The following is a 112986-nucleotide window of genomic DNA, read 5'->3' as shown; positions in this document are numbered from 1 at the left end:
CGGTCGGTGGGGCGTTCGTGATGCCCGCGGTCCGCGCACGGCTCGGGATCGGCCGCACGGTGGGAACCGCCTCGGTCGTGTTCGGGGTCTGCACCACGGTCGTCGCCCTCGTCCCGGTGCTGGCGGTCGTGCTCGTCGCGCTCCTGGTCGGCGGGGTGGCGTGGATCGCCGTGGTGACGACGCTGAACGGCACGGTGCAGGCGTTCCTGCCCGCGTGGGTGCGGACCCGAGGGCTCGCCGCCTACCAGCTGGTGCTCTTCGGCTGCACGGCGATCGGGGCAGCGCTCGCCGGTGCCGTCGCCACACCCCTCGGGGTGACGGGCGTGCTCGCCGGGGCCGGAGTCCTCACCGCGCTCAGTGCCGCCCTGCTGCTCGTGTCCGGGTTCCCGGTGCTCACCGATCGACAGCGGGCCGTGACGCCGATGCCGTTCGGCGACCAGGTGTTCGTGCCGGACGACCACGGCGCTGCAACGGGGGAGACCCTCGTGCTGCTGCACTGGACGGTCCCGGCGGGCGCGGTCGACGAGTTCCGGGCGCGGGCCGAACGGCTCGGGCGGAGCCGACGCCGGACCGGCGCCCGTGACTGGAACCTGTACCGGGACCGGGCGACCGGGCCGGACGCCTGGGTCGAGGCGTTCCGAGTGGGATCGTGGCAGGAGCACGTCGACCAGCACGAGGTCCGGCAGACCGGTGACGATGCCCGGACCCTGCGGGCCGTGCACGAGATCGCGGGTGAACCGCGAGTGGAGCACCTGGTGGCGGAGGGGGCCAGCGGGCCGTCGTCGAGGTGACGGGCAGGGTCAGCGGGCCGTCGTCGGGGTGACGGGGTCAGCAGCCCGTCGTCGTCAGGGTGACCGTCGCGACCGTGCCGTTGGAGACCTTGGTCGTCTGGGGGCAGAGGTCGCCGGCGCGGACGGTGACCTGGCCGAGCGGCACACCTGCGAAGTCGGCCGTCCCGCCCGGGAACACCCGCTGGTGCTCGGAGAGCTTGCCGGTCGAGGCGAACACCTTGACCTCGTAGGGGCGGTCGGCGGCGTTCGACGAGACCGTGACCGACACCTGGCCGGTGGAGTCGTGGGCGCCGCAGCCGGCGAGGGCCAGGAGCGCGGCCACGCCGAGGACGGTTGCGGGGACGACTCGGAGCACGACGACCAGCGTACGCCGATGCTCGCTCGCTCCAGTGCGCTCCGCCCGCGCTCCTGCGCCCTCCGGACTGGGGCCAGGCGCTGTCCGTTCGGCGCGTTACCGTGGACGCATGCAGCCGGAAACCGCGATGTCCGTGCCCGCGCCGACCGAGGCCGATGCGGTCCGGCGAGCGGCCCTCATCGCGGCGCTCGACGTGGTCGACGGCGGCGTCGAGGAACGGTTCGAACGGATCACCCGGATCGCACGCGAGGCCCTCGGGGTCTCCGGCTCGTTCCTCAACCTGGCCGGCGAGAACACCCTGACCATCAAGTCGCAGCAGAGCGACGCGGTCTTCGGCCCCGTCATCCCGCTGCAGGACACGTTCTGCGGCCGGACCCTGGGCGAGCAGGGCCCCGTGGTCGTCGCCGATGCCCGACTGGACGACCGGTACGCCGACCTGCCGATGGTGCTCGGCGACCCGAACGTCCGGTTCTACGCCGGCGTCGGACTCCGCGCCCCCGACGACGACCTGAAGATCGGCACCCTCTGCCTGATCGACCCCGAGCCGCGCACCCTGGACCCCGACGAGCTCGAACTGCTGCAGGAACTCGGCATCTGGGCGGAGCGTGAACTGCTCGCCGGTGCGGACGAGGACCGACTGCGCACCGTGCTCAACGGTCTGCAGCCGGCCGAGGTGCAGGTCCCCGGGTACCGGATCACGGGCGTGTCGATCCCGCACGGCCTCGTCTCCGGCGACTTCCACGACTGGCACCGCTCCGGCGAGGACTCGATCCACCTCACCGTGTCGGACGTCATGGGCAAGGGGATGTCCGCCGGGCTCCTCGCGGCGAACATCCGCGGTGGGCTGCTCGCCCGCGGCGACCAGGACCCGTGCGTCGCGCTCGCCGAACTCGAGGTGCAGGTCGCGCCCGAACTCAGCCGCGCAGAGTCCTTCGCGACGATGTTCCACGGGCGGCTGACCCCGTCCACCGGGCAACTCGACTTCGCCGATGCCGGGCACGGGCTCGTGCTGCAGCTCCGCGACGACGGTGCCGAGCGCATCCTGCGGTCGTCGGACCTGCCGATCGGGTTGCACCCCACCGGGATGCCCCGCGCGGCCGGGTCGCTCGTGCTCCGGCCGGGTGAGGTGCTCATCGTCGTGACCGACGGCGCGCTCGAGCTCTGGGACTCGACGCTCGCGGCGCTGTCCGAACTCGGGTCGCTGTACCGGGAGTCCGCGGACGTCGAGACGTTCCTGCAGCGGGTGCGAGCCCGCGTCGTCGAGCACGACCCGGGCGACGACCTGACCGTCGTCGTGGTGGCGCGCGACGCCGTGGAGGCCTGAGCGGTCACGAACCGTCGGCTGGCTCGTCGGCCGGTCGCGCGGCGCGTGGTCGCGACACGTCGTGTGCGTGCCGTCGGGTGGTCGCGAACGGTCGGTTGGCGGGGCGTCGGGCGACGCTTTGTGACCGTTCGCCGGGCGTGAGCGGGGTGTCGTGACCGCCGGTCGGCCGGGCGCCAGGCATCAGGCGGCGCGGGGCGGGTGGTCGCGACACGTCGTGTGCGTGCCGTCGGGTGGTCGCGAACTGTCGGTTGGCGGGGCGTCGGGCGACGCTTCGTGACCGTTCGCCGGACGTGAGCGGGGTGTCGTGACCGGAGCCGGACGCCGGCCGGGTGCGGCGTCAGGCCCCGAGACGCTCGATCAGCTCGGCGTAGCGCGCAGCCGTGCGCTCGACGATCTGGTCAGGGAGCACCGGCGGCGTGCCCTGGCGGTCCCAGTTGGCGCTGAGCCAGTCCCGCACGATCTGCTTGTCGAACGAGTCGGTGCGGTCGGTGGATCTGGCGTCCCAGTAGCGGCTGGAGTCGCTCGTCAGGACCTCGTCCGCGATGCGGATCCGACCGGTGGCGTCCTGCCCGAACTCGAACTTGGTGTCCGCGATGACGACGTCGCGGTCCAGCGCGATGGCCGCGGCCTCGGTGTAGACGTGCAGCGAGAGCTCGCGCAGGGTCGCCGCGGTCTCGGCACCGACCAGGTCGACGGTCTGCTCGTACGAGATGTTCTCGTCGTGCTCGCCCTGGGCCGCCTTGTACGCCGGCGTGTAGATCGGCTCCGGCAGGCGGTCGCCGTTCGACAGCCCGGCGGGGAGCGCGACGCCACAGACGCTGCCGCGCTCCTGGTACTCGGCCCAGCCGCTGCCGACCAGGTACCCGCGTACCACGCACTCGACGGGGAACATCGTGAGCGGCATGACGTGCATCGACCGTGCCTCGACGTCGGCGGGCACCGGCGTGCCACCGGAGGACGGGCCGATGATGTGGTTCGGGACGTCGCTGAGCTGGGTGAACCAGAAGCGCGACAGACGGGTCAGCAGCTCGCCCTTGCCGGGGATCGGCGGCTCGAGCGCGAAGTCGTACGCGCTGACCCGGTCCGAGGCGACGAGCAGCAACTCGGATGCGCTCGACAGGTCGGCGGTGCCCTCGGGCACGTAGAGCTCGCGGACCTTGCCGGACGAGACGTGCCGCCAGCCGGCGATCGGCGCGGGGGCGGTCACCGGGCGACCTTCGCGGCGATGTCGGTGCGGAACTGCGCGCCGTCGAGCGTGATGTCGCCGAGCCCGGCGTAGGCACGCTCGCGGGCCTGGGCGAAGTCGGACCCCGTCGCGACCACGCTGAGCACCCGGCCCCCTGTGGCGATGAGCGTGTCGTCGAGGACGCCGGTGGCAGCGTGCGCGACGGAGACGCCGTCGCGGGCGTTCGCGTCGTCGATGCCGGTGATCGGTCGGCCGGTCTGCGGGTTCTCCGGGTAGCCCTCGCTCGCCAGGACGACGGTCACGGCGACGTCGTCCCGGAACACGGGAGCGGGGACGGCGCCGAGCTGCCCGGTGGCTGCGGCGAGCAGGAGTTCGCTGAGCGGGGTCGCCAGGCGGGGGAGCACGACCTGCGTCTCCGGGTCGCCGAACCGTGCGTTGAACTCGATCACGCGGACGCCCTGCTCGGTGACGATGAGGCCGCAGTACAGGAGCCCGACGAACGGCGTGCCCTCGTGCTCGAGCCGGCGGACCGTCGGCAGGGCCACGAGCTCGGTGACCTCGTCGACGAAGGCCTGCTCGGACGGCCAGCGGTCGGCGAGCCAGGGCAGCGGCGAGTACGCGCCCATGCCGCCCGTGTTCGGGCCGAGGTCGCCGTCGGCCAGGCGCTTGTAGTCCTGCGCGGGGCTGAGCGCACGGACGTCGTGGCCGTCGCTCAGGAAGAACAAGGAGACCTCTTCGCCGTCGAGGAACTCCTCGACCACGACGTGGCCGTGCTGGAGCCAGTAGGTGGCGTGGTCGATCGCGGCCTGGCGGTCGTCGGTGACGAGCACGCCCTTGCCGGCGGCGAGCCCGTCGGCCTTGACCACGTACGGTGCGCCGAGCTCGTCGATGGCGCCGACGGCTTCGTCCACCGTGCCGGCGTAGACCGGACGCCCGGTGGGCACACCGGCCTCGCCCATGATCCGCTTGGCGAACGCCTTGGAGCCCTCGAGCTGGGCCGCGGCCTTGCCCGGGCCGAACACCGGGATGCCGCGGGTGCGCACCGGGTCGGCCACGCCGGCGATGAGCGGGGCCTCGGGGCCCACGACGACGAGCTCGACGTCGTTCTCGATCGCGTACTCGGCGACGAGCGCACCGTTGGTGGGGTCGAGGGAGACGGTCTCGACGTCGGCCGCGATGCCGGCGTTGCCGGGCGCTGCCGTGATGACGTGACCGGCATGCTCAGCGAGCAGGGCCGTGATGATCGCGTGCTCGCGGGCACCGGAACCGAGGACGAGGATTCGCACCCGATCACCCTACCCAGCCCGACTCACCGCCCGCGATGCGGGGGCTAGCCTGTGGAGATGCCACCCAGGAGGATCGAGGACGCCGACGGCCGCGCGGCACTGGCTGCGGTGCGCGGTGGGGAGACGGCTCGACCCGCCGTGGCGACCGCGGTGCGGTGGACCTTGCAGTGCTTGGCGGACGAGGTCCCGGGGAACAGCGTCGAGGTGCGGGTACCGCCGTTCGCTGCGATCCAGGCAGTCCCCGGCCCCCGGCACACCCGTGGCACGCCGCCGAACGTGGTCGAGACCGACGCCACCACGTGGCTGGCACTCGCGTCCGGCGAGCTGACCTGGGCAGAGGCGGTCGCGCAGTCACGCGTCAGCGCATCGGGATCACGCGCCGACCTGACGGCGTTCCTGCCGGTCCGGCTGCCCGCTCCCGGCGCCTGACACCGCTCGGACCCGGCATCGGCGGCGACGCCCGATCCGGCATCGGCGACGGACACCCGACCCGGGCGTCCGTGACGCCGCGCGGAGTCCGGCGCGAATTAGGTAGTGCCTACCGATGCGCCCGCATCGATCGCGTTCCTAAGCTTGAAGTCGCCGGGATTCGGACCCGACCCGAACGGGTCCGAACCCGGCGACAGGGACAAAGGTACGCGATGTTCCGCACGTCGTGTCAATCGCGGCGGCGTGTTGTGCTGCAATCCGCAACGTTCTTGCGTGCGCGACACGTGATGTCGAACGCGAAGCAGCCCCTCGCGGGGCGCCGAGCGCCCCCTGCCAGGTGCCGAACAGCCCGCGCCGGGCGCCGAGCAGCACCGGCCGGCCGTCCGCTCAGAGCAGCTCGGTGAGTTCCGACCGCGCGTGCAGGTCCCACTTCGCGAAGACACGGGACAGGTGCGCGTCGATCGTCCGCGTCGAGAGCCCGAGGGACTCCGCGATCCGCCGGTTGCTCAGGCCCTGTGCGGCGAGCTCGGCGACCTCGTACTCGCGCTTCGTCAGCGGTGGCTTGGACCGTCCGGCAGCCACCGACATGCCGTGGACCGCCAGCACGCCCTGCGCCGCGATCACCCGGGTCCGGTCGTCCGCCTGCACCGCGTCCGCGTACTGCACGATGGCGGCGGCGAGCGGCCCGTCGACGCGCGAGGCGGCGTCGCGCATCCGGTCGAGCGTGCCGGGGCTCTCGCGCCCGGTGAGCATGCCGACCGAGTAGTGCAGGGCGTACCCGTACATCACGTGCGTCCAGGACCCGTTCGCGGTGCTGCGTTCGATGATCTCGTCGGCGTGCTGCAGACCGGCGGGGTTGCCGAGCACGGACTCGGTCCAGGCGATGGTCACGGCGACCTGTTCACCGGTGATCCGCATCGCCCGCTGCGGCGTGGTCTTCGCACGTTCGAGCGCCCGGGCTGCGTCCTCCGGGTGCCCGGCATACGCGTGTGACATCGCCAAGCGGGCCCACGGGTACGCGGCGAACCCACCGTGGTCGGCGATGTCGTACCGCTCGCACGCCGCGGTGAAGGCCGCGATCGCGTCGTCCCATCGGCGCTGTCCGATGGCCAGGTTGCCCTGGCCGATGAGCTCGAGGGTGAAGTCGTACTTCAGGTAGGGGCTGGAACGTCCGGCGGGCACCTCGGTGATCAGGTCGTCGAGGTCGCCGCGCCACACCTGCACCTGGTGCAGGACGGAGGAGTTCTCGCCCACGCTCCACGGGGCTGCCTCGACGTGTGCCACCGCGGTGGCCAGTGCCCGGCGGCCCAGGGCTGCGGCGTCGTCGAGCCGGCCAGCGGTGGCCAACGCCATCACGGCGCACGGTGCGACGGCCAGGAACGACATCGGCATCGTCGGTGCCTGCACGATGCCGCTGCGCTCGATCTCGGCACGGACCTCGGCGAAGTCGCCGCCCCAGCCCTGGTGCGCCATCCGCAGCAACCGCAGACGCTCGACCGCTTCGTCGGACACCACCAGGTGCACGGCGGCGTCGGTGAGGGCGAGCGCGGCGGCGACGTCGTCGTCGTGGAACTGGCGGATGTTCGCCAGGATCTCGCACGCCTCGGTGACGGCCTCGTCGGTGACGTCGCCGACGTGCCGCTTCGCGATGCCCCACGCCGCTTCGGCATCGGCACGGCCGGCTTCGCGGCCGTCCGAGTACGAGTGCGCCAGCGAGCGGAGGCAGTGCGCCGTGACCTGCTCGGTCGGGGTGAGGGTCGTGCGGAGTGCTGCCGAGGCCAGGGCGATCCCGCTCTCGTGCTCCTGCAACCGCACGGCGACCTGTGCCGCGTCGAGCAGCTGGTCGACCGACGGTAGGACCCCGCACTCGAGCGACCACAGTGCGGCGCGCAGCCGTGCGGCGGGCGGAGCGCCCTCGGGCCGGTCGGTGCGGAAGGCGTTGGCGCGGGCGAAGAGCGCCGTGCGTCGGGCCACCGGCACCAGGGTCCGGATGACCTCGCCGACGAGCGGGTGCGACGGCCGGACGACCGCGGCACCGTCGTCGAGCGAGTCGATCCGGACGAGGCCGAGCGCGACGACCCGGTCGACGTCTCCGCCGGTGACCAGTCCGAGCAGACGGGCGAGCGGGATCGGGTCGGCGAGGGCCACGATGTCGACGACGTCACGCAGGTCCTCCGGCAGCGTCCCGAGCTCCGTGCGGTACATGTCCGCCAGGCTGTCCGACGCGGTCACCCGCCCACGCCAGTACCAGCCGCTCGCGGTGTGGTCGAGCGCACCGGAGGCCCGTGCTGCGCGCACCACCTCGCGCAGGTACAGCGGGTTGCCGGCGGTGGCCCGGTGCACGCGCTCCGCCGAGGCGTTCTCGAGCGGTGAGCCCAGCGCCTCGGCGACGAGCGCGGCTGTCTCGTGCAACGCCAGCGGCTGCAGGTCGATGCGTTCGAGCAGGTCGTCCTGCCACAGCGCGCGGAGCGGTTCGGGGAGCGCCGTGAAGTCGCGGCAGGTCAGGACGAGTCGCGCGCCCTGCCGACGGACCAGCCAGGCGACGTACCGCGCCGAGATCGCGTCCAGGTGGTCGGCGTCGTCGACACGGAGCAGCACGTCACGGTCGACCAGGTCCTCGATCGCCCGGAAGCGCTGCTCGGCACTCGCGTCGTCGGACAGCTCGGAGATCGAGGCGGGGAGTTCGCCGAAGCGCTCGACGACGGCGCCGAAGGGCATCGACCGACTCGCGGCGACCGCGGTGATCGGCACGACCACGGTGCGGCCGGTGCCGTCACGACCGGCGACCCGGTCGGTCACGCGAGCGGCGGCGGTGCTCTTGCCGAGACCGGGGGCCCCGACGATCGCGACGCTCCAGCGGTGCTCGGCCACGACGGCGACTGCGCGGTCCTCCTCGACGCGCTGCGCGACGGGCCAGGCGACGCGGGCGGGCGAGGTGGGTCGGCGACCGCGGGCGGGTGCCGTTGGTTCACGCACGCGACGCACCTCTTCCGCTTGGGATACTGACCAGTAGCGACCATCCTCTCCCGGATCGGTCGCAGCGCACAGGCCGCGGGACGTCCCACAGTGGGGGACAATGGACGGGTGAGCAACACCGATCAACCCGACGAGCAGCCGCTCCCCGCGCCGGCCCCGGCTCCCAGCGCGGTCGCCAGCCCCGACGAGGTCACCATCCGCCGTGCCCCGAAGTTCGGCGTGTTCATCGTCGGCGGTGCCGTGCTCGGCTTCCTCGCGACCCTCGTCGTGGTCGCCCTCACCATGAACCTCGGTGGTCAGCGGGACCAGACCAGCTTCGGCAGCCTGGTCGGCTACTTCAGCCTGTGGGGCGTCACGATCGGCGCCTTCGTCGGCGCGGTCGTCGCCGTCGTGTTCGACCGGGTCTACGCCCGGCGGTCGGCCCGCCTGACGGCGGAGCGCGTCGAGGTCGAACTCCCGCCCGAGACGGTCGACGGCGAGCTCGACGACCACGGTGACCAGCGGCCGTAGCCGCCCCCGATCAACGGACAGGAGGCCCGGTGCCAGCTGGCACCGGGCCTCCCGTCTGTCGTCTGGTCGCGTCTCGGACGCGACCTAGCTGAGCTGGTTGGCCTCGACCCAGGACAGGTACTCCGGGCTCACGGTGCCCGTGACGTACTCGCCCGTGAAGCAGCTCATCTCGAGGTCGGTCACGTCGGAGCCCTCGATGATGGCGTCGCGCATGTCCCCGACCTCCTGGTAGATCAGGTGGTCGCTGCCGAGCACGCGGTTGATGTCCGGGATCTTCCGGTCGTGCGCGATGAGCTCAGCGCGCGTCGGCATGTTGATGCCGTAGACGTGCGGGAACCGGACAGGGGGAGCCGCGCTCGTGAACGTGACCTCGTTCGCGCCGGCGGCCCGGGCCATCTCGACGATCTCGCGGCTCGTCGTGCCACGCACGATCGAGTCGTCGACGATCAGGATGTTCTTGCCCTTGAACTCGGACGACATCGCGTTGAGCTTCTGACGCACCGAACGCTTGCGCTCCGCCTGGCCCGGCATGATGAAGGTGCGGCCGACGTAGCGGTTCTTGTAGAAGCCCTCGCGGTACTCGATGCCGAGCTTCCGCGCGACCTGCATGGCGGCCGGACGGCTGGAGTCCGGGATCGGCATGACGACGTCGATGTCACCGGTCGGCGCGTACTGCTCGATGGTGTCGGCCAGGCGGTTGCCGAGGCGCAGACGTGCGTCGTAGACCGAGATGCCGTTCATCACCGAGTCGGGACGGGCCAGGTAGACGTACTCGAACGAGCACGGCACCAGGCGCGGGTTCTTCGCGCACTGGCGGGCGTGCATCTGACCGTTCATCTCGATGAAGACGGCTTCGCCCGGAGCGATGTCGCGGACGATCTCGTAGCCGCCGGACTCGAGCACGAGCGACTCGCTCGCGACGACCCACTCCGGCTGCCCCGCCTCGTCGAACTTGTGGCCGAGGATCAGCGGGCGGATGCCGAACGGGTCGCGGAAGGCCAGCAGCCCGTGCCCGGCGATGGTCGCGATCGTGGCGTAGGAGCCCTCGACCCGCTCGTGCACGCGCTCGACGGCGTCGAAGACCTGTCCTGGGTCGAGGTTCGCGCCGCGGACCTGGCCCTGCAGCTCGTGGGCCAGCACGTTGACCAGGAGCTCGGTGTCGCTCGTGGTGTTCAGGTGTCGACGGTCGATGTCGAACAGCTCACGCGTGAGTTCCCGCGTGTTGGTGAGGTTGCCGTTGTGCACGAGGACGATGCCGTACGGCGCGTTCACGTAGAACGGCTGGGCTTCTTCTTCGTTCGTCGCGGCGCCCTTGGTGGCGTACCGGACGTGCCCGAGCCCCATGGTGCCGAGGAGGGCACGCATGTCGCGGGTCCGGAACGCCTCGCGCACGTGCCCGCGGGTCTTGTGCATGTGGTGCACGTGACCCTCGACCGTGGCGATGCCCGTCGAGTCCTGCCCGCGGTGCTGCAGGAGGAGCAGTGCGTCGTAGATGGATTGGTTGGCGGGGCCCTGCGCAACAAGGCCGACGATGCCGCACATTCGCGGGTGTGCTCCAGATCAGTAGAATCGGGGGGTACCGCACAAGTCTGCCATGTCACCGCGAAGGACTCCGCATGCCCAACCCGTACGCCGAAGCCGGAGTGGACACCGCTGCCGGTGACCTGGCCGTCGAACTGATGAAGTCCGCGGTCGCGGCCACCCACAACTCCTCGGTCCTCGGGGGCGTCGGTGGGTTCGCCGGGCTCTACGACGTCTCGTTCCTGAAGGACTTCTCACACCCGTTGCTCGCGACCTCGACCGACGGCGTCGGCACCAAGGTCGCCATCGCGCAGGCGATCGACAAGCACGACACCATCGGGCAGGACCTGGTCGGCATGGTCGTCGACGACATCGTCGTGGTCGGCGCGAAGCCGCTGTTCATGACCGACTACATCGCCTGCGGCCGCGTGGTGCCTGGCCGCATCGCCGACATCGTCGCCGGCATCGCCCGCGGGTGCTCGGAGACCGGCACCGCCCTGGTCGGTGGCGAGACCGCGGAGCACCCCGGTCTGCTCGGCCCGGACGACTACGACGTGGCCGGTGCGGCGACGGGCGTTGTCGAGGCCGATGCCCAGCTCGGCGCGCACCTGGTGCAGGACGGCGACGTGGTCCTGGCGATCGAGTCGTCGGGTCTGCACTCGAACGGCTACTCGCTCGTGCGGCACATCCTGTCGACGCGGGGCGTCGGGTTCACGGACCAGCTGCCCGAGCTGAGCGGCGCCGGGTTCGGGGGCGCCGTCTCCGTCGGTGAAGCCCTGCTCGAGCCCACCCGCCTGTACACCGCACCGCTCCTGGCGCTCCTCGAGCAGCACCCGGGCGCGGTGCACTCGCTCTCGCACGTGACCGGTGGTGGCATCGCCGCGAACCTGGCGCGCGTGCTGCCCGTCGGCTCCTGGGTCGAGGTCGACCGCTCCACCTGGCAGCCGCTCCCCGTCTTCCGGGTCCTTGCGGACATGGCCGGCACCCCGATCGAGGACACCGAGGGCACCTGGAACCTGGGCATCGGCATGTTCGCCGTCGTCTCGGCCGGTGCCGCTGCCGAGGTCATCGCGTCGCTCGGTGCCGCCGGCATGCCGACGTGGCCCGTGGGCACGATCGCCACGTCCGCCCGTGACCTGACCGGCTTCGAGCAGGGCGCCAAGGGCGTCGACGGTGGCGCGGTCCGGCTCGTCGGGAGCTACGCGGGCTGACCTGACCTGCCGTGCCGTGCCGTGCGATGCCGCTGGCCCGTTCCGCCGCGCCGTGGTGCGTGCGGCGAGTGGTCACGAACCGTCGCCTGGCGGGCCTGCAACCGACGGTTCTTGACCGCTCGGCATCGTGTGCGCGGGGAGTCGTGACCACTCGAAGCCGGGGCCCGGGCGCGCCGATCGGTGCACGGGCGGACCCGGTGTCCGGGCGCACAGTGTCCGGCCACGCAGTGTCCGGACACGCAGAAACGCCGCGCTGCCCGGGGGCTGCGCGGCGCGACTACAAGAGATGTCAGGCGGACTTGTTCTGGTCTGCCTGGGTCTCGAACTCGTCTTCGTCTTCCGCCGGTTCCGGACCGTACTGGTCCGCCCAACGGTCGACGTAGTTCTCGTCGGAGTGTTGTCCGGCGGAGAGCTCCTGCTCGAGCGCACCGTAGTTCGTCTGCGGGCTGAAGTACTTCAGCTCACGGGCGACCTTGGTGTGCTTCGCCTTCTGACGGCCGCGCCCCATGCGTGACCCCCTCGTTCGGCTCTGGTCCGGTCCTGGCGAATGACGGAGGATCACTCGGGGAACCAGACGGTTCGTGGTTTGAAATCTGCCGATCACTCTACCATGTACCTCGATCTGGACGTCGCGCGACGGCTGGCCCGCACAGCAGAATCGAAGTGATGACGGAACCCCTCGAGACCCCGGTCGACCAGCACGCCCGCGTGGTGGTGATCGGCGCGGGGCAGGCGGGACTCTCGGTGGGATACCACCTGCGGCGCCTGGGGCTCGTCCCCGGCACCGACCTGGTGATCCTCGACCGCGCGCCGAGCACCGGAGGAGCGTGGCAGTTCCGGTGGGAGGCCCTGCGGCTCGGGGCGGCGCACCGGGTGCACGACCTGCCCGGGATGCGCGCGATGGGCCTGGAGTTCGACGACGCCGACCGGTCACGACCCGCGCGGGACGTCGTCGGCGAGTACTACCGCCGGTTCGAACAGCACTACGACCTGCGGGTGCGGCGGCCCGTGTCGGTGACGTCCGTCTCGCGCATCGGCGCAGTCGGCGAGGTGGACGGTGGGCTGTGCGTCACGACCCGGGGCGCCGACGGTACCGTCACGCGCATCGGCGCCGACGTGGTGGTGAACGCCTCGGGCACGTGGGGCACGCCCTTCGTGCCGTGGTACCCGGGGCGCGACGTGTTCCGCGGCCGCCAGGTGGACACGACCGAGTACCGCAGCGCCACCGACTTCGCCCGGCAGGACGTCGTGGTGGTGGGCGGTGGGACGAGCGCGATCGGGTTCCTGCTCGAGCTCGACGGCGTCGCCCGTTCGACGCGGTGGTTCACGCGGCGCCCGATGGTCTGGGCCGGGACCGCCTCGCTCGACGTCGAGTCCGCGGTGGCCGCCGTCGACGAACAGGACCGCGCCGCTCGCGCCGGCGAGGTCCTGCCGAGCATCGTCAGTGGTACCGGGGTCCCCGTGTCGCGACGGATCCGGGCCGGGATCGACCGTGGCGTGCTGCGCGACGAGCCGATGTTCGCGCGGATGGACGAGAGCGGCGTGGTGACCGGCGACGGTACCCACGTGCACGCCGACGCGGTGATCTGGGCGACGGGGTTCCGGGCTGACCTGCGGCACCTCGCGCCCTTGCACCTGCGGACCACGGCGGGCGGTGTGGTGGTCGAGGACGGTCGGTCGGCGGAGGAGCCGCGGCTGTTCCTGGCCGGGTACGGCCCACAGGCGTCGACCATCGGGGCGAACCGGGCCGGACGCCTGATCGCCCGCCAGGTCATGGACACGCTGGCGGCCTGAAGACGGAACCGGGACGCGCGGCTCAGGCGGGGAGGGGCTCCTCGATGCCACGACGACGTCGCGACGACTTGAGCACCAGGGCGTCGAGCGAGAACCGCCCGGGCCCGGTCAGCGCCACGGCGAGCGAGGCCACCGCGAGCACGAGCACGTACTCGAACCCGCCGTCCTGCGAGTAGAAGCCGGCCGAGCCGTGGGCCAGGACGCCGGCCACCACCATGTCGACGGCCAGCAGCACGCCGACGACGCGGGTCGCGACACCGAGCACGAGCAGGACGCCGCCGACGAGCTCGAGGCCGGCGACGAGGGGTGCCGCGACCTCGGCCAGGGGGACACCCATGCCCGAGAAGCCCTGCACCACGTTCGGGATGCCCTGGGCGAACTTCTGGGCACCGTGGGCGATGAACACCACCCCGAGGACGATGCGGAGCGCGGTCAGGCCGATGGAGGTCGATGTCGTTCGCATGGCCACGAAGGTAGCCGTTGACGCGTCATCGATCACCCTCGGACAGGGCACTGCCCGCGCTTCGCCAGAACATGCCCAGAGCATGCACAGACAGCGGTCCGCCGAAGGGCGGACTGCTTCTCAGGAATCGGCGCCGCGGCCCGTCTGCTGCTGGAGGCGGTCGATGTGCTCCGACGCCTGGGCCTTGGTGAGGTCGGCGGGGAGTTCCTCGCCGGCTTCACGGGCCAGGGTGTCGAGGTAGCTGCGCTGCGGCCCGGTCATCGGCTCGTCGCCGGTGACCCACTGCTCGGGGTCCTTGCTCGCGTCGGTGGAGGGGTCGGGTCGGGGGCCACCGAGGGTCTCGCCCTGGATCGGTGCGTCCGGGGTCTGCTGCTGGTCGCGGTCTGCGTCACTCATGTCCGCGAACGTACGCCGCACCCCCGGCACGACACGCAGCAGCGGCGTCCCCCGACCGGCCTCAGACCGCGGTGGCCGCGTACCGCACCAGGTCGGGCCCGACGGCACTCGTGGCGATCGGCACGACGCGGTCGTCGCGCCGGATCCAGATCGTCGCGGCACGTTCGTCGATGCGGTCGACCTCGTGCAGCTCGCCGTCGAGCAGCACCGACGCCGTGACCCGGACCAAGCCGCTCGCCGGACGCGGCGGCAGGCCCACCACATCGTCGCCGTACGCCGGGTGCTCACCGGGCTGCAGGAACGGTGACACCGGCGCGGTGACGACCTCGAGCCCCTCGGCGACGTCGGTCACCGCCACCAGGCGGACGGCCTGGTCGGTCGGCAGGGGCACGTCGACGACGGGCTCGGCGGTGGGCCCGGCCAGCGCGCGGAAGGCGGGCCGACCGTCGGGGGCGAGGTGGGCCTCCAGGCCGTCGATCCGGACGCGACCGCGCCCACGGGAGTCGGCGTAGACGCCGGGCTCGATGCCGGAACGCCGCGCCTCGAGCCGGGTCAGGACGACGCGGTCGGGGCGGTACCAGTCGCGGAGCGCGGCGGGGTCGACCCACCCGACGCTCGGGACCCCGCGGGAGAGCGCGGCGGACTCGTCGGCGGCGCGCTCGTCGACCGCACCGAGCGGGTGCTCGCCGCGCACGGCGACGAGTCCTTCGAGCGGGCTGCCGGCCGGCGGTTCGTGGTCGAGCACCTCGACGCGCTTCGAGACCTTGCCGCCGTGTCCGTCGAACGTGGCGAACGTCCGCAGGTCACTGATGGTCATGGGGCCACATGCTACGACTCGTCGGCTCCCCGTCGCGGCGGCGAGGGGACGAGGGCGTGGATCTCGCCCGTGCAGAGCGCGGGGTCGACGCCCTCGGCGGGGCCGGCCGGACGGGTCGCACGGCGCGGCTGGATGCTGTTGCGCTCGGCGGACCGGAGCAGGCGGTCCTCGGCTGCGCCCTCGGCCGACGACCCGGGCTGCGCTGGCCGGCGGAGCGGGGGCCGGACGGGCTCGCCGCGGCGCTCCTGGCCGGGCAGCGGGCGGGAGCGGCGGCCGTACAGCAGCTCGGACGAGTCGAGCAGCCACGGCACCAGGGCCACGGTGACGCCGTGCACGAGCAGCAGCTTCTTGCGGATGCGGCGGCCGCGGTGGTTGTGGAGCAGCCCCTCCCACCAGTGGCCGACGATGAAGATCGGCGTGTAGACGGTGACGACCTCGGAGCCGTGCTCGGCCCGGTGCGCCTTGATGTACTTGATCAGGGGCATCGAGATGTCGCGGTACGGGCTCGGCACGATCGTCAGCGGCACCTGGATGCCGTACTCCGCCCACTGGTCGCGCAGACGCTGGGACTCGGCGTCGTCGATGGCGACGTGCACGGCTTCGATGCTCGCGTGCTCGGCGGCGACCGCGTAGTCGAGCGCCTTGAGCACGGGCTTCTGCAGCTTGTTCACCAGGACGATGGCGTGGTCGCCGGTGGCGCCGAACTTCGTCTCGACGTCGGCCTCGATCTCGTGCGAGACGTCGCGGTAGTAGCGGTTCACGCCGAGCATGAGCACGTACAGCACCGGCATGATCAGGAACACGAGCCAGGCACCGTGGGTGAACTTCGTGATCGTGACGATGACGAGCACCACGAAGGTGAAGGTGGCACCGATCGCGTTGATGGTGCGGGAGCGGACGACCTGCCCTCGGTTCACGGCAGGGTCGCCGTCGGGCACCGTTCCGTCGCGGTCCGCCCGCAGCAGCCGCGTCCAGTGCACGACCATGCCCGTCTGCCCGAGCGTGAACGACACGAAGACACCGATGATGTAGAGCTGGATCAGGCTGGTGACGTTCGCCCGGTAGACCACGAGCAGGGCCGCGGCGACCAGGGCGAGGACGATGACGCCGTTCGAGTAGATGAGGCGGTCGCCGCGGGTCGACAGCGCCTTCGGGGCGTACGAGTCGCGCGCCAGGATCGAGCCGAGCAGCGGGAACCCGTTGAAGGCCGTGTTCGCGGCGAGGAGCAGGACCGCCGCGGTCGTCGCCTGGATCACGAAGAACAGCACCGAGTTGTTGCCGAACGTCGCCGCCGCGATCTGCGCGATCAGGGAGCGCTGCGGCGTGGTCGCGCAGTTCGCGAAGCCCTGCAGGTCGCAGGCGCGCTCGGCGTAGTGCACGTGCGACACGAGCGCCAGGGTGATGAGGCCGATGAACAGGACGATCGCGATGCCGCCCATCGCGACCAGGGTGGCCTGCGCGTTCTTGATCTTCGGGCGACGGAACGCCTGCACGCCGTTCGCGATGGCCTCGACGCCGGTCAGGGCCGAGCATCCCGAGGCGAAGGCACGCAGGAGCAGCAGGATGAACGCCGCCTGCGTCGTGTGCTCCACGTTCTGCACGGTGTACGCCGCGGACTCGGCGACCGGGGCGTTGCCGGCTGCGACCCGGACGAGCCCGGTGACGACCATCACGAACACGCTCGCCACGAACAGGTAGGTCGGGATCGCGAAGGCCTTGCTCGACTCGCGCACGCCGCGCAGGTTGGCGGCGGCGAGCAGCACGACGAACAGCAGGGCGAGCTCGACGCGGAAGTGGTCGAGCATCGGGAGCGCCGAGATGATGTTGTCGACACCGGAGGCGACCGACACCGCCACCGTCATCACGTAGTCGACGAGCAGTGCGCTGGCGACGACCAGCCCGGCCTTCTCGCCCAGGTTCCGGTGCGCCACCTCGTAGTCGCCACCACCGGACGGGTAGGCCTTGATGAGCTGCCGGTACGAGGCGACGACCACGACGAGCAGCAGCACGACGAGTGCGGCGACCCACGGCGCGAACGTCAGGAAGGCCATGCCACCGAGCAGCAGGATCATCAGGAGTTCCTGCGGCGCGTACGCGACAGAGGACAGCGGGTCACTCGCGAAGATCGGCAGGGCCAGGTGCTTCGGGAGGAGCTGTCCTTCGAGCTTCTCGGAGGGGAGGGGATCCCCGATCAGTCGCGCTTTCAACGACCGGATCTCGTTCGTCACGAGCGGCAAACCTACTCAGTTCCGGGCGCGAGTCAACACGGTTCCCCCGCCGCACATTCCCGGTCGGCCGCGGGCGCTCGGCGGCGGCTGCTCGGTACCCACTGCGGTTGACGCAGCGTCAAGCAGTACAGTCGCGAGCATGAGCGCATCGACAGGCACCGACGAGGCAGCTGCGAAAGCACCCCACGCCATCGCCGAGGTGGCGCGTTCCGCCGGTGTCTCGAGCCGGACCCTGCGGCACTACGAGGCGGTCGGACTGCTGCCGGCCACCGCCGTCGGAGCGGGTGGACTCCGGCGCTACGACGACCACGCACTGGTCCGGCTGCAGCGGATCCTGCTGCTGCGCGGGCTCGGCTTCGCCCTGCCCGACATCGCGCGACGACTCGACGACGAGGGCGACGACGTCGCGGCACTCACGGTGCACCTGCGATGGCTGGAGCACGAGCGGGACCGGCTGGCCCGGCAGCTCGCGGCGGTGCGCACCACCGTCGCGCGCGTCTCGCACGGGGAACCCCTGACGGCGTCCGACGCGTTCGCCGGCTTCGCGCCGACGCGGCCGTCGGCCGACGACCCAACGGTTGCGGGGCGGTGAGCTTCCGTGGATGCGTCGGTCGCGACCGCGGGCGGACGACGGCCGGGAGGCCCTGGTCGCCACCGCCTGTCGGCCGCGGGCCGTCAGAGCGACTTGCGCAGGGCCTCCAGGCCGTCACGCAGACGCGTCACGGTGTCCGAACCGAGCGTGCCGCGGGTCGCGCGACGACGCAGGTCCGCGCGCACCTGCTGCCGGAACGACGACAGTGCCATCTCGAGCTCGCGCAGGGCGCGGGCGCTGTCCGAGGGGACGGACACGGGCTCCTCGGTGGAACCGGTCGCCGGGCTCTCGGCCGCGGCGGCCAGGTCGGCACGGAGCGAGCGCATGGCCTCGCCCACCGAGGCGCGCACGCCGTCGGCCAACGACTTCACCGAGTCGCTCAGGCCGGACTCGACCGCGGCGATCTCGTCGGCACGCGCCGCGAGTTCGGCGCGACCGGCGTCCGTGATCGCGTAGACGGTCTTGCGGCCGTCGGCGGTCTTGGAGACCAGGCCGTCGTCCTCGAGCTTCGCGAGCCGGGGGTAGACGGTGCCGGCGCTCGGCACGTAGGTGCCGCCGAAGCGGTCGCCGAGTGCCTGGATGAGCTCGTAGCCGTGCATGGGGTGGTCTGCGAGCAGGACGAGCAGGTAGAGACGCAGGTGGCCGTGGGCGAAGACGGGACTCATTCGGGCACCTCGCTGTCGTTCGTCGGGGTGGTCGGAGCCGTCCGCGCCGTCGGCGTGCTCGGCGCAGTCGCCGGCGGCGTCGGTGCGGCCGGCGCCTCGGCGACCGGCGGGGCGTGCAGCACCGCGATGTCGCCGGACACGGAGTTCACCCGCAGGTCGAGCCACTGGCCGGACAGCTCGCCGCCCTGCTTGACGTACGAGCCGCGCACGCCGCGGATCTCGGCGTCGTCGAACTGCAGCCTGCCGGTCGCGGTGTTGACCGTGCAGTTGTAGGCGACGCCGTCCTCGAGCCGGACGCTCACCGCGCCGGACACCGTGTTGATGCGGGCGGACTCGGGGACCCCGTGCAGGTCCAGCACGACGTCGGCAGAGACGCCGTCGGCCTGGAACCGGGGGATCTCACCGGTGGCCACGACGTCGCCGGAGACGGTGTGCACCGTGAGGGCGCCGTCGAGGTCGCGGATCGTGGTGGCGCCCGAGACGGCGTTGACCGTGACGTCACCCGCGACGCCGTCGACCACCAGGTCGCCGGACACCGTGTTGAGGGTCGCGCCGCGGTTCGTGCCGGAGAGCAGCGCACCGGCCGAGACGACACCGAGCGTGATGCCGGCGTCGCGGGGGACCAGGATGCTGACGTCGGCGTGGGCCTTGCCGCGGAAGGACTTCAGGAACCCGATGGGGTCGTCCCACCGGACCTGGGGGTGGTCGACGGTGAGCGTGTCGCCGTCGACCTCGACGAGCATCTGCTTGCCGGACACGCTGTGGATCTCGACCCGTGCGGTCGGCTCGTCGTGCGCGACGACGTCCACCTGTCCGCCGACGAGACCGACGCGCACAGTGCGCACGATGCCGGTGTCGATGACCTTGGGCTCGTCGACGAGCCACTTCTCCTGCGCCATGGTGCCTCCTGGAACTCGCGATGTATCGTGTCTGTGGAGGTCACGCTATATCGCGACTCGGCGCTCCGCAAGGGTGCCGGGCGGATGGTGAGCAGAAGTGGTCGGGTGGGGCCGTGCGACCCGACCGTTCCTGCTCACGAAGCGTGCGTGACGGGGGTGGGGCGCGCCTCCTGGACGATCCGGCGCTCCGGGCTCCACGGGAACCGGCGGAAGTGCGGCATGAGCGGCTGGACCATCGGGCCGATCGCGAACGCCGCGATGACGGTGCCCGCACCGACGTCCCCGCCGAGCACCCACCCGACGATCACCACGGTCACCTCGACCAGGGTCCGCGCGAGCCAGATCGGCCAGCCGAGCCGCTGGTGCAGGCCGACCATCAGGCCATCCCGCGCCCCGGTGCCGAACCCCGCACCGATGTAGAACGCCGTCGCGATCGCGAGCAGCACGAGCCCCGCCGCGAACAGCCCGATCCGGGCGACGATCCCCGACGGCTCCGGCACGAGCCAGAGCACCAGGTCGGCACTCGGTCCGATCGCCAGGGCGTTCAGCAGCGTCCCGACGCCCGGCTTCTGGCGGAGCGGGATCCAGAGCAGCAGGATGACCCCGCTCGACACGACCGTGATGACGCCGAACGACCACGGGACGACGTTCTCGAGCCCCTGGGTCAGCACGGTCCACGAGCTCACACCGACCACCGCGCGGACCTGCAGTGCGGTCGAGGCGCCGTAGAGGAACAGCCCGACGAAGAGCTGGACGAATCGCAGGGTGAGGGCGGTGCGGCGGGGCATGGTCCCATCGTCGCGATGGATTGGCCTGCTGGTCGAGAGCCAATCGCGCTACCGTGGACCCGTGCCCCCGGTTCTCATCAGTGCTCGCGCCGCCGCCCACCTGCTGACCGACTGGCGCGCCGGCACCACCGCCCCCGCCTACGAGGCGCTCGCCGACGCCCTCCGGGTCCTGATCATCGACGGTCGGGTCGCCCAGGGGGTCCGGCTGCCGGCCGAGCGCGGACTGGCCGCAGCCCTCGGCGTCTCGCGCACCACCGTGGCGAACGCCTACGCCCGACTGCGCTCGGACGGGTTCCTGGTGTCCGTCCGTGGCTCCGGCAGCGTGGTCCACCTGCCCCGGGACCTGGTCGGCCGGCCCGACCCCGAACGCCTCGGCGGGGTCGTCGAGGGGGACGTGCTCGACCTCCGCAAGGCTGCCCTGCACGCGGCCCCCGGCATCGACGAGGCCGTCGAGCGAGCGGTCCGACACGTGCCGGCGGCGCTCGCCGGCATCGGCTACGACACCGTCGGCGACCCCGGCCTGCGGGCCGCGATCGCCGCCCGCTACACCGAGCGCGGGCTGCCCACCGATCCCGCCCAGGTCATCGTGACGATCGGCGCGCAGCACGCCATCGCGCTGCTCGCACGCGTGCTCGTCCGCCGCGGCGACGCCGTGCTCGTCGAGTCGCCGACCTACCCGCACGCGCACGAGGCCTTCCGCGAGGCCGGCGGCCGCCTGGTCGGCGTCCCCGTCGACGCGCGGACCGGGTGGGACGCCGCCGCGCTCGAGACGACGCTCCGCCGGACCGCGCCCTCGGTCGCGTACGTCATGCCCGAGCTCCACAACCCGACCGGTGCGACCATGTCCGCATCGACCCGCCAGCTCCTGCTGTCGACCGCGGCCTCGGTCGGCACGACCGTCATCGCCGACGAGACGATGGGGGAGCTCCGGATCGACGGTTCGCCGTCGCCGCCGTTGGCAGCGGCGGACCCGACGGGGGCGTCGGTCGTGATGATCGGTTCCGCCGCCAAGGTCTTCTGGGGTGGGCTGCGGATCGGCTGGATCCGCGCCGACCCGGCGCTCCTGCAGCGGCTGCTGCTCGCCCGCCCGACGGGCGACCTCGGCACCCCCGTGCTCGACCAGCTGGTCGTGCGCGAGCTGGTCCCGCGCACGGCTGCCGTCCTGGAGGCGCGGCGTGCGTCCCTGCGCGAAGGTCGCGACGCCGTCGTGGGCGCGCTCCGGGCGCGGCTGCCGGAGTGGGACGTCCCGGCACCGGCGGGCGGGTTGACGACGTGGGTGGGGCTCGGCAGACCCGTGTCGAGCGCGCTCGTGCTCGCCGCGCGGACCGAGGGTGTGGTGCTCGCCTCCGGCGGGGTGTTCGGGCCGGACGGCGGGTTCGAGCGGTTCCTGCGGGTGCCGTTCACGATGGCCCCGGCGGATCGGGGGCGGTTGGTGGAAGTGCTGTCGCGGTCGTGGGAACGGGTGGGCGGCGAGTCGACCGGGGTGCGGGGGTCGTTGGCGGCGGTGGTCTGAGAGGTGCGTCGTCCGGGGCTCGGCGTCGTCCGCCGAGGCTCGGGGCCGTCCGCCGAGGCTCGGCGTCATCCTCTGGGGTGAGGTCGGGTCGGGGGTTCTCGCTCCCCGGGGTGATGCGGCTTCAGCGGGGTCCGGCGAGGCTGGGTGCCATGAACGCGACCCTGTCCGCCGGAACCCGCTCCGCTGTGCCGACGTCGGTCGAGCCGCCCGCGGCGGTCCCCGCCGTGGTGCGGGTCACCATCGCGCTGAGCGGGGCGTTCCTGGCGGGGGTCCTGACCGCGTTCGGGCAGGCCGTGCCCGCACTCGCCTCGGTGTCGAACTCCGCCGGCCCCTGGTTCGTGGTTGCCGCGCTGCTGTGCCTGGTGGCCGGAGCCCGAGCGGGCCGGATCGCCCTGCCGCTGGCGACGGTGCTCGGCGTCGTGCTCCTCGAACTCATGCACGTCGGGTACTGGGCCACGACGGTACTGCGCGGGTTCCCGGACGTGTTGTCGATCACGAACCCGTGGGTGCTGCTCGGGGTCCCGGCCGGACTGCTGGCCGGAGCGGTCGCCGTGGCCGTGCGCTCCGATGACGCCCGGTGGCGGGCGGGGGCGTTCGGTGTGACCGCCGCGGTGCTCCTCGGCGAGGGCGTCCGCGGACTCCTGCAGGTCGCGGCGACGACCGGCCACGGCACGTGGATCGTCGAGATCGTGGTCGGGGTGGTGCTCCTCGGCATCGGGGTCGTCGGCGCGCGGTCGCCGGTCGGGCGCGTGGTGGGGCTGGGGGCCGGGGTGGTCGGCACCGTCGCGGTGCTCGGGGCGTACCTGTTGCTCGGCGGGTCCTGATCGTCCGGCGGGTCCCGATCCGTCGGCGGGTCCTGGCCCGGAACTGAACGTTCGTCGGTCGCTCCTGCGAGGATCGATGTCGTGCACCTCCTCTCGGTCTTCAGCCTGCGCAACCGGGCCCTCATCGCGCTCGTCACGATCGTCGTCGCGGTCTTCGGCGGCATCGCGCTCTCCAGCCTCAAGCAGGAGCTGATCCCGAGCGTCGAGTTCCCGCAGGTCGCGATCGTCAGCGCCTACCCCGGCGCCACGCCAGAGGTCGTGTCGAACGACGTCTCGACCAAGATCGAACAGGCGATCCAGGTCGTCCCGGACCTCGAGTCCACCAGTGCGACCTCGTCCACGGGGCAGAGCGTGGTGTCGGCGTCGTTCCAGTACGGCTCGAACCTGGCCAGCGCCGAGGACAAGATCCAGACCGCGGTGAACGCCCTGTCGCTGCCGGACTCGGTGCAGACGCAGATCGTCACGGGGTCCTTCGACGACCTGCCGGTGCTGCAGGTCGCGGTCTCGGCGTCCGGCAACCAGGAGCAGCTCGTCGACCGGCTGCAGGCCTCGGCGATCCCCGACCTCGAGAAGCTCGACGGGGTGCGACAGGCGGACGTCTTCGGCAACCCCGGCCGTCGTGTCGTCATCACGCCCGACCAGGACGAGCTCGCCGCGCGCGGCCTCAGCCAGACGGCCATCTCGGACGCGCTCGACGACAACGGCACCCTGATCCCCGGCGGAACCATCACCGAGGACGGCTCGACGCTGTCGGTGCAGACGGGCGAGCGGATCGCCTCGCTCAAGGACATCCGGGCCCTGCCACTGACCAGCTCGTCGAGCTCGTCGAGCTCGTCGGGTTCTTCCGGTTCTTCCGGTTCGGGCGCGGCCGGGGCAGGGGCCGCAGGTGCCGACGGCGCGGCGTCGTCCGGTGACGGCACGGCCGCGGGCGCGACGGGCACGGGGACGACGGGGACCGGCACGGATGCGACCGGTGCTGCGACGACGGGATCCGCGGCGACGGACACGTCGACGACCGCGGCCACCCCGACCGACACCACGTTGGGCGACGTCGCGAAGGTCGCCATCACGCAGTCCCCGCGCACCTCGATCAGTCGTGTGGACGGACAGCAGGCCCTGACGATCTCGATCACGAAGACGCAGGAAGCCAACACCGTCGACGTCTCGAACACCGTGCGTGCGGCCCTGCCCGGCATCGAGGACAAGATCGAGGGCGACCCCCGCTTCACCGTCGTCTTCGACCAGGCGCCCTACATCCAACAGTCCATCGACTCCCTGGCCGAGGAAGGCCTGCTCGGCCTGGCCTTCGCGGTGCTCGTCATCCTGGTGTTCCTGCTGTCCTGGCGCTCCACGCTCGTCACCGCGATCTCGATCCCGACGTCGGTGCTCCTCGCCGCGATCGGCATGCGCGCGGCCGGGTACACGCTCAACATCATCACGCTCGCCGCGCTCACGATCGCGATCGGCCGCGTGGTCGACGACTCCATCGTCGTCATCGAGAACATCAAGCGGCACATGCTCCCCGGCGTCGACCGCGGCCAGGCCGTGCGCGACGCCGTGCGCGAGGTCGCCGGTGCGGTCACCGCCTCGACCCTGACGACCGTCGCGGTGTTCCTGCCGGTGGCCTTCGTCGCCGAACTCGTCGGGGAGCTGTTCCGGCCGTTCGCCGTGACGGTCACCCTGGCACTCGTCGCCTCCCTGTTCGTCTCGCTCACGATCGTCCCGGTGCTCGCGTACTGGTGGCTCCGCCCGCCGAAGGCGAAGCCGGGCGACGCGCCGACGGCCGCGGACGCGGACGCGGACGCAGACGCAGGCGAAGGCGCAGACACAGCAGCGGCAGCAGCACCGTCGGCGGTTGATGCCGAGCGCGACCGCGACCGTTCGGAAGGCGCGCTCGCCTCCGCCGCGGACCTGCACGACGCCGGCCGGGTCGACCGCCTGCGCCGCGTCTACCTGCCGGTGCTCCGGTGGGTCGTCCGGAAGCCGGTCGTCGTCATCCTGCTCGCCGTGATCGTCCTCGGTGGCACGGCCGCCACGCTGCCGTTCGTCACCACGAACTACCTCGGCGACTCGGGCCAGAACACGTTCACGGTCACGCAGGACCTGAAGGCCGGTTCCAGCCTCGCCGTCCAGTCCGAGTCCGCGCGCAAGGTCGAGCGGGCGCTGCAGGACGTCGACGGCGTCGAGACCGTGCAGACCACCATCGGCACGAGCGGCCAGTCGATCCAGGCCGCGTTCGGCGGTGGCGGCAGCGCCTCGGTGCAGTACGCCGTGACGACCGACGCCGAGGCCGACCAGCCGACGATCCAGGCCGACGCCCGCAAGGCGATCGGGTCGATCAAGGACGTCGGCGAGGTCACCATCGCGTCCTCCGGCGGCGGGTTCGGCGGCAGCAGCGACATCGAGGTCGACGTCACCGCGCCGACCCAGTCGCAGCTCGAGACGGCATCGCGCCAGGTGCTGAAGACCATGCAGTCGGTGCCGGACACCACGGCCGCCACCAGCAACCTTTCCGCAGCGGAACCGTTCCTCGCCGTCCGGGTCGACCGTGCCAAGGCCGCGTCGCTCGGTGTCACCGAGACCCAGGTGGGCGGCCTCGTCGCCGCGGCGGTCTCACCGCGGGACACCGGCAGCATCGAGATCGACGACGCGACGCTCGACGTCTACATCGCCGACCCGGAGCCGCCGACCACCATCGCCGCGCTCCGTGCCCTCGACGTCCCGACGAGCACCGGCACCGTCCCGCTGTCCGACGTCGCCACGGTTGAGGAGTCCGAGGGCCCCACCACCGTCACCACGACGAACGCCGCCCGCACCGCCACGATCACCGTGACGCCGGACGCAACCAACCTGGGTGCGGCGGTGCAGTCCGTCACGACCGCGGTCGACGAACTCGACCTGCCGAAGGGTGCGACCGCCTCCATCGGTGGCGTCGCCGCCAGCCAGTCGTCGGCGTTCTCGCAGCTCGGGCTCGCGGTCCTGGTCGCCGTGCTGATCGTCTACGTGATCATGGTCGCGACGTTCCGGAGCCTGCTCCAGCCGCTGCTGCTGCTCGTGTCGGTGCCGTTCGCTGCGACGGGCGCGATCCTGCTGCAGATCGCATCCGGTGTCCCGATCGGCGTCGCGTCGCTCATCGGTCTGCTCATGCTCGTCGGCATCGTCGTGACGAACGCCATCGTGCTCATCGACCTCGTCAACCAGTACCGACGACGCGGGCTGCGGGTGCGTGAGGCCCTGATCGAGGGCGCGACACGACGCCTCCGTCCGATCCTCATGACGGCGATGGCGACGATCTTCGCGCTGCTGCCGATGGCGATCGGACTGACCGGCAAGTCCGGCTTCATCTCGCAGCCGCTGGCGCTGGTCGTGATCGGTGGTCTGGTGTCCTCGACACTGCTGACGCTCGTGGTGCTGCCGGCGCTGTACTTCGTGGTCGAGCGGGCCCGCGAACGCAACACGGACCGGATCGCCGCGGGAAAGACCCGGAAGCAGGCGCGTGCCGAGCGACGCCAGGAACGTGCGGAGCGTCGGGCGGAACGACAGCGGCGGCGAGCGGAGCGTTCCGGCAGCGCTGCCTAGCGGCGGTACTCGGCGTCGACCGCGGCGAGGGGCGAGACGACGACCGGCTCGGCTCGTTCCTCGCGCTCGACGCCCCGGAACCACGACACCAGCACCAGGGTCAGCGTCACGAGGAACACCACGGCGGCGCCCTGCGACACGACGGCCAGCTGCCCGGTGACCGAGGCGTAGCCGCCGAAGGCCACCGCGGTGACGAACGACAGCCCGAGCAGCAGCTCCGCGAACGTCTGCAGCGCAGGGCGGTCCCAGCGCGTCGCAGCGGCGCGGGCAGGGCGGGTCGAGGTGTCGGTCACCACCGAAGTCTGCGGCCGCGGGCTCCGCAGCGGCAGTCCCGACTCCGGGTGCCACCCACCCGGGGCACGCGGTCGGTCGTCCGGTCAGCCGAGCTGGGTCCGCAGGAAGGTGACCACCCGGCGGCTCATCGCCTCGTCGAGCTGCGCGATCGAGTGCGCCGTGCCCTCGACCGCCACGAACGTCACCGGGACGTCGTGGGATCGGAGTGTCGCGGCGAACTCCTGCGACTCCCACAACGGGATGAACTCGTCGGTGGAGTGCCCGATGAAGAACGGCGCTGTGTCCGAGGTGACGTGGAACTCCGGCGACGCCCGGGTGGCCGCCGGGCACCTGGCGTAGGACCGGCACCCCAGGTAGAGCAGCTGCTTGCGCTGGAAGGCCGCGGACACCCCGTCGGGCTCGGTGGACCGGGTGGTCAGGTTCGTGGGCCCGCTCAGGTCGACCACGGCGCGGATCCGGTCGCCGTCGGCGTACGCGGCGGAGTCGTGGTCGGTGACGGCGAGCATCGCGGCGAGGTTGCCGCCGGCGCTCCCACCGAACACGCCCACGCGCTGGGAGTCGACGTCGTAGGTCTCGAGCGTCGCCGGGCGGAACACGTAGTCGAGCGCACGTCGGACGTCGTCGAGCCCGGCAGGGAACGGATCCGTCGGCGCCAGCCGGTAGTCGACGTTGAACGTCACGAAGCCCTCGGACGCCAGGTACTTGCACACGGACCGGTACGCGGCCGTCGCCTTGTCGCCGTGCGACCAGCTGCCGCCGTGGATCATCAGGACCGCGGGGCGTCCGGTCGTGGCCTCGACCGCCTCCGGGTCGGCGGTGGCCGAGGCGGACGGTGTCGCGGTGGGGGTCGCCGTCGTCGCGGGCTCGCTGTCGGCCGGCAGACACACGTCGAGGCGCTGCAGCGGATCGGTGCCGTAGGGCACGTCTGCCACCACATCGATGCCGTGGTACTGGAGCGACAGCGGGTAGATGACGCTGTCCGCGGTGACGGTGGCGTTCTCGTCGCCGACCGGATCCGTGCTGCAGGACGCCATCGCGCCGAGCGCCACCACCGCGGCGACGAGCGCGAGCACTGAGCGGCGGCCGGACTTCATCACGTCCACGCTAGCCGCATCGGCGACCGCCCACGTCACCCCAACGGAGGAACCCGAGCGGACGACCCCCGAGCGGGCGACCCCCGGACTGCGCTCCCGGTGCAGACCGGCCGCACCGACGTCACCCGGCAGTGCGAGGATGAGCACGGCAGTCGCCGACCGGAGCACCGCAGGAGGACCCGTGAGCAGTCGCAAGGCCTGGAACGCCGATCCCGAACCGCTGCTGCGTGTCGAACCCGGGTTCCGCCTCGACCAGGTCGACCCCGACGGCACGCCGGGCTTCCCCGGTCGCAAGATCGACGGCCTCGAAGCGCTCGCCGCGGGCGCCTCGCGGCTCGCCGCCCTGCAGGAGCGCCTGTACGCGGCGTCGACCGCGGGGGACGAGCGCCGGGTGCTGCTCGTGCTGCAGGCGATGGACACCGCGGGCAAGGGTGGCATCGTCTCGCACGTCGTCGGCGCGGTCGACCCGAACGGCGTGCACTACGCCGGCTTCAAGGCCCCGACGGCCGAGGAACGCGAGCACGACTTCCTGTGGCGCATCGAGAAGCAGCTGCCGGCAGCCGGACAGCTCGGCGTGTTCGACCGCTCCCACTACGAGGACGTGCTCGCCCAGCGCGTCCGCGGCATCGCCGCGCCGGACGAGATCGAGCGGCGGTACGGCGCGATCACCGCCTTCGAGGACGGCCTCGCCGCCGCTGGCACGACCATCGTCAAGGTGATGCTGCACATCTCGAAGGACGAGCAGCGCGAGCGTCTCGGTGACCGGCTCGACCGTCCGGACAAGCACTGGAAGTTCAACCCGAGCGACATCGACGACCGTCTGCTCTGGGACCGCTACCAGCAGGCGTACCAGATCGCCCTCGATCGCACGTCGACCCCGCAGGCGCCCTGGTACGTCGTGCCGGCGAACCGCAAGTGGTACGCACGCCTCGCCGTGCAGCAGCTCCTGCTTCGGGCGCTGGAGGACATGCACCTGTCGTGGCCGAAGGCCGACTTCGACGTCGCCGAGCAGCGTCGTCGGCTCGCCGAGTCCTGACCCACCGGCTCAGGGATTGTGGGTGAGGAACAGCACCCACACCGCCGCGGGCTGCGCGAGCACGCAGCCACCGAGCACGATGCCCCGTCGCAGCGCGGTGCGGTGCAGGAGCGGCGCACCGAGCAGCGGGGCCGCCGGCAGCAGCAGCCGCGGCAAGCTCTGTTGGGGCAAGAACGTCGCGAACAGGGAGAGCAGGTACGAGGCCGAGCCGAGCAGCGGCACCGAGCCGATCCGGCGCGTCGAGCGCGACGACAGCCACCATCCCGTCGCGCCGACCGCGACGAGCACAGCGACCACACCGAGCGTGCCCGCGAACCGGTCGGCCTGCAGGAACCACGGTGTCAGTGGCGCGAAGTGGTGCACGTCGAGGTGGAGCTGCCACCACGCGAGTTCGGTCTGCAAGTAGGCGTCGGGAACCCCGGTGACGAGCGCCGCCACGACCGGCCACGCCAGGCCCGCCGCTGCCGTGACCAGGCCGGTGACGACGATCGCGACACGCTCCCGCACGGGCACCGCGTCGCGCTGCACGAGCCGGAGCACGGCGTGCAGCGCGAGCGCCAACGGGATCGCGAGCGCCCCGGGCCGGGTGAACGCGAGAACCGTGACGATCGGCAGGACCGTCCAGTAGTGCCGGCGCTGCATCGCGATGAGTGCGGCGAACGTGAGCAGCAGGCCGAGCGACTCGGCGTAGGCGATCTGCAAGACGAACGACACCGGCCCGAACGCGAAGAACACGCCCGACCACAGCGCGGTGGTCCGGCCGACGTGGGGACGCAGCAGGGACACGAGTGCGACGGACGCCGCGCCGCCGAACGCCGTCGCCAGCAGCACCGCGACGACCGCGGGGTCGGCGCCGGTCGTGCTGACCGCCCGCACGAGCGCCGGGAACACCGGGAGGAACGCCCACGCGTTCTGCTGGACGGCGCCGGTGTCGTCGACGGGCAGTGTGCTCGGGTAGCCCTGCCGCGCGATCTCGAGGAAGTACTGGCCGTCCCAGGCGGTCGAGCGTTCGAAGAACCCCTTCGGGTCGGCCGTGTCGCCGAACCCGACCGGATCGGTGAGCGCGAAGCCGACGGTGAGCGTGGCGGTCGTCACCACCCGCGCGAGTGCGTAGAGCGCGAGGGTGATGAGGCAGTCGGGCAGTGTGCGGGTCACCGTGCGCGCTCGCATTCTGGCCTCCGTCGTGGTGTTGCGTATACGTTGTGCTGATATCCAAGCCAACTCAGACACCAACGGGGTAATCCTTGACATTTCGCAGTGCCCGTGGAGGGACGCTCGTCGTCATCCCCACGTACGACGAGCGCGAGAACATCGAGTCGGTCGTCGCCCGCGTCCTCGCGGCACGTCCCGAGGTCGCCGTCCTGGTCGTCGACGACGGCAGCCCCGACGGCACCGGCGCGATCGCGGACGCCCTCGCCCGGGACGACGAGCGTGTGCACGTCCTGCACCGCACCGAGAAGGCCGGTCTCGGTGCCGCCTACCTGGCGGGGTTCGCCTGGGGGCTCGACCGCCACCACGACGTCCTGGTCGAGATGGACGCCGACGGCTCGCACCGGCCCGAAGAACTCGGCAGGCTGCTCGAACGCTGTGCGGCGGGCGCCGACCTGGTCATCGGCTCGCGCTGGGTGCGTGGTGGCTCGGTCGTGAACTGGCCGTGGCACCGGATCGCCCTGTCGCGCGGCGGCTCCTTCTACAGTCGGATCGCGCTCGGTGTCCGGGTCCGCGACCTCACCGGGGGCTACCGCGCGATCCGTTCGGACCTCCTCCGTTCGCTCGTCGCCGAGGACATCGCCTCGGCCGGCTACTGCTTCCAGGTCGACCTCGCCCGACGTGCGGTCCGGGCCGGTGCCGTCGTCGCCGAGGTCCCCATCACCTTCGTGGAGCGCGAGCGGGGCGAGTCGAAGATGAGCGGTGGGATCGTGGTCGAGGCGCTCGTCCGCGTCACCGGGTGGGGGCTGCAGCGGCTGTTCCGGCTGGGCTCGCCGTGACGCGTCGTGTCCGGTGCGGCCAGGAGGCACGGATCACCCCGCCCGACCGGCCTGCGTTCGCATCGGGGCTGGCGTCAGGGCAGCGGCTCGCGTAGACTCGATCGGTCGGCCTTCGACGTCGTGACATTGTGATCACGGAAATTCTGCTGGGTGTGTGTTGCTCGAGGGCTGGAATCACGTCGACTCGCGACGGGATGAACCCCCTCTCCGCAAGCAGCCCCCGCCGATGTCGCTGTCGGGCGCTGCGGTACGTTGCGCACCCGAGAAAGTAGCCATGGCCCCGTACAACAAGGGCGGCGCGGACAACCGCGCCTCCGACCGCGTCCGCCACCCGAACGGCACCCCCGCCGCCCGCAGCAGCAAGCACCGGGGGTTCCGCGCCGCCGACTCGTCGCAGCCGCGTCAGAAGCAGCGCTGGGACGCCGAGGAGCGTCGCGGTCGCGCGTCGCAGGGCGAGCGTCCGGCCCGTCCGAACTGGGAGCCGCGAGACAGCGGCGGCCAGCGGAGCCCCGATCGCGACGACCGTGGTGGTCGCGGCTACAACCGTGATGCTCCCTACTCGCCCGGCCGTCCCGACGCTCCGCAAGCTCCGCGTCGCGCCGGAACCGGCTCGCAGGGGCCCAGTGCCCCGCGGCGCTTCGATCGTGACGACCGCACGCCCCGTCGCGACAACGACGACCGCCCGCGTCGCTCGTTCGACCGTGACGACCGTGCACCGCGCAGCTTCAACCGTGACGACCGCGCGCCGCGTCGTGACAACGACGACCGCCCGCGTCGCTCGTTCGATCGCGATGATCGCGCCCCGCGTCGCGACAACGACGACCGTCCCCGTCGCTTCGACCGTGACGAGCGTGCCCCGCGTCGTTTCGACCGTGACGAGCGTGCCCCGCGTCGTGACAACGACGACCGCCCGCGTCGCTCGTTCGATCGCGATGATCGCGCCCCGCGTCGTGACAACGACGACCGTCCCCGTCGCTTCGACCGTGACGAGCGTGCCCCGCGTCGTTTCGACCGTGACGATCGCGCCCCGCGTCGTGACAACGACGACCGCCCGCGTCGTTCGTTCGACCGTGACGAGCGTGCCCCGCGCAGCTTCAACCGCGATGACCGTGCGCCCCGTCGTGACAACGACGACCGCCCGCGTCGTTCGTTCGACCGCGACGACCGCACCCCGCGCCGCTCGTTCGACGAGCCCGAGCGTGGCAAGTTCGTGCCGGCCGACGACGTCAAGCTCGAGAAGCTCCAGGCCGAGGCCACCATCGCGTCCGACGTCGAGGGCGTGACCTTCGGCGACCTCGGCATCGGCGGCAACATCTCCCGGGCCCTGCAGGAGCTCGGCGCCTCGAGCCCGTTCCCGATCCAGGCGGCGACGATCCCCGACGTGCTCGCCGGCAAGGACGTCCTCGGCCGAGGCCGGACCGGTTCCGGCAAGACCATCGCCTTCGGTGCGCCGCTGGTCGAGAAGCTCATGGAGCACGGCGGCGGCACGAAGCGCAAGATGGGCCGCGCCCCGCGTGCGCTCATCCTCGCGCCGACCCGTGAGCTCGCCCTGCAGATCGACCGCACGGTGCAGCCGATCGCCCGCTCGGTCGGCCTGTTCACGACGCAGATCTACGGCGGCGTCCCCTACGGCCGCCAGGAGGGCGCGCTCGAGCGCGGCGTCGACATCATCGTCGGCACCCCCGGCCGTGTGCAGGACCTCATGAACAAGGGGAAGCTCGACCTCAGCGAGGTCATCATCTCCGTGCTCGACGAGGCCGACCACATGTGCGACCTCGGGTTCCTCGAGCCGGTGCAGGAGATCCTCGCAGCCACGGCCGAGGTCACCCCGCAGGGCAACCGCGCACAGAAGCTGCTGTTCAGCGCGACGCTCGACACCCAGGTCGCAGCGCTCGTCGAGCAGTTCCTGCACGAGCCGAGCGTGCACGAGGTCGCGGGTGAGGACCAGGCGTCCTCGACCATCGACCACCGTGTCCTCGTGGTCGAGCAGCGCGAGAAGGACCGTCTGCTCGAGGAACTGGTCGCCGGCGACGGCAAGACCATCGTCTTCGCCCGGACGCGTGCCTACGCCGAGCGTCTGGCCGACCAGTTCGAGGACGCCGGCATCCGCGCGACCTCGCTCCACGGTGACCTGAACCAGTCGCGCCGCACGCGCAACCTGCAGCTGCTCACCAGCGGCCGCGTCAACGTGCTCGTCGCCACCGACGTCGCCGCCCGCGGCATCCACGTCGACGACGTCTCGCTCGTCGTGCAGGCGGACGCCCCGGACGACTACAAGGCGTACATGCACCGTTCCGGCCGCACGGGTCGTGCCGGCAAGGAGGGCACGGTCGTCACGATCGTCCCGCGTGGCCGCATCCGCAAGATCGAGGGCATCCTCGAGCGCGCCGAGATCGAGGCGGACCTGGTGCAGGCCGCACCCGGTGACGGCATCGTGTCGGAGCTCGCCGCGCGCTAGTCGCGACCACACGACGGACGGGAGGCCCGGTACCAGCTGGTACCGGGCCTCCCGTCCGTTACGCGGTGCGACCGACGACCCCGCCGGGTCCGGTCCGCGGCTCGGCCGCGACGTCAGCTGGCGCACGGGTCATCCTCTCGGAGGACAGGGAGCCGCCGCGCTCATGCCGCCGACTGATGACACGGGCGAGCAGGACCGATGCAATGATCACGTGACACCCGCAGCGCTCGTCGGACGACTCCGCCGGTTCCCCGTCTCCGTCTCCGTGGCCGCAGCGACGGCCGTGCTCCTGGTGAGCGCGCGGATCGCTCACGCCGAACCCGACTTCCCGCACCACCCGCCCGTGGCGTGCCTCGCCGTGGTCCTCGTGGTGTTGACGACGGTGCTCGCCGAACGGTCCCTCGGATCCATCCGCACGGTGGTGATCGGCGTGGTGGCGCCGGCGCTCGGCGTCCTCGGAACCCTGCTCACCGTCAGCATCGGGTCAGCGCTCGGCGAGGCGCACGCCGAACTCGCGGTCGGACAGCCGCTCTTCGCCCCGTCGATCGTCGCCGCCGCGTTGCTCGGTGCCGCGTCGGCAGCGATGCCCGCGCAGCACCGGTGGCGCACGCGAGCCGCGCTCTGGACGGTCGTCCTCACGCTCGTGCTCTTCGCCGGCCACGGGTCGGACCTCGCCCGTGCCCTGGCGACCCTGCTCGGCACCGCAGCCGGTTCGTTCGTGGTGCGCCGGGCCTCCGGTCCGGACGCGCCGACCGCGCGTGACACGGTCAGCGCACGCACCTGCGTGGTCGCGACGCTCATCGCGCTCGGCGCGGGCACCCTGGTGACCCCTGTCGTGCCGGACCCGGACGGTGTGCTCTCGGTGTTCGCCGACGCCATGAGCGACCGTGCGGTCGTCATCGTCGGGCTGCTCCTGCTGGTGTCCGCCTGGCTCGTGCAGCGTGGCCGGCGCACGGGCATCGTGCTCGCCGTCGGCGTGCTCGTGACGCTGACCGCCGTCCTCGCCGACGTGTTCCTCATCGAACCGATGACCGACGACGCCGTGCAGTGGCGCGGACTCGGGCTGGACGCGATCGAGTGGCAGGTCACGCTGCTCGGCGCGTGGCTCGTGCCGGCGATGGTGCTGCTGACGGTCCTGGCGCTCCGCGGCCGTCTCGTCCGCTCGCGGTTCCGTGCCGCCACCAACGGCCGCGGTGCCCTGGTCGACATGCTGCGCGTCGGCGATGCCGGATCCCTCGGCCACATGGGCACCTGGCGCGGCAACGCCACCTGGACGCACCCGGACGGGCGTGGGGCCGTGGCGTACCGGGTCCGTGGGGACGTGGCACTCACCGTGTCGGACCCGGCGTGCAGCGCGGCGGACCGCGCTGAGGTCGTGTCCGCGTTCACGGCCTTCTGCGACCGGAACGGCTGGGTGCCAGCGTTCACGAGCGTGCACGAACCGGTGCGGCAGATCCTCGCCGCCGAGGGGTGGACCGCGCTGCCCGTGGGGGTCGAGTCGGTGCTCGACGTCGCCACGTTCGACCTGCGCGGCAAGAAGCGGCAGGACCTCCGGACGGCCTCGAACCGGGCCGACCGTGAGGGGGTCCGCGACGAGTGGACGACCTTCGACGCGCTCGCCGACGCACAGCGTGCCGAGGTCGAGGCGATCTGCACACGGTGGGCGACCGACCGGAGGCTGCCGGAGATGGGGTTCACCCTCGGCGGCTTCCACGAGCTCGACGACCCCGACGTCCGACTCATGCTGGCGGTGACGGCCGACGGGCACGTCAGCGCGGTCACGAGCTGGCTGCCCGTGTACGAGCACGGCGGACTGGCCGGCTACACGCTCGACGTCATGCGCCGTGGCGAGGACGGCATGCCGGGGGTCATGGAGTTCCTCATCGCCCGGACCGCGATCCGGGCACGCGACGCGGGCCTGCGGATGATCAGCCTCTCCGGCACCCCGCTCGCACCCCACGACGGCGCACGGTCCCTCGTGTCCCTCGGATCGGTCCTCGTCGCCCGACTCCTCGAGCCGGTGTACGGGTTCCGGTCGCTCCAGCGCTTCAAGGAGAAGTTCGGCGCTCGGCACGAGGCGCTCTGGATCGTGGTCCCGACGCCGCTGCACGTGCCGCGGGTCGCACGTGCCCTGGCCGGCGCCTACGTCCCAGGCCTCCGGCCGAAGCACCTCTGGGCACTGCGCCAGGCACACCGCTCGACCGTCCGCGAGCCCGCTCCCGCGCGGGCGGTGTCGAAGCGGTGAGCCCGGCCGACCGGTTGCTCGCCACCCAGCTGCAGGCTCCGACGCTGCTCGTCCCGCTGGACGTGGCGTTCGCACTGCTCGGCGTCGTCGTCCTGCTCCCCGCGGTCGGCGGCTGGCGATCCCGTGTCGCGTGGCGTCGGGCCGGAGTCCGGGCGGGCGTCGCCGCGGCCGCGGCCGTCGTGGTGCTCATCGTCTGCTGGGTCCTCAGCGACCTGGTGAACCTGTTCGGGGTCGCGATGAGTCCCGTGACGCGGCTGTGGTTCGTCGTGGCCGCCGCTGCGCTGGCCTCGGTCGTCGTCGGCCTGGTGCAGGGCGGCCGCTGGCGTCGGGCCCTCGCCGTCCTGCTGCTCCCGACCGCACTGCTGTCGTCCGCCCTCGGCGTGAACGTCGAGTTCGCGATGTACCCGACGCTCCGCACCGTCGTGCAGACGGACCCCTTCCCGGAGCTCGACCTCGCCGCTGCCCCAGCCGCCACGATGCCCACGACCGGCGAGGTCCGCACCGTCGAGATCCCCGGGGAGCGATCGGGGTTCCCCGCTCGACCCGCCGTCGTCTACCTCCCGCCCGCCGCCCTGGTCAGGGATCCGTCGCCCCTGCCCGTCGTCCTCGCCTTCTCCGGCCAACCGGGCGCTCCGAGCGACCTGTTCACCGCGGGCCGGATGGGCAGCGCACTCGACGGCTACGCCGCAGCCCACCACGGCCGCGCGCCGATCGTCGTCTCCGTCGACCAGCTCTCCTCGCCCGGCCTGAACACGATGTGCGTCGACTCGGACCTCGGGAACGCAGCGACCTACGTCACCGAGGACGTGCCGCGGTGGCTGACGGCGCACCTCCCGGTGACCCCGGACCGCCGTGCGTGGGGCCTCACCGGCTTCTCGCAGGGGGCGACGTGCGCGATGCAGTTCGCCACCGTGCACCCCGACCGGTTCGGGGCCGTGCTCGCGGTCTCCAGCGAGTTGCAGCCCATCGACCGGAACCCGCAGCACAGCGCCGACCGGGCGTTCGGCGGGTCGGTCAGCGCGTGGAAGGCCGCCGGTCCGATCGCGCAGATGCGGGCGGACGACCTGCACGGGCGCGCGTTCTGGTTCACCGCGGGGTCGGCGGACGGGGCGTTCAGCCGCAACGCCCGCGTCCTCGCCGACGCTGCACGGGCAGCGGGCGCGGACACCAGCGTCGGGTTCGCCCCGGGGAGCGGGCACGACTGGAACACCGTGCAGTGGTCGTTCCGGACGGACCTGCCCCACCTGGCAGACGTGCTCTCCACAGCGCTCCACTGACGTCGGCACGGGATCCGTGCCGGGTGACGGTCGTGCCCGGACCCGGTACCGGGCAGGTGCGACCGCTCTGCACGAGCGGTCCTACTCGCCGGGTGCGGCAGGGGTGGGCGGGGCCGAGCGGTTGGTGATGAGGACGTCGATGACGACGAACGCGAGCAGGGTGACACCGAGCGCGGGCAGGAACGCGCCGATGACGATCGCGCCGACCGCGACGAGCCCGGACCCCCACCACGGCGCCCGGTTCAGGGCACCCGCGGCCGGGGCGTTCCCGACGCGCTTCCCGGTGGGGCGGCGCTGCCACCACATCACGTAGCCGAAGACGACCATCGCGGCGATCCCGAGCGCCGTGACGAACAGCAGGATCTGGTTCGGCAACCCCCACATCGTGCCCATGTGCGTGTCGATGCCCCACCGGGTGAGTTTGGCGGGGAGGGAGAAGGTGTCGAAGTTCGTCTCGGACACCACGCTCATGTTCCGCGGGTCGATCGCGACGGAGTTCACCGCGGTGGGGTAGGACCGCTTGATCTCCGCGACCGTCCACGCCTGATCCGCCGTCGCCGGCGGGGTGATCTGCAGTTCGGACGCGTGGATGTTCGCAGCCTTCGCAGCGGCCAGGACTCGATCGAACAGCACCGGGGTGACGGCTGCCGGTCCCGCATCGGTCGATGCGGCGGAGCCGCCGTGGTGGGCGGCGTGCTCACCGCCACCAGCCGCCGTGCCGGTGTCGGAGAGGGAGGTGGTCAGTGCGGGTGTGCCCCAGCTGAGAGCGGAGCGGAGCTGGTCGACGTTGCCACCGCCGTACTGTGACCAGGTGATGCCCGTCGCCGACAGGAACAACGCGCCCAGGAGCAGCCACACCCCGGTGGAGGCATGCCAGGAGAAGACCCGCCGGTAGCCGCGGACACCACGTGCGGGGCGGACCATGTCGCGCTTGGCGCGCGTCTTCCGGATCCGGATCACCCACAGGCCGAGACCGGCGAGGGCGACGACGCCGAGCCACGACGCCGCGGTCTCGCTGTAGAGGCGGCCGACGTCGCCGAGGAACAGCGACCGGTGGAACGTGTCCACCCAGGTGCGGAACGGCAACGCCCCGGAGGTGCCGTACACCAGGAGGTCACCGCGGACCTCGGCGGTGCCGGGATCGACGAACACCGCACGGTCCTGCGAGTCCATCAGCCCAGCCTCGGCGTACATTACCCGCGTCGTGGCACCCGGCGCAGGTGCCGGGCGGACGGCGGCGAGGGTGTCTTCGGGGTGGTGCCGTTGGATGTAGGCCTGCGCGGCGTCGATCTGGTCTGCCAGCGGCTTCGCGGCAGCGGTCGAGGGTGCGGTGAGCTCGTGTCGGTAGATGCCCTGCTCGATCGTCGGACCGAGCGCGTACACGGCGCCGGAGAGCGCGGCGATGAGGATGAACGGTCCGACGAACAGCCCGGCAGAGAAGTGCAGGCGCAGCAACAACGGTCCGAACCAGCCCCGCTGTGGGTTCCGGCGCGGCTGCGCCGTCGACGGCGCGGACGCGGGCGCAGTGGTGTCCCGATCGGCGGTTGCGGTCATGGTGCGGTGTTCCTCAGCTCGTGGGGATGGACGCGAGTGCCATCCCGGCACTCATCAGCAGCAAGAGCACGCCGTCGAGGCGTGCGAGGGGGTGTTGGCGGACACGCGCTGACGCGATCAGCCGCACCAGCATCCAGACGGTCGCGATCGCGAACACGACGACGAGGACCCACGAGACCGGTGTCCATCCCGACCAGGAGGTGTGCATGCTGTGGCCGCTGCCGGTCATGTCCATCTCCGGCATCGACATCGAAGCCCCGCCGGCCATGGGCAGCATCATCACGCCCATGAGGGTCATCGCCGCCATCATCACCACGTGGTAGCCCAGCACCAGTCGCCCGGAACCGCCGGGTCCGTGGTGCTCGTGGCTGCCGTACCGGCTGCTGCCGAGCGTGAGGACGAGGTAGAACGACGTCGCGAGGCCGAACACGAGGATCTGCAGCGTCGGCGGCGCGAGGGTCATCCCCCAGGCCCACGGCATCGCCAGCATCGCGACGCTCATCAGCACGTGGAAGACGTCACTGACCCGTGCGACACCGCTGCTGCCGGGGCGGAAGGCGAAGCCGAGGTACCCGACTGCCGTCACGGCGAACAGCACCGTGAGGAGGACGGACAGCGGCAGGCTGTGTGACACGAGGGGTGGACCTTTCATCGCGGCGGGTGGCGGCGCCACTCTACAAGTTGTAGAAGCCAGTTTCTACTGTATGTAGAATCGGCGCATGGTCGATGAGTTCGGGTCGCGCGCATGAGTCCGCGTCGTGCGCACGGATCCCTCGAGTCGGGTGTGCTGCAGCTGCTCTGGGCGCAGGATGCGGCGCACACCGGCCGGCAGGTGCACGATGCGCTCGCAGCAGAGGTCGGCCCGCTGGCCTCCACGACGGTGTTGACCGTCCTCGCCAGGCTGGAGCGGAAGGGGCTCGTCGAGCGGGACCCGGCATCGAAGGCCTACCGGGCGACGAAGGCGGACCCTGCCGAGACCGCTGATTCGATGACGGAGGTGCTCGGTCGATCGAGTGATCGCACCGCGGTCCTGCAGCGCTTCACCGGTTCGCTCGGTGCGGATGACCTGGACGCGCTGCGTGCCGCCCTCGGCGGAGCCGGCATCGACCGCACCGGCTCGTGACGGGAGGATCGGTGCCGTGATCGCCGTCCTCGGCCTCGTGGCCCTCGCGGTTGTCGTCACCGTGCTGGCTCCGAGCATCCTCACTCGTGGCACCTGGTGGCTGCACCGTCCGCAGGTCGCGCTCCACCTCTGGCTCGGAGCGTTGACGGTCGCCGCGAGCTCGCTGCTGCTGAGCGTGGGGATCGCGTCGGTCGTCGTCGCAACGAATGCGCACGCGCACGGGATCGGCGCTCCCGCCGCCGGCCTCTTCGCCTGGTGCGGGCTCGGCGTCGCCGGTGGTGTCGCCGCGCTCCTCGCCGCGAACGCAGAACCGATCTCGGCCGCGAAGCGCCGCACCGACGTCGCGGTGACGCTGCTCGTCGCCCGTTCCACCGTGCGGACCGAGCACATCGGCGGGCACGAGATCGCGTACCTGCACACGTCGGATCCGATCGCCTGCTCCACCGCTGACGGGCGCGTGCTGATCTCGACCGGAGTCGAGAACGCGATGCCCCCTGCCTGTGTCCGCGCCGTCGTCGAGCACGAACGTGCGCACGTGCTCGGCCGGCATGACCTCATCGGCCGCGTCGCTGCGCTGAACGCTGCCGCGTTCCCACGACTCCGGACTGCCCGGGAGTTCCGTCGAACGGTCGCGCTGCTGATCGAACTCGTCGCAGACGACACCGCCGCCCGCATCTGCGGACCTGCGACCGTCTGCAATGCACTGACGCTGATGAACCGGATCGACCCGAGCCCGGGCCTCGAGCTCCGCGCCGCACGTCTCGCCGCTTCGCCGGTGAAGAGCTGGCCGCACCGCCGCCACCCGGCCCCGGTCCTGCAATCCCGCTGACCTCGACTCGCATCCCGTTCTACGTTTTGTAGAATGGGCGCATGGAGCGTTTCGAGTACCACGTCGTCGGGATGACCTGCGAGCACTGCGAACGCCGCGTCACCGGCGAACTCGAAGCGATCGCCGGCGTCGAGCTCGTCACTGCGGACGCCGCGACCGGTCTCGTCGTCGTCACCGCACCGGCCCGGCCGGATGCGGCAGCGATCGCCGAAGCCGTCGACGAGGCAGGCTACGAGCTCGCCGGTGCCTGACACCCAGGCCGCTGCCACCCCGGCCACGCGCAACCGGCCGACGACCGTGCCCGCCGTGGGGCGGTCGGGTGTGCTCAGGCGCGCATCGCCGTGGGTGGGCGCCGTCATCGCGGTCGTCATCGTCGTGGTCGCGGTCGCGATGCTCGGTCCTTCCTCGTACGACCGGCTGAGCCGCGGCTACCCGGGCATGCTCACCTCGATGCTCAGCGCCGTGCTCCGCCTCACCGCCGACGTCACCGGCGGCCTCACGACCGGCGGCCTTGCCGCTGCCGTGTTCCTCACGCCGCGCCGGTCACGCACGGTCATCGACAACCACCGCGACCTCGCGATCGTCCGCACCGCCGCCACCGTCTGGCTGGTCGCCGCGGTGCTGCTGGTCCCCGTCGACGCCGCAGACGCGAGCGGGCAGCCGGTGACGAAGCTCCTGACACCGGGCGCGATCGGCTACCTCGTGCAGGCCAGCTACCTCCCCGGCGCGTGGATCGTCGTCGCCTGCATCGCGGTCGCGATCCTCGTCGCTGCGTACCTCGTCCGCAGCTGGGTCAGCACCCTGCTCCTGACCGGCATCGGCGTCATCGGGCTCCTCGCCCCCGTGCTGGTGACGCAGGTGCTCGTCGGCCCGAACCACGACTTCGGTGGGGACGCCGCCATGTTCGCCGCCCCCGCGCTCGGCATCTGGACCGGCGCCACGGCTGCCGGTGCCCGCCGGTGGCGAGTGAGCCGTCCCGGCACCGCCACCATCCGCAGACACCGCATCCTCGCCCTCACCGGCTGGATCACCTGGACGGTCGGGTCGATCATCATCGCCGCCGTCGAACTCGCCGGCACGCCGCCGTGGGAAGCGCCCACCGGCGTGCTCTTCGCCGCTCAGCTGCTCCTCGTCGCCGCGGTGGCCGGACCGATCCTCCTCCGCAGGAGCTGGTTCGCCACCCCGACCGCCCCGGCCGTGCTCCTGGCGGTGCTCCTGGTCGCGGCCGCGATCGGCGTCGTCATGACGCGGATCCCACCGCCGGTGTACTTCGTCCCCACCGACGGACAGCAGCTCTTCCTCGGGTACCAGGTCGACACACCCCTCACCCCGATCACCCTGTGGACCGCCGGCCGGGTGAACATCCTCTTCCTCGTCATCGCGATCGCCGGGATCGCCACGTACGCGGCCGCCGTCATCCGACTCCGGAAGCGCGGAGACCTCTGGTCGAACGGCCGAACCAGCGCCTGGATGCTCGGCTGGGCATCCGTCATCATCACCACCTCGTCCGGGGTCGGCCCGTACTCGTCGGCGTCGTTCGCCGTGCACATGGGCCTGCACATGAGCTTGAACATGCTCGGCCCGCTGCTGCTCGTCCTCGGCGGACCCATCACCCTGTTCCTCCGCGCCACGACCGCGCACCGTCGCGATGCCTTCGCCGGCCCCCACGAGTGGCTCGTCGCGGTGACCCACTCGAAGCTGCTGCGGGTCACGTACAACCCCGTGTACGTCCTGGCGGTGTTCGTGGGCTCGTACTACTGCATCTACCTCACCCCGTTCTTCGACTGGGCGATGCGGTACCACTGGGCGCACCAGGCGATGACCCTGCACTACCTCGCCATCGGGTACGTCTTCTACGCCCTCATCATCGGCGTCGACGCACCGCCCCGTCCGTTGCCGCACATCGGCAAGCTCGGCCTCGTCCTCGCAGCGATGCCCTTCCACGCGTTCTTCGGCGTCGTCGTGATGACCAGCGACACCCTGCTCGCCGGCACGTACTTCCAGTACCTCGACATCCCGTGGATCGGCAGTCTCGCCCACGACCAGTACGTCGCCGGTGGCGTCGCCTGGGCCGCCGGTGAGCTGCCGCTGATCGTCGTGGTGATCGCCCTCGTCACCCAGTGGGCCAAGCAGGACGCTCGACAGGCCAAGCGCATCGACCGGCACGCCGACCGGGGCCTCGACGACGACCACGAGCAGTACAACGCCATGCTCAGCAAGCTCACCACCCGCGACACCACCGCACCTGCACAGCGGACCGATCCGACACGGTCCACCGGGCCCGGCTCGACGAACGAGCACGAGCGCGCCGACGACCGTCCGGCGCTGACCGTCACCGACCACCGGGAGCAGCCGTGACCACCACCACCCCGTCCCGAACCGACCAGCGAGCCGAGCAGCGGCTCGAACTCGACATCGGCGGGATGACCTGCTCCGCCTGCGCCAACGCGGTCGAACGCAAGCTCGGCAAGCTCGACGGCGTCACTGCGTCCGTGAACTTCGCCACCGAACGCGCCACGGTCGCCGGTCTGGGGATCGCCGATGCCGCGACCGCGATCGCGCAGGTCGAGCGCGCCGGCTACACCGCCGCCGTCCACACCCCGGGCGATGACGCCTGGTCCGCCCGCGCCGCGGAGACCCGCACCACGACGCTCCGCCGCCGCCTCGCCGTCGCGGCACTGCTGGCGATCCCGCTGTGCGACATCACGATCATCCTGGCGCTCGTCCCTGCGTGGCGGTTCCCCGGCTGGCAGGCGCTCTGCGTCCTCCTCGCCGTCCCGATCGTCACCTGGGCTGCGTGGCCGTTCCACAGGGCCACCCTCCGGGGACTGCGGCACCGCAGCACCAGCATGGACACCCTCGTCTCGCTCGGCGTCGTCGTGTCCTTCGGATGGGCGCTCTGGACGCTCCTCGTCGACCCCGCCACCACTCCCGGGTACTGGCTCGGATTCGGGAGGACCCCCGCCGGCGCGGACTCGATCTACCTCGACGTCGCCGCCGGCATGGTCACGTTCCAGCTCGCCGGCCGCTACTTCGAGAGCCGCAGCCGCCGACGTGCCGCCGATGTCCTCGAAGCCATCGGTGACCTCGGCGTCACCGAGGCGCAGGTCGTCACCGACGGCACCGAGTGCACTGTTCCGCTGAGTGCCGTGCGGGTCGGGAACCTCGTCGTCGTCCGCCCCGGCGGCCGCATCCCCGTCGACGGCACCGTCACCGACGGCGCCGCGACGCTCGAAGTGTCCGCGATGACCGGCGAGTCCGTCCCGGTCGAGGCAACGGCCGGGAGCACGGTCATCGGCGGCACCCTCGTCCAGGGTGGTCGGCTCGTCATCCGCGCCGACGCCGTCGGCACCCGCACCCGCCTGGCCCAGATGGCCGCCGTCGCCGACGACGCCCAACGCCGCAAGGCCGCGGTGCAGCGCACCGTCGACCGGGTCACCAGCGTGTTCGTACCCGTCGTGATCGGCATCGCGATCCTCGTCGCCGCCGGCTGGCTCGTCAGCGGCGCGGCTCCTGGCACCGCGATCGCGAACGGTGTCGCCGTCCTCATCATCGCCTGCCCCTGCGCGCTCGGCCTGGCGACGCCGACCGCGCTCATGGTCGGCGTCGGACGCGGGGGCCAGCTCGGCATTCTCATCAAGGGCCCCAGTGCCCTCGAGGCGAGCGGTCGCATCGACACCGTCGTCTTCGACAAGACCGGCACCCTCACCACCGGCCGGATGACCCTCACCGCCGTCGACACCTTCACCACCGACGCCGATACGGCCCTCGCCCTCGCCGGCGCCCTCGAAGCAGCGTCAGAGCACCCCATCGGGGCGGCGATCACCGCCGCAGCCAGCAGCCGGTTCGGCACCCTGGAGCCGGTCGCGGACTTCACCGCGCACGCCGGACTGGGAGCAGCTGGGACCGTCGGTGACCGCGCCTGCGTCATCGGCCGGTCCGAGCTGCTCGAAGCCGCGGGGGTGCGGGTCGGCGACCGGGTCGCCGCGGTCGTCGCGGACCGCGAAGCGTCCGGCGCCACCGTGGTGCTCGTCGCCGTCGACGGCGACGTGGCCGCAGTGCTCACCGTCCTGGACGCGCTCCGTCCCGGCGCGATCGAGGCCGTCGCGCAGCTGCGCGCCCTCGGCCTCCGCACCGTCCTCCTGTCCGGGGACTCCGAGACGACGGCGTCCGCTGTCGGTGGTGAGGTCGGCATCGACGAGGTCATCGCCCGCGTCCTGCCCGACGAGAAAGCCGAACGCATCGCCCAGCTGCAGGCGGCCGGGCACCACGTCGCCATGGTGGGCGACGGCGTCAACGACTCCGCCGCCCTCGCCACCGCAACCCTCGGCGTCGCCGTCGTCGAGGGCACGGACATCGCCCTGAAGGCCGCCGACGTCATCATCGTCCGCGAGGATCTCCGCGCCGTCGTCGACGCAGTGCAGCTCTCCCGCGCGACCCTCCGGACCATCCGCATCAACCTCGTGTGGGCGTTCGGTTACAACATCGCCGCGATCCCGCTCGCCGCGGCCGGGCTGCTCAACCCGCTCATCGCCGCCGCCGCGATGGCGCTGTCCTCGACGCTCGTCGTCTCGAACAGTCTCCGGCTGCGGTCGTACGGGCGGACGTAGTCCGCCCTCGGCGGAAGTGGTGGGGCCGGCGGGTTTCGCTCCGTGCGCCACCACCGCGTTGCGGACCACGATGCCCACGGCGTCGCTCGCGGCCCGTCACCGGCTGGTGACGGGCCTCCAGTCCGTCGTCGAGTGAGCACAAGACGTCGGGTCGCCGCGGCAGACTCGTCGTCTCCTGCGCACTGGATGCGCGCGACCGCGCACTGGACGCGCGCGACCGCGCAGGGCGCGCGCCCCGCGCGCGCTCAGCGGTTGAAGAACAGCAGCCCGCGCACGAAGCCGGCCTGGCCGGCGTGCTGTGTGCAGTCGTCGAGGATGCTCACGAGCCGAGCGCCGGCCGTCACGGGCGGGTCCCACGCGTCGTCGACGACCGGGTCGAGGTCGTCCGGGCCGAGCGTGCCGAGGTACTCGACGGTGCGCTCGTGCACCGCGCGCAGGTACCCGGTGAGCAGGTCGGCAGAGGCTCGCACCCGGCCGACGTCGTCGCGGGACATGCCGTACCCGAGCGCCTCGGCCGGGAACGGCAGGCCGAACCGGTCGTACCAGCCGTCCGCCGTCCAGACCTGCTCGGAGCCGGCGAGGTCGGCGATCTGCGCGTCCTGGCCGCGGGCGATGTGCCACACGAGCCAGGCCAGGGTGTTCGCCCCGGCTGCCGGTCGTGCTGCGAGCTGGTCTTCGGAGAGCCCGTCGACGGCCCGCTCGACGGTCTCGGGGATGCGGGAGAACGCTTCGGTGAGGAGTTCGGAGGGGGTCATGGCGCTCACGCTACGCGCGGGCCGTGACACCCGCGCTCACTCGGTGGACGACCGGTGGTGGCGTTCCAGGGCCGCGGCGAACCCCTCGAAGGCAGCGGCGACGACGGCGCGGTCGGACGGTGCGACGACCTGCTGGAACGCCTGCGAGTAGACGGCGCCGACCTCGCGGGCGACCGCGGTGCCCGACGGCGTGAGGTGCAGGAGCACACTCCGGCGGTCCTCCGGGTTCGGGCGGCGCTCGAGGTGCCCGTGCTTCTCGAGCCGGTCGATGAGCGACGTCATCGCCCCGGTGGTGAGCTCGAGGTACTCGCCGGCCTGCTTCGGGGTCACGCCGTGGCCGCCCGCTGCGTTGAGGAAGAACACGAAGCGGGTGTCCGTGGCGTTCAGTCCGCGGCTCGTGCTCTCGTGGTGCAGGACGCGCGCGTGCTGCATCTGGAGCACGCGGAACGCGGTGAGCAGTCGTGGGAGGTCGGCGTCGGTGCCTGCCGGGTCGGCCGCGGTGACGTCGGGCGACACCGGTGCCGGGGGCGTGCGCGGCGCGATCCTGGCCGCGGGGACGGCCGGTGCGCGCTGGGGGAGGACGACCTGGTCGGTGTCCGTCATGGGGGCTCTTCTCGGGTGCAGGGGTGGAACTTCAGTCAACAAGTAACTCACTCGTCAAGATACCCCCATCAATGGGGGCATCCCGGGTATTGAGAGCTGCTCGACGGCGAAGTAGCTTGATCGTCGTACCACCTCGGCACGTAGCGCGACCAACCACCGCGGGCCCGTCCGAACCACCGATCAGACCTCATCCTCACGGAGTCCAACCATGTCTCGTGTCACGCCTCGTGCTGCCCGCCTCGCCGCCTGGATCGCCATCCCCGCCGCGCTCGTCGCCTCGGGGGTCGTCGTCTCGACGGCCTCGTACGCGGCCTTCTCCTCGACCACCGTCAACCCGACGAACAACTGGACGGCGGGCAGTGTCGCCCTGTCCGACGACGACAACAACACCGCGCTGTTCACGGCGAGCAACCTGAAGCCCGGCTCGACCGGTGCGAACTGCATCACGGTGACCTCGACCGGTTCGCTGCCCTCGGCCGTGAAGCTGTACGGCACGAACGTCACGACCACGAAGGACCTGGCGGCGAACGTCAACCTGACCGTCGAGCAGGGCACCGGCGGTGGCTTCGGCTCCTGCTCCGGCTTCACCCCGGCCGCCACCGGCAGCTCGCTCTACAGCGGCACCGTCGCGGGCTTCGGCGCCGCCTCGACCAACTACGCGACCGGCGTCGGCAGCTGGACCCCGACCGGCACCGCGTCCGAGACGCGCGTCTACCGCGTCACCTACACGGTCTCGAGCACCGCGCCGAACACCGTGCAGGGCGGCACCGCAGCCCTCGGCTTCACCTGGGAGGCCCAGAACAGCTGAGTCGGGGCCGGGGCCGAACCCGCCCCGTCCGTTCCCTCCCCGCAACGCGCCCCCGGTCGAAGGCAGTCATGAGCAGCATCGCAGTGCACGGTGGTCCCGCACCGCACGCAGCGGTCCGTGACGCCGTCGAGTGGGGGCGCGTCGTCGTCGCCTCCCTTGCCCGCGGCGTCGTCGCGACGCTGCTCGGCCTCGCGCTCTGGGCGGCTGCGCCGGCGCTCATCGGCTGGCAGCCCACCACCGTGATGACCGGCTCGATGGAGCCGCGGATCGTCCCCGGTGACGTGGTCGTCTCACGGCCGGTCGGCTCGGGCGAGATCGCCATGGGCAAGGTCCTGCTCGCCGACGACCCGGACCAGGCGAACCACATGCGCATGCACCGGTACGTGCAGGACGGCTCCCGCGGCACCATGGTCACGAAGGGTGACGCCAACCCGCAGCAGGACTCGACGCCGATCGAGCGCTCCGCGGTGCACGGCATCGCCTTCCTGCGCATCCCGTTCATCGGCGCACCGATCCGGTGGATCAGTGCCGGCGAGTGGGGCCTGGTCGCGATGCTCGCACTCGGCCTGACCGCGGTGCTCGCGCTCTGCACCATCGACGGGTCGCTCCGGCGGCTCGTCGACGCAGACGACGCCGACGCCGACGACGCGGCCGACGGCCCCGACGACGCGGCCGGTCCGGACGGCGCGACCGGGCCGGCAGACGGCACCGACGGCGGCCTGGAGGCGCCCGACGGCGCCGCCACGGGCCTCCCGTCCGCCGCGTCCACCGTCCTCACCCGTCGCGCCCTGCGTCGACGGGTCCGTCGCAGGCGGCGGCTGCGCCGCCTCGGCGGGGGCGCAGCGGTGCTCGTGCTCGCCGCGGCGGCCGGCGTGCTGCTGCCCGGGACGGCGGACGCGGCCCCGTGGTCGCGGACCACCGTCGCACCGACCGCGAACTTCACGGCGGGCACGGCGACCGGTGTCCCCACCCTGACCTGCGTGCCGGCCGGGTCGAACACGGTGACGATCGCCTGGACCTACGACAACGGTGCGACCGTGCCGGTGTCGTTCGACCTGATGAACGGCACGACGCAGGTGGCCAGCACGACGCTCGCCGGGGCCCGTTCGATGGTCTACGGGGGCGCCGGAATCCTGAATCTCGGCACGACGTACACGCTCAACCTCCGCACGAACCTCGGCAACAACTGGACGGCGACGAGCACGCCGACCGTCAAGGTGAAGGTCGTCGCGGTCCTGGGCATGGCATCCGCGAGCTGTGTGACCACCTGAGCCGTCCACAGGGCACCGCGGGGTGCCCCTGGATGTCCCCGGACGGCGTTACCGTGGCCGCATGCGCATCCTGCACACCGGCGACTGGCACCTCGGCCGCACACTGCTGGGTGCGGACCTGCTCGAGCACCAGGCCGCGTTCACCGACTGGCTCGTCGACCTCGCCCGCGAGCGCGCCGTCGACCTCGTCGTCATCGCCGGTGACGTCTACGACCGTGCGATCCCGCCCGTCGACGCCGTCCGCATGCTCTCGCGCGTGCTCGAGCGGCTCGCCGAGATCACCACGGTGGTGCTCACCCCGGGCAACCACGACTCCGCTGCTCGGCTCGGCTTCGGCGCCGGGGTGATGGGGCAGCGCGTCCGCATCCTCACCGAGCCCGCGCACGTGGCCGACCCCGTGCTCGTGGCCGACGACGACGGCCCGGTGGCCGTGTACGGCATCCCGTACCTGCACCCCGACCTCACCCGGTACGCCCTGGCCGCGGTCCCCGACGAACCCCTCGCCCGCTCGCACCACGCCGTCGTCCACGCCGCCACCGAACGGATCCGCACCGACCTCGCGACCCGTGCCGGTACCCGCAGCGTGGTCGTCGCCCACGCGTTCGTCGGGGGTGCCGACCCGAGCGACAGCGAGCAGGACATCCGCGTCGGCGGGGTCGACCGCGTGGCCGCGTCCGTGTTCGACGGCTTCGACTACGTCGCCCTCGGGCACCTGCACGGCCCGCAGCGCGTCGGCGACGACGGCCGGATCCGGTACGCCGGGTCGCCGCTGGCGTTCTCGTTCGGCGAGCGGCACCAGCGGAAGTCCGTGACCATCGCCGAGCTCGACGGGGCCGGTGCCGTCACCGTCGAACTCGTCCCGACACCGGTCCCGCGGCGACTGGTCGACGTCCGGGGCAGCATCGACGCCATCGAGTCCGGGGCCTTCCGGGCCGACGCCGACGCCTGGGTCCGCGTCGCGGTGACCGACACCGTGCACCCCGAGCGCATGTACGCCCGGGTGAAGGACCACTTCCCGCACGCCCTGGCGGTCGCCCACGAACCGGCGGACCGACCGGCCGCCACCGCCGCACGGGCCGTGACCGCGACGTCCGACCCGGTCGAGGTCGCCGGCGACTTCGTGGCCTTCGCCACCGGCGGGGCACCCGACGACGACGAACGGGCCGTGCTGACCGAGGCGTACGAGGCCGCGGCGCTCGCCCTGCAGCGCGAGGGGGACCGCTGATGTACCTGCACCGACTCGAACTCCGCGCCATCGGCCCGTACCCCGACCTCGTGACCATCGACTTCGCGGCGCTCGCCGCCTCCGGTGTGTTCCTGCTCGAAGGGCCGACCGGCTCCGGCAAGTCGACGATCATCGACGCGGTCGTGTTCGCCCTGTACGGCGGCCTCGCCGGGTCCGACGCCAGCTCCGACCGGCTGCACAGCCAGCACGCCGACCCCGCGGTCGAGCCGTTCGTCGAGCTCGTGTTCGAGACCGGCGCCGGCACCTACCGGGTGCGACGCACGCCGCAGTACGACCGCCCGAAGCAGCGGGGGACCGGCACGGTGAAGCAGCAGGCGTCCGTGCAGCTGTTCCGGCTCGCAGCGCCGGACGACGTCGTCGGTGAACCGATGTCGTCCCGCATCCCCGAAGCCGCGGTCGAGATCGCCCGGATCGTCGGGCTCGACCGCGCGCAGTTCCTGCAGACCGTGGTGCTGCCGCAGGGCGAGTTCGCCCGGTTCCTCCGATCCCCGGGGGAAGACCGCCGGAAGCTCCTGCAGTCACTGTTCGGCACCCAGGTCTACGACCGCACCGCCGACGAACTCGCCGCCCGCCGCCGGGCCGTGCAGGCCGAGGTCGACGGGGCCGACGACCGTGTCCGCGACGCCCTGGCCCGGTTCGCCCAGGCGGCCGGTCTCGACGACGCCGACGAGACTGTCGTCCCCGGCACGGTTGTGTCCCTTCGCGCCACGGCCGACGCAGCCGGGGCAGCACGGACGGCTGCCGCTGCGGCCGCGACGGTGGCGACCGAGCACGAACGGTCGGTGACGGCGCGTGCGGCCGCCCTCGAGCGCCGATCGGCACTGCTGCGGCGACAGACGCTCCTGGACGACGACGCTCCCGCGATCCAACGCGCACGGACCGCGGTGGCGACGGCGGAGCGCGCCGCCCGGGTCGCGGCGGTGGCCGACGGTCTCGACGCCGCGATCGCGCGTGCCGACGACACCGAAGCGGCAGCCTCCCGTCTGCGTGACGAGCACGCGCTCGACACCGTCGACGCGGAGCAGATCGTCCGGCGCCGCGACACCCTGACCGACGCGCTGTCCGGCGTCCGGCACCTCGTCGCGGTCGAGGCCGAGGCGGACGCCCGGCGCACCGCGATCGCCGATGCCACCGCGACCGCATCACGGCTCACCGACGACCTCGCCGCCCTCGACACCGCGCTCGAAGCCCGGCCGGCGGAACGCGCACGGATCGTCGAGGCCGCCCGGTCCGCGTCGACGACCGCTGCCGACGCGGACGCCGCGGCGCACGAGGTCGCTCGTGTGCAGTCGCTCCGCGCCGACCTGGCCGCCCGCGACCGCGCCGAGCACCGCGTGGCCCAGGCCGAGCGGGTCGTGGCCGGTGCCCGACGCCGCGCGACCGATGCGCTCGACGCCGAACGCACCCTGCGCGAGCGCCGGATCGCGGGGCTCGCCGGTGAGCTCGGCGCCGCACTCACCCCCGATGACCCGTGTCCGGTCTGCGGATCGACCGCGCACCCGTCGGTGGCCGCGCCGCAGGACGACCACCCGACCATCGGCGCCGTGGAGTCCGCGGGCGACGCCACACGGCTGGCCGACCAGCAGCTCGCCGACGCCGCAGCCGAGCTGGCGGTCGAGCGCGCGGAGCACCTGCGGCTGACCGAGGTGGTCGGCGCCGTCGACACCGTCGCCCTCGACGCCATGTCGGTCGCCGCCGACGAGCGGGTCCGTGCGGCGCACGACGCAGCGGCACTCGTGCTCGAGCACGAGCACGAGCGGACGGCGCACGACTCCGCGACCCGGGCGCTCGAGCGTGAGCGGAACGACCTCGACGCTCGGCGCACCGTGCTCGCATCGACCACGGCCTCGGACGCCGAGCGGCTCGAGGCCGACCTGCGAGCGGTGCAGGAAGCGATCGAGCGGCTCGGTGCACTGCTCGACGGTGACGGTGACGGTGACAGCGCTGGCTCGTCGGGCTCGCTCCGCGTCGTCGTCGACGAGCTCGACGCTCGGCTGACGGTGCTCCGCGCCCTCGCCGATGCCGACGACCGCGCAGCGGCTGCCGCCCGTGCCCGTGACGAGCGGAACACCGAGGTCGCCCGGGTCCTGGACGAGCAGGAGTTCCCCGACGTCGCTGCAGCACGAGCGGGCCGGCTCGACCCCGACACCGTGGCACGCTTCCGCAGCAGCATCAGTGCCGCCGACGCCGAACGCGCCGTCGTCCGTGCGGGGCTCGAGGACCCCGCGGTGGTCGCGGCCGCCGACGACGACCCGGAGCACCTCGACCTGCAGGCGGCGCAGGCCGAGCGGATCCAGGTCACGGCCGACCTCGACGAGGCCACCCGGCTCGCGGTCACCGCGGCCCACCGTGCCGAGGCCGTCGAGCAGTGTGCGTCCGAGGTCGACCGGACCGTCCGGGCACGACAGGAGACCTCGGCCCGCAGCCGCGCGGTCGTCCGGCTCGCCGACGTCGCCAACGGTGTGGCATCGGTGAACCCGACCGGCATCACGCTCGGCACCTACGTGCTCATGCGTCGCTTCGAGGACGTCGTGGCCGCGGCGAACGACCGGTTGCGCGGCATGCTCGCCGGACGCTTCACGCTCGAGACCTCCGACGAGCGGGAGTCCGGGTCCCGCGCGCGACGGACGGGGCTCGCCCTCGCCGTGCACGACCACACGACCGACACCGTCCGTGACCCCCGCAGCCTGTCCGGCGGCGAGACGTTCACCGTGTCACTGTGCCTGGCGCTCGGGCTCGCCGACGTCGTGCAGGCCGAGGCCGGCGGGGTCTCGCTCGGCACCCTGTTCGTCGACGAGGGGTTCGGCACGCTCGACCCGGAGACCCTCGACGACGTCATCGGGCAGTTGTCCCGGTTGACCGCTGGCGGGCGACAGGTCGGGATCGTCAGCCACGTCGAGGAGCTCAAGCAGCGGATCCCCGAGCGGATCGCCGTGCGACGCACCCCGACCGGTGGGTCGAGGGTGACGACCACCGTCTGACAGATCGCGGCCCCGGCCCGGGTCCCGTCTGGTCCGACGCGGTCTACGGGGTCGGCGTCGACTCCACCGTGCCGTCCGGCGGCGGCAGGATGTCGGCCGCGATCCAGGGGAACACCCACTGGAACAGCACGAAGACGATGGCGACGAGGAGCACGAGCAGCTCGAGCACCTTCAGGGCGGTGGGGCCGGGCAGCAGCCGCCAGACCAGGGGGAAGATCACTTGACGGTCTCCGAGAGTTCCTTCGGGGTGCCCTCGGAAGCGGGCATCCAGTAGTCGAGCTTCGCGTGCGTCACGAACCGTTCGGCCGCGGACCACATCGGGTGGCAGGCGGTCAGCGTGAGCCAGCGGTCCTGGGCGGTCGGTTCCACACCCGGCTTGTTCGGCACCGGCGCGATCGTCTCGATCTTGTCGGGCGTGACGATCTGGCTGTCGGTGACCTTGTAGACGTACCAGACGTCGAACTTCTTCTTCGCGTCGGTGACCCGGACCACGACCGAGTCGCCCTTCTTGAGCTCCGCGATCTGGTTCAGGGGCTTGCCGTAGGTGACACGGTGTCCGGCGACGGCGAAGTTGCCGGGAGCGCCGGGCATCGCGGTGTCCTGGTAGTGCCCGAGTCCGATGGTGTTGAGGACCTTCTCACGATCGGTGCCCTCGCCGATCGGCCGGTTGTAGTCCTTGCCGAACCGGGGGATCTGCATCGTCCCGAACACGTCCGACAACGCCGGGGGTTCGGCGAGCACGGGAGCGGTGCCGCGGTGCTCGGTGCCCTCGACCTTGGGGGTCTTGACCTGGTCGAGGCCCTGCACGAGCTTCGTCTGCTCGTTCACGGCGACCACGTCGGTCCACCAGGCCGTCCACACGACGTACAGGCCGGTTCCGGCGCCCGCGATGATGAGCAACTCGGCGATGAGCGACACGATCGCGCCGCCCACCGTCTGCCGTCTGCGGGGGGATCGCCGGGACCGCGAACCGGCTGCGTCGTCCCGTGCGCTGCGGCGCGTCGGGAGGGTGTCGTTTGCGGTCACGGGGCTCCTGATCGGCTGGGTGGTCGGACAGGTCTATCAGATCACGGCGACAGGTCGGTGACGACCTTCTCCCCACCCCCGTTAACGTGGGGCCCATGGAGTACCGGATCCGCCCCTTCCGCACCGAGGACACCGACGCGGTCGTCGCCCTGTGGGAATCGTGCGGGCTCGTCCGACCCTGGAACGACCCACGCCGCGACATCGCCCGCAAGCTGACCGTCCAGCCCGAACTCTTCCTGGTCGCCGAGCCCGAGCCCGAGCCCCGCACCGACGCCAGCGTCGTCGCTGCGGGCATGGCGGGCTTCGACGGGCACCGCGGCTGGGTGAACTACCTCGCCGTGCGCCCGGACCTGCAGGGCTCCGGCCTCGGTCGCACCCTGATGGCCGAGTTCGAGCGGCTCCTGACCGACCTCGGCTGCCCGAAGCTGAACCTGCAGGTGCGTGCCGGCAACGAGCAGGTGCTCGGGTTCTACGCGTCCCTCGGCTACACGGACGACCGCACGGTCTCGCTCGGCAAGCGCCTGATCCCCGACGTCTGACCGTTCCTGCCCGTCGCACCGTGCGGGTTCGCGCATCCGGTGCGGCGTTGGCGGCTCGGTGCGGTGCTGCAAGTCCGCACCGGGCGGTCAACCTCGCACGGTTCGAACGACTCGGCACCGTGCCCGGCCCGCCCGGCCCCGCCGCGACCCGCGCGCTACGCCAGCGCCAGCGCCACCGACGCGACGAACGCCAGCACGATGCCGATCCACTGCTGCGCGGTCAACCGCTCCCGCAGCACCACTCCGGCCAGCACCACCGTGCCGATCGGGTAGAGCGCGTTCAGCACGCTCACGACGGGCAGGGTCGCCGGGTCGTCGCTGCTGTGCAGCCCGGCTTGGATGAACACGTTCGCCATCGCGTCGAAGACGCCGCAGGCGGCCACGGTGACGAGCAGCCGTGGACCCCATGCGCGACCCGGCCGACGCCCGGGGGCCGCGGCAGCCCCGTCGGGGCGGGCCGACGTCGGAGCGGGCACCGGGCCTCCCGGCGGCGGCACGACGACCGTCCGGAGCACGACGACGAGCGCCGCCGCACCCAGCAGCACCGCCTGCAGCACCCGCGCGACCACGAGGGGTGCGACGCCCGAGTCGGACGGCGTCATGTCGTAGGCCAGCACGATCCCGCCGAAGCCGCACCCGGCGACGGCGGCGGCGACCACGCCCCGGGCGGTCAGCCGCGCGCCCGAGGCGTCCCGCACCACCGCGACCAGGACCACCGCGACGACCGCGACCACGAGCGCGCCGGTGGCCACGGGCGACAGCACCGTGCCGCGCAGCACCGCGACGAGCACCGGCACGACGGCCGCGAAGACGGCGGTGACGGGGGAGAGCACGCTCATCGGCCCGATCGCGAGTGCCGCGTACAGCAGGAGCACGCCGACGCCGCCGGAGAGCCCCGCGACCGCACCCCAGGCCACGGCCGGCCACGAGAACACGCCTCCGACGACCACCAGCCCGACGAGCAGCGGGAGGATCCCGATCGCGGCGGCCACCGCCGTGACGACGACCGGGCGGACCCGGCGCGAGGCGAGTCCGCCCAGGAAGTCGGCGAACCCGTAGACGACCGCGCCGGACAGGCCGAACAGGACAGTGAGCACGGCTCCCATCCTGCCTGGCCCGGTAGCCTGCGGGACGTGAGTGTTCCCTACCAGCGCCTGCCCCGGATCGACGGACGGTGGAGGTGGTGGCGGCCACTCGTCGCCCTCGCGTTCCTGGTGGGGTGGTACGTCGTGTCGCAGATCGTCATCGCGGTCGCGTACTTCGTCCCGATCGGCGCGACGCAGGGGCCGCAGGCCCTGATCGACCTGCAGGACGACCTGGCCGGTGGTGCGCTCGACCCAACCGACCCGCTGATCCTGTCCCTGTCGCTCGTCTCGCTCGTGGTCCTGCTGCCGGGCATCCTGCTCGCGGTGAAGATCGCGCGGATCGGACCGGCCGGCATCCTGTCGTCGACCCGGTTCCGGGTCCGGTGGGCCTGGACGGCATGGTGCCTGCTGCCGACGCTCGTCATCGCCGCGGTCATGTTCGTCGTCCAGACCGGCCTGTTCTGGGACGGCGGGATGATCACGACCGACGGCGGCTTCGCCTGGAACCACGACGCGATCGGCCAGTCGACGGTCTCCCTCGGCACCCTCACCCTGACGATCGTCCTCGTCGTCCTGCTCGTCCCGTTCCAGGGCGCCGCCGAGGAGTACATCTTCCGCGGCTTCCTCATGCAGACGGTCGCGTCGTGGATCCCGCGTCGCGTCGGCACGATCATCGCCGTGGCGGTCTCGACGGTCGTCTTCGCGGTGCTGCACATCCCGAACGGCTACAACGTCTGGGGCATCCTCGACGTCGGCTCGTTCGGCCTGATCGCGGCGATCATCGTCCTCCGGACCGGCGGGCTCGAGGCCACGGTCCTGCAGCACGCGTTCAACAACATCATGATCTTCGTGCTGCAGGCGCCGGGCTGGTCGGGGATCGACCTGACCTCGTCCGACGCGAACGGCACCTGGCAGGGCACGCTCACCACGCTCGTCACGTCGCTCGCGTTCTGGGGCATGGTCGAGTTCCTGGCGTGGTGGCGGGGGCTGGACCGCCGGTTCGCCGGGCACGAGGCGCCCCGGTTCCGCGGTGTGACCCCGGCCTGGGCGGGCGGCGTCCGCTGGACCCGGCCTGGAGGCACGGGCTGGGCGACCACGCCGGCCCGCGCCGACGACGTGGCCGGTACCGACCACCGTGGCGAGTCCGGCACGGACGGTGCTGTGGACAGTGCGGTGGCTGTCGCCGGTCGCCCGTAGGCTCGTGGCATGAGCACCACGCCCGCGCCCGCTGCCGTGCCTGCTCCCGCTGCCGGTTCCGCACCCCGTGCCGCCGCGCTCGACGTGCTGCACCGCGTGTGGGGCTACGACGACTTCCGCGGCGAGCAGGCCGCCATCATCGACCAGGTGGTGACCGGTGGCGACGCCCTCGTGCTCATGCCGACCGGTGGTGGCAAGTCCCTCTGCTACCAGGTGCCATCGCTCGTCCGCGACGGCGTCGGGGTCGTGGTGTCGCCGCTGATCGCCCTGATGCAGGACCAGGTCGACGCCCTGGCAGCCAACGGCGTCCGGGCCGCGTTCCTCAACTCCACGCAGGGCCCCGACGAACGGTCCCGGGTCGAGCGTGCCGTGGTGCAGGGCGAGGTCGACATGCTCTACCTGGCGCCCGAGCGGCTCCGGCTCGAGTCCACCCGTGCGCTCCTCGACCGGGCGCGCGTCTCGCTGTTCGCCATCGACGAAGCACACTGCGTCGCCCAGTGGGGGCACGACTTCCGCCCGGACTACCTCGAGCTGAGCGTCCTGCACGAGCGGTGGCCGACGGTGCCGCGCATCGCCCTGACCGCCACCGCGACACCGCAGACCCACCGCGAGATCTCCGCACGGCTCGGCCTCGACGACGCCGCGCACTTCGTCGCCGACTTCGACCGGCCGAACATCCAGTACCGCATCGAACCGAAGACCGGCGCGCTGCAGCAGCTGCTCACCTTCATCCGCACGGAGCACAGCGGCGACGCCGGCATCGTGTACTGCCTGTCCCGCAACTCGGTGGAGCGCACCGCGACTGCCCTGGCCGAGCAGGGGATCAACGCCCTGCCCTACCACGCGGGCCTCGACGCCCAGGTACGCGCCCGCAACCAGTCGACGTTCCTGCGCGAGGACGGCGTCGTCATGGTGGCGACGATCGCGTTCGGCATGGGCATCGACAAGCCCGACGTCCGGTTCGTGGCGCACCTCGACCTGCCGAAGTCGGTCGAGGGCTACTACCAGGAGACCGGCCGTGCGGGTCGTGACGGGCTGCCGGCCACCGCGTGGCTCGCGTACGGCCTGAACGACGTCGTGCAGCAGCGGCGGATGATCGACCAGTCCGAGGGCGACGCCGCACACCGCCGGCAGCTCAGCGCCCACCTCGACGCCATGCTCAGCCTGTGCGAGACGATCGAGTGCCGCCGGGTGCGGCTGCTCGCGTACTTCGGGCAGGAGAGCACGGCGTGCGGCAACTGCGACACGTGCATCGCGCCGCCGGAGTCGTGGGACGGCACCGTCCCCGCGCAGAAGCTGCTGTCCACCGTGGTGCGGCTCGAGCGTGAGCGCCGCCAGCGGTACGGCGTCTCGCACCTCGTCGACATCCTGATCGGCAAGCGGTCGCCCCGCGTGCAGGAACTCCAACACGACACGCTGGCGACCTTCGGCATCGGTGCCGACCTGTCCGAGGGCGAGTGGCGTGCCGTCGCACGGCAGGTGCTGGCCCAGGGCTACGCCGCGGTGTCGGGCGACGGCTTCGGCACGGTCGTCCTCAGCCCCACCAGCGCCGACGTCCTGACCGGCAAGGTGCAGGTGCGCATGCGTCGCGACCCGGTCAAGGCTCCGCGGGCCGGCCGCAGCAGCCGACGGACGGTCGTCACCGACATGCCGCAGGAAGCCGTCGGCCTGTTCGAGGCCCTGCGTGCCTGGCGTGCAGCCCAGGCACGCGAGCAGGGCGTCCCCGCGTACGTGGTGTTCAACGACGCGACGCTCCGGGGCATCTCCGCCGTTCGTCCGGCCGACATCGATCAGCTCGGCGAGATCTCCGGGGTCGGTGCGGCGAAGCTCGAACGGTACGGGCGCGCGGTCCTCGACGTCGTCGCCGCGGCCGACTGAGCCCCTTCCACCACTGCATGCCGTTCCGGGCATGTGCCTGCCGTGCGCCTCATTACACTCGGTAGCTCGTCACCACGAGGAGGTCCGGTGTCCGGTTCGACGAAGTTTGCCACCGTGCTCAGCCGTGCGGTCGTGACCCCGCTCGCCCGGATGCTGTGGCGCCCGAAGATCATCGGTCGTCGGAACGTCCCGAAGCGCGGTGCGGTGATCCTGGCGAGCAACCACCGCTCCTTCATCGACTCGCCGGCGATCACGTTGATGGCGCCGCGCAAGGTGTCGTTCCTGGCGAAGCAGGAGTACTTCACGGGGACCGGCCTCAGGGGAGCGGTGTCCCGGGCGTTCTTCGGTGGCATCGGCGCGATCGGGGTGGAGCGCGGTGCGGGTGCAGCGGCCCAGCAGGCCCTCGACCTCGGCCTCGCACGGCTGCAGGAGGGCGAGGCGTTCGCGATCTACCCCGAGGGCACGCGGTCGCTCGACGGCCGGATCTACAAGGGCCGCACGGGGGTCGCGTGGCTGGCGTTGACGAGCGGTGCCCCGGTGGTGCCCGTCGCGCTGCGTGGCACCGAGGACGTGCAGCCGGTCGGGTCACGGTTGCCGAAGCTCGCCCGGGTGACGATCGAGTTCGGCCGACCGATCGACCTGTCGTCCTTCGGCGAGGCATCGTCCGGTCGTGCACGGCGTCACGCGACCGATGCGGTGATGGCGGCGATCCAGGAGCTCAGCGGCCAGGAACCGGCGAACGCCTACAACAACCCGCCCGCGACGATCGTCGAGCGGGTGCGACGAGCGCTGCAGCCCGACGACCCGACCGCGGCCGCCATCGATCCCGACTGAGCACTCGACTGTCCGGTCACTATTGCACATCTGAAATATCGATGGTTGAATGGGGACGTGCCGCTCGGCACGTCCCCATCGCCGGTCGCCCGAGAACGACCAGCCACGAGATCAGATCGGACCGTCCGCAGCATGTCCTCCACCCCGCTCTTCGACTCCATCGCCCAGCGTCGCGATCAGGCCGACGTCCCGTCCACCACTCCGGCACCGGCGCGCGCCGTCGTGACCCCGGTGCCGACCTCGCCGATGTCCGCGCCCGTCCGTCCGGGTGACTCCGCACTGGTCCCGGCGGCACTCGTCGCCGCGATCGACGAGATCCCGGTGCGGGTGGCGTCGGCCCTGGTGACCGAGGTCACGATCCGCCCTGAGCACCTCGTCCTGGTCGAGACCGTCGCCGACGCGATCACCCGTGCGGTCGTCGACGCCGTCGTGTGCGAGCTGGACCGCATCGCCCGCGACGGCGTCGTCCGCGTCTGACCGGGTCGGCCCCCGCGCGATGACGACCCTCGACGACGGCCTGCCCGGTCGTCCCCGCGGTGCCGAGCGTCGCGCCGCAGCCCGACCGACGGTGTCCCCACGGCGCCGTGCACGACACGGTGCCCACCGGGGCACCCTCCGAGCCGCCGGGGTGGCGGTGTCCCCTCCCGTCACCCCGGCTTCCACCCGAAGAACCCAGAACACCCGAAGAACCCAGGACACCCAGCCCGCCCCGACCGCTGCTCCTGCCCGTCGTCTTAGCAGCCTCGTGTCCATCCGGGTCCGCGCCCGACGGACCCTGCCCGCCGGGGCGGTGACCGCCGTCACGTGCTTGTTCGTGGCGGTCGGCTCGCCGCAGATCGTCGTCGCCGCTCCGGCCCCGTCGGCAGCGACGTCGGCGGTGGCCGGCACGCAGCACTTCGTCGCGGACGGCACCGCTGGTCCGGCGGCCGACCGCGACGACTTCTCGGTCGGCCGTGCTGCCGCGGCGCTCCGGGTGCCGGGTGGACCGGACCCCACCGGCGGTGCCGTCCGTCCCACGATCGGTTCGGTCCCGGACGCGGGCGGCTTCGGCCGCCGCTGGGTCGCCGGTTGCGCGGCCTGCTCGTCGAACCACCAGGGTGTCGACTTCGCCGCGCCCATCGGCACCCCGGTCGTCGCCGCACTGCCCGGCCGGGTCGTCTCCGCGGGGGCCCTCGGCGGCTACGGCAACCAGGTCCTCCTGCAGCACGCCGACGGCACGGCGACCCGGTACGGGCACCTGTCGGCGATCGACGTCCGACCCGGCCAGGTCCTCGGCGCGGGGGACCGCCTCGGGGCCGTCGGCAACACGGGTGTCTCGACCGGCGCCCACCTGCACTTCGAGGTCATCGTGGCCGGCATCCCCATCGACCCCGCCGCCTGGCTGCAGGCTCGCGGGCTCCTCTGACGGCGTCGGGCGTAGCGTCGGGACGGTCGCGGCACGGTGTCGCGCCAGGACGGAGACGCGCGTGCGAGTGACGGTGTTGGGGACGGGTGCGATGGGTGCCGGCGTGGCGGGATCGCTGCTGCGCGAGGGTCACGAGGTCACGGTCTGGAACCGGAGCGCCGACAAGGCCGCACCCCTCGGTGCCCACGGCGCGACGGTGGCGACCGACCCGGGCAGTGCCGTCGAGCACGCCGAGGTCGTCCTGCTCACCCTGTTCGACACCGATGCCGTCGTCGACGTCCTCGAGCAGGCCGCCGGTGAGGCCCCGACCGACGCCGTGTGGGTGCAGGCCTCGACGATCGGGGTCGACGGCACCGCGACGGTCGTGCAGCTGGGGGAGAAGTACGGCATCACCCTGGTCGAGGCGATGATGCTCGGCACGAAGGCCCCCGCCGAGCAGGGCAAGCTGACGATGCTCGCGGCCGGCCCGGCGGACCTGCTCGACCGTGTCGACCCCGTGCTCGACGCGATCGGTGCGAAGACCGTCCGCGCTGGCGACCACGTCGGCGACGGCACCGCGCTCAAGCTCGCCGCGAACGCCTGGATCGCCTCGATCACCGCGGCGACCGGGCAGTCCCTGGCCCTGGCGGCTGCCCTGGGCCTCGACCCTGCGCTCTTCCTGCAGGCCATCGAGGGCAGCGCGAGCGACTCCGCCTACGCCCACACCAAGGGCGCCGCGATGATCGCTCGGGAGTTCCCCGCGCAGTTCGCTCTCGACGGGCTGCGGAAGGACATCGGACTCATCACCGACGCCGCCCGGACCGCAGGGGTGTCGACGACGCTGCTCGAGGCGCTCGGGCGCGTGTACGCCGACGCCAGTGCGGCAGGGCACGGGGGTGACGACATCGCCGCGGTCGGCACCGCGTTCTGAGGCACAGACGCGCGCAGGTGGAACGACCGATCGGTCAGCCGGCGAGGATCAACCCCGCCGGATCAACCCCGCCGGAACAACTGCCGCAGACGCTTCGTGAGCCGCCCCACGGCCTCGTCGTTCATGGTGTTGGCGAGGTCGAAGGCTTCGCGTGCCGGATCGGAGCCGGCCTGGATCCGCCGGAGTGCGGCGTCGGCACGGGCGCGCGAGTCGAGCTCGGCGAACGGCATGTCGTCCTCGGGGTGGTGCTCGCCACGAGGGTCCATGCGGTCCAGGCTACGCGCGACGGGAGTGGTCGGGCGTGACGTCGAGCTCGTCCACGACGCGGACCATCTCGTCGAGGAAGTCCACGACGACGGCCATCTCGTTGCTCGGCAGGTGCTCGGTGACCTCGAGCGCGCGGGCGTCGAGCTCCTCGATGACGCGCAGCGCGTGCCGCATCGAGCTGCCGGTGGCGGTGAGGATCACGCCGCGGCGGTCGTTCGGGTCGGCGTGCCGTTCGACGTGACCGCTGCGGACGAGCCGGTCGACGAGCGCTGACGTCGACGCCGCGGTGATCTCGAGCCGCTCGGCGAGGTCCTTCGCGTTGACCGTGCGGCCGTCGTGCTCGGCGTCGATCAGGAACCGGATCGCCAGCAGCGCGTTCTCGCCGATCCCGAGTGCTTCACGCGCACGGCGCTGCGCTGCGCTCTCGGCCGTCCGGTACCGCCGCAGGGCGTTGAGGACGTCCACGGCGGAGACCGCGGAGTCCTCGTACCAGTACCCCGCGGTGCTGGTCATCACCTCGGACGTCATGCACCAATGCTAGACGCTCTAGTTAGATTGTCTAGCGAGCGCGGAGAGGGGACACCTGCAACACCCGTGACGCGGTTCCGTAACACCCCGGCAACGCCGGCTCGTTAGGTTCTCGACATGCAGGAGCAGCCGTGCTGAGCCGCCTCGCGGGGAACGTCTTCCACGTGGGGAGCGCGGTGGAGCGCACCGACGTCGTCGCACGGTTGCTCGACGTCTACGTCGCCCGCCGGGAACCAGGCACCCTCGACGACGACCGGCTCGTGTCCACCGAGCTCCGCAGCATCATCGGCACCACGGGCCCCGCGAACGACCCGGACCGCGCCGCCACCGTCGACGCCCTGGCACTCGACCGGCACGAACCCGCGTCCATCGCCGCCGCCGTCGCCGTCGCCCGCGACCACGCACGCCGTGCCCGCGAGGTCGTCTCGAGCGAGCTCTGGGACTGCCTCGACGTCACGCGGTCGCGGATGCCCCGGAAGATCGCCCCCGACCGCGCGCACGAGTTCCTGGGCTGGGTGCGGGAGCGCAGTGCCCTGGCCATCGGGGTCGTCGAGGGGGATGCCAGCCGGGATGAGGTGTGGGAGTTCTTCACCCTCGGTCGGTCACTGACCCGCTGCGCCTCCACGGCACGGCTCCTGGCGTCCCGGCTGCTCGAACCGGACTCGGTCACCTCGTGGACGGCGGCGCTCCGGGCGTGCGGTGCGGGCGAAGCGTTCCTGCGCGGCCGTGACCACGCGCCGGTGCCGTCCGACGCCGCAGCCTTCCTGCTCCTCGACGTGCACAGCCCGCGGTCGTTGCGCTTCACGGTGCACCGCGCGGCCGAGTGCCTGGCCGACGTCGCCCCGTCCTGCGTCGCGGACGAGGTCGCCGCGTTCGACGAGGTCCGCGCGCTGCTCGACGCGATCCCCGAGGAGTCCGCGCTCGCCGTGGCGGGGGACGTCGGGGAACGCCTGGCGGCGGCGGCCGACCGCGTCGCCGCGGCACTCGACGAGCGCGTGTTCGCGTCGTCCGCGCCCGTGCTCTGACCCGACCGGGCGCGCGCGCGACGGAACGGGGCCGGTCAGTGCGTCGCGACCGCGACCGCGACCGCGGCCGTGGACGTGGGACGCGTCGGACGGGAGGCCCGTGGCGGCGCCGGCACGGGCCTCCCGTCCGACGGTCGGTGGCGTCGCGGACCGCTGGCCGACGCGCAGGTCGTCAGCCGGTCCGTCAGACGGCGCTGGAGCGGTCGGCGAGCGTCTCGTCGCGTTCCAGCTCGCGGCGGAGCGCGGCACGCGAGCCGACCACCGGCACGGCGTGCGTGATCGCCAGGTGCAGCCGCGAGTCGGCGTCGTAGCGCAACCGGACCCGCTGGTACCGGACGAGCCACACGAGTGCGATCGCGAGCGCCACGAAGCCCGATGCCGCGCCCACCACGATCGCCCAGCGGGGCCCGAAGGCGTCGGCGACGGCACCGACGAGCGGGGCGCCGATGGGGGTGCCGCCCGCGAAGATCGCCATGTACAGGGCCATCACGCGGCCGCGCATCGCGGGCTTCGTCGTGGTCTGCACCAGGGCGTTCGCGGTCGTCATGAAGGTCAGCGACGCGAGCCCGACGAACATCAGCACGATCGCGAAGGTCCAGTACGTCGGTGCGAGGGCGGCGGCGGTGCACGCGAGCCCGAACCCGCCGGCGGCGAGCACGAGGGTGCGCATCCGCGGCTTGTCCCGGCGGGCGGACAGCAGCGCGCCGAGCACCGAGCCGACCGCCATCACCGAGTTGAGCAGCCCGAACTCGCCGGCGCCCTGGTGGAACTCGACCCGCGCCATGGTCGAGGTGAAGATCGGGAAGTTCACGCCGAACGTGCCGACGACGAAGATCATGCAGAGCACCACGACGATGTCCGGCCGGGTGCGGACGTACCGGAAGCCGGCGACGATCTGTCCCTTCCCACGGCCGGCTCGGACCCGTTCGGCGAGCTGTGCGGGATCGACGAAGCGGAGTGCGACGAGGACGGCCAGGAACGACCCGGCGTTGATGACGAACACCCAGCCGGAGCCGATCGCCGCGATGAGCACACCGGCGACCGCGGGGCCGATCAGGCGTGCGGCGTTGAACGACGCCGAGTTCAGGGCGACGGCGTTCGAGACGTCCTCGCCCTGCACGACGTCGGAGACGAAGGCCTGCCGGATCGGGCCGTCGAACGCGGCGACGATGCCGAGCGCCAGTGCGAAGCCGTACAGCGCCAGCAGGGTGGCGGTGTGCGTGAGGACCATGACGCCGAGCCCCAGCCCGAGCAGCCCCATCAGGCCCTGGGTGAGCATGAGCATCTTCCGGCGGTCGAACCTGTCGGCGGCGAGGCCGGTGAGGGGCAGGAGCAGCAGCTGCGGGCCGAACTGCAGGGCCATCGTGATGCCCACCGCGACGGCGTTGTTGTCGGAGAGCTGGGTCAGCACGATCCAGTCCTGGGCGGTGCGTTGCATCCAGGTGCCGACGTTCGACACCAGGGCCCCGGCGAACCAGATGCGGTAGTTGCGTCCGGCGAGGGAGCGGAACATGGCGGTCACTGCTGGGCCAGCCTCCTCATGATCTCGGTGGCGTCGGCGAGGGTGGTCCGCTCGTCGGCGGTGAGTGCTGCGAGTCGCGGGGTGAGCCAGCCGTCGCGACGACGTCGGGTCTCCTCGACGAAGGCGGCTCCGGCGGGCGTCGCACCGAGCAGCACCTTGCGGCGGTCGTCGCCGTGCCCGTCCTTCGACACCAGCCCCCGGTCGACCAGCACCGCGATGGTCTTGGTCATCGACGGTGGGGTCACGCCGTCCTGCCGGCTCAGGTCGGCCAGGGTCATGGCGCCGTCGCGGTGCAGGCGGGCGAGGGCGGAGAACTGCGCGTCGGTGACGCTCGAGTCGGCCTTCTGGGCACGGAGGGTGCGGGACAGCCGGTTCACCGCGATGCGGAGGTCGGTGGCGTCGGTCATCGGTCGTTAGCCTAGCTCATTAGTTCAGCGAACGAACTGGTTCTCGGGCGTACCTGGTCGAAACGGGCGTCCCTGGTCGGTTCTCCCGACCAGGGACGCCCGTTCCCACTTCCCAGCGCGGGTGCGATGGGAAGGAACGTCGGACGGGAGGCCCACCCAGCGTGGGCCGGTCGGCTCGCGCTGGGCGGGCCTCCCGGCCTTCAGTGCTGTGCGTCCGTCAGGATCGCGTCGTGCGGGAGCAGCGCGTGCACGCCCCAGGTGCGGTTCGCGACCTGCGTGATGCGCATGCTCACCGCGACGCTCGCCATCGCGAGCGCCTGGGCGCGGCCGATCCCGTGCAGCCCGGCGATCCAGTCGACCATGTGGTCGAGCGCCGTGGCGGTGGCGACGTTCAGGTCGGCGTCGAAGCCGAAGGTGATGCGACCGGCGGGGGTGTCGGCGTGCACGCCCTCGACCGGGGCGACATCGAGGAGCGTCAGGGTCATCGTCGTCGTCATGCCGCACTCGACCGCCGTGCCGGAGACCTCGCCGTCGCCCTGGGCCGCGTGCCCGTCGCCGACCTGGAGCAGGGCGTCCGGTACCGTGACGGGCAGATACAGGGTCGAGCCGGCGATCAGCTCACGGCAGTCGACGTTGCCGCCGCCGACCGTGCGGGGCGGGATCGTCGAGTGCTCGCCGGTGGCCTCGGGCGGGACCCCGACGACGCCGAGGAACGGTGCCGTCCGGACCCCGAGGCCGAGCTGGTTCACGGCGATGCCAGCGGCGGCATCGATGTCCCAGAGCAGCGGGCCGCGCGACGCCGGGTCGGTCAGGCCGAGCGCGCGGTTGACGGGGGAGTCGACCCCGCCCGAGGCCGTGTACCCCCAGTCGTCGGGGACCAGCTCGTCGAAGCGCACGGCCAGGACCATCCCCGGACGTGCTCCTGCGACGGCGATCGGCCCGACCAGGCAGTGCCCCCGGCGCGGGTCGATCAGGGTCGGGGCGTCGAGGCCCGGGCCCGGCTGGCGTTCCGTGTAGCCCGCGGCGCTGAGGGTACGGACGGTCACCGTGTCGCCCGGTTCCACGGTCAGGACCGGCTGGCGTTCGGCGGTGAAGACGTCGACGGCGGAGTCGACCGTGGCGTCGAGGCGGTGGCTGGTCACCGCTCGATCATCCCAGGTGGTGCTGGCGCGGGGCGGGGCGTTCCGGGCGTCCCTGGTCGGATCGGGCGTACCTGGTCGGGGGTTCTGACCAGGTACGCCCGGTTCCACCGGTCATCGCGGGTGTTCTGGGAAGGAACGTCCTCAGTGGAACTGGGGGATCGTGAGCCAGATGCCCGCCAGCACGGCGGCGATGCACAGCGCGAAGCACAGCACGGCACCGGCCAGTGCCGCCGGCGGGGTGTGCCCGGAGCGGGGGCTCTCGTCGGAGTACTGCGTGCGCTCGCCGCCGGCGTCGTCCGGCTGCCCGGTGCCGAGCAGCCGCAGGCCGAGCGTGTACACGAGCACCAGGCCCACGGCGGCCACGAAGCCGACGCCGGCGACCGTGCCGATCGCGGTGAAGTCGATGTCCATCGTCGTTCCCCTCAGTTCGCTGCGCCGGTGGGCTGCGGCTCGGGCTGCTCGGTCGGCCCGGCTGCGTCGGCGGTGATGTCCTCGTGCGAGACCGGCTTGCGCTTCGCCAGCACGTAGAAGGTGAGCCCAGCAGCCAGGGCGAGGACCGCGACGAGCACCAGCCCGAACGCCGAGGTCGACGCGAGCCAGGTCGCGAGGGCTCCGACCACCGCGGCGGCGGGCAGCGTGATGACCCAGGCCGCGACGATGCGTCCGACGACCGACCAGTGCACGTCGGCGAGCTTCTTGCCGAGACCCGACCCGACGACCGCGCCGCTCGTCACGTGGGTCGTCGAGAGCGCGAAGCCCAGGTGCGAGGAGATGAGGATCGTCGCGGCGGAACTCGTCTCGGCGGCGAAGCCCTGCGGCGACTGCACGTCGGAGATCTTCTTGCCGACGGTCTGCATGATGCGCCAGCCGCCCATGTAGGTTCCGAGACCGATCGCGAGTCCGCAGGCCAGGATCACCCAGAGCGCCGGACCGGTGCCCGCGGCCTGGTAGTTCGCGGCGATGAGCGTCAGCGTGATGACGCCCATCGTCTTCTGCGCGTCGTTCGTGCCGTGCGCGAGCGACACCAGCGACGCCGAGATCGTCTGCCCGTGCCGGAAGCCGGTCGCCGCACCGTGGGTCGTCGCGTTCTTCGTGAGCACGTAGGCCAGGTAGGTCGCGACCAGGGCGATCACCGCGGCGATGAGCGGCGAGAGGAGCGCTGGCAGCACGACCTTCGACACCACCGTCGCCCAGCTGATCGAGTTGAGCCCGGCGCCGATGATCGATGCACCGATGAGGCCGCCGAACAGCGCGTGCGTGGAGGACGACGGCAGCCCGACGTACCAGGTCGCCAGGTTCCAGAGCACCGCGCCGACCAGCCCCGCGAAGATCATCGTGGGGGAGATGTGGATGCCGTCCTGCCCCTCGCGGATGATCCCCTGCGAGACGGTCTTGGCGACCTCGGTGGACAGGAACGCGCCGACCACGTTGAGCACGGCGGAGATGATCACCGCCGTCCGGGGCTTGAGCGCGCCCGTGGCGACCGAGGTGGCCATGGCGTTCGCGGTGTCGTGGAACCCGTTCGTGAAGTCGAACACGAGGGCCACGACGATCACGAGCGTGACGATGACGATGACGTCCATGCGCAGGACGCTAGGCCACACCTCGAACCCCCTGCGTGAACGCCGGGTGAACAGGTCCGGGATGGAGCGCGTCTGCGAGGATGGCAGTGTCTGAAAGGATGCGAGTGTGCCCACCTTCTCCGCCGCTCGCGGCGACGCCTCGTTCACCGACGCGCACGGCGTCGAGATCGTCTACTCGACCTGGCGTGCGGCGCGGCCGAAGGGGATCGTGCAGATCGCCCACGGCGTCGGCGAGCACGGGCTCCGCTACGAGCCGCTCGCGCAGGACCTGGTGCGCGCCGGCTACACCGTGCACGCGAACGACCACCGCGGGCACGGTCGCACGGGCCTTGCCCAGTGGGACGGCGACCACGCCAAGCTCGGCAGGCTCGGCCCCGGCGGGCTGCGCGCGGCGATCGCCGCAGTGGAGCAGATGAGCGCGGTCGCGCGGGCCGACGAACCCGGGCTGCCGCTCGTGCTGCTCGGGCACTCGTGGGGGTCGCTCATGGCACAGCGGATCGTGAACACCTCGTCGGACCGCTACGACGGCGTCGTCCTGTCCGCGAGCGCCTACCGGCTGCCCGGCTGGATGAACAGCGGCGACCTCAACGCCCGGCACGCGGGGTCCGGGCCCACCAAGTACGAGTGGCTCACCCGCGACCGGAAGATCATCGACGCGATGGCGGTCGACCCCCTGGCGGTCGAGGCCGACGTCATCGGGCTGTTCGGGCTCGCCGACACCCTCCGGCTGCTCGGCGTGCCGCGGCGGGGGATCCCGCACGACCTCCCGATGCTGTTGCAGGTCGGCTCCGACGACACCCTCGGGGGTCCGCGCTCGATCGAGCGTCTGGCGCAGGCGTACCGCCGACGCGGCCGACTGTCCGACGTGACCGTGCAGGTGTACGAGGGCGCGCGCCACGAGGTGTACAACGAGACGAACCGCGCCGAGGTCATCGGCGACCTGGTCGCATGGCTCGACCGGGTGACCGCGCGCTGACGCAGCCGAGGAATGCGCCTGACGTCGAGCAGGCAGGGGCATCGAGTCCAGAAGAGAAGGTCTCATGAGCGAAGTCGTTGTCAGACGCCTTGACGAGGCGTCGCTCGCTTCGATCGAAGCCCGCGAACCGCCGACCCGGAACTACGTCCGGAGCGCTTACACCGAACAGGTGCGGGGCGCGCTGTCGGTGCTCGTCGCCTGGGTCGACGGGGTTCCGGTCGGCTCTGGCGAGGTGACAGCGGGACCCCGACCCGAGCTCCGCAACCTGCGAGTCGATGCTCGGTACCGGGGTCAGGGTGTCGGGACAGCGATCATCGCGGCAAGCGAGGCCGCAGCGGAGGACCGAGGAGTACTCCGCATCGGAGTCGCCGTCGACAACCCCTCTGCCCGCCGGCTCTACGAGCGCTTGGGGTACGTCGCGACCGGAGAGGTCGAGGAGTACGAGTACACCTACGTTGATGATGACGATCGCGAGGTGTCCGAACGCGAATCGTCGGAGTACCTCGAGAAGCTGCTGCGCTGACGGCGCTCGCCGGGTCCTGCGACGCGACCGGCGACGGACTGGAGGCCCGTGGCGGCGCCGCCACGCGCCTCCAGGCCGTCACCGGGTCGGCTCACTGCCGGGCCGTCGGCCGTCCGGAATAGGGTTGCGGCATGCACGGTGAGTACAAGGTCCCCGGAGGCAAGCTGGTCGTCGTCGACCTCGAGGCCGTCGACGGCACGATCCAGCAGTTCCGCCTGGCGGGTGACTTCTTCCTGGAACCCGACGACGCGCTGCCGCTCATCGACGCGGCCGTGAACGGGCTCCCCGTCACCACCGACGCCGCGGGCATCGCCGCAGCCGTGCGGGCCGCACTGCCGACCGACGCCGTGCTGCTCGGCTTCACGCCCGAGTCCGTCGGTGTCGCGGTGCGCCGTGCGCTCTCGCGGGCCTCGACCTGGCGCGACCACGACTGGCAGATCGTGCACGAGGGGCCGATCAGCCCGAACGAGCACCTCGCGCTCGACCAGGTGCTCACGGAAGAGGTCGGCGCCGGACGCCGTGGCCCGACCCTGCGCATCTGGGAGTGGGACCAGCCGGCCGTCGTGATCGGGTCGTTCCAGTCGCTGAAGAACGAGGTCGACCCGGCCGGCGCCGAGAAGTACGGCGTGCAGGTGGTCCGACGCATCTCCGGCGGCGGCGCGATGTTCATGGACGCCGGTGCGGTCATCTCGTACTCGCTCTACGTGCCGTCCGACCTGGTGCAGGGCATGACCTTCGCCGACTCGTACGCGTTCCTCGACGAATGGGTGATCGAGGCGCTCAAGTCGCTCGGCATCGAGGCGTACTACCAGCCCCTCAACGACATCACCTCGACCAAGGGCAAGATCGGCGGGGCCGCTCAGAAGCGTCTCGGCACCGGGTCGTTGCTGCACCACGCCACCATGAGCTACGACATGGACGGCGAGAAGATGGTGCAGGTGCTGCGGATCGGGCGCGAGAAGATGAGCGACAAGGGCACCACCAGTGCCGCCAAGCGCGTCGACCCGCTGCGGTCACAGACCGGGCTGTCCCGCGCCGAGATCATCGAACGGTTGATCGGCACCTTCACCCGGCTGTACGGGGCGACCGAGGGACACGTGACCGAGGCCGAGCGCGAGCGGGCGCAGGAACTGGTGCGGACGAAGTTCGCGACGAAGGAGTGGCTCGAGCGGGTGCCGTGAGCCTCAGCGCTCGTCGTCCTCGTCGTCGGACCGCAGTGTGAGGTCGACTCGGCCGTCGACCGGTCCCGGGCGGAAGCTGTGGCGGGCGAGCGGGGCGTAGGCCACCCATCGGCCGGCGCCGGCGGAGCCTGCGTCGTCGTCCTCGTCCGCATCGCCAGCCTCGTCGTCATCCGCTTCGTCATCCGCCTCGTCGTCGTCCGCGTCGTGGTCGTCCGCTTCGCCTCGGACGCCGAGCAGCTTCCGGGTGAGTGCCGACCGTTCGGTCAGGAGCGAGTCGAGCGCTGCGACCAGGTCGCCGTCCTCCGGTTCGGCTCCGCGCAGGGCCGCGCCGAGGACGCTCCGACGCATGAGCTCCTTCGCGAACGAGCCGGTCGTCCCCTCGGCGCGCTCGGCGGCACCGGCCAGGGCCTCGTCCGAGAACGGCAGCGCGCCGGCGTACCGACGGAACAGCCGCCGTCGCTCGGGCAGACCCGGCAGGGGGATCTCCACGGCGAGGTCGACACGTCCGGGCCGGTCGGCCAGGGCACGTTCGAGGACGGACACGCGGTTGGTGGTCATGACGAAGGCGACGTCGGCATCCCCGTCCAGGCCGTCGAGCGCGTCGAGCACCTCGAACAAGAGCGGTTGCGGCGACGCGTGCCGTTCCATCGCGACCAGGTCGATGTCCTCGAGCACGACGATCGACGGTTGGAAGGTCCGCGCGATCTCCGCCGCCGCCCCGATCGCCGCGATGCTCGAACCGGTGAGCAGGACCGCCGTCACGCCCTCGGTCCGGGTGAGCAGGTGTCGGATCGTCAGGGTCTTGCCGGTACCGGGCGGGCCGTACAGCAGGACACCACGCTTGAGGTGCTGCCCGGCAGCGAGGAGCGCCTCGCGCTGGTCGCCGATCCCGACGACGTGGTCGACCACCTCGTCCAGGACGCCGTCGGCCAGCACGACGTCGTCGGCGGCGATGTCGGGGCGCCGCAGGAACGTCGCGCCGGCGTCGGCGCCGTACTCGGAACGCACGAACGACAGGACCTGGCCGCGGAGGACACTGCGCTCGATCATGAGTGCGCGGAGGCGCCGCAGGAACGCCGCGGCGGCGTCCTGGTCGGCCGCGATGACCTCGAGGGTCGCACGTGCCCGGCCGTACTCCGGGTTGGCCGCACGCTGGACGACCGCCACGGGTGATCCGTCGAAGACGAGCATGCGGAGGCCCAGGGACACCACTCGGCGCGTGGTGTCCGGGCCGGTGGCGCGGTCGGTGTAGCTGACCGGCCCCGGTGCCCACTGCATGTGCTGGTTCGCGAGGAACTCGCTGACGGAGCTGTGGAACCGGGAGTCGTCGCCCGCGATGCCGATCAGCGCATCCGGGCGCGCGCCGGTGAGGGCTTCGAGCGCGATGTCCGCGTCGACCAGGCGGTGGTCGGGGAGTTCCTCGGTGACCACCGGGATCGACTGCGGATCGACACCCAGGTGGTCGCGGACCCGTTCGCCGATCGGCGTCAGGACCGCACGTTGCTCAGTCCCCGCGAGTTCGTTCGCGTGGTCGATGTAACGGGCGAACGCCCGCATGAGGTCCCGGTCTGCGTCGTCGAGCACGGCGTCATCATGGCACGCCGATGTGTCCGGTGACGCGGCGGCCGGAGCTGAGGGGGGACGTCCCGGCCGCCGCTGCCTCGAGTGTGCGCCTCGATCTCATGAACCAGACGTGTGGATGATGGGAATCCCCCGCGCGGCTGATCCGCTCGTCGCCCGGCCCACGTAGCGTCGCTGCCGTGAACTGGTTGATCTTCATGGGGGCGGTGGCCGCTGTGGCCGTCGTGGTGTGGATCGCCGATCGCTTGGGGTGGATCGACCTGTCGAACAAATCTCAGCGGAGCGGCGGATCCGGAGGCATGGTCGGGATGCTGGACGAGGTGTTCGCACCGACCCGGCACGAGACGCAAGCCGAGTACGAACGGCAGGCGCGCCTGCCGAAACAGGCACCGTCACCGGCGGACGATGACCACGACCTGCTCAGCGGCAACGTGCTCATCCGGGTGCCGACGGTGCGGAGCGCCGGGCGACACGAGGCACGCGCGGGGACGCACGACCGGTCGTACTGAGCTTCTGCGCGTCGTGCTGCTCGCTCAGCGGGTCGTGAGCTCCTGGTAGTCCGGGTGCCGCTCGATCCACGCGTGCACGTAGCTGCACTGCGCGACGACACGTCGCGACGACCCGGAACGCACGTCGTCGAGCGCGTGCTGCACCAGGATCGACGCGTGCCCGCCGCCGCGGTGCTCGGGATCGACCTCGGTGTGCACGAAGCGGATCTCGTCCCCGTCGATCTCGTACGCCGCGAAGCCGATGACCTCGCCGTCCTCGACCAGGGAGTACTGCTGCTTGTCGGTGTCGTTGCGGACCTCGGGTGCTGCTGCCATGCAGTCGACCGTACGCCGCGGCCTGGGCGTGCGCTCTGTGCTGGAGGCCTGCGCCGCGCGCCGCGTGCCTGCTCGGTGCGCGACAATGGGTCCGTGCGCAGGGGAGACGACCGAGGCCCGGACCGCGTCGTCCTCGGCGACGCCCTCGATGTGGTCCCCGCGTACCCGGACGGCTCCTTCACGCTGGTGTACCTCGACCCGCCGTTCAACACCGGCCGGTACCAGCGCCGGCACGCGACGTCCGCGGTGCCGAAGGCCGACGGCCCCGTGATGGGGTTCCACGGCCGGACCTACGAGCGGGTGCGCGGCGACCTGATGCGCTTCGACGACCGGTTCGAGGACTACTGGTCGTTCCTCGAACCCCGCCTCATCGAGGCCTGGCGCCTGCTCGCCGCCGACGGCACGCTGTACCTGCACCTCGACTACCGCGAGTCGCATTACGCCAAGGTGCTGCTCGACGCGCTCTTCGGCCGCGAATCGTTCCTGAACGAGATCGTCTGGGCCTACGACTTCGGCGCCAAGTCCAAGACCCGGTGGCCCACGAAGCACGACACGATCCTGGTCTACGTGAAGGACCCGGCACGGTACTGGTTCGACTCCGAGGCCGTCGACCGCGAGCCGTACATGGCACCGGGGCTCGTCACCCCTGAGAAGCGCGAGCGCGGCAAGCTCCCCACCGACGTCTGGTGGCACACGATCGTCTCGCCGACGGGCCGTGAGAAGACCGGCTACCCGACGCAGAAGCCCGAGGGGGTGCTGCGGCGGATCGTGCAGGCGTCCTCACGCGAGGGCGACTGGGTCCTCGACTTCTTCGCAGGCAGCGGGACCACGGGTGCGGTGGCACAGGCGCTCGGGCGGCGGTACGTGCTGGTGGACGACAACCCGTCGGCGATCGACGTGATGCGGAAGCGGTTGCCGGGGGCCTCGTTCGAGGTGGCGGCCGGGGCGGGGTCGGCGGCGGGGGACGCGGCGCCGGCGGTCTGAAGCGATGGAGTCGCTCTCGCGCGGCCGCGACGGGTGCACCCGCGCAGATGCGACGAGGTCGCTGTCGTGCGACAGCGACCTCGTCGTGCGGCATCAGCGGGCGGGTGCCCGCGCCGACTACTCGGCCGAGTGCCGCCCGTGTGCGTGCACGTCGTCAGTGTCCGGCCGGGAGGCCCGGCTCGCTTCCGCCGCATCGGCTGCGGCCCCGGGGGCGTCCGGCTCCACGGCCGTCGCCGCGTGCGCAGCCCGGGTCCGGATGGCACCGGTCGTCGTCGGGGGCTCGTCCACCGGCGCAGCCGCTGAGTGCGCACCGTGCGTCGTGGCGTTCGGCAGCGGCGCGCGGGTGTCGTCCGCACCGTCGGGTGCTCCGGCTGCTCCGGGCGCCCGAGCGGACCGGGGCTGCGGTGTCACGTCCGGTGAGGTCGGCACGTCGCGCGAGGACGCACCCGGCACCGTCGGCTCCGGCCCGGCGCCCGGAGCAGCAGCCGCGGCGTCGGCGGTCCGTGCCGCGTCGGCCTGCTCCTGCAACGCCGAGGTCTTGCGGAGCGGCGGCACCCGGAAGAACCACGTCAGCACGAACGCGAGCAGGATCACCGCGAGTCCGACGTAGTACACGCGGACGGCCGAGTCGCTGAACCCGACCAGGAACGGACGGCTGAGACGGGGGTCGGCCCCGTTCAGGAACGACGTGTCGCTCGTCGCCGAGTCGGTGGAGGAGTTCGCGGCCGAGTCGCCGCTCTTGAGCTGCTTGACGAGCGTCGGCGCGACCTGGTCGACGACGTTCTCCCGCTGCGCCCGGTCGGAGTAGTCGATCTGCAGCTTCCCGTCGACGACCGAGGCGTTCGCCTTCGTGGCGGCGGTCTCGAGCGCCTGCTGCTCGGCGGCGGGCTTCGCGTCGTCGACCTGCTGGGCGATGATCGTGTCCGCGGCGGCTGCGGGGACGGTGCCCGCGGCGACCTGCCGCTGCACGGCTGCGGTCACCTGCTTCGTCACGGCGGCGTCGGCTGCCTGCTTCGCCTGCGCGGTGCCCTGGTCGAGGCCGTCCTGCACGTTCTGCTGCACCGGGTCGACGATCTTCGTCCAGATCTCGTCCATCACGCCCTGGTTCTTCGAGGCGTTCGCGACCGAGGGGGTCATCGCGGCGTTGAGCGCGCTCTTCAGGTCCGACTCGTTCTGCATGGCGGCGCTGATGTTGGTCGGCATCAGGGTGAACAGCACGGAGAGCAGGACGGCGGTGCCCATGGTGCCGCCGATCTGGCGGAAGAACGTCGCGGCGCTCGTGGCGACACCGATGTCCCGGGGGGAGACCGAGTTCTGCGCGGCGAGGGTCAGCGTCTGCATGAGCTGCCCGAGCCCGAGGCCGATCAGGAACATGCCGAGCATCAGGAACCAGAGCGGCCGGTCGGCGGTCAGGAACGTCAGGACGGTGAAGCCGACGGCCGTGAACGCGGTGCCGGTGACGGGGAACACCTGGTAGTTGCCGGTCTTCGAGATGATCTGGCCGGAGGCGATCGACGAGATCATCAGTCCGAGCACCATCGGCAGCATCGCGAACCCGGACTCGGTCGGGGTCACGCCCTTCACGATCTGCAGGTAGAGCGGGATCGTCAGCATCGCGCCGAACATGCCGAAGCCGACCAGCACCGACAGGATCGCGGACATCGAGAAGACCCGTGACCCGAACAGCTTCATCGGCAGAATCGCGTCGTCGCCCATGGCCCGCTCGACGATGATGAACGCGATCAGGCCGAGGGCTCCGATGGCGTAGCAGGCGAACGCGGCGGGGGAGTCCCAGCCCCACTCGCGGCCCTGCTCGGCGATGAGCAGGAGCGGCACGAGGGTGACGATGACGAGCGTCGCGCCCCACCAGTCGATGCGCGGCTTGCCGCGGTTGCCGAACTTCGGCAGGTGCAGGAACGTCAGCACCATGAACAGCGCGATGACGCCGATCGGCACGTTGATCAGGAAGACCCAGCGCCAGCCGGCGATGAACAGCAGCTGGTCGGCGCCGGCGAAGACACCACCGACGAGCGGCCCGATGACCGACGAGATGCCGAAGACCGCCAGGAAGTAGCCCTGGTACTTCGCCCGCTCGCGTGGGGCGAGCATGTCGCCCATGATCGCCAGCGGCAGGGACATCAGGCCACCGGCACCCAGGCCCTGCAGCGCGCGGAACCCGGCGAGCATGAGCATCGAGTCGGAGAACGACGCGGCGAACGAGCCGACGATGAAGATGCCGATCGCGGTGATGAAGAGCGGCCGGCGACCGAAGATGTCGGAGAGCTTGCCGTAGATCGGGGTCGTCACCGTCGAGGCGATGAGGTACCCGGTGGTGACCCAGGCCTGCTGGTCGAGGCCGTGCAGGTCGTCACCGATGGTGCGGATCGCGGTGCCGACGATGGTCTGGTCGAGGGCGCCGAGGAACATTCCGGCCATCAGGCCGTAGATCACCAACAGGATCTGTCGGTGCGTCATCACGACGTTGGACGCCGTGGTGGGGGCCGCGGGTGCGGTCGCCGTCTGGGTCATGAGCAGGGTCTCCCGGGTACCGATGCGCTGGCAGAACGATTTTTGCGCTGCCTGCAAAGTTACAACTGCCGCAAGTGCTCGGTCACACCGAGACCGCTTCCTGAGTGGATCGGCAGTCACGGTACGCCCGGTTCACCCCTGCGGCGCACGGCCTGGAGGCCCGGTTCGGTTCCGGCGGTCGGGCTGCGGGAACCGAGTCCCGCAGCCCGACCGACGAGGGCGTCAGGCGCCCAGTGCCGCGTCGACGATCTCCTTGGCTTCGCGCTGCACCTGCTCGAGGTGCTCCTGCCCGACGAAGCTCTCGGCGTAGATCTTGTAGACGTCCTCGGTGCCCGACGGCCGCGCGGCGAACCAGGCCTTGTCGGTGACGACCTTCACGCCGCCGACGGCAGCGTCGTTGCCCGGGGCCTTCGACAGCTTCGCGGTGATCGGGTCCCCGGCCAGGGTGTCCGCGGTGATGGCGTCGCCGTCGAGCTTGCCGAGGCGGGCCTTCTGCTCCTTCGAGGCCGCGGCGTCGACGCGCTGGTAGACCGGGGCGCCGAAGCGTTCGGTCAGCTCGGCGTAGAGCTGCGACGGGGTCCTGCCGGTCACGGCGACGATCTCGGACGCCAGGAGCGCCAGGATGATGCCGTCCTTGTCCGTCGTCCACGCGGTGCCGTCGGTGCGCAGGAAGGACGCACCTGCGGACTCTTCGCCGCCGAAGGCCACGGAGCCGTCGATCAGGCCGGGGACGAACCACTTGAAGCCGACCGGGACCTCCCACAGGCGACGGCCCAGGGACTCGGCGACGCGGTCGATGATGCTCGACGACACCAGCGTCTTGCCGATCGCGGCGTCGTCGCGCCACTCGGGTCGGTGCGCGTAGAGGTACTCGATCGCGACCGCGAGGTAGTGGTTCGGGTTCATCAGCCCGCCGTCGGGCGTGACGATGCCGTGCCGGTCGGAGTCGGCGTCGTTGCCGGTGAGCACGTCGAAGTCGTCCTTGCGGGCGAGCACTGAGGCCATCGCCGAGGGGCTCGACGGGTCCATCCGGATCTTGCCGTCCCAGTCGAGGGTCATGAACGCCCACGTGGGGTCGACCTCGGGGTTCACGACGGTCAGGTCGAGGCCGTAGTGGTCGCGGATGGCGTTCCAGTACGGCAGCGAGGCGCCACCGAGCGGGTCGGCGCCGATCTTCACGCCGGCCTGCTTGATCGCCGCGATGTCGATGATGTTCTCGAGGTCGGCCACGTACGTGTTGAGGAAGTCGTAGCGCTCGGGCTCGGCGTCCTCGGTGCGCTGCACCTCGGCGTTGCCGCCCTCGATGATCGCGTTCGCCCGGTTCGCGATCCAGCTCGTGGCGTCGCTGTCCGCGGGGCCACCGTGCGGCGGGTTGTACTTGAAGCCGCCGTCGCGGGGCGGGTTGTGGCTCGGCGTGATGACGATGCCGTCCGCCGTGTCCGGGTTGCCGGCGCGGTTGTAGCGGATGATCGCGTGGCTCAGCGCGGGCGTCGGCACGAAGCCGTCCGCGCTGTCGGCGAGCACGCGGACGCCGTTGGCGGCCAGGACCTGCAGAGCGGTCTGCTCGGCGGGGGCGGAGAGCGCGTGTGTGTCGCGGCCGATGAAGAGCGGGCCGTCGGTGCCCTGCTCGCGGCGGTACTCGACGATCGCCTGCGTGACGGCGGCGATGTGGGTGTCGTTGAAGGCGGTGTCGAGCGACGACCCGCGGTGTCCGGACGTGCCGAACACGACCTTCTGCTCGGGGATCGAGACGTCGGGCACTCGGTCGTGGTAGGCGGCGAGGAGCTCGTCCAGGTCGACGAGGTCGTCTGCGGTCGCTGGGGTGCCGGCGCGGTCGTTCATGCGTCCATCCTGGCATCGGCGGCCCTGACGCGTTCGGGGGAAGTGCGCGGGACTCCGGCGAGGACGCGAGCGAGCGGCCGCCCCACCCGGGTTGAGGGGGGACCCCCGGGGTGGACGACCGCTCGCAGTCTGTGGAGGCAGGTGCCTCAGGCGGTGCGGAACGAACCCGTCGCCGTGCGGAACGAGCCGGTCACGGTGCGCGACGAGGACGTCGCGGTGCCGGGACGGCGGAACTGCGTGTCGACGAAGCGGCCGAGTGCGCGGCCTGTGCCGGTGCCGGTGTAGCTGCCGACGGGGCTGCGGGTCGCGTCGCCGGTGAAGGCGCCGAGCTCGGCGCGGGACTCGAGGCCGGTCACGTAGGCGCCGCCCAGGGGGTTCTGACGGTTCTGCATGGGTGCTCCTCGTCGTCGTGCCGAGGTCCGCGGGTCACCGAGCCGGCGACCGCGACGCCGTCGGCTGGATGACCACCACTCTACCCACTTGTCTTGCATGATGCAAAAGAAGCACGGGTCGGTCAGATCCACCCTCGGTCCCAGGCCGCGGCTGCGGCTGCGACGCGGTTGTCGACGTGCAGCTTCGCGATCGCCGACGACAGGTGGTTGCGGACCGTGCCGTGCGCGAGCGAGAGCTCCCGGGCGATCTGCTTCGTCGCGAGTCCGTCGTGGGTGCAGCGCAGGACGTCGGCCTCGCGCGGCGTGAGCGGGCTCTCGTCCTCGCTGAGCGCAGCCGCCGCGAGACCGGCGTCGATGTACCGCTCGCCCGCCGCCACGTCGCGGATGATCTCGGCCAGCCGGGCGGCCGGCGTGGACTTCGGGACGAAGCCGCGGACCCCGGCGGACAGGGCACGTCGGAGGGTTCCCGGCCGCGCGTGGCGGGTGACGATCACCGTGGGCATCGTGTCCGACAGTGCACGAGCGGCCTCGATGCCGTCGAGGACGGGCATCTCGAGGTCGAGCAGGACGACGTCCGGCAGGTGTCTCCGGGCTGCGGCCACCGCTGCGGCACCGTCGGGGACGTCGGCGACGACCTCGAGGTCGGGTTCCAGGCCGAGCAGGGCGACGAGTGCGCCGCGGATGAGCTCCTCGTCATCGGCGATCACGATCCTGATCACGTGGACACCACCGCTCGTGCGGGGGCCGGGATGCGGACCACCAGGGTGAAGCGGTCCGCACGCCGGTCGACGTGGACCGTCCCACCGTGTGGCGTGACGCGCTGCCGGAGCCCGTCGATGCCCGTCCCCGTCCCGGTCCCGGTCCCCGTGCCCGGCCGTTCGGACGACCGCGGCGCGTCGTTCGCCACCGTGAGTGCCCAGGCGTCGCCGTCGCGCAGCAGCTCGATCGACGCGGTGCTGGCGTGGCTGTGCCGGATGGTGTTCGTCGCGGCCTCGCGGATCGCGACGGCGAACAGGGCGCCGACCGCGTCGGGCATGCCGGCGGTCTCGAGCCGCACGCGGCAGTCGACCCCCGCCGACCGCAGTACAGCTGCGGCGTTCCGGGCCTCGACCGCCACCGTCACGGTGCGGTAACCGCCGACGAGCGCCCGGGTGTCGTCGAGCGCTTCCCGCGCCACGGTCCGGATGTCGGACAGCTCACCCCGGGCACGCTCGGGGTCGGCGTCGAGCAGCCGTTCGGCGAGCTCGCTCTTCAGCGCGATGACCTGCAGGTGGTGGCCCTGGATGTCGTGCAGGTCAGTGGCGAAGCGGAGTCGTTCCTCGGCGACGGCGAGGTCGGAGGCGGTGCGACGTGCGGCTTCGAGCCGGAGCACGACACGGTGGATCCAGACGACGCTGAGCGGCATCAGGGCGAAGAGCGCGAGTGTCCCGACCAGGACGAGTTCGGCGGGCTCGGCGCGGGCGTCGGCTGCCCCGACCAGCAGGACGACGGTGCCGGCGAGCACGGTGACCCGGGCCCACCCCCGCAGCAGGCAGCCGACCGTGCCGCCCGCGATCGCCAGGGTGAACGACCACGCGGAGCCGGTCGCCGACGGGACGAGCGAGACCACCCACGTGGCGACCGCGAGCACCAGCAGGGCGAGCACGGCCGGGTGGCGCGCCGACGCCGCACCGGCGGGACGGAGCAGCAGCGGGATCGATGCGAGCGCCGCCACCGTCGCGGCGACGGTGAACACGACGAGCACGGGGGTCCGCGCCGTCGGCAAACCGTCGGTGCCGATCAGGACCTGCGCGCCGCCGCCCACCAGCACCACGAGCCACAGCGACGCGACCGAGGACCAGCGGACGACCCGGACGTCGGCGTCGGCGCGGGGCCGCTCCTGCCCGGGTTGCGTCACGCGCCCAGGGTAGCGAGGGTCGCGTCGGTGTCCCTGGCGATCCGTTCCGACAGCGTGTGGTGCAGGTAGTGGTCGCCGACCAGTCCGATGACCCGGCCGTGTTCCACGCTCGCGGCCTGACGTTCGTGCAGCCGGACCCAGTTCGGCACGTCGTCGTCGTTGGTCCGCACGAACAACAGCACCGGCAGGTCGGTGGGGAACCGCGAGTCCTCGACGGACCGGAAGTTCTCCGGCGCGTGCCGCATCTCGTCGATGATCGTCGGGGCAGCACCGTTCTTCGCCGAGAGCAGCTGCATCTGGCGCTTCGTCCCGTCGTCGTAGGCGTCGCCGTACGTGTCCGACGACGCTCCGCCGAGTGCGCGCAGCAGGCCGAGCCGATCGAGGGCGACGATCGTGCCGGTCGGGATCGGCTCGTCCCAGCTCGACTGCCGCGGCACACTGCTGTCGATGCCGACGAAGGCGGTCACCTCGTCGCGGTACCGCTCCGTGTAGGGCAGGGCGTAGATGCCCGCGACCGAGTGGCCCATCAGCACGTACCGGTCGACGTGCAGGTGCTGCAGGGCCTCGTGGACCTCGCGGGTGATGTTCGCCGCGGTCCGCGGGACGTCGGTCTGGTCGCTCAGCCCGGTGCCGAAGGGTTCGACGGCGACGACCCGGTGCGAGCGGGCGAGCTGGTCGATGAGCGGCCCGAAGTCGAGCCCGGGGGCGGCGGTGCCGAGCCCCGGCAGGAGCACGATCGTCCCCGTGTCGGACGTGGTGCCGGCGCCGCGGACGACGACGTTCATCTGCTTGCCGTCGACGGGCACGCGCTCGCCGTAGTCGTCGATCTCGGATGCCTCGACGTGGGTCGCGACGACGTTGACGACCGTCGTCGTCGCCAGGGCGAGGACCGGGACCGCCACCAGTGCGCCGAGGGTGATCAGGGTGATGCGCAGGGACTTCCGCACGGAGCTCGTCTCGATCGGGCCGCGCGGGGTCAGCACGGCGGGTCCGATCAGTCAAACGGCGCGGGGCGCGGAGCGGATGTGCCCCGGTGTCACGATCGACCGTGACGGATGTCACGGTCGAACGTGACACGGTCCGCTCAGGCGAGCAGCTCGCAGAAGTTCCGGCCCTCGGCCGTCCAGCTCTGCCGCGCGACCAGTCCGGCTTCGGCTGCGTGCCGGTGCAGGGCGTCGAGCCCGACCTCGGCCCACGGGAACCCGGCGCTCTCGTTGCCGTCGGCGTCGACCACCCGGGCGGTGTACACACGGTCGGCCGTGACCTCGGGGTTCGTCTCGACGATGACCCGGCCGCCGGTGCGCACGATCGCACGGCAACGCGCGAGCAGGGCCGTGGGGTCGCCGCCGATGCCGATGTTGCCGTCGATCACGAGCGCGGTGTCCCAGTGGCCCTCGTCGGGTACGGCATCGAACACGGAGCCCTGCAGGGCCGTGCCGCCGGAGCGCTGCGCGATGGCGACGGCCTCGGCGGAGACGTCCACGCCGAGCGCTGGGATGCCCCGGGACCGTGCGGCGACGAGCATCCGGCCCGGACCGCAGCCGATGTCGATGACCCCGCCGTCGACGTCGTCGAGCAGCGAGCGGTCGACGCGGTCGGCGGCGGCGCTCCAGCGGCCGACGTCCATCGTGGTCACGGCATCGGGACGGTCGGCGTCGGTGAGGCGCAGGTGGCCGTCGGTGCGCAGGGCACGGGCGTACGGTTCGCCGCCGCCGGCACCGAACGAGACGGGTGCGTGCATGGTCATCGGGTGCTCCCCACGGTCTCGGCACGGAGTGCCCGGGTGAAGTCGGAGTCGGGTGCGAGGTCGGCGACCCGCTCGGCGTCCGGCATGGTGTCGACGTCGAGCAGCTCGCCGAGCACGCCCACGTCGAGGCCGGCGTCGGTCAGTCGTGCCAGCTGCACGGCTCCAGTGTCGTCGCGCGACATCGGCACGCCGCGCAGCAGGTCGCCGGTGGGCTGTCGCAGGTACAGCGACCAGAAGCCGCCGTCCTCGGCCGGGCCGAACCAGGCATCGCGGGCAGCATCGTCGAACACGGGCGCGAGGTCCGCGGTGGACACCTGCGGGGTGTCCATGCCGACGAGCAGCAGCGGGCCGTCGACGGCGTCGAAGAGGAACCCGAGGCGCTCGTCCAGACCGCCACCGGGCTGGTGCAGCACCTCGAAGCCGTCGGCCGACGCCGGCACGACGTCGCCGTCGAAGAACAGGACACGACGCGCCGCGGGCAGGGCCCGGACGGTCGCCAGCGTGTCGCCGAGGCTCGCGGACGCGACACGTGCGGCGCCCTCGGGGGAGAGCGCCGGGGTCAGCCGGGTCTTCACCTTGCCGGGCAGGCACTCCTTCGCCACGACGGCGACGGTCACGTCGGCGCGCGCAGCGTCGGTGCCGTGGGCGGCGGCGGCGGTCACGAGCGGGCCTCCTCGGCCATGGGGGCGGACTCGGCCGCCTGCCGGAGCGGTCCCGGTGCGACGACCCGGACACGGGCCTCCCGGCGGTACGCACGGAGCAGGCGGGACATGTCCCGCACCGCGTTGACGGTGCCGCGGAGCGTGCCGGTCACCTTGCTGTCGCCTATGCGCTGCGCGTACCCGATGTCGGACTCGTCGACGCGCCAGCCGGCCGCGTGGGCGGCCAGGACCATCTCGAGCGGGTAGCCGCTGCGACGGTCGCGCAGGTCGAGGGAGACGAGGTCCTCGCGGCGCATCACGCGCATCGGGCCGAGGTCGCGCAGGCGGTAACCGGTCGCGCGGTGCATGAGGACGGCGAGGACGCGGTTCGCGAAGCGTGCGTGCGGAGCCCACGCACCGCGGCCCGTCGGGACGCGGCGGCCGAGTGCCAGGTCGACGCGGCCGCTGGCCACGCGGTCGACCAGGGGAGGGAGATCGGCGGGGTCCATCGAGGCGTCGGCGTCGCAGAACGCGACGAAGTCGGCGGTCGCCGCGGCGACCCCGGCGGCGCACGCCGAGCCGAAGCCCTTGACGGGTTCGGTCACGACGAGGGCGCCGTGGGCGCGGGCGACGTCGGCCGATCCGTCGGTCGATCCGTTGTCGACGACGATGGCCCGGTAGCCCGTGGGGAGCCGTGCGATGACCTTCGGCAGGGCGTCCGCCTCGTCGAGGCACGGCAGGATCACGTCGACAGTCATGTCCGTCATTCGGTGCGGTCGGTCGGATCGACGGGTCTGTCCTGGCATGTCCTCGACACAACACGACGATGCGCCGCGGGGTACAGGAAACTGCCGGGTCCTGGTCGTTCCGCGCGTTCGGTGCCGGCCGGGTCCCCAGTACGGGGGACAGGGTGCGTTCGTGTCGCGGGTGCGGGTGCCAGAAGACGCCGTCGTGTCGTCGAGACGCCGCCGAATGCGGCGGCGTCTCGCGCGCCAGGGGGCGTGTTGCCGACACGACGGCGTCCTGCGTGGCCGTGGTGGTGGGGACTGCGGACGGGAGGCGCGGGGCGGGGCCGCCACGGGCTTCCCGTCCGACGGCTGGTCGCGCTCTCAGGCGCCGCTCGCGGCGCGCGACCCGCTCGCGTGTTCCGGCTAGCGGACGGCGCTGCGGAGCGGAGCCGTCGCGAACTCGCGCATGCCTGCTTCGAAGTCCACCTCGGCGTGCCAGCCGAGCTCGGCGGCGATGCGTGCCGAACTCGCCGTGACGTGGCGGACGTCGCCCAGTCGGTACTCGCCGGTGACGACCGGCTGCGGGCCGTCGGGTCCGGCGATCGCCGAGGCCATGTCGCCGATGGTGTGCACGGTGCCCGAGCCGACGTTGTACGCGCGGAAGGTGTCCGACGGCAGGTCGGCGGTCACCGCGATCGAGGCGGCGTTCGCGCCGGCGACGTCGTCGACGTGCACGAAGTCGCGTCGCTGGGCGCCGTCCTCGAAGACCCGGGGGGCCTCGCCTCGGGCAAGTGCCGAGCGGAACAGGGACGCGACACCGGCGTAGGGGGTGTTCGCTGGCATGCCCGGTCCGTAGACGTTGTGGTACCGGAGCGCGATCGCGCGGCCGCCCGTGGCACGCGCCCAGCTCGAGGCGAGGTGCTCCTGCGCGACCTTCGTCTGCGCGTACACGTTGCGGGGGTCGAGCGCGGCGGACTCGTCGATCAGGCCGGGCAGCAGGGGCTGAGCGTCGGGCCCGATCGGGTCGAAGCGGCCGGCGTCGAGGTCCTCGCGGCGGCGGGCCGGCGGACGGGTGGGTTCGCCGGACGCGGTGGTGTACGCACCCTCGCCGTAGACGACCATCGAGCTGGCGACGACGAGCCGGCCGATGTCGTGCCGGTCCATGCCGGCGAGGACGTGGGCGGTGCCGGCGTCGTTCGACGAGACGTAGTCGGGGGCGTCCTGGAAGTCCACGCCGAGGCCCACCTTGGCGGCCTGGTGGCACACGACGTCGATGCCGTCGAGGGAGGCGTCGAGGGCGACCCGGTCACGGACGTCGCCGTGCACGAACGCGATGCCCTGCTGCTGGTGGGCGCGGATGACCTCGGCGGGGTCGCCGTGCACGTCGTCGCGCAGGGAGTCGAGGACGCGGACCTCGTGGCCGTCGGCCAGGGCACGACGGACGATCGCGGAGCCGATGAAGCCCGCGCCGCCGGTGACGAGGAGGCGGCTCATGCGGTCGCGCCCGTGGTGGCGGTGGCAGCGGGCTGGGCCTGCGTGGGTGTCGCACCCGTGGGCTGGGTCTGCATGATGCTGGCGCTCGCGCTGGTGGGGACGAGTTCGCGCGGGGTGAAGTCGTCGGGGATCGCGGCGACGATCTGGCCGATGGCGCGGACGATGACCTCGTTGGCGCGAGCGAGGCGTTCCATGACGAGGGCGTGGGTGACGACGGCGCCGGCGTCGTCGACGCCGGGGCCGCTGGCTGCGGCTGCGGCGTCGGCTGCAGCTGCCGCGTCGGCTGCGGCTTCGTCCTCGGTCGGGGCCAGGCCGGCGTCGGCGTCGGTCACGAACGACAGGTTCACCGTCGCGATGCCCAGTTCCGCGGCGAGCGGCACCTCGGGCGTCATCGTCATGTTGATGGTGTGGCCGCCGGCCTGGCGGAGCCAGACGGACTCGGCGCGGGTGGAGAACCGGGGACCCTGGATGACGACGCACGTGCCGGTCGGGCGGAACGGCACGTCGAGTCCGGCGACGGCGTCGATCGCCGCACGGCGGAGCGTCGGGTCGAACGGGTCCGCGAAGGACAGGTGCTGCACGTCGTCCTCGAAGAACGTGTCGGCGCGGCCCCAGGTGCGGTCGATGAGCTGGTCGGTCACGACGAAGGTGCCCGGGGCGTAGTCGGGGTGCAGGCCGCCGACGGCGCTCGAGGACACGATCGCGCGGACGCCGAGCGAGCGGAGCGCCCAGACGTTCGCACGGTGGTTGATGCGGTGCGGGGCGACGGAGTGCTCACGGCCGTGGCGGGTCAGGAACGCGACCCGTCGTCCGGACATCGTGCCGATGCTGATCGGGCTCGAGGTCGGGCCGAACGGGGTCGGGACGTCGAGCTCGTCGGCGGTGCCCTCCTCGAACAGCTGGTAGAGGCCGGAGCCTCCGATGACACCGATCGTCACGGCTTCGTCGTTCTCCACAGGTCCTCCGGTTGGTCGTCGGCGCGGGCTGCGCGCTGGATACGCTACTGACGGCGCCACCGGGCGAACCGGGAGCGGCGCCACCTACCCCTGTTCGGAGGCACCTGTGCGAACGATCGGTCAGCACCGCGACGACCTGGCGGCGTTGCTCGCGCCGGTGGTGGCGGGCCTCGGAGCAGAAGAACTGCCGCTCGACGAACTCGTCGGCGCGGGCGAGGGCGCCGGTGCGGGTGCTGGGTTCGCACACCGCGTGCTCGCGGCGTCCGTCCAGTCGCCCGTTCCGCTGCCGCCGTTCGACAACAGTCAGATGGACGGGTTCGCCGTGCAGGTCGCCGAGGTCGGGCAGCAGGTCCGGGTCGTCGCCCCGATCCCGGCCGGCGTCATGCCCGAGGCGCTCGAACCCGGCACGGCAGCGCCGATCATGACCGGAGCGCGGATCCCGACCGGTGCCGACGCGGTGTTCCCGGTCGAGGCGATCGAGCCCGGTGCGTTCCCGGCGGCGCTCGAGCTGCCCCGGGTGACGGTGCCCGATGACCTCACCGCCGGCACCTTCGTGCGCGTCACCGGCAGCGATCTGCCGGCCGGCGCCGAGCTGGCTCCGGCCGGTTCTCCGATCACGCCGGCGTTGCTCGGGGCACTGGCCTCGGCCGGGGTGACGACCGTCTCGGTTCGCCGAGCGCTGCGGGTCCTCGTCGTGTCGACGGGGTCCGAGCTGCAGGGAGCCGATGCCGACGCGGCGACCATCGGCGACGCGAACGGCATCGCGCTGCGGGCCGCCCTGGCCCAGGTCGGAGCGGACTCCCGGGCCGTCCGGGTGCCCGACCACGTCGCTGCCTTCGACCAGGCACTCGATGCGGCCGTGGGGGACTGGGCCGACCTCGTGCTGACCACCGGGGGCATCAGCGCCGGGGCGTACGAGGTCGTGCGGCAGGCGCTCGAACCCCGCGGGCTCGCGGTGACGCCGGTCGCGATGCAGCCCGGTGGGCCGCAGGCGTTCGGCAGCGTCGTGTTCGGTGGTGACGCCGGTAGCGGTCGCTCCGTGCCCGTCGTGTCGTTCCCCGGCAACCCGGTGTCGGCGCTCGTCTCGTTCGAGGTGTTCCTGCGCCCCCTGCTCGCCGCGGCCGTCGGGCTCACGGCGGACCGGCCCACGCAGGTCCTGCCCGCAGCGTCCGCTGCCGGGTCACCCGCCGGCAAGCACCAGGTCCGTCGCGGCCGGGTGCAGGACGGGGCCGTGCACTTCGTCGGTGGGCCGAGTTCGCACCTGCTCGTGCACTACGCCGCCGCCACCCACCTGGTGCACGTCCCCGTCGGCGTCGACACCGTCGAGGTCGGCGACCCCCTGACCGTCTGGAGCCTCCGATGACCGAGCAGTCCCTGTCCGACCCCGGCTCGTCCCGAGCCCAGGCCGACACCGAGTCCGACGACCTCTCGCACGTCCGCGCCGACGGCAGTGCGCACATGGTCGACGTCTCCGCGAAGGACGTCACCGACCGGTCGGCCACCGCCACCGCCACCGTCGTCACCCGCCCAGACGTCGTCGCACGCATCCTCGACGGCTCGCTGCCCAAGGGCGAGGTCGTCGGCACCGCCCGCATCGCGGCGATCATGGCGGTGAAGAAGACCTCCGACCTCATCCCGCTGTGCCACCCGCTGCCCATCGCCGGCGTGCAGGTCGACATCACCGGCTCCGACGACCGCGTGCTGATCGAGGTGTCGGTCCGAACGACCTCCCGCACCGGCGTCGAGATGGAGGCCCTGACCGGGGCGAGCGTCGCCGCGCTGACGGTGTACGACATGGTGAAGGCCGTCGACCGAGCGGCCGTGATCACGGACGTGCGCGTGCTCGAGAAGCACGGCGGACGCTCCGGGGACTGGAGCAACCGATGACCGCCGAGCCGACCAGGGGCCGGGGCGCCGTCGTCGTGGTGTCCACGCAGGCCGCCGCCGACCCCGAACTCGACCGCACCGGACCCGTCATCGCCGACTGGCTGCGCGAGCACGGGTTCACCACGAGCGAACCGATCATCGTCCCCGACGGCGGCGCGATCACCGAGACCGTCACCGCCGAACTCCTGGCCGACGCCCGGGTCGTCATCACCACCGGCGGCACCGGGGTCACCCCGACCGACCGGACCCCCGAGTCGGTGGCGGGGCTGATCGACCTCGAACTACCCGGCATCACCGAGGAGATCCGTCGACGCGGGCTCACGGGTGCCGGCCCCACCGCGCTGCTCACCCGCGGCGTCGCCGGGGTCACGAACGCCGGTTGCCTGCTCGTCACCCTGCCGGGGTCGCGCGGTGGGGTGTCCGACGGGCTCGCCGTGCTCGACGGTGTGCTCGACCACGTCGTCGCCCAGGTGCACGGCGAGGGCCACGCCCCGCGGAGCGCCTCGTGAGCAGCACCGAGGCCGCCGCACGGGTCGTGCTCGCCGACGTCGTCGACCGCGACATCAGCGTCGACGAGGTCGCAGCCGTGGTGGCCACCGAGCAGGACGGCGCCGTGGTGACCTTCGCCGGCATCGTCCGAGACCACGACGGTGGCAAGGGCGTCACCGCACTCGACTACGAGCGGCACCCCAGTGCCGACGACGTCATCACCGCGGTCGCCCGGACCATCGCCGAGGACCACCCCGACGTCCGGATCGCCGTCCTGCACCGCGTCGGGGCGCTCGGCATCGGGGACGTCGCGCTCGCCGCAGCGGTGTCGTCGTCGCACCGGGCGCAGGCGTTCGCGGCGTGCGGTGCCCTGGTCGATCTCGTGAAGGAGCGCGTGCCGATCTGGAAGCACCAGCGGTTCACCGACGGGACGGACGAGTGGGTCGCGGCGCTGTGACATCTGCCGAACGGCCGAACGCCGGACTGACAGCGGTGGAACGCCGGTGGGTCGAGTCCGAGGAACGCGCTCGCGCCGTCTCGGCGAAGTCCCCGGGAGCTGTCCTGCAGGTCCGTTGGTTCGTCCTGGCGACCGTGCTGGTGTTGGTGGTGCTCGGCGTCGGGGCGATAGTCCTGCCCACCGGCTCCGACGCGCGCTTCGCCCTCTCGGCGGCGGTCGCCGCACTGGGCTTCGTGGCCGGTATCAGTGAGGCCGTGCAGGTCGGCATCCGCCGGAGACGGAACGGGGTGGCAGCTCGTCCTGCGCCGGTGCTCGCGCCGTTGCAGCAACGCGAACAGCGCGCGGTGACCGCGGCTGCAACCGGGCGGCGCGCTGTCCCCGCCGACCGGTTGATGATCGTGCGGGCTCGAGCCGTCGAACTCGCCGACGGCACCGGCCTCCAGCTGACCGTGGGTCTCGTCGCCGTGTGGGCGGCGATCGCGTTCTCCGGCGTCACGTTCTGGCCCGTCTACCTGGCGGGTGGCATCGCCGCCGCGGGGCAGTTCGCATGGACGGCACGGTTCGCGGTGCTCGCACGCCGGTACCTCGACGCCGACCCTGTGCACCTTCGCAACCACGACGCTCGTTCGGGGAATGGTGAGACTCCAAGCGGATCCATAGAATCGCGAACATGAGCGTCTTGCTGCCCGGGATCACCGTCATCCTGCTGGTCTTCGCCCTGATCGACATCCTGACGAAGACGGATGACCAGATCCGCGGCCTGCCGAAGATCGCGTGGGTGATCCTCGTGATCCTGGTCCCCGTCGTCGGCAGCATCGTCTGGTTCGCCATCGGCCACGACTGGGCTCCGGGCGAACGGAACCACGGTCGCTACATCGAGCCGACCCGCCACGAGGACCGCTACGCCACCCTCGGCGACGCCCGCAGTGCCCACGGCACGAAGCGCGTGACCGGCACCGAGCAGGAGCTCGCCGAGCTCGAGCGCGAGATCGAGTACTGGGAGGCGCAGGCCCGCCTCAAGCGTGCGAAGGAAGCCGCGGGCGAGGGCGACACCGCTCCCGCGAGCTGAGCCGGGCCTCCAGGCCGACGCACCGTGCGCGGTCCGTCGACTGGTGCGAGGTTGCGCGCTCCGTGTGCCGCTACAAGCTCGCACCGAGCGGGCAACCTCGCACCACTTGAACAAGCGCGCACCGTGCGACCAGAGCCGGTCGGCCAACCGCTCCAACAACCCGCGCCGCACACGCCACCCCGCTGCGCCACCTACCCTTGACGCGTGGCACATCTCCTCGGCGCCGAGAACCTGCATCTCGAGTTCCCCACCAAGGTCGTCTTCGACAACGTCACCCTCGGCATCGACGAGGGTGACCGGATCGGCGTCGTCGGCCGGAACGGCGACGGCAAGTCGACCCTCCTCGCACTGCTGTCCCAGCGACTCGAGCCGGACGGCGGCCGCGTCACGCACCGCCGCGGGCTGACCATCGGCTACCTGGACCAGCGCGACATCCTGCCCGAGGGCGCGACCGTCGGCAGCACCGTCGTCGGCGACCTCGAGGAGCACGAGTGGGCCGGTGACCCGAAGATCCGCGACATCATCGGCGGTCTCGTGTCGGACATCCCGTGGGACGTCAGCGTCGACGAGCTGTCCGGCGGGCAGCGTCGCCGGGTGGCACTCGCGCGGCTGCTGGTCGGCGACTGGGACGTGTTGTTCCTGGACGAGCCGACGAACCACCTGGACGTCGAGGGCATCGAGTGGCTCGCCGGGCACATCAACCGCCGCTGGTCGTCGAACCAGGGTGGCATGGTCGTCGTGACCCACGACCGGTGGTTCCTCGACGCCGTGTCGACCGACACGTGGGAGGTCCACGACGGCGTCGTCGACCCCTTCGAAGGTGGCTACGCCGCGTACATCCTGCAGCGCGTCGAGCGTGACCGGCAGGCGGCCACGATCGAGCAGCGCCGCCAGAACCTGGCCCGCAAAGAGCTCGCGTGGCTCCGCCGCGGCGCCCCGGCCCGTACAAGCAAGCCGAAGTTCCGCATCGATGCGGCGAACGCCCTGATCGACGACGTCCCGCCGATCCGCGACACCGTCGCCCTGTCCCGCACCGCGACCGCGCGCCTCGGCAAGGACGTCGTCGACCTGCTCGACGTGAGCGTCTCGTTCGACGGCACGCAGATCCTCGATCGCATCGAGTGGCGCATCGCTCCGGGGGAGCGGACCGGCATCCTCGGCCCGAACGGCGCCGGCAAGTCGACGCTGCTCAACCTGGTCTCCGGTCGGCTGCAGCCGACGAGCGGGCGGGTGAAGACCGGCAAGACGGTGCAGGTCGCGGTGCTCGACCAGCAGCTCGCCGACCTGCAGCAGTTCGCCGACGACCGCGTGCGCGAGGTCGTGGCCCGCAAGAAGACGAGCTACGTCGCCGACGGCAAGGAGATGACGCCGTCGCAGCTGCTCGAGCGGCTCGGCTTCACCTCGGAGCAGCTCTCCACGCCCGTCAAGGACCTGTCCGGTGGGCAGAAGCGGCGCCTGCAGCTCATGCTCATCCTGCTCGACGAGCCGAACGTGCTGATCCTCGACGAGCCCACCAACGACCTCGACACCGACATGCTCGCCGCCATGGAGGACCTGCTCGACACCTGGCCCGGCACCCTGCTGGTCGTCAGCCACGACCGGTACCTGCTCGAGCGGGTCACCGACCAGCAGTACGCCGTGCTCGGCGGGCACCTGCGCCACCTGCCCGGCGGCGTCGACGAGTACATGCGTCTGCGCGAGGCCGGCACCGGTGGCGGGACCGCCTCTGCGGCTGCCGCCGCGTCTGCCGGGAGGCCCGACACCGTCGGCGGGACCGGTTCGGCCGGTGCCGTGGCCGGGTCCACTGCCGCTGGTGCGTCCGCCCTGTCGGGCGCGGACCGGCGAACGGCCGAGAAGGAGATGTCGGCGCTCGACCGGAAGATCGCGAAGGTCGGCGCGGACCGCAAGAAGCTGCTCGACCAGTTCGCGACGCACGACCAGTCCGACTACGCCGGGCTCGGCGAACTGCAGTCGAAGCTCGGTGCGCTCGAGGCCGAGGTCGAGCAGCTCGAGGAGCGCTGGCTCGAGGTCGCGGAGCTGCTCGGGGTCTGAGCCGGGCTACTCGACGGACGCGGGGTCGACCGCGTCCTGGCTTGCGTCCGTCGGTGTCGCGTCCTCGGGCGCCCCACCGCCGGGGTTCGCCACGACCTCCCACAGGTGCCCGTCCGGGTCCTGGAAGAAGCCAGACCACATGCCCCACGGTCGCGTGTACGGCGGCTCGAGCATCGTGGCGCCGGCTGCCTGCGCCCGCTCGAGGAACGCCTCGGCCTCGGCCTGACTGCTCGTGAAGTGGCCGATCGTGCTGCTCGGTGCCGTGGCCAGCTGGACACCGGAGTCCTTCGTCATGTCGTCTCGGCCGTAGACGCTGACGATCAGCCCGTCGTCGAGGGTGAACATCGCCGTGGTGCCGCCGGCCTGCGTCTCGGTGGCGGGGTACTCGGTACCGATGACGCCACTGCCCTCGATGCCGAGCAGCGCGCGGTAGAACTCGGCCGATCGTGCAACGTCGGCGACGGCGAGGGTGATGGCGTGCATGCGCCGCACGCTACGCCGGGGCAGCTCGGCCCGTGTGACGCTGTCGGTCAGTCCCCGAGACCCAGGATGAGTCGGCGGAGCAGCCCGGCCAACTGGCCCTGCTCGTCGGCGGAGACCCCGGACAGGATGTCCCGCTCGGCGGCCAGCAGGTCCGCGATCGCCGCGTCCACCGCCACCCGGCCCTGGCTCGTCAGCGAGACGAGGATGCCGCGGCCGTCCTTCGGGTCGGTCCGTCGCCCCACGAAGCCGCGTGCCGCCAGACGGTCCACCCGGTTCGTCATCGTGCCGCTCGACACCAGGGTCTGCTGCAGCAGGGTCTTCGGGCTCAGTTCGTACGGCTCACCCGCCCGCCGCAGGGCCGACAGGACGTCGAACTCCCACGGCTCCATGTCGCTCGCGTCGAACGCGGTCCGCCGGGCGCGGTCCAGGTGCCGGGCGAGCCGGTCCACGCGAAACAGCACCTCGAGCGGGCCGAAGTCGAGGTCGGCACGCTCACGACCCCACGCCGCGACGATGCGATCGACCTCGTCCTCATGCGGCATCCCTCCATCTTGGCCGAACCCGGAGCGGACAGCCAGCCTCGTGGGTCGTGGGAAGATGGAGGAGCACCTTCGGGTGCGTTCCGCCTTGGTGTAATGGCAGCACGACGGCCTTTGGTGCCGTTAGGTCCGGGTTCGAATCCTGGAGGCGGAGCGGGGTCTGCAGGCGCGCAGGGTCTTGGAATGGGAATCCGAAACCAGCGGGACGCCTCTCTGCACGCTTTGCGTTCATCCGAGAGTTTCGTTGATGCCGTTACCCCGCACCGGCAGACTCGATGGATCGCCGCCTGTCACCGGTCGTCGTTAGCCTCGAGTCACTGCCCGCCAGCGAGCGCGGGCTTCTGAAGGAAGAGTCGGACCTTGACAGCGCAGAACGTCACTCTGAACATCGTCCTCAATGACGAGCTTGCAGCCGCCCTGGTTTCTCGACACGGGGACACCGAGTACGCAGAGCACCCTGAGCGGTTCAGTGCGACGGGGTCGACTTCGGGCCTGGAGCTCACTGACCCAGCGCTCGAGCAGGGTTCCTTGTTGTACGTCACTGGCATCGCCGATGCGATGCTGCTCGCCTCGTACGAGGAAGCGCGCGGGTACAAGACCGTTCATCTCATGCACGTCACGGACGGACGAGCCGTCCTGTCATCGCGTCCAGCTGTTGCGCCTCCACGCTGATCGGTGGCGTTCTCGCTGCTCACCGTGAGCTGACCGACCGCAGGGGGGCGCTGCAGCCGTCCAAGGATTGCGCGGGGTTGCCTTTCTCGGTTGTGGTCGTCACTATAGTGATGCATGCGTCACGATAGTGACAGTGGTGCTTCGATGTCAGGAGGGCGTCGTGCAGCTGCAGAGCCCATTCGCGGCGTTGTCGAGCGGACTCGATGGTGACGTTCTGATGGTGCTGAGTGGCCTGTCGGACCGACCCTTCACGGTGTCCGCTGTCCAGCGGCTCGTCCCCGGAGGCCGTTCTCGAAACGGCGTGAAGAAGGTGCTTGACCGTCTGACGGAGCAGGGCATCGTTGTGTTCGACGACATCGGCGGCGTGAGCACGTACGCGCTCAACCGAGACCATCTCCTCGCGTCGGCGGTCCTCGAGGTGGCCGGAGCTCGTACCCGCTTCCTCGACAGGGTCCGCGGGGAGATCGCATCGATTCCGGTCCGCTACGCAGCGTTGTTCGGCTCGGCCGCGCGAGGTGCGATGCGACCGGACAGCGACATCGATCTGTTCTTCGCCGTGGATGCCGTTTCGCGGACGGAAGCTGAGGACCGCATCTACGACCTCACCGTTGCCGTTCATCGGTGGACCGGCAACCAGGTGAACCCCATCGTGTACGACGTCTTGGGGGTCACCTTCGATGACCCGCTCATCGGTTCCATCGCGAGTGAGGGCATTCCCCTCGTGGAAGACCGCCGATGGCTCCAAGCCCACCTCAGGAAGGCCGCACGTTGACTCCACCGAAACTGCCGTCGACCACTGACGGCGACGGCGCTTTCATGCGCGGTCGGCTCGAGAAGGCCACGGGCTTCCTCGAGTCAGCCGAGACACTGTTCGAGTTCGGTGCCGAGGACGGGATCCTGAGTCCGACGTCCCCTCATGCCAACTCCTTCGTCGACCTGTGCGTCGACGCAGGGATCGCCGCGGCAGATGCCATCTGCATCGGCAAGACCGGAATGTACAGCAGTGGGGCGAGCCACAACGACGGCGTCTCGATCCTGCGGGATGCGACGGACCGGCCGATCGCGAAGCACCTCGAGACGCTCGTTCGGGTCAAGAACAAGGCGGCCTACAGTGCGAGGTCAGTGGACGCATCGGACATCCACAATGCCGGTGCGGCCGCCCGCGCACTCGTTGCCGTCGCGGAGGATCTGGTCTGACAGCTCACCGTTCGATGCGGAACCAAAAGCAGCTTTCCTGTGGAGTGATATCGCTGTGAAGGTATAGTACTCGTGGGACGGCACTCGTCGCCCCACGAGCAGAGGACCACCCATGGCGACCACGCCGCACCACCGCCCACGCGTCCTGATCACCGGCGCGAGCATCGCCGGCCCCGCGCTGGCGTGGGGACTCGACCGATCGGGCTTCGACGTCACGCTGCTCGAGCGGTCACCGGAGCAGCGAACCACCGGCCAGAACATCGACGTCCGGGGGCTCGGGCGCGAGGTCCTCGAGCGCATGGGTCTCCGCGACACCGTGATGCAGCACCTCACCGGCGAAGCGGGCACCCGGTACGTGGACGAGCACGGCACCCCGTACGCCACGTTCCCGAAGACCGAGGGCCAGGACGGTCCGACTGCCGAGATCGAGATCCTGCGGGGCACGTTCGCCGGGATCCTCGTCGATGCGCTGCCGGACACGGTCGGCCGCCGCTACGGGGACTTCATCGCGGGCGCCGAGCAGGACGGCACCGGGGTGAACGTCCGCTACGACAGCGGCGCTCAGGAGCGGTTCGACCTGGTCGTCGTCGCCGAGGGCCGCAGCTCGCGCACCCGTCGGATCCTGTTCGCCGACGAGACGGAGTACCGCGACCACGGCGTCAGCATCGCCTACGGCACGCTCGACCGGATCGGCAGCGACACCGACCACTGGGACTGGTACACGGCGCCGCGTGGACGTGTCGCGTCGATCCGACCCGACAACGAGGGGACGATCCGGGCGAGTGTGTCGTTCGAGTCGGAGTCGATGGGCTTCGAGCAGCTCCCCGTCGACGTGCAGCTGCGGATCCTGCGCGAGCGCTTCCGGGGCGCAGGGTGGCAGACGGGGCGGATCCTCGACGGGTTCAGCGAGCGGTCCGACGAGTTCTACACGCAGCGGATGGAGCAGGTCGTGGTGTCGCGATGGAGCAAGGGTCGGATCGCCCTGCTCGGTGACGCGGCCTGGGGCTCCGGGCCGACCGGCATGGGCACGACGCTGTCCCTGGTCGGCGCGCACATCCTGGCCGGGGAACTCGCTCGGACGGTCGAGCCGGCCGTCGGCGCTGATCACGGGTACTCGATCCCGGACGCTTTCGCGCGCTACGAGGAGATGCTCCGCGGGTACGCCGACAGCGCCCAGGGGCTTCCCCCGGGCGGTGCGCGCCTGCTGCACCCGTCGTCGAAGGCGGGCGTCCGCGCGGTGCGGGCGGCGCTCCGGGTGGCGTCTTTCGGTCCGGTCCGCGGCTTCGCCCAGAAGTACCTGCTGACGAGCGAGAAGCACGTCCCCGTCCTGCCGCACTACCCGACACTGCAAGGGGCCCGGAAGGCGGCAGAATCGATCGCATGACCGACCTGCGCTCCCAGACCCTCGAGGCGCTCCGCCACTACGCCGTCCGGTACCAGGAGTCGGCGCTCCACTTCGCAGCATGGATGGAGCTGCCGACCTCGGACGGCGTCGCGCTGGGGGAGATCCTCTGGGCGGAGACCGAGGGCGAGCCGATGACGGGCACGCGGCTCGCCCGGCGGATCGGGATGACCTCAGGTGCGGCGAACGCGTTGGTCAACCGACTGGAGGAGCGTGGGTTGATCATGCGGAGCCGCGAGAGCGCGGACCGTCGGGTCGTCACTCTCCGCGTCACCGAGCTCACCCGGGAACGCAGCAGTGGGTTCCTCGGGTCACGTGCCGCGGAGCTCGATGAGGCGATCGGTTCGTACGACGACGACACGTTGACGGTGGTGCGCGACTTCCTGCTCCGCTTCGCCGCGGTCCTGCCGCAGGAGACGGCCGCGTCGAAGCACTGACGGAACCGACCCGGTCAGTCGCTCGTCACCACGAACTCGGCGCGTAGTCCTTCAGGAAGACACCGAACACGTCCTCGCCCGCTTCACCCCGGACGATCGGGTCGTAGACACGGGCGGCTCCGTCGACCAGGTCGAGCGGCGCGTGGAAGCCCTCTTCGGCGAGCCGGACCTTCGTGGGGTGCGGCCGTTCGTCGGTGATCCAGCCGGTGTCGACGCTCGTCATCAGGATGTTGTCCGTCTCGAACATCTCCTGCGCGCTCGTGCGGGTGAGCATGTTCACGGCGGCCTTCGCCATGTTCGTGTGCGGGTGACCCGGCCCCTTGTACGCGCGGCCGAACACCCCTTCCATGGCGCTGACGTTCACCACGTAGGTGCGGCGTCCCGTGCTCGCGGCCATCGCGGGGCGGAGCTTCGAGATCAGGATGAACGGCGCCGTGGTGTTGGCCAGCTGGACCTCGAGCATCTCGAGCGGGTCGACCTCGTCCACCTGCTGGGTCCACGAGTTCTCGTCGTGCAGGTCGGGGACCAGGCCACCGGCGTCGATGGCGGTGCCCAGGGCGAGCCGTTCGAGCGAGCTCGATCCCGGCGCCATCGCCTGTTCGGTCAGCTCGTCGGCTCGGGCTGCGGCGGCCGCGAGGATCGGGTGCGCGGCAACTGAACGGGCGAGCGCCAGCGGGTGCTGGTCGTTCGTGTGCCCGAAGGTCACGAGTTCGGGCAGCGGTCCGTCGGGCAGCGGCGCGAGTTCCGCGTCGACGAGCGGCTGGTAGGCGCCGGTCGACCGGCGCACGGTCTGCGTGGCGTTGTTGATCAGGATGTCGAGGGGACCGGACGCGGCGACGTCCTCGGCGAGCCCGATCACCTGGGCGGGGTCGCGCAGGTCGATGCCGACGACCTTCAGGCGGTCCATCCAGTCGGCGGAGTCGGGCAGGCTCGCGAACCGGCGCACCGCGTCGCGGGGGAACCGCGTGGTGATGGTGGTGTGGGCCCCGTCGCGCAGGAGCCGGAGCGCGATGTACATGCCGATCTTCGCGCGACCGCCGGTGAGCAGCGCCCGCTTGCCGGTCAGGTCCGTCCGGGCGTCGCGCTTCGCGTGGCTCATGCGAGCGCACGCCGGGCAGAGCTGGTGGTAGAACGCGTCGACGACCGTGTAGTGCTGCTTGCACATGTAGCAGGGCCGTGACTTCAGCAGCGTGCCCGCGGTGGTCGACGCGGTCGAGGCGCTGATCGGGACGCCGCGGGTCTCGTCGTCGATCCGGTCGGCGGCCCCGGTGGCGGTGGCGGCGATCACCCGGCGGTCGGCCTCGGCGATGACGCCGCGCTTCTCGAGCCGGTGCGCACGCTTGACGGCCTTGAACATCTTCGCGGTGGCCTGACGGACCCGGATGAAGTCCGGGTGCGTCTCGTCGATCGACGGCAGCTGCTCGAGCACCCGGAGCGCGACGGTCAGGTCGTCGGGGTCGATGCCGCTGGGTTCGGGGTGCTCGGAGCTCACACGCGATCCTACGTCGGGACCGAGGGCCGATCAGACGAGCTGCCGCTCCATGCACACGCTCGTCGGATCGTCGACGTACGGGCCGAACCGGGGGATGTCCGCGTACCCGGCCTTCCGGTACAGCGCGATCGCCGCGGCCTGCGGCAGGCCGGTCTCGAGCCGGACGGTCCCGATGCCGACCGCGCGGGCACGGTCGTGCAGGGCGTCGAGCAGCCGCGTCCCGACGCCGAGCCCACGCGCGGCGTCGCTCACGAACATGCGCTTGACCTCGCCGGTGCCGTCGCCGGCGTCGACGAGCGCCACGGTGCCGAGGGCGGTGCCGTCCTCGCGCGCCACCAGGAACGTGACGTCGGGCTGGTCCAGGTCGTCGACGTCGAGGGCGTGGTAGTTCTCGGCCGGGTAGAGGCTCAGTCCGTAGTCGTCGCCCTGCTGCAGCAGGTGCAGGACGTCGTCCTGCCGGGGGCTCTCGATCCGCACGGTCAGCACCGTCACACAGTAGCGAGGACGACGAGAACAGTGAGCAGACGAGGCCCCCGGCCGACGGCGATCAGGCCAGGAGTCCCTCGCTGACCTCCCACAGCCGGCGCGCGTCGTCGGCGTCGAGCATGGCCGAGTTCGCGTTCGACGGGATGCGGTCCGCGGTGAGGGGCAGGACCCGGTCGTCGATCACGGCGACGTCGCTGTCCTTCAGGTAGACCCCGCCGACGCCGTCGAGCAGCGGGCTCGCAGCACCGAACACGAGCGTCGCGGCGCCCTGCTCGACGGTCTTCTTGCCGACCTCGGGATCGATGACGGTCACCCCGTGGTCGTCGACCAGTCCCTGCTCGCGGTACGACGCGAGCACCGTCGGGTCGTGCGGGCCGGGTCCGATGATGACGCCCGGGTGCGCCGCGAAGGCGCGGATGCCCTGGTCGGCGTACCGCCGGTCGAGTTCCACCGTGAACAGGACGTTGGCGCGCTTCGACTGGCCGTACGCGGTGACCGGGTCGTACCCGTGGGCGAACGTCAGGTCGTCCCACCGGATCTGCCCGAACCGCGCCGCGCCGGAGGTGACGGTCAGGACCCGCGCACCACGGGCCTCCAGGAGGGCGGGGAGGAGCGCCCGCGTGAGCTGGAAGTGCCCGAGGTGCGTCGTCGAGAACGCCAGCTCGTTGCCGCGGCCGTCGAGTCGGCGGTCCGGGGTGAAGAGCATCGCGGCACTGTTCACGAGCATGTGCAGCGGGCGGCCGGAGGCCGACCAGCGCGCGGCGAAGGCATCGACCGACGACGGATCGGTGAGGTCGAGGGCCTCGACGTGGACGCCGGGGATACCGGCGACGGCGGAGGATGCCCGGTCGACGTCACGTGAGGCGACGGTGACGTCGGCGCCTGCCGCCGCGAGGGCGCGGCTGGTCTCGCGGCCGAGCCGGCTGTGTCCGCCGGTCACGACGACGTTCCGGCCGGTCAGGTCGACGCCGTGCAGGACGTCGGCGGCAGTGGACGCGGCGGTGAAGCCGCTGGGCAGGGGGTGCTGGTCGGTGATCACGAGTGGTGCTCCTTCGATTCGATGTGGCCGACGGCGGCAGCAGGGCCGGCCGAGCCCGCGGCAGCAGAGCCGACGGCGGCTGTAGGGCCGACGGCGTCGGCGATCGCCGACCACGCGTCGGGGTCGAGGCCGAGCGCGGTCCGGAGGAACGCCGTCGTGGTGTGGCGGACGAGGTCCACACGCTCGGGGCTCTCGTCCGTGGTGGCGGCCGACTCGTAGTCCTGGATCCCGCCGAGCAGGTGCTCGCCGCCGTGGAGTGTCACCAGGTGCCGCGCGCCGGGGCTCAGGTGGTAGACGTCGGTGAACCAGTCCGGGCCTCGCGTCGAGAGCTGGGACTGGTCGTGGTCGCCGGCGACGACGAGTGACGGGGTGTGCAGCTGGCTGAAGTCGGGGCTCATGAACGCGAAGTGCTCCTGCGCGAACGGCACGAGGTCGCCGCGCGCGATCCCGGTGGTGGACAGCAGGACCCCGGCGCGCACGCGGTGGTCGGTGCGGTCCTCGCCCGGCTGTCCGTCGGCGTCCAGGACGCGGGCCCCGAGCAGCATGCCCACGGACTGTCCGCCCCACGAGTGTCCGACCGCGGCGATGCGTGCGGTGTCGACGCGCCCGCTCAGGCCGGGGACCGCGTCGATGATCTGGTCGAGGTCGTCGAGCACGCGCTCGAGGTCGTCGACCCGCGTCCGCCAGATGGTCGGGTAGCGCGGGTCGTCGAGCGTCAGCCCGTAGGACTTCGCGTCGAGGAACGTCGGTTGGACGACGACGAAGCCGTTCGCGGTCCAGTGGTCGACCAGGGGGTCGCCACCGGTCATGGACTGGCCGAAGCCGTGGGCGAAGACGATGACGGGCAGGTCCGTGCCGGTCGTCGTTGCCGTGATCCGGACCTCGAGGTCCTGACCGCGCGAGGGTGCGGGGAGTGTGACGGGGCGCACGCTGATGACCTGTGGTCGGGGTGCTGTGGGTGCCATGGGGGCCTTTCCGGGATGCCGTGTCGCCCGCGGACGGAGCGACCGTCGCCTGAAACGGAGCGACGTTCCGGAACGATACGGAACAACGATCCGGATTACAAGGCGAAGCGGAGCACTGTTCCGCATCGCGTCGGCGTCGTGCGATGATCGAGGCATGAGCACCCCGTCGACCGACCCCGCGCCGCGTCGCCGTCGCGACGTGGAGCGCAACGAGCGCACGATCCTCGACGCCGCTGCCGGGGTCTTCGCCGCCTCGGGCGTCGGTGCACCGGTGCGCGAGGTCGCCACCGCCGCTGGGGTCGGAGTGGGCACGCTCTACCGGCACTTCCCGACCCGTTCGGACCTGGTCGTCGCCGTCTACCGGCACCAGATCGAGGCCCTGGTCGACGCGGGGCCGGCGCTGCTCGGCTCGGAGCCGACACCGTTCGCCGCCCTGCTGCGCTGGGTGCACCAGTTCGTCGACTTCCTCGGCACCAAGCACGGTCTGGCGCGCGTCTGGGAGGGCGACGCCGACGGCTTCACGGCGCTGCACACCCTGTTCGTCGACGAGCTCGTGCCCGTGCTCGGCCGACTGCTCGACGCCGCGCGGGCGTCCGGCGAGGTGGCCGCACCGACCCCGCCGTACCAGCTGCTCCGGGCCGTCGGCGACCTGGTGGCGTGGAGTCCCCAGGACCCCGACTACGACGTCCGGACGATCGTGACCCTCCTGGTCACCGGGCTGCGGCAGGCGCAGCCGACGGTGACCGACAGCGCGTAGCCGGCCACGTGCACCGGTCGCGACCGGCACCGGACTGGAGGCGCGGTGCGGGCCCGTCACGGGCCTCCCGTCCGGCATCGTGACCGTCTCGGGCCGCACCAGCGCCGTCGGAGCGCCCCGCTCAGCGTCGGCCCGGCTCCGCGGGGTCGTGCTCGGTGTCCTCGTGCTCCGGCAGCACGTCGACGTCGGTGACCGTGTACCCGAGTGGCACCTGGCCCAGCGCGAGCAGGAGTGCCGTCCGCCGGTCGTCGTGCTCGGTCTCGATCACCCGCCGCTCGGTCGGCACGACGACGAGCCGGACCCGGTGCGTCACGGGTGCCCCCAAGCTGCGGTGCCGCGCAGGCGTCGCCCGGTGCGCTGACCACGTCGCCGACGCAGCAGCAGGTGCCGCACCGCGAGCAGGTGCGGGAACTCGACGAGCATCCCGACCACGATCGCCGTGGTGACCAGGGGCTGGTGGGGGAGCGCGGCGCTCGTCAGCCCGATCATCAGGGGCGCGTTGCGGGCCGCCGTCGTCATCGCGAGCAGTGCTGTCCTCGGGTACGACAGGGCGGCGAGGCGTGACGCGGACTCGGCGGCGACGTACATGACGGCGAAGAACACCACTGCGCACCCCAGCACGGCGACGAACACCGGCAGGTTCGCCAGCAGCAGCCGGATGTGCGAGGCGAAGAGGCCGGCGACCATCGCCCCGACGATCCACGGGATCGCCCGGCCGGGCAGCGCCGCGGCGCGGGCTCGAGTGCCGGTCGGCAGCAGTGCGATGCCGAGGCGGATCGCCACGGCGATCGCGACGGGCAGGACGAACCACTGCAGCAGGGTGCCGACGGTTCCCACGGCATCGATGCCGGCGTTGCCGCCGAGGACCGTGATCCACACCGGGAACAGGAGCAGCTGGGTGACCATGTTGATCGGCAGCAGGGTCGCGCCCACGGCGGTGTCACCGTCGCTCAGGCGGGTGAACGCCAGGAACCAGTCGGTGCAGGGCGCCAGGAAGTACAGCATCACGCCGAGTTGGACGGCCGGGTGGCCGGGCAGGGCCACGCGGGTCAGCAGGAAGGCGACGAGCGGGGCGAGCAGGAAGTTCATGCTCCAGGCGATGCCGATGACCTTCCACGCGCCCGGTGTCCGGGGCAGGCGGTGGAGCGGGACGTCGACGAACAGGGCGACGACCAGGGTGATCACCAGCAGGTCCACCACGGAGCCCATGGCGTCACCGCTCGACGGCGAGACGCCGCCGATCACCGACCCGAGCAGGATGGCACCGCCGACGATCGCGGGGGTGGCCCAGAGTCGTGCACCGGCGGGGCGGGCGGGCCGCTGTGCCGGCATCAGCACGCGCATTCGACACCGCAGCAGCTCAGGTCGTCGGTGAGCATCCCGGCGTCGTCCCACTCCTGCAGCGCACCGCAGTCACGTCCGGCCCGTTCGCCGATGACGCGGGCGACGTGGGCGAACCGCTGCCGGAACTTGTACACGAAGCAGAACTGCAGCCCACCGTGCCGGAGCGCTGTGCCGGCCAGGAAGAGCCCGGGCGTGGTGGTCGACTCGTCGTCCTCGGTGAGCAGCGGCCACCCGTCCGCGCGGGTGTCGAACAGGCTCGCGGCCGGCCCGAGCCCCGGGCCGTACCCGGTGGCGAGGATCGGTGGTGCGTCCGCCACCAGGGCGCTTCGTCCGGCGACCCCGACGGAGAAACCGTCGCCGGACCGCTTGATGCCGGTGACCTGGCCGTCGTCGACCAGGGTGAGGCGTCCGCTGGCCCGCGCGACGGCGAGCCGCTGGCGGGTCCGCGGGGCGAGTCGGAACGACGGGTCCGATCCGCTGCCGGCGTCCCAGGGGTGGGACGGGTCGACGACCGTCACCGTCGCCCCCTGTTCGACGTGGTGGCACGCCAGGTCGATGCCGGACTCGAACCCGCCCACGACCACCACGTGCCCGGGCCGTGCCACCCAGGCTGTCTCGGCGGAGGCGTGCACCCCGAGCGACGTACCGGCGCAGCGGGGCAGGGTCGGGTCCGAGAACTCGCCGCCGGCCCAGACCACGTTCCGGGCGACGACGGGGCCGCGGCTGGTGGCCACGCGGAAGCCGTCGTCGTCCGGCTCGATGTGCTCGACCTCGGTGTCCGGCAGGGTCGGCAGGTGGAAGGCGGCGACGACGCCACGCAGGTACCGGGCGTACTCCGGCCCCGACGGGTAGTCCGTCGCCAGGCTGTAGGCGGGTGAGGTGCGCGGGTGGACCGCGTTGAGGTCGGTGGCCCCGAACCCGTTGCCGGTGAAGGACGGTGTCAGGAACCGCTGGTGCTCCGGCCATCGCTGGAACGTGTCCCCGACGACGCCGCGGTCGACGACGCCGAACAGCAGGCCGTCGACGGCGTGGAGCGCCAGGCCGGTGCCGATGCCGGCCGGTCCGGCTCCGACCACGAGGGCATCGAGGGTCTCGGTGGGGTGTGGTGCTGGCATGGGGTCGGTCTTCCCAGCAGCTGTGGCTGCGTCGGTGGAACGGCCACCGTGCTGTGACCGATGCGCACCATCTTAGTGAGAACCGTTATCAACATGCCATCGTGGCATCAGCCGACCGGCGACGAGTACAGCACCGCCAGGGTCGCCACCAGCCCGACGACCACGATGCCGAGGTCGAGGACGGCCAGGGTGACGAGTCGGGCCCGTTTCGGCCGGACGGCGGCTCGCACCACGACCATCGTCACGAACAACAGGGCCACGAGCACCAGGGCGGGCCAGCCGATCGCCGGCGCCCGGATCGCCATGAGCACCATCACGGCGGCGACGATCACGGCCGTGACGGCGCCCCACACGAGCCAGTTCGAGCCCGAGGCCGTGCGGAGCGCGGGCTGGTCGCCGACGCGGGTGGGATCGGGGCGGCGGGGCTGTTCGTCGGACACGAGCCGGACGGTACGCGGCGGACCCTGCCCGTGCCCGCAGCCGCTCGGACACGAGCGGCGGCGCATACCACTCGGCCACGAGAGGATGGGGTGTGCACACCGCCGCGACCATCCTCGACGCCGTCGTCGCCCACGTCGACGCGACGGGGTTCGCCGCACACGGCATCCACGTGCGCACGTGGACCGGGGCGACGGACACCGACGACGTCGCCGAGCACCGCTGGACCCCCGACGTCCGACGCGAGGTCCACTCCGTCGCCAAGGGCGTCTGCGTCCTGGCCGCCGGCATCGCCGCCGACGACGGCCTGGTCGACGTCGACGAACCGATCGCCGGGTACCTGGCCGGCACCGGCCTCGCCCTCGGCGACGGCGTCGACCGGGTCACCCTCCGCCACCTGCTCACCATGACCAGCGGGATCGACATGCCCTGGTCGGCGACCGAGCTGACGGACTGGCCGGACCTGGCGGCCGAGTTCCTGCGGCGACCGTCCCGCGGCCGGGTGTTCCAGTACGCGAACGCCAGCACCTACACCGCGATGCGCGTGCTCGAAACCCGGGTCGGGGACGTCGGTGCGTTCGTCGCGGAACGGCTGTTCGCGCCGCTCGGCATCCAGGACGTCGATTGGCAACGCTGCCCGAACGGGTTCGTCGCCGGCGGTGAGGGGCTGGCGCTCCGCACCGAGGAAATCGCCCGCCTCGGACGCCTGATCCGCAACCGCGGGATGGTCGACGGACAGCGGATGGTCAGCGCGCGGTGGTGCGACGCGATGCACACCGACTGGGTCGAGCGCGAGGGCACCGGCCCCGGCTACGAGCGGTACGCCATGGCCGGCTGGGGTGGCCCCGGGCGGCTCTGGCGGCTGCACGGTGCGTACGGCCAGATGCTCCTGTTCGACCAGACCGAGGGCGACACCGGCACCGGCACCGTCGTCACCGTCACCGCCGACGACCACCCCGGCGCCGACGCGCTCGCCGCCTTCGTCGCCGACGAGCTGTCCCGGCAGGTCCCCCGCCCCTAGCGGTTCCGACGACCCGACCTGCACGTCCGAGCGCGCCCGGCGTGGGAGGATCGGTCAGTGCAGCAGCAACCCGTCGCGATCATCATCGCGGCCATGAGCGAAGAGGTCTCGGCCTTCGCCGACCTCTTCGGCGGTGTCCCCGTGCTCGACGGCCCCGTCGGCGGCCACGACCCGCACCAGCTGCTCGACATCGGCGGCGCCACGGTCGTCGTGCGCCGCAGCGGCATCGGCTTCACGAACGCCACGGCCGCGGTCGCCCACGGCTTCCACGACTTCGGGCCGGGCATCCCGGTCATCAGCGTCGGGACCGCCGGCGGGCTCATGCACGGTGTCGCCATCGGTGACGTCCTGGTCGGCGACCGGTACGTCAACCTCAACGCCGACGCCACGGCGTTCGGCTACGCCCTGGGCCAGGTCCCCGGCATGCCGACCGGCTACGCGCCGGACGCCCGGCTCGTCGAGCTCGCGATGGGGGCCGACATCGCGTGGCCACTGCGGTCGGCGACGATCGGGTCGAGCGAGGTCTTCGTCACCGAGGGCCGCGCCCGCACTCTCCGGGTCGCGTTCCCCGAGGTGGCCGCCGTCGACATGGAGTCGGCGGCGATCGCGCAGTTCGCCCACGTGCACGACATGCCGTTCGTGTCGGTCCGGTGCATCAGCGACCTCTGCGCGCCGGACGGTGCCGAGTTCCGTGAGCACCTGGACGACGCCGCGGCGCGCGCAGCGCGCGTGGTCCACGACCTGGTGCTCGGCCTGCGTTCCTGAGTCCGCCCGCGCGCTCCCTCAGCGCTCGATGACGCGCCACTCGCTGACGAACGTCGTGACGTCCTTCTCGTTCAGGTCTCGTTCCACGGTCTCGAGGAGCCGTTCGGCCTGATCCGCGTCTCCGGCTCGCGTCCGGAGGACCTCCGCGCCGTCGTCACGACGGCGGACGACCAGGTCGAAGCTCGGCAGGAAGTCCTCACCGGCACCGCCCATCGCGGCCAGGGCCAATGCCGCCGTGGTCCGGGCCAGACGCTTGAACGAGCTCTGCCGGGAGTCCTCCAGGGCCACCTGCAGGACCTCGCCGGCCCGAGTGCCGCCGCTCACGCGACGACTCCCACGGCACGGAGGCGTCGGACGGCGAGCCGGTCAGCAGCTCCGGGCGCTGCGCCGAGGGCGTGCGACGCGACCGTGACGTCGCCGTGACGGAGCAGGCAGACGCCGGCGTCCCGTGTCTGCCCGCTGTGCCAGATCAGCCCGTCGCGGTGCTCCCACGCCAGGAAGTCCGGCTCGATGCGTCCGATCCCCACGCCGAACTGCAGGAGGTCGGACATGGTCGACCAGATCCCGCCGGCCGGTGCGTAGGGACCTGATCCGATGGTCCAGGGTTCGCGGGGGCGGCCCCGCCACGATCGGAGCAGCGTTCGTCGGTCGGGTGCCGGGTCGAGGGTGGCGCTGGTGATGCCGAGCGGAGCGAGGACCGTCCGCTCGACGACCGTGGACCATCTTTCCTGCGCGACGTGCTCGAGCAGCCGACCGAGCACCGCGTAGCCGAGGTTGGAGTAGTCCCGCTCACCCGGTGTCGTCGGGGTCTGGCGCAGCGCGCGCGTGATGTCCGCCTCGGACACGTCCGCGTACGGATCGCCGACGACCCCGGCCGACATGCCCTGGTGCACCCGGGGCAGGCCCGAGCGGTGTCGGATCAAGTCGTCGACCGTGTAGGTGGCGTCGTCGGGGACGTCCGGCAACAGGTCCCGGGCGGGGGTGTCCCGTGGGATGTCCCGTTCAGCGAGGAGGACGAGCACGGCGGCGGCGGTCACGGTCTTCGTGACGCTCGCCCACTCCACTAGCGCGTCCGCTTCGTAGTGATCTCCGAGGTCGGCGGTGACGTCGCCCCCTGCGTCGATGATCACGGCTCGGTTCGCAGCGGTCACGCTCGTACTCCTGATCTGGTCGTGTCGGGAACTGGTGTCGAACCCCGCACCCCGCTGGGGCGGAAGCGGAGCGGTCCGATGGATGAACGCGCTCGGACGAGCACGCGCTCGACGTGCCCACTCACGAAGACCAGGTCGCAGGCAACCATGATCGCAGCGAAGGCGGTCAAGCCCATGAAGAACGCGATGCTCAGGTGGAACGCGGTCATCATGAGCACGGCCGGGAGACGGCCTCGTCGGAAGATGATCAGCACCGGGAAGGCGATCGAGCTGAGGACGGTTCCGTACGCACCCAGGACGAGCAGCGTGTCGGAGGCGAAGAGCAGCTCCGTGACCCCCGGGAAGTAGAAGTCAGGCACTCGGAGGATCGAGTAGAGCGCCGTCCCGTCCTGCCAGAGCGGGCCCTGCACCTTGTAGAGGCCGGACATCAGGTAGACGACGCAGATCTGACCGGCGATGAGTAGGAGACCGGTGTTGTGCAGGGTCGAACGGACGAGTCCGGGTGTGCTGACCCGCGGCCGGATGTGCACGCCCAGTCGGGAAGTGCACTCGGTGAGCACCAGTGCGGGGACGACGATCATCTGCAGGTTGTCTCCCCCGTCCAGCAGCGCCGGGTTCTGGCCGTAGGTGGACCAGAGGAGCACGTAGTGGACCGCGATCGCCCAGCGGCCGCCGAAGCCGATGGTCACAGCGGCCGCGGCGAGGATCGCAGCGTGGAAGACGACCTCGAAGTACACCGGCGAGTCGGACAGCGAGTAGAGGTTGAAGGTGCCGAGCTCCCGCGTCGTCGCGGCGACGGCAGCGCTCCCGTAGACGCCGTCCGGCCCGAAGAAGAGGTGCCGTTGGCCGTAGTCGCGGAGGTAGTAGACGAGTGCCAGCACGCCGACGACGATCCGGAGGACGGCGAGGGCAGTGGCTGCTCGTGGAGCCGCGGTCATCCAGACGGTCAGTTGGACGAGTGCTCCTCGGATCGCGCTCACAGCTGCGTCCATCCCGAGTCGAAGTACGTCACGTCTCCTGTTGCGCTGAGGTCCCGCCTGCTCGACCAACCGGGGAGAACGTGGAACACGTAACGCAGCTCGACCGCGCGGACCGCATCGCCGCCGCAGGCGTCCGGTCGGACACCGACGCTGTACCTCGCGAGCATCATCTGAGCACGCTCCTGCGCCTCGGTCTCTTCAGCGGTTATCTCCTCCGCGGTCGTGGAGTCGAGGACACGCTCGTCTCCCTCGGCGCGGATGTCCTTGAGGATCGGGTCTTCCTTGAACCGTTCGAGGATCCCGTTCCCGATGATGCGGGACTCCCTGCTGGGGAAGACGCGCTGCCGTTGCAGCGCCGTGATCACCTCGGTCGTGACGTCTTCGAACTTGGTCTCTGATCCGTCCTCGCAGCGGAAGCGTGCGGCGAACCCACGTTCCTCGCTGAGGGGGTCCGGCGCGAACAGGCTCCAGTTCTGCGGGAAGTGGGGCAGCATGACGGTGCTCACCGGACCGGCGAACCGGAACGTCAGCGGGGTGGTCGGTCCGGCGAGCAAGAGCGCAGAGCCGACGAAGAGTGTGACCACTCCGAGGCTCAGCGCGACCGCAGCACCGCGCAGGCGGCGGCGCACAGGGCGGTTCTCCGGCTGATCGAGGTCAGTTGGCATTGGGGGTCTCCTTGGGGAGGCCGGGCGGCGAGCTCCATGCTCACCGCCCGGCGACTGCTCAACGGTCGAAGTACGCGTCCTGCAGTGCACTCGCGTCGGCGTTCACGGGCGTCGAGGCGAGGAAGCCGAGTCCCTGCAGGAACGACCCCTGACGTGCTGCCTGCGAGACCGCCTGCGGAGCCTTGGCAGCGGTGAACCCTCGCGCGAGTGCGGTGGCGACGGCGACCGGCGCAGCAGGCTGAGCACTGCTCTTGGCTGGCGTGCCGACCGACGCAGCCTGCGCGACGACCGACCGTTCTGCGGTGTCTGCCGCGGTTGCTGCTGAGGTTCCGATCGATCCCGCACCGATCACCACGGCCACGGCAACTCCTCCGAGGAGGACCCTGCGATTCTTGTTCTTCATCTCCGAGCTTTCCCTTCCGCCGTTATCAGCGGTTCGAGCTCGGGGTGCCCACGCACGTGCACATGCTGCTTGCCCCCCAAGCAATGTACGGATTTTCAGAAAACATCCGAATGAACCGTAATCTAGCCATGCGCTGCACCAGAGGGCAAGAGGCAGATCGTCACTTGTTCAAACGGGAGCGACGATCGCGATGAGCGTGAGGAGGGGGACGATCCGCTCGGCGGGGATCGCGTAGCGAGACCGTCCCGCGGGCACGAGCCATCCGGCATCTGCCAAGAGGTGCACGTGGTGGTAGATCTGTCCCGTGGTACCCATGCCCGGTGCTGCGGCGAGGTCTGCGACGCGGTCCTCGCCGTTGTGCACGAGTTGGAGGATCCGGAGCCGGAGCGGATGGCCGAGTGCCGCCATGCCCGGTGCGAGGGAGTCCCACTGCAGCGCTTCCAGATCGCCAACCGCGGACCCGACCTGCCACTCCGTCTGGCGGTTGTCAGAGGTCGGCACCAGGCCGGCGTACACGACGGACGGCGATTCCGCCCGACGGAGCCCGTCGAGCACCCAGAACGTGGACGCGGTGTCGTCGTCACCCCGCCGGTCGGTTGCCAACGCCTCGAGCGCTGTCAGCCGTTCGTTGATGGCCGCGAGTGACGTCGCGACGTCGGGTGTCTCGCCGGTCATGAGGGGATCCTAGTTCGGCGTGGACGAGCACCCCGGTGCCGGAGGGGCGCGATCCGGCTCTCGGCACGACCGGTATTGCGTTCCACGGACGTTCCGGGACGGATCGCGAACCCGGGTGGAAACCGCTCGTTAGCCTCCATCTCGGGGGGCCAAGGAACCACGGCCAATCACACAGGGAGATCAGCCATGAGCGCCTACACGAGCGACGAGAGCGTCGAACCAGCACGCATCACCACCTTCAAGCGCGTCCGCAAGCAGTGGCGTCGGACGGGTGAGGTCGGCTACACGCACAGCGGCAGCGACTTCTTCCGCGACGACGCGCCGGAAGCGGTCCAGCGGTAACCAGCGGCAGCGACGAAGTGCCCGTCAGGAGCGATCCTGGCGGGCACTTCTGCGTCAGCGACCGAGCTGGTCCCGCAGGTACGGCGCGGTCCGGCTGGTGGTCGACGCGGCGACCTCGGCTGGCGTGCCGGAGGCGACCACCTGACCACCCTCGACACCGCCGGACGGGCCCATGTCGATGACGTGGTCGGCACTCGCGACGACGTCCATGGCGTGCTCCACCACGACGACGGTGTTGCCCGTGTCGGTCAGGCGGGCGAGCTGGGCGGTCAGCAGCTCGACGTCGGCCGGGTGCAGACCGGTGGTGGGCTCGTCGAGCAGGTACAGGGTGTGGCCGGTCCGCGCGCGCTGCAGTTCGGTCGCGAGCTTGATGCGCTGCGCCTCGCCGCCGGACAGCTCCGGGGCGGGCTGACCGAGGCGCAGGTAGCCGAGCCCGACCTCGCGCAGGGTCTCGAGTCCGCGCCCGGCTGCGGGCAGCGGCGCCAGGAACGGCGCCGCTTCGTCGACGGTCATGCCGAGGACGTCGGCGATGGACGCCCCGTTCCACCGGACCTCGAGCGTCTCGGCGGTGTACCGGGAGCCGTGGCACTCGGGGCACGGGGCCCAGCTGCCGGGCAGGAAGAGCAGTTCGACGGACACCGACCCTTCGCCCTGGCAGACCTCGCACCGGCCGCCGGCGACGTTGAACGAGAACCGTCCGGCGCCCCAGCCGCGGGCCTTGGCCTCGTCGGTCTGGGCGAAGGCGGCCCGGACCGCGTCGAACAGGCCCGTGTAGGTGGCAAGGTTCGAGCGGGGTGTGCGGCCGATCGGCTTCTGGTCGACCTGCACGACCCGGTCGACGATCGGGTGCGACGTGGCGACCCCGGGCAGGACACCACCCACGAGCGACGACTTGCCCGAGCCACTCACCCCGGTGACCGCGGTCATGACACCGAGCGGCAGGTCGACGTCGAGCCCCCGCAGGTTGTGCAGGGTGAGGTCACGGAGCTCGAGCGTGCCGATCGGGGCGCGGACGGCGCGGTCGACGGTCGGCTGCCGGGGTTCCAGGAAGCGCCGGGTGACCGAGGCCTCGACCTCGGCCAGGCCGGCGACCGGTCCGCTGTACAGGACCGTGCCACCGCCGCTGCCCGCCCGGGGGCCGACGTCGACGATCCAGTCGGCTCGGCGCACGATGCTCATGTCGTGCTCGACGACGAAGACACTGTTGCCGCCGGCGCGCAGGTCGTCGAGGACGTCGACGAGCGACTCGGCGTCGGCGGGGTGCAGTCCGGCACTCGGTTCGTCGAGCACGTAGACGACGCCGAACAGGCCGGAGCGGAGCTGCGTCGCGATCCGCAGTCGCTGGCTCTCACCGGGGGAGAGCGTCGGCGTGGCGCGGTCGAGCGCGAGGTAGCCGAGCCCCAGGCCGACCAGGACGTCGACGCGGGTCAGCAGGTCGCGGGAGATCGCCACGGCGACCTCGGTGTGCTCGCCGGACGACGCCCGTGACGTCGCCGCTGCCGCGTCGGTGATGCTGGCGATCGGGCGCAGGACGTCAGCCAGGCCGGTCAGCGGCAGGGCGTTCAGCTCGGCGATCGAGTGGCCGCCGATCGTGACCGCGAGGGCCGCACGGGTCAGACCCGTTCCGCCGCACAGCCCGCACGGGCCGGACTCGACGAACTGCAGCACCTTCTTGCGCTGGGTCTCGCTCTGCGAGTCGGCGAGGGTGTGCAGCACGAACTGGCGAGCGCTCCAGAACCGGCCCTTGTATGGCTTGGCCACGCGGTCGCGCTTCGGCTGCACCTGCACGACGGGCTGTTCCTCGGTGAAGAGCAGCCAGTCACGGTCCTCGCGCGACAGCTCACGCCACGGGCGCTCGATGTCGTAGCCGAGCACCGCGGTGACGTCCCGCAGGTTCTTGCCCTGCCACGCACCGGGCCAGGCGGTGATCGCGCCGTCGCGGATGCTCAGCGACGGATCGTGCACGGCCGAGGCCTCGGTGACCTCGTGCGCGGTCCCGATGCCGTGGCACCGCGGGCAGGCGCCGGCGACGGTGTTCGGCGAGAAGGAGTCTGACTCGAGCCGGTCGGCGCCGGACGGGTGCGTGCCGGCACGCGAGTAGAGCATGCGCATCGAGTTCGACAGCGTGGTCATGGTGCCGACGGTGGAGCGGGAGCTCGGGGCGCCGCGACGCTGCTGCAGGGCGACGGCGGGCGGCAGTCCGGTGATCGAGTCGACGTGCGGGGTGGACCCCTGCGCGATCAGGCGCCGCGCGTACGGGGCGACGGACTCGAGGAACCGGCGCTGGGCCTCGGCGAAGACGGTGCCGAAGGCGAGCGAGGACTTGCCGGACCCGGAGACGCCGGTGAACGCGACGATCCGGTCGCGGGGGATGTCCACGTCGACGTCGCGCAGGTTGTTCTCGCGGGCACCACGGACGCGGATGAAGTCGTCCGGCCCGGGTCGGTCGTCGGTCTTGGTCGAGCGAGGAGCGGGCATTCGCTCGATCGTAGGCTCGGCCACTGGGAGAAGCAGTGCCGCCGGCGGAACCGGGAACGACGAAGAGCCGCTCCGCCCTGATCGGCGGAGCGACTCTCCGTGTCGTGCGTGGTGCTGGTGTTGCGGTGGTGCGGGGGTGTTACTTGATCTGTGCGGTGATGGTGGCCGTGCCGACGAGGAGGCCGCGCTTGACGGCGTCGGTGCCGAAGGTCTTGTTCAGCAGG

113 protein-coding genes, 1 tRNA gene and 1 pseudogene (1 of these 115 only partly in view) are annotated in these 112986 nt (G+C 71.8%); 55 read left to right on the top strand and 60 right to left on the bottom strand.

Annotated features, from left to right (window positions below; translation table 11 throughout):
* Positions 1–791: the 3' end of an MFS transporter gene (locus ASF75_RS05220; RefSeq protein WP_056069370.1), read on the top strand. It extends 829 nt beyond the left edge of the window; the window shows 791 of its 1620 coding nt (coding positions 830–1620); the start codon falls outside the window, past its left edge; it ends in the stop codon at positions 789–791.
* A gap of 37 nt (positions 792–828) precedes the next feature.
* Here ASF75_RS05220 and ASF75_RS05215 read toward each other — a convergent pair whose 3' ends face one another.
* Entirely contained in the window at positions 829–1146 is a 318-nt protein-coding gene (locus ASF75_RS05215) for a hypothetical protein (RefSeq protein WP_017886258.1), read from the bottom strand.
* A gap of 109 nt (positions 1147–1255) precedes the next feature.
* Between ASF75_RS05215 and ASF75_RS05210 the strand changes: the two genes are divergently transcribed.
* Positions 1256–2470: a PP2C family protein-serine/threonine phosphatase gene (locus ASF75_RS05210; protein WP_056069367.1), complete on the top strand. Its 1215-nt coding sequence runs from the start codon at positions 1256–1258 to the stop codon at positions 2468–2470.
* Between the two features lie 337 nt (positions 2471–2807).
* Here ASF75_RS05210 and ASF75_RS05205 read toward each other — a convergent pair whose 3' ends face one another.
* Together ASF75_RS05205 and purD are read right to left on the bottom strand one after the other, a co-directional pair.
* A complete protein-coding gene (locus tag ASF75_RS05205) occupies positions 2808–3677 on the bottom strand; it encodes a phosphoribosylaminoimidazolesuccinocarboxamide synthase (RefSeq protein WP_056069364.1) in 870 nt (289 codons plus the stop codon).
* On the bottom strand, positions 3674–4942 hold the full coding sequence (gene purD, locus ASF75_RS05200) for a phosphoribosylamine--glycine ligase (RefSeq protein ID WP_017886255.1): 1269 nt from the start codon (positions 4940–4942) through the stop codon (positions 3674–3676). Before purD ends, ASF75_RS05205 begins: the two co-directional genes overlap by 4 nt.
* Before the next feature lie 57 nt (positions 4943–4999).
* Between purD and ASF75_RS05195 the strand changes: the two genes are divergently transcribed.
* On the top strand, positions 5000–5371 hold the full coding sequence (locus tag ASF75_RS05195; RefSeq protein WP_031259311.1) for a sterol carrier family protein: 372 nt from the start codon (positions 5000–5002) through the stop codon (positions 5369–5371).
* Between the two features lie 387 nt (positions 5372–5758).
* On the opposite strand, the gene ASF75_RS05190 is transcribed toward ASF75_RS05195, so the two are convergent.
* On the bottom strand, positions 5759–8347 hold the full coding sequence (locus ASF75_RS05190; protein WP_156155332.1) for a helix-turn-helix transcriptional regulator: 2589 nt from the start codon (positions 8345–8347) through the stop codon (positions 5759–5761).
* Positions 8348–8455: 108 nt separating this feature from the next.
* On the opposite strand from ASF75_RS05190, the gene ASF75_RS05185 reads away from it, so the two are divergent.
* Positions 8456–8857, top strand: coding sequence for a hypothetical protein (locus ASF75_RS05185; protein WP_017886252.1), 402 nt, complete (start codon positions 8456–8458; stop codon positions 8855–8857).
* 84 nt (positions 8858–8941) lie between these two features.
* Here the strand turns inward: ASF75_RS05185 and purF are convergent, their stop codons facing one another.
* On the bottom strand, positions 8942–10399 hold the full coding sequence (purF, locus tag ASF75_RS05180) for an amidophosphoribosyltransferase (protein WP_042539088.1): 1458 nt from the start codon (positions 10397–10399) through the stop codon (positions 8942–8944).
* A gap of 74 nt (positions 10400–10473) precedes the next feature.
* Between purF and purM the strand changes: the two genes are divergently transcribed.
* A complete protein-coding gene (gene purM / locus ASF75_RS05175; RefSeq protein ID WP_056069361.1) occupies positions 10474–11589 on the top strand; it encodes a phosphoribosylformylglycinamidine cyclo-ligase in 1116 nt (371 codons plus the stop codon).
* A 289-nt stretch (positions 11590–11878) separates the two neighbouring features.
* Here the strand turns inward: purM and ASF75_RS05170 are convergent, their stop codons facing one another.
* Complete coding sequence (locus ASF75_RS05170) at positions 11879–12097, bottom strand: DUF3073 domain-containing protein (protein WP_017886249.1); 219 nt, start codon at positions 12095–12097, stop codon at positions 11879–11881.
* A 158-nt stretch (positions 12098–12255) separates the two neighbouring features.
* Between ASF75_RS05170 and ASF75_RS05165 the strand changes: the two genes are divergently transcribed.
* Positions 12256–13383: an NAD(P)-binding domain-containing protein gene (locus tag ASF75_RS05165; RefSeq protein WP_082509460.1), complete on the top strand. Its 1128-nt coding sequence runs from the start codon at positions 12256–12258 to the stop codon at positions 13381–13383.
* 22 nt (positions 13384–13405) lie between these two features.
* Here the strand turns inward: ASF75_RS05165 and ASF75_RS05160 are convergent, their stop codons facing one another.
* From ASF75_RS05160 to ASF75_RS05145, 4 genes are all read right to left on the bottom strand, one after another.
* Positions 13406–13846 (bottom strand): DoxX family protein, encoded by a 441-nt coding sequence (locus ASF75_RS05160; protein WP_056069356.1) that lies wholly within the window; start codon positions 13844–13846, stop codon positions 13406–13408.
* Positions 13847–13966: 120 nt separating this feature from the next.
* A complete protein-coding gene (locus tag ASF75_RS05155; RefSeq protein WP_017886246.1) occupies positions 13967–14242 on the bottom strand; it encodes a DUF3072 domain-containing protein in 276 nt (91 codons plus the stop codon).
* A gap of 61 nt (positions 14243–14303) precedes the next feature.
* Complete coding sequence (locus ASF75_RS05150; RefSeq protein ID WP_017886245.1) at positions 14304–15059, bottom strand: hypothetical protein; 756 nt, start codon at positions 15057–15059, stop codon at positions 14304–14306.
* Positions 15060–15070: 11 nt separating this feature from the next.
* Positions 15071–17296: an APC family permease gene (locus ASF75_RS05145; RefSeq protein ID WP_017886244.1), complete on the bottom strand. Its 2226-nt coding sequence runs from the start codon at positions 17294–17296 to the stop codon at positions 15071–15073.
* A 130-nt stretch (positions 17297–17426) separates the two neighbouring features.
* Between ASF75_RS05145 and ASF75_RS05140 the strand changes: the two genes are divergently transcribed.
* Positions 17427–17879, top strand: a complete 453-nt coding sequence (locus tag ASF75_RS05140; RefSeq protein WP_056069352.1) for a MerR family transcriptional regulator — start codon at positions 17427–17429, stop codon at positions 17877–17879.
* A gap of 83 nt (positions 17880–17962) precedes the next feature.
* Here ASF75_RS05140 and ASF75_RS05135 read toward each other — a convergent pair whose 3' ends face one another.
* The 3 genes from ASF75_RS05135 to ASF75_RS05125 all read right to left on the bottom strand — a co-directional run bounded on the left by ASF75_RS05135 (position 17963) and on the right by ASF75_RS05125 (position 20231).
* On the bottom strand, positions 17963–18544 hold the full coding sequence (locus ASF75_RS05135) for a PadR family transcriptional regulator (protein ID WP_017886242.1): 582 nt from the start codon (positions 18542–18544) through the stop codon (positions 17963–17965).
* Positions 18541–19443, bottom strand: coding sequence for a DUF4097 family beta strand repeat-containing protein (locus ASF75_RS05130; RefSeq protein ID WP_042539081.1), 903 nt, complete (start codon positions 19441–19443; stop codon positions 18541–18543). The genes ASF75_RS05135 and ASF75_RS05130 overlap by 4 nt, the downstream gene beginning before the upstream one ends.
* A gap of 134 nt (positions 19444–19577) precedes the next feature.
* A complete protein-coding gene (locus tag ASF75_RS05125) occupies positions 19578–20231 on the bottom strand; it encodes a YczE/YyaS/YitT family protein (protein ID WP_042539079.1) in 654 nt (217 codons plus the stop codon).
* 61 nt (positions 20232–20292) lie between these two features.
* Between ASF75_RS05125 and ASF75_RS05120 the strand changes: the two genes are divergently transcribed.
* From ASF75_RS05120 to ASF75_RS17970, 3 genes are all read left to right on the top strand, one after another.
* Positions 20293–21744, top strand: a complete 1452-nt coding sequence (locus tag ASF75_RS05120; protein WP_235517534.1) for a PLP-dependent aminotransferase family protein — start codon at positions 20293–20295, stop codon at positions 21742–21744.
* A gap of 149 nt (positions 21745–21893) precedes the next feature.
* Positions 21894–22568, top strand: coding sequence for a DUF6518 family protein (locus ASF75_RS05115; protein WP_056069349.1), 675 nt, complete (start codon positions 21894–21896; stop codon positions 22566–22568).
* A gap of 81 nt (positions 22569–22649) precedes the next feature.
* Positions 22650–26147 carry an efflux RND transporter permease subunit gene (locus tag ASF75_RS17970; protein WP_017886237.1) on the top strand — a complete coding sequence of 1166 codons (3498 nt, stop codon included), beginning with the start codon at positions 22650–22652 and terminating at the stop codon, positions 26145–26147.
* On the opposite strand, the gene ASF75_RS05105 is transcribed toward ASF75_RS17970, so the two are convergent.
* A complete protein-coding gene (locus tag ASF75_RS05105; RefSeq protein ID WP_042539069.1) occupies positions 26144–26440 on the bottom strand; it encodes a hypothetical protein in 297 nt (98 codons plus the stop codon). The genes ASF75_RS17970 and ASF75_RS05105 overlap by 4 nt on opposite strands.
* An 84-nt stretch (positions 26441–26524) precedes the next feature.
* Complete coding sequence (locus tag ASF75_RS17270; RefSeq protein WP_156463789.1) at positions 26525–27535, bottom strand: alpha/beta hydrolase; 1011 nt, start codon at positions 27533–27535, stop codon at positions 26525–26527.
* A 181-nt stretch (positions 27536–27716) separates the two neighbouring features.
* Here ASF75_RS17270 and ASF75_RS05095 point away from each other — a divergent pair, with 181 nt between their 5' ends.
* On the top strand, positions 27717–28571 hold the full coding sequence (locus ASF75_RS05095) for a PPK2 family polyphosphate kinase (protein ID WP_017886234.1): 855 nt from the start codon (positions 27717–27719) through the stop codon (positions 28569–28571).
* 9 nt (positions 28572–28580) lie between these two features.
* Here the strand turns inward: ASF75_RS05095 and ASF75_RS05090 are convergent, their stop codons facing one another.
* Positions 28581–29741 (bottom strand): mannosyltransferase family protein, encoded by a 1161-nt coding sequence (locus ASF75_RS05090; RefSeq protein WP_056069336.1) that lies wholly within the window; start codon positions 29739–29741, stop codon positions 28581–28583.
* Between the two features lie 74 nt (positions 29742–29815).
* On the opposite strand from ASF75_RS05090, the gene ASF75_RS05085 reads away from it, so the two are divergent.
* The 4 genes from ASF75_RS05085 to ASF75_RS05070 all read left to right on the top strand — a co-directional run bounded on the left by ASF75_RS05085 (position 29816) and on the right by ASF75_RS05070 (position 36539).
* On the top strand, positions 29816–30559 hold the full coding sequence (locus tag ASF75_RS05085; RefSeq protein WP_056069333.1) for a polyprenol monophosphomannose synthase: 744 nt from the start codon (positions 29816–29818) through the stop codon (positions 30557–30559).
* Positions 30560–30833: 274 nt separating this feature from the next.
* Positions 30834–33017, top strand: a complete 2184-nt coding sequence (locus ASF75_RS05080; RefSeq protein WP_056069330.1) for a DEAD/DEAH box helicase — start codon at positions 30834–30836, stop codon at positions 33015–33017.
* 211 nt (positions 33018–33228) lie between these two features.
* On the top strand, positions 33229–35262 hold the full coding sequence (locus ASF75_RS05075; protein WP_056069327.1) for a bifunctional lysylphosphatidylglycerol flippase/synthetase MprF: 2034 nt from the start codon (positions 33229–33231) through the stop codon (positions 35260–35262).
* On the top strand, positions 35259–36539 hold the full coding sequence (locus ASF75_RS05070; RefSeq protein WP_056069323.1) for an alpha/beta hydrolase: 1281 nt from the start codon (positions 35259–35261) through the stop codon (positions 36537–36539). Before ASF75_RS05075 ends, ASF75_RS05070 begins: the two co-directional genes overlap by 4 nt.
* Before the next feature lie 81 nt (positions 36540–36620).
* Here the strand turns inward: ASF75_RS05070 and ASF75_RS05065 are convergent, their stop codons facing one another.
* A complete protein-coding gene (locus ASF75_RS05065; protein WP_056069321.1) occupies positions 36621–38093 on the bottom strand; it encodes a PepSY-associated TM helix domain-containing protein in 1473 nt (490 codons plus the stop codon).
* 13 nt (positions 38094–38106) lie between these two features.
* On the bottom strand, positions 38107–38727 hold the full coding sequence (locus tag ASF75_RS05060; RefSeq protein ID WP_056069318.1) for a DUF5134 domain-containing protein: 621 nt from the start codon (positions 38725–38727) through the stop codon (positions 38107–38109).
* Between the two features lie 111 nt (positions 38728–38838).
* On the opposite strand from ASF75_RS05060, the gene ASF75_RS05055 reads away from it, so the two are divergent.
* Genes ASF75_RS05055 through ASF75_RS05035 form a run of 5 tightly spaced genes read left to right on the top strand, consistent with a single transcriptional unit; the run spans position 38839 to position 44655 of the window.
* A complete protein-coding gene (locus ASF75_RS05055; RefSeq protein WP_056069316.1) occupies positions 38839–39216 on the top strand; it encodes a BlaI/MecI/CopY family transcriptional regulator in 378 nt (125 codons plus the stop codon).
* A gap of 16 nt (positions 39217–39232) precedes the next feature.
* Entirely contained in the window at positions 39233–40045 is an 813-nt protein-coding gene (locus ASF75_RS05050) for a M56 family metallopeptidase (RefSeq protein WP_017886225.1), read from the top strand.
* 41 nt (positions 40046–40086) lie between these two features.
* Positions 40087–40296, top strand: a complete 210-nt coding sequence (locus ASF75_RS05045) for a heavy-metal-associated domain-containing protein (protein ID WP_017886224.1) — start codon at positions 40087–40089, stop codon at positions 40294–40296.
* Complete coding sequence (locus ASF75_RS05040) at positions 40289–42403, top strand: cytochrome c oxidase assembly protein (RefSeq protein ID WP_056069309.1); 2115 nt, start codon at positions 40289–40291, stop codon at positions 42401–42403. Before ASF75_RS05045 ends, ASF75_RS05040 begins: the two co-directional genes overlap by 8 nt.
* Positions 42400–44655: a heavy metal translocating P-type ATPase gene (locus ASF75_RS05035; RefSeq protein WP_056069307.1), complete on the top strand. Its 2256-nt coding sequence runs from the start codon at positions 42400–42402 to the stop codon at positions 44653–44655. Before ASF75_RS05040 ends, ASF75_RS05035 begins: the two co-directional genes overlap by 4 nt.
* Positions 44656–44900: 245 nt before the next feature.
* Here ASF75_RS05035 and ASF75_RS05030 read toward each other — a convergent pair whose 3' ends face one another.
* Positions 44901–45410, bottom strand: a complete 510-nt coding sequence (locus ASF75_RS05030; RefSeq protein WP_056069771.1) for a mycothiol transferase — start codon at positions 45408–45410, stop codon at positions 44901–44903.
* Positions 45411–45446: 36 nt separating this feature from the next.
* Positions 45447–46013, bottom strand: coding sequence for a MarR family winged helix-turn-helix transcriptional regulator (locus tag ASF75_RS17965; RefSeq protein WP_017886213.1), 567 nt, complete (start codon positions 46011–46013; stop codon positions 45447–45449).
* 208 nt (positions 46014–46221) lie between these two features.
* Between ASF75_RS17965 and ASF75_RS05020 the strand changes: the two genes are divergently transcribed.
* The 4 genes from ASF75_RS05020 (at position 46222) to ASF75_RS05005 (ending at position 52319) form a co-directional block, all read left to right on the top strand.
* A complete protein-coding gene (locus ASF75_RS05020; protein ID WP_017886212.1) occupies positions 46222–46821 on the top strand; it encodes a hypothetical protein in 600 nt (199 codons plus the stop codon).
* A gap of 68 nt (positions 46822–46889) precedes the next feature.
* Positions 46890–48092 (top strand): S24/S26 family peptidase, encoded by a 1203-nt coding sequence (locus ASF75_RS05015; protein ID WP_056069303.1) that lies wholly within the window; start codon positions 46890–46892, stop codon positions 48090–48092.
* A gap of 61 nt (positions 48093–48153) precedes the next feature.
* Entirely contained in the window at positions 48154–49317 is a 1164-nt protein-coding gene (locus ASF75_RS05010) for a metallophosphoesterase family protein (RefSeq protein ID WP_056069299.1), read from the top strand.
* The gene (locus ASF75_RS05005) at positions 49317–52319 is read left to right on the top strand and encodes an AAA family ATPase (protein WP_056069296.1); all 3003 of its coding nucleotides are present in this window, start codon (positions 49317–49319) and stop codon (positions 52317–52319) included. The genes ASF75_RS05010 and ASF75_RS05005 overlap by 1 nt, the downstream gene beginning before the upstream one ends.
* 43 nt (positions 52320–52362) lie before the next feature.
* Here ASF75_RS05005 and ASF75_RS17570 read toward each other — a convergent pair whose 3' ends face one another.
* Both ASF75_RS17570 and ASF75_RS05000 read right to left on the bottom strand, forming a co-directional pair.
* Positions 52363–52539 (bottom strand): hypothetical protein, encoded by a 177-nt coding sequence (locus tag ASF75_RS17570; RefSeq protein WP_156463787.1) that lies wholly within the window; start codon positions 52537–52539, stop codon positions 52363–52365.
* The gene (locus ASF75_RS05000; RefSeq protein ID WP_017886208.1) at positions 52536–53252 is read right to left on the bottom strand and encodes a class E sortase; all 717 of its coding nucleotides are present in this window, start codon (positions 53250–53252) and stop codon (positions 52536–52538) included. Before ASF75_RS05000 ends, ASF75_RS17570 begins: the two co-directional genes overlap by 4 nt.
* Before the next feature lie 188 nt (positions 53253–53440).
* On the opposite strand from ASF75_RS05000, the gene ASF75_RS04995 reads away from it, so the two are divergent.
* Positions 53441–53884, top strand: coding sequence for a GNAT family acetyltransferase (locus ASF75_RS04995; RefSeq protein ID WP_056069293.1), 444 nt, complete (start codon positions 53441–53443; stop codon positions 53882–53884).
* Between the two features lie 155 nt (positions 53885–54039).
* Here the strand turns inward: ASF75_RS04995 and ASF75_RS04990 are convergent, their stop codons facing one another.
* The gene (locus ASF75_RS04990; RefSeq protein WP_056069290.1) at positions 54040–54981 is read right to left on the bottom strand and encodes an EamA family transporter; all 942 of its coding nucleotides are present in this window, start codon (positions 54979–54981) and stop codon (positions 54040–54042) included.
* A 36-nt stretch (positions 54982–55017) separates the two neighbouring features.
* Between ASF75_RS04990 and ASF75_RS04985 the strand changes: the two genes are divergently transcribed.
* From ASF75_RS04985 to ASF75_RS04960, 6 genes are all read left to right on the top strand, one after another.
* Positions 55018–56166 (top strand): CPBP family intramembrane glutamic endopeptidase, encoded by a 1149-nt coding sequence (locus tag ASF75_RS04985; protein ID WP_156463786.1) that lies wholly within the window; start codon positions 55018–55020, stop codon positions 56164–56166.
* Positions 56167–56175: 9 nt separating this feature from the next.
* Positions 56176–58044 carry a DNA helicase RecQ gene (gene recQ, locus ASF75_RS04980; RefSeq protein WP_056069284.1) on the top strand — a complete coding sequence of 623 codons (1869 nt, stop codon included), beginning with the start codon at positions 56176–56178 and terminating at the stop codon, positions 58042–58044.
* 87 nt (positions 58045–58131) lie between these two features.
* Positions 58132–58878: a lysophospholipid acyltransferase family protein gene (locus tag ASF75_RS04975; RefSeq protein ID WP_056069282.1), complete on the top strand. Its 747-nt coding sequence runs from the start codon at positions 58132–58134 to the stop codon at positions 58876–58878.
* Between the two features lie 132 nt (positions 58879–59010).
* Positions 59011–59355, top strand: coding sequence for a hypothetical protein (locus ASF75_RS04970; protein WP_056069279.1), 345 nt, complete (start codon positions 59011–59013; stop codon positions 59353–59355).
* Between the two features lie 268 nt (positions 59356–59623).
* A complete protein-coding gene (locus ASF75_RS04965; RefSeq protein WP_056069277.1) occupies positions 59624–60283 on the top strand; it encodes a M23 family metallopeptidase in 660 nt (219 codons plus the stop codon).
* Between the two features lie 61 nt (positions 60284–60344).
* Positions 60345–61193 (top strand): NAD(P)-dependent oxidoreductase, encoded by an 849-nt coding sequence (locus tag ASF75_RS04960; protein WP_262160445.1) that lies wholly within the window; start codon positions 60345–60347, stop codon positions 61191–61193.
* A 62-nt stretch (positions 61194–61255) separates the two neighbouring features.
* On the opposite strand, the gene ASF75_RS04955 is transcribed toward ASF75_RS04960, so the two are convergent.
* Both ASF75_RS04955 and ASF75_RS04950 read right to left on the bottom strand, forming a co-directional pair.
* A complete protein-coding gene (locus tag ASF75_RS04955) occupies positions 61256–61459 on the bottom strand; it encodes a hypothetical protein (RefSeq protein ID WP_017886198.1) in 204 nt (67 codons plus the stop codon).
* A 10-nt stretch (positions 61460–61469) separates the two neighbouring features.
* Positions 61470–61988: a MarR family winged helix-turn-helix transcriptional regulator gene (locus ASF75_RS04950; protein WP_082509457.1), complete on the bottom strand. Its 519-nt coding sequence runs from the start codon at positions 61986–61988 to the stop codon at positions 61470–61472.
* A 131-nt stretch (positions 61989–62119) separates the two neighbouring features.
* Here ASF75_RS04950 and ASF75_RS04945 point away from each other — a divergent pair, with 131 nt between their 5' ends.
* Positions 62120–63013 carry an alpha-E domain-containing protein gene (locus tag ASF75_RS04945; protein ID WP_052481681.1) on the top strand — a complete coding sequence of 298 codons (894 nt, stop codon included), beginning with the start codon at positions 62120–62122 and terminating at the stop codon, positions 63011–63013.
* Between the two features lie 184 nt (positions 63014–63197).
* On the opposite strand, the gene ASF75_RS04940 is transcribed toward ASF75_RS04945, so the two are convergent.
* The 5 genes from ASF75_RS04940 to ASF75_RS04920 all read right to left on the bottom strand — a co-directional run bounded on the left by ASF75_RS04940 (position 63198) and on the right by ASF75_RS04920 (position 67667).
* A complete protein-coding gene (locus ASF75_RS04940) occupies positions 63198–64535 on the bottom strand; it encodes an MFS transporter (protein WP_235517525.1) in 1338 nt (445 codons plus the stop codon).
* Positions 64532–64942 (bottom strand): MarR family winged helix-turn-helix transcriptional regulator, encoded by a 411-nt coding sequence (locus tag ASF75_RS04935; protein WP_017886194.1) that lies wholly within the window; start codon positions 64940–64942, stop codon positions 64532–64534. Before ASF75_RS04935 ends, ASF75_RS04940 begins: the two co-directional genes overlap by 4 nt.
* 200 nt (positions 64943–65142) lie before the next feature.
* The gene (locus tag ASF75_RS04930) at positions 65143–66084 is read right to left on the bottom strand and encodes an acetamidase/formamidase family protein (RefSeq protein ID WP_056069270.1); all 942 of its coding nucleotides are present in this window, start codon (positions 66082–66084) and stop codon (positions 65143–65145) included.
* A gap of 141 nt (positions 66085–66225) precedes the next feature.
* Entirely contained in the window at positions 66226–66495 is a 270-nt protein-coding gene (locus ASF75_RS04925) for a hypothetical protein (protein ID WP_017886192.1), read from the bottom strand.
* An 11-nt stretch (positions 66496–66506) separates the two neighbouring features.
* Positions 66507–67667 carry an inorganic phosphate transporter gene (locus tag ASF75_RS04920; protein WP_056069266.1) on the bottom strand — a complete coding sequence of 387 codons (1161 nt, stop codon included), beginning with the start codon at positions 67665–67667 and terminating at the stop codon, positions 66507–66509.
* 106 nt (positions 67668–67773) lie between these two features.
* Between ASF75_RS04920 and ASF75_RS04915 the strand changes: the two genes are divergently transcribed.
* The 3 genes from ASF75_RS04915 to ASF75_RS04905 all read left to right on the top strand — a co-directional run bounded on the left by ASF75_RS04915 (position 67774) and on the right by ASF75_RS04905 (position 70347).
* Positions 67774–68643: an alpha/beta hydrolase gene (locus ASF75_RS04915; protein WP_052481680.1), complete on the top strand. Its 870-nt coding sequence runs from the start codon at positions 67774–67776 to the stop codon at positions 68641–68643.
* 64 nt (positions 68644–68707) lie between these two features.
* On the top strand, positions 68708–69166 hold the full coding sequence (locus ASF75_RS04910) for a GNAT family N-acetyltransferase (RefSeq protein ID WP_056069263.1): 459 nt from the start codon (positions 68708–68710) through the stop codon (positions 69164–69166).
* Between the two features lie 131 nt (positions 69167–69297).
* On the top strand, positions 69298–70347 hold the full coding sequence (locus ASF75_RS04905) for a biotin/lipoate A/B protein ligase family protein (RefSeq protein ID WP_042537820.1): 1050 nt from the start codon (positions 69298–69300) through the stop codon (positions 70345–70347).
* 3 nt (positions 70348–70350) lie between these two features.
* Here the strand turns inward: ASF75_RS04905 and ASF75_RS04900 are convergent, their stop codons facing one another.
* Entirely contained in the window at positions 70351–71931 is a 1581-nt protein-coding gene (locus tag ASF75_RS04900; RefSeq protein WP_056069260.1) for an AAA family ATPase, read from the bottom strand.
* Between the two features lie 176 nt (positions 71932–72107).
* Between ASF75_RS04900 and ASF75_RS04895 the strand changes: the two genes are divergently transcribed.
* Positions 72108–72437 carry a hypothetical protein gene (locus ASF75_RS04895; protein WP_017886186.1) on the top strand — a complete coding sequence of 110 codons (330 nt, stop codon included), beginning with the start codon at positions 72108–72110 and terminating at the stop codon, positions 72435–72437.
* A gap of 24 nt (positions 72438–72461) precedes the next feature.
* Here ASF75_RS04895 and ASF75_RS04890 read toward each other — a convergent pair whose 3' ends face one another.
* Entirely contained in the window at positions 72462–72752 is a 291-nt protein-coding gene (locus ASF75_RS04890; RefSeq protein WP_017886185.1) for a GNAT family N-acetyltransferase, read from the bottom strand.
* A gap of 93 nt (positions 72753–72845) precedes the next feature.
* On the opposite strand from ASF75_RS04890, the gene ASF75_RS04885 reads away from it, so the two are divergent.
* A complete protein-coding gene (locus tag ASF75_RS04885) occupies positions 72846–73736 on the top strand; it encodes a DNA-methyltransferase (RefSeq protein ID WP_140448358.1) in 891 nt (296 codons plus the stop codon).
* Positions 73737–73853: 117 nt separating this feature from the next.
* On the opposite strand, the gene ASF75_RS04880 is transcribed toward ASF75_RS04885, so the two are convergent.
* From ASF75_RS04880 to ASF75_RS04830, 11 genes are all read right to left on the bottom strand, one after another.
* The gene (locus ASF75_RS04880; protein WP_056069254.1) at positions 73854–76265 is read right to left on the bottom strand and encodes an MDR family MFS transporter; all 2412 of its coding nucleotides are present in this window, start codon (positions 76263–76265) and stop codon (positions 73854–73856) included.
* A gap of 222 nt (positions 76266–76487) precedes the next feature.
* Entirely contained in the window at positions 76488–78107 is a 1620-nt protein-coding gene (pgm, locus tag ASF75_RS04875; RefSeq protein ID WP_056069252.1) for a phosphoglucomutase (alpha-D-glucose-1,6-bisphosphate-dependent), read from the bottom strand.
* Between the two features lie 146 nt (positions 78108–78253).
* Positions 78254–78499 (bottom strand): hypothetical protein, encoded by a 246-nt coding sequence (locus ASF75_RS04870; protein WP_017886181.1) that lies wholly within the window; start codon positions 78497–78499, stop codon positions 78254–78256.
* A 122-nt stretch (positions 78500–78621) separates the two neighbouring features.
* Positions 78622–79218: a response regulator transcription factor gene (locus ASF75_RS04865; protein WP_042537815.1), complete on the bottom strand. Its 597-nt coding sequence runs from the start codon at positions 79216–79218 to the stop codon at positions 78622–78624.
* Complete coding sequence (locus tag ASF75_RS04860) at positions 79215–80396, bottom strand: sensor histidine kinase (protein ID WP_056069249.1); 1182 nt, start codon at positions 80394–80396, stop codon at positions 79215–79217. Before ASF75_RS04860 ends, ASF75_RS04865 begins: the two co-directional genes overlap by 4 nt.
* Entirely contained in the window at positions 80393–81379 is a 987-nt protein-coding gene (locus tag ASF75_RS04855) for an alpha/beta hydrolase (RefSeq protein ID WP_056069246.1), read from the bottom strand. The genes ASF75_RS04860 and ASF75_RS04855 overlap by 4 nt, the downstream gene beginning before the upstream one ends.
* A 101-nt stretch (positions 81380–81480) precedes the next feature.
* Positions 81481–82143, bottom strand: a complete 663-nt coding sequence (locus ASF75_RS04850; RefSeq protein WP_017886177.1) for a class I SAM-dependent methyltransferase — start codon at positions 82141–82143, stop codon at positions 81481–81483.
* Positions 82140–82805: a DUF2064 domain-containing protein gene (locus ASF75_RS04845; protein ID WP_082509456.1), complete on the bottom strand. Its 666-nt coding sequence runs from the start codon at positions 82803–82805 to the stop codon at positions 82140–82142. Before ASF75_RS04845 ends, ASF75_RS04850 begins: the two co-directional genes overlap by 4 nt.
* On the bottom strand, positions 82802–83551 hold the full coding sequence (locus ASF75_RS04840; RefSeq protein WP_056069243.1) for a glycosyltransferase family 2 protein: 750 nt from the start codon (positions 83549–83551) through the stop codon (positions 82802–82804). The genes ASF75_RS04845 and ASF75_RS04840 overlap by 4 nt, the downstream gene beginning before the upstream one ends.
* A 384-nt stretch (positions 83552–83935) precedes the next feature.
* On the bottom strand, positions 83936–85006 hold the full coding sequence (locus tag ASF75_RS04835) for an NAD-dependent epimerase/dehydratase family protein (RefSeq protein WP_056069240.1): 1071 nt from the start codon (positions 85004–85006) through the stop codon (positions 83936–83938).
* A complete protein-coding gene (locus ASF75_RS04830) occupies positions 85003–85962 on the bottom strand; it encodes an MTAP family purine nucleoside phosphorylase (RefSeq protein WP_056069237.1) in 960 nt (319 codons plus the stop codon). Before ASF75_RS04830 ends, ASF75_RS04835 begins: the two co-directional genes overlap by 4 nt.
* Before the next feature lie 106 nt (positions 85963–86068).
* Here ASF75_RS04830 and ASF75_RS04825 point away from each other — a divergent pair, with 106 nt between their 5' ends.
* The 8 genes and pseudogenes from ASF75_RS04825 to ASF75_RS04795 all read left to right on the top strand — a co-directional run bounded on the left by ASF75_RS04825 (position 86069) and on the right by ASF75_RS04795 (position 91916).
* On the top strand, positions 86069–87325 hold the full coding sequence (locus tag ASF75_RS04825) for a molybdopterin molybdotransferase MoeA (RefSeq protein ID WP_056069234.1): 1257 nt from the start codon (positions 86069–86071) through the stop codon (positions 87323–87325).
* Complete coding sequence (moaC, locus tag ASF75_RS04820) at positions 87322–87849, top strand: cyclic pyranopterin monophosphate synthase MoaC (RefSeq protein WP_056069231.1); 528 nt, start codon at positions 87322–87324, stop codon at positions 87847–87849. The genes ASF75_RS04825 and moaC overlap by 4 nt, the downstream gene beginning before the upstream one ends.
* On the top strand, positions 87846–88358 hold the full coding sequence (locus ASF75_RS04815) for a molybdenum cofactor biosynthesis protein B (RefSeq protein WP_056069228.1): 513 nt from the start codon (positions 87846–87848) through the stop codon (positions 88356–88358). The genes moaC and ASF75_RS04815 overlap by 4 nt, the downstream gene beginning before the upstream one ends.
* Positions 88355–88795: a molybdenum cofactor biosynthesis protein MoaE gene (locus tag ASF75_RS04810; RefSeq protein ID WP_082509455.1), complete on the top strand. Its 441-nt coding sequence runs from the start codon at positions 88355–88357 to the stop codon at positions 88793–88795. The genes ASF75_RS04815 and ASF75_RS04810 overlap by 4 nt, the downstream gene beginning before the upstream one ends.
* Positions 88792–89469, top strand: a complete 678-nt coding sequence (locus ASF75_RS04805; protein WP_156463783.1) for a hypothetical protein — start codon at positions 88792–88794, stop codon at positions 89467–89469. Before ASF75_RS04810 ends, ASF75_RS04805 begins: the two co-directional genes overlap by 4 nt.
* Entirely contained in the window at positions 89466–89864 is a 399-nt protein-coding gene (locus ASF75_RS04800; RefSeq protein WP_017886167.1) for a PLDc N-terminal domain-containing protein, read from the top strand. Before ASF75_RS04805 ends, ASF75_RS04800 begins: the two co-directional genes overlap by 4 nt.
* Before the next feature lie 204 nt (positions 89865–90068).
* A pseudogene (locus ASF75_RS18310) lies at positions 90069–90537 on the top strand (ATP-binding cassette domain-containing protein); the annotation flags it as partial.
* Positions 90538–90593: 56 nt separating this feature from the next.
* Entirely contained in the window at positions 90594–91916 is a 1323-nt protein-coding gene (locus tag ASF75_RS04795) for an ABC-F family ATP-binding cassette domain-containing protein (protein WP_411910164.1), read from the top strand.
* A gap of 6 nt (positions 91917–91922) precedes the next feature.
* Here ASF75_RS04795 and ASF75_RS04790 read toward each other — a convergent pair whose 3' ends face one another.
* Both ASF75_RS04790 and ASF75_RS04785 read right to left on the bottom strand, forming a co-directional pair.
* Positions 91923–92399, bottom strand: a complete 477-nt coding sequence (locus ASF75_RS04790; protein ID WP_156463782.1) for a VOC family protein — start codon at positions 92397–92399, stop codon at positions 91923–91925.
* A 47-nt stretch (positions 92400–92446) separates the two neighbouring features.
* Positions 92447–92941 carry a MarR family winged helix-turn-helix transcriptional regulator gene (locus ASF75_RS04785; protein ID WP_056069218.1) on the bottom strand — a complete coding sequence of 165 codons (495 nt, stop codon included), beginning with the start codon at positions 92939–92941 and terminating at the stop codon, positions 92447–92449.
* Positions 92942–93020: 79 nt separating this feature from the next.
* On the opposite strand from ASF75_RS04785, the gene ASF75_RS04780 reads away from it, so the two are divergent.
* The 6 genes from ASF75_RS04780 (at position 93021) to ASF75_RS04755 (ending at position 96646) form a co-directional block, all read left to right on the top strand.
* Positions 93021–93092: transfer RNA gene (locus ASF75_RS04780), tRNA-Gln, on the top strand.
* Between the two features lie 206 nt (positions 93093–93298).
* Positions 93299–93610, top strand: a complete 312-nt coding sequence (locus tag ASF75_RS04775) for a hypothetical protein (RefSeq protein WP_056069214.1) — start codon at positions 93299–93301, stop codon at positions 93608–93610.
* Between the two features lie 160 nt (positions 93611–93770).
* On the top strand, positions 93771–94382 hold the full coding sequence (locus ASF75_RS04770; RefSeq protein WP_156463781.1) for a nucleotidyltransferase family protein: 612 nt from the start codon (positions 93771–93773) through the stop codon (positions 94380–94382).
* On the top strand, positions 94346–94807 hold the full coding sequence (locus ASF75_RS04765) for a hypothetical protein (RefSeq protein WP_156463780.1): 462 nt from the start codon (positions 94346–94348) through the stop codon (positions 94805–94807). Before ASF75_RS04770 ends, ASF75_RS04765 begins: the two co-directional genes overlap by 37 nt.
* 112 nt (positions 94808–94919) lie before the next feature.
* A complete protein-coding gene (locus tag ASF75_RS04760) occupies positions 94920–96191 on the top strand; it encodes an FAD-dependent monooxygenase (protein ID WP_056069205.1) in 1272 nt (423 codons plus the stop codon).
* Positions 96188–96646: a MarR family winged helix-turn-helix transcriptional regulator gene (locus ASF75_RS04755; RefSeq protein ID WP_200942676.1), complete on the top strand. Its 459-nt coding sequence runs from the start codon at positions 96188–96190 to the stop codon at positions 96644–96646. Before ASF75_RS04760 ends, ASF75_RS04755 begins: the two co-directional genes overlap by 4 nt.
* A 25-nt stretch (positions 96647–96671) precedes the next feature.
* Here ASF75_RS04755 and ASF75_RS04750 read toward each other — a convergent pair whose 3' ends face one another.
* From ASF75_RS04750 to ASF75_RS04735, 4 genes are all read right to left on the bottom strand, one after another.
* On the bottom strand, positions 96672–98138 hold the full coding sequence (locus ASF75_RS04750) for an SDR family oxidoreductase (protein WP_017886157.1): 1467 nt from the start codon (positions 98136–98138) through the stop codon (positions 96672–96674).
* Positions 98139–98168: 30 nt separating this feature from the next.
* Positions 98169–98624, bottom strand: a complete 456-nt coding sequence (locus ASF75_RS04745) for a GNAT family N-acetyltransferase (protein WP_231564042.1) — start codon at positions 98622–98624, stop codon at positions 98169–98171.
* A gap of 61 nt (positions 98625–98685) precedes the next feature.
* Positions 98686–99663, bottom strand: a complete 978-nt coding sequence (locus ASF75_RS04740) for an SDR family NAD(P)-dependent oxidoreductase (protein WP_056069203.1) — start codon at positions 99661–99663, stop codon at positions 98686–98688.
* Positions 99660–100628: an alpha/beta hydrolase family protein gene (locus tag ASF75_RS04735; protein WP_056069200.1), complete on the bottom strand. Its 969-nt coding sequence runs from the start codon at positions 100626–100628 to the stop codon at positions 99660–99662. Before ASF75_RS04735 ends, ASF75_RS04740 begins: the two co-directional genes overlap by 4 nt.
* Before the next feature lie 154 nt (positions 100629–100782).
* Between ASF75_RS04735 and ASF75_RS04730 the strand changes: the two genes are divergently transcribed.
* Complete coding sequence (locus ASF75_RS04730; protein WP_017886153.1) at positions 100783–101385, top strand: TetR/AcrR family transcriptional regulator; 603 nt, start codon at positions 100783–100785, stop codon at positions 101383–101385.
* 121 nt (positions 101386–101506) lie between these two features.
* On the opposite strand, the gene ASF75_RS04725 is transcribed toward ASF75_RS04730, so the two are convergent.
* From ASF75_RS04725 to ASF75_RS04710, 4 genes are all read right to left on the bottom strand, one after another.
* A complete protein-coding gene (locus ASF75_RS04725) occupies positions 101507–101698 on the bottom strand; it encodes a hypothetical protein (protein ID WP_017886152.1) in 192 nt (63 codons plus the stop codon).
* Positions 101695–102717, bottom strand: coding sequence for an arsenic resistance protein (locus ASF75_RS04720; protein WP_162243005.1), 1023 nt, complete (start codon positions 102715–102717; stop codon positions 101695–101697). The genes ASF75_RS04725 and ASF75_RS04720 overlap by 4 nt, the downstream gene beginning before the upstream one ends.
* Positions 102717–103844, bottom strand: a complete 1128-nt coding sequence (locus ASF75_RS04715) for an NAD(P)/FAD-dependent oxidoreductase (protein ID WP_056069196.1) — start codon at positions 103842–103844, stop codon at positions 102717–102719. The genes ASF75_RS04720 and ASF75_RS04715 overlap by 1 nt, the downstream gene beginning before the upstream one ends.
* A 107-nt stretch (positions 103845–103951) precedes the next feature.
* A complete protein-coding gene (locus ASF75_RS04710) occupies positions 103952–104284 on the bottom strand; it encodes a hypothetical protein (protein ID WP_056069193.1) in 333 nt (110 codons plus the stop codon).
* 92 nt (positions 104285–104376) lie between these two features.
* Here ASF75_RS04710 and ASF75_RS04705 point away from each other — a divergent pair, with 92 nt between their 5' ends.
* Together ASF75_RS04705 and mtnN are read left to right on the top strand one after the other, a co-directional pair.
* Complete coding sequence (locus ASF75_RS04705) at positions 104377–105303, top strand: serine hydrolase domain-containing protein (RefSeq protein ID WP_056069190.1); 927 nt, start codon at positions 104377–104379, stop codon at positions 105301–105303.
* A gap of 57 nt (positions 105304–105360) precedes the next feature.
* Positions 105361–106068: a 5'-methylthioadenosine/S-adenosylhomocysteine nucleosidase gene (gene mtnN / locus ASF75_RS04700; protein ID WP_082509451.1), complete on the top strand. Its 708-nt coding sequence runs from the start codon at positions 105361–105363 to the stop codon at positions 106066–106068.
* Between the two features lie 18 nt (positions 106069–106086).
* On the opposite strand, the gene ASF75_RS04695 is transcribed toward mtnN, so the two are convergent.
* The 6 genes from ASF75_RS04695 to ASF75_RS04670 form a co-directional block, all read right to left on the bottom strand.
* Positions 106087–106392 (bottom strand): hypothetical protein, encoded by a 306-nt coding sequence (locus ASF75_RS04695; RefSeq protein ID WP_042537783.1) that lies wholly within the window; start codon positions 106390–106392, stop codon positions 106087–106089.
* Complete coding sequence (locus tag ASF75_RS04690) at positions 106389–107219, bottom strand: serine hydrolase domain-containing protein (RefSeq protein WP_056069188.1); 831 nt, start codon at positions 107217–107219, stop codon at positions 106389–106391. Before ASF75_RS04690 ends, ASF75_RS04695 begins: the two co-directional genes overlap by 4 nt.
* Positions 107216–108199 (bottom strand): HTTM domain-containing protein, encoded by a 984-nt coding sequence (locus ASF75_RS04685; protein ID WP_052481673.1) that lies wholly within the window; start codon positions 108197–108199, stop codon positions 107216–107218. Before ASF75_RS04685 ends, ASF75_RS04690 begins: the two co-directional genes overlap by 4 nt.
* The gene (locus ASF75_RS04680; RefSeq protein WP_156155286.1) at positions 108196–108864 is read right to left on the bottom strand and encodes a DUF5819 family protein; all 669 of its coding nucleotides are present in this window, start codon (positions 108862–108864) and stop codon (positions 108196–108198) included. The genes ASF75_RS04685 and ASF75_RS04680 overlap by 4 nt, the downstream gene beginning before the upstream one ends.
* A gap of 58 nt (positions 108865–108922) precedes the next feature.
* Positions 108923–109267 (bottom strand): hypothetical protein, encoded by a 345-nt coding sequence (locus tag ASF75_RS04675; RefSeq protein WP_156463779.1) that lies wholly within the window; start codon positions 109265–109267, stop codon positions 108923–108925.
* A gap of 168 nt (positions 109268–109435) precedes the next feature.
* Entirely contained in the window at positions 109436–109942 is a 507-nt protein-coding gene (locus ASF75_RS04670; protein WP_052481672.1) for an ArsR/SmtB family transcription factor, read from the bottom strand.
* Between the two features lie 186 nt (positions 109943–110128).
* Between ASF75_RS04670 and ASF75_RS17565 the strand changes: the two genes are divergently transcribed.
* The gene (locus ASF75_RS17565; RefSeq protein WP_017886146.1) at positions 110129–110284 is read left to right on the top strand and encodes a hypothetical protein; all 156 of its coding nucleotides are present in this window, start codon (positions 110129–110131) and stop codon (positions 110282–110284) included.
* 54 nt (positions 110285–110338) lie between these two features.
* On the opposite strand, the gene ASF75_RS04665 is transcribed toward ASF75_RS17565, so the two are convergent.
* On the bottom strand, positions 110339–112762 hold the full coding sequence (locus ASF75_RS04665) for an excinuclease ABC subunit UvrA (protein WP_056069184.1): 2424 nt from the start codon (positions 112760–112762) through the stop codon (positions 110339–110341).
* Positions 112763–112986 lie beyond the last annotated feature (224 nt).

Origin of the sequence: Curtobacterium sp. Leaf154, from assembly GCF_001424595.1 — a bacterium.
Classification (GTDB): Bacteria; Actinomycetota; Actinomycetes; order Actinomycetales; family Microbacteriaceae; genus Curtobacterium; species Curtobacterium poinsettiae.
Note: the sequence above shows the minus strand (reverse complement) of the source record. Positions and strands in the feature narration are given on the sequence as shown.

What these genes read in the sequence shown, in the direction of transcription:
- ASF75_RS05210 (WP_056069367.1), top strand. Translation starts at nt 1,256, where the DNA reads ATGCAGCCGGAAACCGCGATGTCCGTGCCCGCGCCGACCGAGGCCGAT.
- ASF75_RS05195 (WP_031259311.1), top strand. Translation starts at nt 5,000, where the DNA reads ATGCCACCCAGGAGGATCGAGGACGCCGACGGCCGCGCGGCACTGGCT.
- purF (WP_042539088.1), bottom strand. Translation starts at nt 10,399, where the DNA reads ATGTGCGGCATCGTCGGCCTTGTTGCGCAGGGCCCCGCCAACCAATCC.
- purM (WP_056069361.1), top strand. Translation starts at nt 10,474, where the DNA reads ATGCCCAACCCGTACGCCGAAGCCGGAGTGGACACCGCTGCCGGTGAC.
- ASF75_RS05170 (WP_017886249.1), bottom strand. Translation starts at nt 12,097, where the DNA reads ATGGGGCGCGGCCGTCAGAAGGCGAAGCACACCAAGGTCGCCCGTGAG.
- ASF75_RS05165 (WP_082509460.1), top strand. Translation starts at nt 12,256, where the DNA reads ATGACGGAACCCCTCGAGACCCCGGTCGACCAGCACGCCCGCGTGGTG.
- ASF75_RS05160 (WP_056069356.1), bottom strand. Translation starts at nt 13,846, where the DNA reads ATGCGAACGACATCGACCTCCATCGGCCTGACCGCGCTCCGCATCGTC.
- ASF75_RS05155 (WP_017886246.1), bottom strand. Translation starts at nt 14,242, where the DNA reads ATGAGTGACGCAGACCGCGACCAGCAGCAGACCCCGGACGCACCGATC.
- ASF75_RS05150 (WP_017886245.1), bottom strand. Translation starts at nt 15,059, where the DNA reads ATGACCATCAGTGACCTGCGGACGTTCGCCACGTTCGACGGACACGGC.
- ASF75_RS05140 (WP_056069352.1), top strand. Translation starts at nt 17,427, where the DNA reads ATGAGCGCATCGACAGGCACCGACGAGGCAGCTGCGAAAGCACCCCAC.
- ASF75_RS05135 (WP_017886242.1), bottom strand. Translation starts at nt 18,544, where the DNA reads ATGAGTCCCGTCTTCGCCCACGGCCACCTGCGTCTCTACCTGCTCGTC.
- ASF75_RS05130 (WP_042539081.1), bottom strand. Translation starts at nt 19,443, where the DNA reads ATGGCGCAGGAGAAGTGGCTCGTCGACGAGCCCAAGGTCATCGACACC.
- ASF75_RS05125 (WP_042539079.1), bottom strand. Translation starts at nt 20,231, where the DNA reads ATGCCCCGCCGCACCGCCCTCACCCTGCGATTCGTCCAGCTCTTCGTC.
- ASF75_RS05115 (WP_056069349.1), top strand. Translation starts at nt 21,894, where the DNA reads ATGAACGCGACCCTGTCCGCCGGAACCCGCTCCGCTGTGCCGACGTCG.
- ASF75_RS17270 (WP_156463789.1), bottom strand. Translation starts at nt 27,535, where the DNA reads ATGAAGTCCGGCCGCCGCTCAGTGCTCGCGCTCGTCGCCGCGGTGGTG.
- ASF75_RS05090 (WP_056069336.1), bottom strand. Translation starts at nt 29,741, where the DNA reads ATGCGAGCGCGCACGGTGACCCGCACACTGCCCGACTGCCTCATCACC.
- ASF75_RS05080 (WP_056069330.1), top strand. Translation starts at nt 30,834, where the DNA reads ATGGCCCCGTACAACAAGGGCGGCGCGGACAACCGCGCCTCCGACCGC.
- ASF75_RS05065 (WP_056069321.1), bottom strand. Translation starts at nt 38,093, where the DNA reads ATGACCGCAACCGCCGATCGGGACACCACTGCGCCCGCGTCCGCGCCG.
- ASF75_RS05055 (WP_056069316.1), top strand. Translation starts at nt 38,839, where the DNA reads ATGAGTCCGCGTCGTGCGCACGGATCCCTCGAGTCGGGTGTGCTGCAG.
- ASF75_RS05045 (WP_017886224.1), top strand. Translation starts at nt 40,087, where the DNA reads ATGGAGCGTTTCGAGTACCACGTCGTCGGGATGACCTGCGAGCACTGC.
- ASF75_RS05030 (WP_056069771.1), bottom strand. Translation starts at nt 45,410, where the DNA reads ATGACCCCCTCCGAACTCCTCACCGAAGCGTTCTCCCGCATCCCCGAG.
- ASF75_RS17965 (WP_017886213.1), bottom strand. Translation starts at nt 46,013, where the DNA reads ATGACGGACACCGACCAGGTCGTCCTCCCCCAGCGCGCACCGGCCGTC.
- ASF75_RS05020 (WP_017886212.1), top strand. Translation starts at nt 46,222, where the DNA reads ATGTCTCGTGTCACGCCTCGTGCTGCCCGCCTCGCCGCCTGGATCGCC.
- ASF75_RS05015 (WP_056069303.1), top strand. Translation starts at nt 46,890, where the DNA reads ATGAGCAGCATCGCAGTGCACGGTGGTCCCGCACCGCACGCAGCGGTC.
- ASF75_RS05010 (WP_056069299.1), top strand. Translation starts at nt 48,154, where the DNA reads ATGCGCATCCTGCACACCGGCGACTGGCACCTCGGCCGCACACTGCTG.
- ASF75_RS05005 (WP_056069296.1), top strand. Translation starts at nt 49,317, where the DNA reads ATGTACCTGCACCGACTCGAACTCCGCGCCATCGGCCCGTACCCCGAC.
- ASF75_RS04995 (WP_056069293.1), top strand. Translation starts at nt 53,441, where the DNA reads ATGGAGTACCGGATCCGCCCCTTCCGCACCGAGGACACCGACGCGGTC.
- recQ (WP_056069284.1), top strand. Translation starts at nt 56,176, where the DNA reads ATGAGCACCACGCCCGCGCCCGCTGCCGTGCCTGCTCCCGCTGCCGGT.
- ASF75_RS04970 (WP_056069279.1), top strand. Translation starts at nt 59,011, where the DNA reads ATGTCCTCCACCCCGCTCTTCGACTCCATCGCCCAGCGTCGCGATCAG.
- ASF75_RS04955 (WP_017886198.1), bottom strand. Translation starts at nt 61,459, where the DNA reads ATGGACCCTCGTGGCGAGCACCACCCCGAGGACGACATGCCGTTCGCC.
- ASF75_RS04950 (WP_082509457.1), bottom strand. Translation starts at nt 61,988, where the DNA reads ATGACGTCCGAGGTGATGACCAGCACCGCGGGGTACTGGTACGAGGAC.
- ASF75_RS04935 (WP_017886194.1), bottom strand. Translation starts at nt 64,942, where the DNA reads ATGACCGACGCCACCGACCTCCGCATCGCGGTGAACCGGCTGTCCCGC.
- ASF75_RS04925 (WP_017886192.1), bottom strand. Translation starts at nt 66,495, where the DNA reads ATGGACATCGACTTCACCGCGATCGGCACGGTCGCCGGCGTCGGCTTC.
- ASF75_RS04920 (WP_056069266.1), bottom strand. Translation starts at nt 67,667, where the DNA reads ATGGACGTCATCGTCATCGTCACGCTCGTGATCGTCGTGGCCCTCGTG.
- ASF75_RS04910 (WP_056069263.1), top strand. Translation starts at nt 68,708, where the DNA reads ATGAGCGAAGTCGTTGTCAGACGCCTTGACGAGGCGTCGCTCGCTTCG.
- ASF75_RS04905 (WP_042537820.1), top strand. Translation starts at nt 69,298, where the DNA reads ATGCACGGTGAGTACAAGGTCCCCGGAGGCAAGCTGGTCGTCGTCGAC.
- ASF75_RS04890 (WP_017886185.1), bottom strand. Translation starts at nt 72,752, where the DNA reads ATGGCAGCAGCACCCGAGGTCCGCAACGACACCGACAAGCAGCAGTAC.
- ASF75_RS04880 (WP_056069254.1), bottom strand. Translation starts at nt 76,265, where the DNA reads ATGACCCAGACGGCGACCGCACCCGCGGCCCCCACCACGGCGTCCAAC.
- pgm (WP_056069252.1), bottom strand. Translation starts at nt 78,107, where the DNA reads ATGAACGACCGCGCCGGCACCCCAGCGACCGCAGACGACCTCGTCGAC.
- ASF75_RS04870 (WP_017886181.1), bottom strand. Translation starts at nt 78,499, where the DNA reads ATGCAGAACCGTCAGAACCCCCTGGGCGGCGCCTACGTGACCGGCCTC.
- ASF75_RS04850 (WP_017886177.1), bottom strand. Translation starts at nt 82,143, where the DNA reads ATGACCATGCACGCACCCGTCTCGTTCGGTGCCGGCGGCGGCGAACCG.
- ASF75_RS04840 (WP_056069243.1), bottom strand. Translation starts at nt 83,551, where the DNA reads ATGACGGACATGACTGTCGACGTGATCCTGCCGTGCCTCGACGAGGCG.
- ASF75_RS04835 (WP_056069240.1), bottom strand. Translation starts at nt 85,006, where the DNA reads ATGAGCCGCCTCCTCGTCACCGGCGGCGCGGGCTTCATCGGCTCCGCG.
- moaC (WP_056069231.1), top strand. Translation starts at nt 87,322, where the DNA reads ATGACCGAGCAGTCCCTGTCCGACCCCGGCTCGTCCCGAGCCCAGGCC.
- ASF75_RS04815 (WP_056069228.1), top strand. Translation starts at nt 87,846, where the DNA reads ATGACCGCCGAGCCGACCAGGGGCCGGGGCGCCGTCGTCGTGGTGTCC.
- ASF75_RS04800 (WP_017886167.1), top strand. Translation starts at nt 89,466, where the DNA reads ATGAGCGTCTTGCTGCCCGGGATCACCGTCATCCTGCTGGTCTTCGCC.
- ASF75_RS04795 (WP_411910164.1), top strand. Translation starts at nt 90,594, where the DNA reads ATGGTCGTCGTGACCCACGACCGGTGGTTCCTCGACGCCGTGTCGACC.
- ASF75_RS04790 (WP_156463782.1), bottom strand. Translation starts at nt 92,399, where the DNA reads ATGCACGCCATCACCCTCGCCGTCGCCGACGTTGCACGATCGGCCGAG.
- ASF75_RS04785 (WP_056069218.1), bottom strand. Translation starts at nt 92,941, where the DNA reads ATGCCGCATGAGGACGAGGTCGATCGCATCGTCGCGGCGTGGGGTCGT.
- ASF75_RS04765 (WP_156463780.1), top strand. Translation starts at nt 94,346, where the DNA reads ATGGCTCCAAGCCCACCTCAGGAAGGCCGCACGTTGACTCCACCGAAA.
- ASF75_RS04760 (WP_056069205.1), top strand. Translation starts at nt 94,920, where the DNA reads ATGGCGACCACGCCGCACCACCGCCCACGCGTCCTGATCACCGGCGCG.
- ASF75_RS04755 (WP_200942676.1), top strand. Translation starts at nt 96,188, where the DNA reads ATGACCGACCTGCGCTCCCAGACCCTCGAGGCGCTCCGCCACTACGCC.
- ASF75_RS04735 (WP_056069200.1), bottom strand. Translation starts at nt 100,628, where the DNA reads ATGGCACCCACAGCACCCCGACCACAGGTCATCAGCGTGCGCCCCGTC.
- ASF75_RS04730 (WP_017886153.1), top strand. Translation starts at nt 100,783, where the DNA reads ATGAGCACCCCGTCGACCGACCCCGCGCCGCGTCGCCGTCGCGACGTG.
- ASF75_RS04720 (WP_162243005.1), bottom strand. Translation starts at nt 102,717, where the DNA reads ATGCCGGCACAGCGGCCCGCCCGCCCCGCCGGTGCACGACTCTGGGCC.
- ASF75_RS04715 (WP_056069196.1), bottom strand. Translation starts at nt 103,844, where the DNA reads ATGCCAGCACCACACCCCACCGAGACCCTCGATGCCCTCGTGGTCGGA.
- ASF75_RS04680 (WP_156155286.1), bottom strand. Translation starts at nt 108,864, where the DNA reads ATGCCAACTGACCTCGATCAGCCGGAGAACCGCCCTGTGCGCCGCCGC.
- ASF75_RS04675 (WP_156463779.1), bottom strand. Translation starts at nt 109,267, where the DNA reads ATGAAGAACAAGAATCGCAGGGTCCTCCTCGGAGGAGTTGCCGTGGCC.
- ASF75_RS04670 (WP_052481672.1), bottom strand. Translation starts at nt 109,942, where the DNA reads ATGACCGGCGAGACACCCGACGTCGCGACGTCACTCGCGGCCATCAAC.
- ASF75_RS17565 (WP_017886146.1), top strand. Translation starts at nt 110,129, where the DNA reads ATGAGCGCCTACACGAGCGACGAGAGCGTCGAACCAGCACGCATCACC.
- ASF75_RS04665 (WP_056069184.1), bottom strand. Translation starts at nt 112,762, where the DNA reads ATGCCCGCTCCTCGCTCGACCAAGACCGACGACCGACCCGGGCCGGAC.